Genomic DNA, 115,343 nt, shown 5'->3' with positions numbered 1-115,343 from the left:
GGCATCAGATGGGGCTGGATCAGTCGCTGCCGCGTCAGTTTTGGAATTATTTACTGCAACTGCTGCATGGGAACCTTGGGGTTTCACAAGTGACCGGTCAGTCGGTGGGACAAGATTTATTGCGTACTTTTCCCGCGACTTTCACCTTAGCCACCTGTTCACTGTTGGTCGGAGCCTTCGGCGGTATCGGACTGGCGCTGCTCTCAGTCTGGCGGCCAAAAAGCTGGATCGATCACCTGGCGCGGGTGATCTCTCTGCTCGGTTATTCGGTACCGGTATTTTGGTTCGGCCTGCTGGGGCTGCTGCTGTTCTATGCGGTGCTGCACTGGTCTGCCGGTCCAGGACAACTGGATGATATCTACGCGTATACCCTCGAAACGAAAACCGGCATCGTGCTAATCGATTCCTGGTTATCTGGGGACCGGGAGATGTTCTACAACGCGCTCGCGCACCTGTGGTTGCCGGTGGCGATCCTTGGTCTATTGTCGATGGCCTCGATCACCCGTCTGCTACGTGCCTCCTTGCTGGAAGAGAACAGTAAAGAGTATGTCACCCTGGCACTGGCCAAAGGTGCAGGCCGCTGGCGTATTCTCTGGCATCATCTGCTGCCTAATACCCGCGGCACGCTGATCACTGTGGTGATGCTCTCCTATGTCTCTTTACTGGAAGGTTCGGTACTGACAGAAAGCGTATTTTCCTGGCCTGGCATGGGACGCTATCTGACCAATGCCCTGTTTGCCTCCGATCTTCCTGCCATTCTCGGCACCACGCTGGTGATTGGTACCTGTTTTATCCTGATCAATGCACTGACCGATGCGTTGGTCTGGCTTACTCGTCCGGGAACACGATGACTGATTTAACCCGAGCACAGGCGGTACGCCGCCGCAGAAAGACGCCTTGGCTGTTAGTGGCAGGTTTCACTCTACTCGGCGTGCTAATCATTACCGCCTTGTTTGCCCCCTGGCTGGCGCCGTTTGACCCGAATAACCAGCAGATGGCGGACCGATTGATGGCCCCATCATGGCAGCATTGGTTCGGAACCGACAGTTTTGGCCGCGATCTGTTATCGCGGGTGATTTATGGTAGCCGTCCCACCCTGTTGCTGGTGATTTTTATTTTGGTCCTGACGGTCCCGGTCGGCATGGCGGTGGGGATCACTGCCGGCTATCTCGGCGGCTGGACGGAACGCATCCTGATGCGTATCACCGACATTTTCCTCGCCTTACCCAGTCTGGTGATTGCGCTGGCAATGGTAGCCGTATTGGGACCGGGATTATTAAATGGCGCGTTGGCCCTGGCGCTGACCAGTTGGCCGCCGTTTGCCCGTCAGGCTCGTGCGGAAACGCTGCAATTGCGGCGCAGTGATTACTTGGCTGCTGCAAAAATGCAGGGGATCCGTGGAATGTCGCTGATGTTGGGGCACATTTTACCGTTGTGCTTACCCAGCGCAGTGGTGCGTGCGGCCCTGAGTCTCGGCGGTATTATTCTGTCTGCGGCCGGTCTGGGCTTCCTGGGTATGGGGGTACAGCCTCCTACTGCTGAATGGGGCTCTATGGTCGCCGAAGGCGGCAAAGTGATTTTTGATCAGTGGTGGGTAGCCGCTGCACCGGGTGGTGCAATTTTACTGGCCAGCCTGACCTTTAACTTTATTGGTGACGGTCTGCGAGATCGCTTGGATAGCCGTAATGACAGCTGAATCGACACCGTTTATTGTCGCGGATCATCTGACCATCGGCTTGCCGGAAGGGCGGACGCTGGTCGACAATATCTCCTTTACACTTGGCCAAGAACGGGTGGCATTGGTGGGGGAATCCGGTTCCGGAAAATCCCTGACCGCGCGCAGCCTGATGGGGTTGTTATCCCCCTCCTTGCAGATCAGCGCCCAGCAATTGACAGTAGCGGGGCAAGATGCACTGTCCCTGTCGGCACGGCAATGGACCCAACTGCGGGGCAGTAAGGTCGCAATGGTGATGCAGGACCCGAAGTATGCCCTCAATCCGGCCTTGACCATTGGCTGGCAGGTGGAAGAGCCGCTGATCTTACACACAGGACTTAATCGTCGCCAGCGCCGTGAGAAAGTCTTGGAGATGCTGGATGCGGTCGGTTTACCGAACCCTCAGCAACTGGTAAAACGCTACCCTGGTCAGCTTTCTGGCGGAATGGGGCAACGCATTATGCTGGCGATTGCTTTGATCACGGATCCGCAGTTTCTGATTGCAGATGAACCGACGTCAGCCCTGGATCATAAGATGCGTGATCAGGTCTTGGCGTTGATTCAGGATCTGATTTCACAGCGTAATATGGGACTGCTACTGATCAGCCACGACTTGCAGCAGGTGGCTGATCATTGTCAGCGTGTGATGGTGATGTATAAGGGGCATCTTCTGGATACTCTCCCTGCGGCTGAGCTGCCGCGAGCAACGCACCCGTACACTCGGACCCTGTGGTCCTGCCGTCCCAGCTTAGCGACCAAAGGACAGCGGTTACCGACCCTCGACAGGGATGCGTTGGAGGCCCAGTTATGAGTATTATCCAACTGAATGACATTCATGTTTTTCATCCGCAAGGCCACCAGTTTCGTCAGGTGGTTGAGGATGTTCATTTGCAGGTTGCTGCTGGAGAGTGCTTCGGGCTGGTTGGGCCATCAGGATGTGGCAAATCCTCGCTACTGTGGGTCATGGCCGGATTAAACCCGCACTGGCAGGGAGAGATGGTGCTGGCAGAGAACCGGATTACCCCTGGTCAGGAATTCCGCGGCAGCTTGCGCCGTGAGGTGCAGATGGTGTTTCAGGACCCTTATGCGTCTCTGCATCCCCGCCACCGGTTGCGCCGTACCTTAGCAGAACCGCTGAAACGTTTCGGACTGGATAATATTGAGCAGCGCATCGAGCAGGGTTTTCGGCAGGTTGGATTAGATCCCGCCTTTATGGACCGTTATCCCCATCAGCTATCTGGTGGTCAGCGCCAGCGGGTGGCGATTGTGCGTGCGTTATTACTCGAACCGAAAATTGTGTTGCTGGATGAACCAACTTCGGCGCTAGACATGTCGGTGCAGGCGGAGATTCTCAACCTATTAAACGACTTGAAACGTGAGCATCAATTGACGATGGTGTTGGTCAGTCACGACCCAGATGTGATTGATCATATGTGTGACCGCGCTGTTACCATGCAGGCAGGGCGGATTATCGACCGCTAGGCCACAAAAACAGGCATAAAAAAACCGAGCAAATGCTCGGTTTTTTGTTTATCGCGCCTGATTATGCCGCGGTGTTCTTAGTAGGGCGTTTCAGCTTTTTAATCAGCTTCATCGCTTCAGCTTTAGAGCCTACTGCCGGGGTTGAACCACGCAGCGGACGGCTGGCTGTTTCACGCAGGGTAAACACAGTGATCAGTCCAATCACACCGGCCACCATCAGGTAATACGCAGGCACCATCAGGTTGTGGGTCTTGTCGACCAGCCAGGCTGCCAGCAGCGGTGTGGTACCACCAAACAGTGACACTGACACGTTAAAACCGATCGCCAGTGCACTATAACGAATATCGGTGGTGAACAGTGCTGGCAGGGTGGCTGGCATGGTGCCGCTGAAACAGGTGTGAACAAAACCAAGGATAATCAGACCGGCAAACACGCCCCACATGCTGCCTGAACAGATCAGCATCAGACAAGGAATCGACAGGACAATCAGACCGATTGAGCCGGCGGCAATTACCGGACGACGGCCGACCTTATCGGTCCAGTGACCCCACATCAGTGTCAGTGGCATCATCACAAACATCACCACCATTACCAAGATCAGGCTGCTTAGATCACTAAGGTGCAGGATACCGGTCAGATAGCTTGGCATGTAAGAGGTCAGCATATAGTTAGAGACGTTAAACAGCAGTACCAAACCGATGCATTTCAGCATCTGTGCACGGTATTTTGCCAGCATCTGGAACAGTCCCAGACGAGGCTTGCTGTGTTCCAGCGCTTCTTGTTTTTCCATATGCTGTTGGAATGCTGGAGTTTCTTCCAGTTTCAGACGCAGATACAGACCGAACAGACCCAGAGGGGCCGCGATAAAGAATGGAATTCTCCACCCCCAATCCAGCATCGTCTGAGCAGGCATGGCGTAGGTTAAACCGGTCACCAGACCGGCACCTAGCAGGTAACCCCCTAGGGTCCCAAACTCAAGGAAACTGCCCATAAAGCCACGACGTTTATCGGTAGAGTATTCTGCGATAAAGGTCGCCGCACCGCCGTATTCACCACCGGTAGAGAAGCCCTGTAACAGACGGGCAGCCAGCAGCAGTATCGGTGCCATGATACCGATACTGTCGTAAGAAGGGATCAGACCGATACAGAAAGTGCCAATCGCCATCATGATCATGGTGATGGCTAAGATTTTCTGACGACCATAACGGTCACCCAGTGGGCCAAAGACTAGGCCGCCTACTGGACGCACCAAGAAAGCCGCAGCAAAGGTACCAAAAGTGGCAATCAGCTGGGCGGCAGAGCTGGCATTCGAGAAGAACACCTTACCGATAGTTACCGCTAAGTAACTGAAGACACCAAAGTCAAACCACTCCATGGCATTACCTAGGGCGGCAGCACCGACAGCGCGCTTCAGCATCTCGTTATCAACGATAGTGATATCGTCAACAGTCAGCTCTTTCTGTTGTTTCTTGTTCCAGAAGGGTTTCTTCTGCTTATCAGTGGTACTACTCGTCATAGATTCCTCATAACGTTTTATGATGAGGCCGCCTTATAGCTTTCGTTGCCAGAAATGGTGCTGTATCAAAAGAGGGGGAATGAAAGCTATAAGAAGCCAGTAACGCGGACAAATTTCAGGTCAATGCTTATTGACGTATATTTACCTTAGTATACGGAGGCTAACCTTAGCAAGTTTTGGGCCAGTTTTGCTGAGATTTATTCTTATATTGATATGATGTACTGATAATCTGTATTTATGTGGGATATATCACTGCTTCAAGTAAGCGTAGCCATTGGGAATAACTGCCCGCTTTGATGTGGGAAGTTCGTTTCTCCCTATGATACCTGCAAATAAGTCATTATCTTCCCCAAAATAGTCCATTTTCACGAAATTGCCATTATCTCTACGGATATGCTCGCTCGACTGGCCCGACCGATGACAGTCGGGCATCCGGTGTGGCGATTAGTGTGACGGCGTGTTGCAGTAGTTCTGCCAAGCTGCCTGTAACAGCGGGGCTAGGGATTCAGCCCATTCTGCTTGGCCTGCGGCATCAGCGATCAGGTCCTGACGTATCTCGATGGCGACCGAAGGCAGACCATTTTTCTCAGCGTGTTGCGGAATGGCATAGTCGGTGGCATCCGAGACTGAGTAAGGCTGGTTATCACCCACCACCCAGTTTGGCTGGGTGCGGAGCTGTGCCAGTAGTGCCTGTGGATAGGCCTTCAGACGGTGATACAGCAAGCCGATATGCCAAGGGCGCGGCACATCCAGAAATACCGGCGTAAAGCTGTGCATAGCGATAATACAGGTTGGCTGGCCCCGCTGACGCCGCTGCTCAATCAGTTGGCGGATTTCAGTATGATAAGGGTCAAAAATTTCTCGACGGCGTATCGCCTTGTCCTCATCAGACAAGCCTTGGTTGCCAGGAATAGGGGTAGCTTCCGAGATCACCGGAAAGGCACTTTCAACCGATGGTGGCCGGTTACAGTCAATCACCAGCCGTGACCAAGTCTGAGAGATCAAGGTAGCATCCAACTTATCGCTGAGCTGCTCTGAGACTGCCAACGCCCCGATATCCCAACCGATATGGCGGTTGAGTTCTACCTCACTGATGCCGAGCCCACCCAGTTTTTGCGGGATACGGCGACCGGCGTGGTCACAGAGCAATAAAAACGGTGAAGAACCCTGAGCACGACGGACGGTAAAGGGCGCAGGTTCGCCAGCACTGATTAGTTTTTCTGACACGTTGAGACTCCCTGTGTAAGGTTAATCAAAAAGTGGATTTGTCATGTAGGCCTATTTTCTCGGCGTTGTGTAGGGTAATAACCAGTCGAGCCCCACGGCCGTACTGCCCTGAGGACGATATTCGCATCCTATCCAGCCTTGATAATTCAGTTGCTGTAATTCCGCGAATAAAAACGGCCAATTTAGTTCACCGCATCCGGGTTCATTACGATCCGGGGGAGCTGCGACCTGAACATGACGGACCCAGGGCAGATACTGCCGTAGACGGGCAGTGACATCACCTTCTGCTCGCTGACAGTGATAAATATCGAACAATAGTCCGACTGATGGAGCGGCGACTTGTTTAATCACCGATAATGCTGCCGCCTGGGTAGTCAGGAAATATCCCGGAATGTCCTGCGGATTAATAGCTTCCAGCAATAGGGTGATCCCCTCTCTGGTGGCCAGTTGGCTAGCATCACTGACATTCTGACATAGGGTCGCGAATGCGTGGTCGACGGATACCTCGGGTGGCCGAATACCGGCTTGCAGATGGATCATCGGACAACCCAGCGCGGTGGCATATTCCAAGGCCAATGCAAAATCGTGTTGAAAAGCGGCTACCGAATGGGGATGACAGGCCTGCCCGGAAGCGGTCAGGGTGCCTGCAGAACCGGTGGGAGTATTGATCACTCTCAGCTGTAAACCGTTGTTGCTGAGCCAATGCTGCTGATCCGCTACGCTAAAAGCATAAGGGGAAGCGTACTCGACCGCACGGAAACCGGCAGCTGCTGCAGCGTCAAATCGCGCTGGAAAAGCCAGTTCGGTAAACAGCCATTTCAGGTTGGCGCAGAATCGCAGCTCAGGGGACATTTTACCTTCTCCTTACTCAGACAGAGCGGAAAGGCCGCTCTGAAACCGCTGTTAAGTATGAGGGGCGGGCAGATATTCTGCCAGCGGGGACCCCGTGGTATTAGAGACAACTACTCACCCGTCGCCAGCGATATCAGGTTCCGTTTATGGCAGTTGCACTGCTGGATATCAGCGAGTAGGTTCCGTCTTGTCGCGGCATAAATCTGCCAATGTGGTGCTTTGACCGGCCTCTTTTACTTCAAAATGACCTAATGACGTGTTATCCCCATTACTCATTTCAACAAGATATTTTACCAAGTTATTATTATCGTTGGCATCAATATAATATGACAAAAATAATCAGTGAAAGATATTTTTTAAAAAGTCAGCCACGTCAGTAAGTTACTGGTCATTATTCTACTGGCATATGACTTTTTTATTATGTGTAAAAGCGATGAAATTATCCGTTATAAATCTGCATTATATGGATAAATTATTGGTACTTAGGGGGTAGTAATTGGAATGAGATGGAATTTTATTTCAGGGATCGTTTGGGATATAAATGAAAGTTCTCTATTATAGGGGGCAACAATCAGGATGATAAAAACGTGAAGAGTGGCAAAAGTAATGACGACATCGCAAGAAAATTCTCAATTAATCGAAGATAAATCGATTGATTATGTAAAACCAGAGGAACGACAAGGAAAGGTCAAAAGCTTATTTACGCTATGGTTTTGTACAAATATCGCACCGTTGGCGGTTTCCACAGGGGCGGTAGCCACTGAAACTTATCATCTGAATATGGCTTCTGCGATCAGTGCCATTATTTTCGGGCATCTGTTTGGGGGTATTTTCCTGGCCCTAACGTCGGCCCAGGGACCTCAGGTCGGAATTCCACAGATGCTGCAGAGTCGGGCACAGTTCGGACGCTACGGTTCTTTATTATTAATCTTTTTCTCGTCAGTGATTTATCTTGGGTTCTTTATTTCCAATATCACACTTTCGGGCAGAATTATTAATAATATGGTTCCGGATGTTCCGTTGCATGCCGCCACGCTGATTGGCGCTGTTGCTGCAACTCTAATTGGGGTTATCGGCTACCGGTTTATCCATAAAATTAACTATATTGGCGCCTGGGTGATGGGTGCCGCTTTACTGATCGGTATCGCCATCATGCTGTTTCATGATTTGCCTGCTGATTTCTTTACCCGTGGTGGTTTCTCCTTTGCCGGTTGGTTTGGTACCTTCTGTATCGGCGCGGTCTGGCAAATCAGTTTTTCACCCTATACTTCTGACTATTCCCGTTATCTACCGGCAAAAATCGGGGTCTTCAAACCCTTTATCTATACCTATCTGGGGACCTGTGGCGGCACGATTCTGGCGTTTTTATTCGGTATGCTGGCGGTCAGCTTAGTGCCGGCCGGCACAGATACCATGGTGGCTTCCAGAGAAGCAACGGGAGTTTTCGGACCGGTACTGATCATCCTGTTTTTAATCAATATCATCTGCCATAACTCGATGAACCTGTATGGAGGTACCTTATCGATTATCTCCTCGGTACAGACCTTTTTCCCGGCATGGAAACCGGCTCTGAAAGTCAGGGTATTTACTTCGCTGGTGATTTTAGTGGTGTGTTCACTGGTGGCATTGGCAGCGGCGGGCGATTTCGTCAGCCTGTTCTTGAACCTAATCTTTGCACTGATTTCTGTGCTGATCCCGTGGAGTATGATTAATCTTATCGACTTCTACCTAATTAAGCGTATGAAGTATGATATTCGCTCTATATTCAGTGCCGACGGCGGGATTTATGGTCGGGCCAATGTGATCGCCCTGGCGGTCTACTTCCTAGGAATTGTGGTGCAAATCCCGTTTGTCTCCAATGCCTTTTTCTCAGGGCCTTACGCCAACATGATCCCTGGGGTAGATATCTCTTGGGTGATCAGTATGGTCGTGACGGGCATTGCTTACCCACTGCTCAGTCGCCGCCGCGCACAGCTCGTATAGTCTGCTTCAATGACGTTCAGCAAACGCCTGTCACATGCTTTGTGACAGGCGTTTTTTTATGCCCTGAAGAAAAGATGGAGCACGCTATAGCGGTATAGGCAGGGATTGCCTAGCGGTTACCGGCCGCCTGCTATCGACATTCACTACGATGAGAACGGCGAGCCCTAAGTCTTTTTGAGTCCCCGGCAGCGTAACTACCGGGGGTCTGTACTGACTTAATCGTGTGTGACAAAAGGCGGTGGAGAAAAGGCGGTGATCTCTGGCAGTGGTTGGGTCCAGGCTTCAATCTCAACTTTACAGCTTTGGGCACTGCATCCCTGACCGAGTCGTGAACTGCCGCGATCTTCGGTCAATACGTTTGGATTGCCATGTTTATCCAGTGAACCTGGTACTGATGGGTCCTGAGGATCATACCAAGCACCGGTGGAGATTTGGATAACCCCTTGGCGGATCTGGTCACTGATATGCACACCCGCGAGGATTGCCCCGCGCTGATTGAAGATTTTTACCACCGATCCTTCACTGATCCCCCGTGCTGCCGCATCCTGCGGATGCATCCACACTGGTTCGCGGCCCTGCACTTTGGTGCTACGACTGACACTGCCATGATCATACTGGCTGTGTAGGCGGGTGCGGGGCTGGCTAGACAGCATGTGCAGTGGCCATTCTGTTGCCTGTTGCTGCTGATATTCGGCTTCCTGTGGGTCCCAGAACGGATAGCCAGGGCATTCGCGGTAGCCAAAGGCGGCAATGGTCTCAGAATACAGCTCGATTTTTCCTGACGGGGTCGACAGCGGATTCTGCTGCGGATCCCGGCGGAATGCCTCGAGGAAGATTTGTGGCGTTTCCGGACGTTTAAATTCCAGTTTTCCCTGTTCCCAGAACTCATCAAAAGGTGGCAGTTCAATCCCTTCCTGTAATGCCCGCGGGCGGGACTCATCATACAGATGGCGCAGCCACTGTTCCGGGTTGCGGTTTTCAGTAAACTGCTCAGCAAAGCCGAGACGGGCCGCGAGATCACTGAAAATCGCATAATCATCACGGGATTCGGCGACTGGGGCAATATGTTGGCGCATCGCCACCATAAAGCCATCATGGCTACCGCTACCAATATCATTACGCTCCAGCACTGTTGTCGCCGGTAGGACGATATCCGAGAATTTTGCCTGGGCAGTCCAGTATTGCTCATGGACGATCACGGTTTCTGGACGGCGCCACGCCTCAACCAGGCGGTTGAGATCCTGATGATGGTGGAACGGGTTACCACCGGCCCAATAGACCAAGCGGATATCTGGGAAACGGCAATCTTTACCGTCGAACTGGTATTCACCTCCCGGATTGAGTAGCAGGTCTGAGATCCGCGCCACCGGGATCTCCGTTTTCACCTTATTTTCCCCAGCCGGCAGACGCGGCCCGGAGAAGGCGACACGGTCGGCCCCTGCCAGGTTGGTGCAAGCATAACCGAAGGCCAAACCGCCCCCTGGCGTCCCAATCTGTCCGAGCAGCGCTGTCAGGGCAACGGTGGCCCAATAAGCCTGTTCTCCTTGGCGTGAACGCTGAATCGACCAAGAGATATTGATCATGCTGCGATGACGGGCCAGGGTATGGGCCAGCTCGGTGATCTGCGTAGCACTCAGGCCAGTGATGGGGGCAGCCCAGTCAGCATTTTTCTCAATACCATCGGTTTCCCCCAGCAGATAACGGCGCAGAGGCTCAAAACCGACGGTATGGCTATCGATAAACGACTGATTATGCAGATTTTCGCGGATAAGAGTTTGGCAGAGCGCCAGCAATAGCGCGGTATCGGTACCGGGTTTAACCGCTAGCCACTCGGCATTGCTGACCGCACTCAGGTCATTTTTCACTGGGCTGACGTTGATAAACTTGACACCCTTCGCCTGCATCTCCTCTAACCAGTGTTTCAGCATATGGTCGCTGGCCCCACCGACATTGACCTGGGCATTGCGAACCGGTAATCCGCCGATGGCCATAAACACTTCGCAGTGTTCCGCCAGCACTGAAAAATGGGTATGTTGCTTATGCAGTGGGCTCAGCGGGCCAATAATGTGCGGCAGGATCCGTTCGCCTGCGGCGCTGCTGTAGGTGTTGGTACTGGCTGTGTAGCCACCAAAGCCTTTTAGAAACCGGTGCAACTGGCTCTGCACATGGTGAAAACGTCCGGCGCTGCCCCAGCCATAGGAGCCGCCAAAGATCGCCTCATTACCGTGGCGTGCTTTGACCGATTGCATGTCGCGGGCCACTAGCGCCAGCGCTTGCTCCCAGCTGACTTCGACAAAGGGCTCTTTGCCACGTCCTTCACGGGAATCAGGGCCATTTTTTAGATAACCGAGGCGCACAGCCGGGCGACGAATACGGGTATTACCGGTGATCGCTTCCGGCATTGACTGGCCGATACGGGACGGATTTTTATCCCAGGAGACCGGCGTCATGGCGATGATTTTTTCACCGTCGGCCTCAACCTGATAGGTGCCCCAGTGGGTGGAGGTCAGTGATTGCTCAGTTTTCATTATTATTCATTATCCGCGAGAGTGATCAAAGGGAGAGGGTCAACGGCCAGCGTACAGACGGCGTTTCAATTCACAGTCAAATAGGAACTCCAGCCCTTCCAGATGGCGACGTGCTTCGCTGACATCTTTACCCCAACAGGTAAGGCCGTGGCCACGCAGTAGAAAACCGTAATGGAGAGGCTGTTGCTGAGCAGTGGCGAAAATCCGTTCTGATAAGGCGGCGATATCTTGGTCGTTGTCAAAAATGGCAATGGGAACGGTGTCCAAGTGGCTCTGCTGACCACTGAGTGCTTTTTGCATTTCATAACCGCTTAGCAGCAACTGGTCGCCGGTTTCCAGTCGTGACAGGACCGTAGCATTGGCCGTGTGCACATGCAAAACCGCATTGGCCTGCGGAAATAGACGATAAATCAAGGTATGTAGGCCGGTCTCAGCAGAGGGTGTACGTCCCGAAGGGGCCTCTAAGGTCTCAATATTTACCTGCAGAAAATCCTCTGTGGTTAAACTGCCCTTGTCACGACCTGACTCGCTGAGCCAGCACCATTGCTCGTCCTGACGAATGGACATATTCCCGCCGGTGGCAGGTGCCCAACCTTTATTACCGATCCAATGGCAGGCGGTGACTACTTCCGCCAGTCGTTGTTGCCACATACCGCTTCCTTCTGTTCCGAATGATGTGTTATTTAGCCGTCTAAACGGCTGAGGGATAGTATCACCCCCAGCACAGGCGGGCAATGTTTCTACGGCTGCTGCGGGCTAAGCATCATGAGTGATTAAACAGCTGTCGCCGTACAGTTTCTTTGTCGGTAACCAGGCCATGATCCAGTGCCCCCGCCATACTGTCTGTATCGCTTGGAACTTAGTACTGCCCGCGGCGAAGGCGATACGTTCACTTCCCCCAGCAGGGGTAAGGGTCAGCCCTTTGACCAGTGGCTATCTGGGCCTTGTTGAAGAGGAAGCGCTTTGCTGTGTGACACGACACGGACATTGCTCAGTGCACCGTTCACATAGCGGCTTTGTAAGGCATGCGGTGCATCAATCTCGATATCCTGCAATTGGATATTCTGTAATGGCGCCTCCGGCAGACCACTGATCATCCCGGCCATCCCCGCATTCTTCGCGATAAGATGACGGATAGTGACATCATGAATAAACGGTGTCAGTGCCGAGACGGGCGCTGCTGGCAACGGCGTCAGGCTCTGTTTCGAATAGCCGCCGTTACCGCCATAGCTGTCAGTGATCACCAGCGGTACATTGACGTGGTTCATTCGAATATTGTCGGCCAAAACGGGGCCGATTTTATTGCCACGATCTCGGCCTGACTTAATACGCAGGCCATTTTCGGTGCCGTTGAAGGTCACATTGCGCAGCGTGACACTGCCGATACCATTGGCGGTCTCACTGCCGACCGATAATCCGTGACCACGGGCAATATCAATCTCTTCAATACGAATATTGGCGCTGGATGGTGCCTTACCGGTGGATGCCAGCCCAGATTTAATGGCGATATCATCATCTCCGGTGGAGAGTTTCAGATGATTCAATGACACATTTTGCGACGATACCACATCCACACCGTCGGTATTTGGTGAGTCTGGTGGGTTAATAATGCTGCTATGACTGACCGTGATGTGCTGGCTATTACGCAGTACCAGGTTCCACATCGGTGAATTGACTATATGCAGGTCGCGGATATAGCCATCTTGGACATGATTGAATTCAATCAGCCACGGCCGTGGCATGCCATTCGCCGGTGGGACCCCTTTCCAGTGACGTTCAAACCAGCGGACATCACCCTGTTTTAGGTGATTACGGGCATCTGTCGCCATCGGCCACCAGGCGTGTTGCCCTTGACCATCAACCGTACCCGGACCGGTGATGGCGACATCTTGGGCGTGATTGGCGATGATCAATGCTTCGCGGGGATGAGTGGGTTGGCTGATAAACGCCGGCACAAAATCCTGTGGATGGCCGGTAGATTGTAGGGTACTGCCAGCCGCGAGATGCAAGGTGACATGGCTTTTTAGGGTGACTGGTGCGCTGATCCATGTCCCGGCGGGCAGTGTCACTGTCCCGCCGCCATGACGGCTGCACTGGTCAATCGCATGTTGCAGCGCAGTGGTGACTGAAGCCGTACCGGCTTTCAAAGACAAAGAACAGGCTGAGCCCGCAGCCAAGGTACTTAGAGGGCTTAACAGGGCCAACGTTAGTAATGATAGGGAAAAAGGGGAGCGGTTGTGCTTTTTTAAAAAAGCCATAGGGATCTCCGGATCAGGGTCAAGAAAAGACAGACGCTATCATTCCGGGTCACGGGACAGGGCTCCAGACAATTAACGTTTCTGAATGTAGCAGAAGGTTGCAGCCCGCTGCGTGACAGCGGGCGTCCAGTCCGATTACCCCAATACCTGTACGACACTGGCTTTAAATATTTTGACACCGATGGCCAGTGCATCGCGATCAAAGTGCATCTCCGGATGATGTAAGCCCGGCGTCAGATTGGCACCCAGTCCCCAGAAGCCTCCCTTAACCTGTGGACAAAGTCGCAGATAATGGAAAAAATCTTCACTGCCGGGGGTAGTTTTAGCCGCGATCAGTCCCTCTTCACCCAATACCTCACTGATGGCCTGACTGACAACCGCCGTGGCCTGTGGATCCAAGATGGCCGCAGGCATTTCTTTCAATAGCGTCACCTCCACCTCGGCACCGACTGCTGAAGCACTGCCGGTGATGGCGGTGATCACTTTTTGTTTCAGTTGTTTCATCGCGTCATTGTCTGCGCTGCGCAGATCCCAGCAGACTCGGGCATCCGCCGGAATAGAGTTGGTGACGCCGGCATCGGAGAGAAAGCGTGTGGCCTTGGCGCTGTAGGTCAGGGAAGGAGAGAGATGCACTCCATTCACCGCCTGCACGGCCAGAGCCGCGGCATCCAAGGCGTTGACCCCCAGGTGAGGGCGGGCAGCATGGGCCGCCTGTCCACTGAATATCGCTTCCAAAGTAGCACTGGCAGAGTAGTGCATGGCGGCGACGGCCTGTCCTTTTTGGCACTCTTCGATAGGGCGAAGATGGAAGCCGAGCAGCATGTCGGTGTCATCCAGCGCACCGCCTTCGACCATGGCAATTGCACCGGTACCTAGCTCTTCTGCTGGTTGGAACAGAATTTTCAGGCGACCTTTTCTCACCAGTCCTTCACTGATAATTTCTTCCGCCGCTGTTAGTACTACTGAGGAGTGTCCGTCATGGCCACAGGTGTGGCGAGCCACCTGCTGGCCATCAATAATATGGCCGAGAGCATCCATATCGGCACGTAGTGCCAGGACCGGTCCAGGCTTTCCGCTGTCTAGTTCGGCGATAATGCCAGTGGTGCCATTGACCTGTCGGGTCACTTTAAAGCCTGCCTGCTCAAGGGCGCTGGCGATGTAGGCTGAGGTTTTCACTTCCTGAAACCCCAGCTCCGGGATCTCATGTAACACTGAAAAATGCGTTAACGTCCGAGACATTTTCTGCTCCTTAAAGGCGTAAAGGGTTAAGAGGTGTGTCAGGCGCAGAGCCGCATCACCAGCATAGAAATAATGGCATTCCCCAAGCTAACCAACATTAGCAGTGGCCAGTATTTTTTCGGCACATCGGCTACCCCCAGCAGCCGCCCCATATACTGTAGCTGTGACCCCATCAGAAAGATCGCTGGGATAAGGATCGTAATCTGAGTCGCATCTAGCTTACCGGTAGCTAGCAGGCTGGCAGCAACGCCGGTACCGGCCGAAGAAGAAAGCCAGGAGGTCAGTAATACAGTAATGGCTTCACCCGGCAGTCCGAATAATCCCATCAGTGGCGCGCACAAATGGCCGATAAACTGCATCACGCCTAACAGGTTTAAGATCTCTGCGATCACATAGGCCATGATGACATTCGGCATCAGGTTATTAATGGCGATGTGAAAGCCTTTACGGGCACCTGTTACAAAAATATCAAACGGATTACTGTGGGTAGGAAGCGAATTATTCATTAATAAAATCCTTCTTATAAACGGTATTCAGGATCAGCCGTGTGAAAGCAGCGCCGACAAATTTCAGAATAAACATCAGGATAAGCGGAATGATCAGAGGCGTGGTGACCGAGGTGAATAACGCGGAACCGATCGCAAAATAGTTATTAATTAGCCCAGCACCGGAATATTGCCAAGAACCCATGATGACGACGTGTTTACGGGTGATTTGCTTACTGTCATAAAGCTCTTTACTCAAGGCAGCGCCGGCATCTGTGCTTTGTAGATCAGTTATTAAGGCCAGCCCGGTAAAGCCCGGGAGTCCCAGTAGCGGCTTAAGTAGCGGGGTCAGCAGGCGGTGTGCGGCACGTATTGCGCCATAATGGGTAAAAATTTCCAGTAACCCTAGGGCCAGCATAACCGTTGGTACCAGTGATAAAGCAAACAGAAATCCGGCCTTGGCCCCTAAACCGCCACTGCCGGTAAAGGTGGAGGAAGCGCCCTTTATGGTGCCAAAAGCGCCGCTGAGGGTGGTGAAATCGAAGGCACCCAGCCAGGGCCTTTCTTTAACGTTAAAAAATAATCCTGAAAAGACTAACAATACGGCAATCAGAGACAGCCAGCCTTTCAGTGTGACATTTCCGTAGGCCTGCTCCGGGTCAGGAGTTTGGTGGGAGATGGTGTGTTTTGTCATTATTACCCTCTTATTGTGTATTTTTGGGGCTGCTGTACCGTTCAGGCAGAAGAATGGCACTGCGCTAGGCCATCTAATAGCTCTCTGCAGCCTCTCCCTTCAGAGGTGCTTCTGGAACATGCGCAGAGCTGGGAAAATACGGCGACTGACAAGCACACTATGGCAGTCTATGCTGACACCTAGCGGTGATCTCTGTGGTATCTGCACGTAAATCTAGCTGGCCGGTATCGCCTTATCCTCTACCCTTTAGTACTGCGATATTGTTGTTTTTTTTAGACACTCAGGGTGCCCTTTCCTGATTATCGATAACGGTAAACAGAATATAAATGTCCGGGAGATAGTGATATTGTTGCTTTAATATCAACAATTCAGGGCATGACCACTCTTATGCTTCAGGAAAAACCCATCAGTTATCTGTATGAAGTTGGTATTCATGGCGGCATCCGGCGTGCGGCGGATATTCTTGGGGTGAATCCTTCGGTGATCAGTCGTAATATCTCGCGTCTGGAACGCGAATTACAGCTGCCATTGATTGAGCGGCGGGGCAGGACTGTTGTATTGACGGAGGCCGGACGGTTACTGTCAGAAGACTATGCTGAAAGCCGACAACGGCGGCATAAACTGGCCAGCCAGTTAAAAGACCTGCGTTATATGCGGGGAGGAACCGTTGCGGTAAAGATCGGAGGTGGACTGGTAAGTACTTTTGTCGAACAGATCATGACGCCTTTTTCTCGAATTTTTCCGCAAGTATTTGTTGATCTCAGTGTTGCCAGCATGCAGGAGATGCTAGATGCGGTGATCCACGGTGAAACGGATATGGCACTGGCATTCGGACCCATTGGTAGCCCGGAAGTGAAGCGGCACAGCTTTTACTGGGGACCAGTTTGTGCAGTGATGTCACCGCAACATCCACTGAGCAGTCAGCAATGTATTTCTCCAGAATTACTGGCAGACCAGCGATTGATCGCTCTGACCGAGCATTTTGGCCTGCAGCAGTATATTAATGAAATATTCCGCAGTAGGGGGCTGAACTTCACGCCGGCCTATCGTTGCAATCTATTTTCGACAGCAATGGAGCTGAGCGCCGCCGGGCTGGGGATTGCTTGTATGTCGGCAAAAGCAGCAGGTCCGCTGATTGCTACCGGTCAGTTGATGGCTGTCCCGATCGCTCATCCGATAGCCCAGGAAACCCAGTGCCACTTACTGCGAAATTCAGATCGCCGTTTTACTCCCGCTGCCCATCATCTGTGGCAGTTATTACGAAATGGCTTCAGCGAAAGCGCGCTGTAAGCCTTCCCAGGTTTAGAAACAAATCTGCCGCAAGGAATTTACCCCGGGTAATGATCGCTGAGGCCAAACGAGACCTCAGTACGGGTATAGAAAACCGATACCTGCTCATGATTGAGGAGGGCGAACAGTTGGCGAGCCTGTTCTTCGGTCACCACCACCACTACTTGGACTGGCTGATCAGAATCATCAAACATTGTAATACTGTGTTCGCAGCCGTCATGACCAAATCCACCGATACTGCCATTCAGGGTAGCCCCACGTAATCCCAACTGCCGAGCTGTCGCGAGCAGCCACTGGGCCAGAGACTGCTGTTTATGGACCCGATCTTGCTGGGTAAAAAAGGTGATCTGATAGCCTGTCTGCATAGTGACCTCCTTGCGGACCGTTAATGATTATTGGTATGAATCGTCGCTTCGACTGACATCCCGACTTTCAGGCGGTCTAGGTTTTGCTGGTTAGCATCTGGAACAATACGGACAGTCAGACGCTGGACAATTTTGGTAAAGTTGCCGGAAGCATTGTGAGCAGGCAACGGTGAAAAGCTGACATTACTGGCCGGTGCGACACTTTGCACTTTTCCGTGGAAGGTCGCATCTGGGAGTGCATCGACGTGGAAACTGACATCCTGTCCCGGTACCACATGGGCTAACTGGGTTTCTCGGAAGTTGGCATTAATATACAGACGATGCAGCGGCACCAGTACTAACTGCGTTTCACCGACATGGGCGTAACTGCCGGTGCGCACGATACGTTGCGCGACGGTACCGTCTTCCGGTGCAGTGATCTGACAGTAGGAAAGATTCAGTAGTGCATCGGTGCGGGCGGCATTAGCCATTTGCAAATCAGCATTGGCTTTTTCCAGACCCGCCTCCAGTACTGCCGTCTGATCTTTAATGCCCTGTAGGGCTGCGCGGTTTTTCATCAGTTGGGCCTGCGCATTCTTCCAGCTGGCTTCGGCGGATTGCTGTGACTGACGGGTCCCGGCACCGTCACGGGCTAAGTTTCTGAAACGCTGACGGTTTTCTACCGCTAATTGTAGGTCTGCTTCACTTGAGCTGATGGCCGCGACGGCCTGTTGCTGCTCACTGCTCTGGCGCTGGATCTGTGCTCTCAGCGAGGCAATGGTCGCGTTAGCACTGTGAATACCGGCATTGGCACGTTCCAGCGCCACCCGGTAATCGCTGTCATCAAGGGTAAACAGCAGTTGTCCAGCTTTAACTGTCTGGTTATCGCCGACCAACACTTGGCGAATAATCCCCGGCACCCGTGGGGCGATGGTGGTCATATCGGCCTGGATATAGGCATCATCGGTACTCTGCGAAGACGCATCCGATTCTGGGCGGTTAAACAACCACAGTGCGATGATGATCACCAGTACAGCAACAACGACAGTGATGATTTTATAACGGGATGATTTACTCATAGCGGGTTGTGTTATCCATGTCGGTTTTTGGTTGACGAGGTATCGGATCCTGAAGCCGGCGCCGGGATACGCGGAGCAGGAATATAGGTCATACTCAGTACGCCCGGGATCAGCAATAAGGTGGCAATGGCAAAAATAACGTAAATATCTGCTGCAGATAGCAAGGCAGCCTGCTGGCTGACCCAGCCGCTGACTTGGCTCAGCGTCGAATTTCCACTGTCAGCCGGCCAGCGGGAACCGAGATTATTCAGCAGCATTTCGCGGTGAAAACTGCCGCGTAAAAAGCTGAGCTGACCAATCAATGCTGAGCCAAACACGGTTCCGGCGGCACGTAAGGTATTGATAGTCCCCGAAACGTAGGGACCTTCCATCGGCTGTACCACACTGGTGGCGAGAAAAAGAAGCGAAATGACCGCCAGCGGTTGGCCGAAGGCCTGCAGCACCATTGAGGTAATAAACTGTGCAGTCATCCATTGGTCGGTGATACGGATATTTATCCAGAAGGAGAGTGCCATCAGCAGCAGTCCCAGGGCAAACAGTTTGCGGGCATCAATCCACGGACGATAGAGCAACAGTGCCACCAGCGGTCCGAGGACTATTTGCGGCAGGCCGACGATCAGCCCCATTGAAGCCACCTGGGCCAGACGAAAACCTTGCAGGCTCTCCAGCACCGTCGCCGGCAGTGATACTGCACTGCCCATTAGGATCAGCATGCAGAAGAACAGGGCAAACCCCAGCCAGATATTCCGACGCGCCAACAGCTGCAACTTAATAAAAGGGGCCGGATGAAAGAATTCACTGACCAGAAAAACGGTACAGAGGATCAGTGAGGCAAACAGTGATTCCTTAATCAGGGGTGAGCACAACCAGTCAAGGCGGACACCCTGACTCAACCCAACCACCAGCAGCATCAGCCCGGGCACGCCAAATGCCATACCGAACCAGTCTGCATTTTTAATGCGCTGATGCGCTTGAGGCAGCACGGGGATCCCCCAGGCGACCAACGCCATGGCGATCAGCCCTGGTGGGATCACTAGCCAGAAGGCCCAGCGCCAGTCAGACATCGTATCCACCGCCAGTGAGGTGAGCCACAACGAAATATTTGGGGCAAAGGTGGCGGTCATTGCGTACAGCGCCAGCCCGTGTAAACGGATGGAAAGCGGCAAAAAGCGCAGTGCCGACATCATCAACAGCGGGATCAGCGCCCCAGCAGAAATGCCCTGCACTACGCGGATGGTGATCATCGCTGGCAGGCTTTGCATAAAGGGCAGGATAGCCGCCAGGAGCAGGGTCGTGGTTAACATGATCAGGTGAAAACGACGCAGCGAAAAGGTGATGGCAAACCAGGTCGCGAAAGGCATCACCGAAATTTCTCCGGCCGAATAGGCGGTATTTAGCCAAGAGGCCCCGTCATGGCTGAAGCCATGAGCACCACTGATGTCCACCAATGCGAGGCCGGGAAGACGCTCACTCAATCCAGAAATGATGGCGGCCAACAGTACACCCAGCAATCCGCAGGCGATGCGTAAGCCAAATTCGGGCTGGGGGGCGGGCTTTTTTTGCTCTGGCTGACTCATGAACCCGCTCCCGGTGTGGGTAGCGTTGTCTGCCAGCCGCCACCCAGTGAACGGTAGAGCGTGACCATCGCCAGTTCAATGGCGGCATTGTTCTGGGTCACGGCCAGTTGACTTTGCAGTAGAGTACGGTGCGCCAGCAGGACAGCACTAAATTCACCCGCCCCTTGCTGCCAAGACTCTTCCGCGACTTGTAGGGCAATGCGGTTCTGTTGCTCTGCGGCCACGAGCATTGGATGCTGTTGCTGCTGATTATTCAGCTCATCAAGGGCATTGATAATTTCATGCCACGCCTGTAATACCGTTTTTCGGTAATTCAGGGCGGCCGTTTTCTGTTGGGCTTGATTGAGCGCTAACTGACTTTTCAGCCGTCCACCTTCAAAGATCGGCAGCCATAAGGTCGGCCCGATACCGTAGAAACGGGAGTTTTTACCGCTAAGTCCGGAAAAACTAAAGGCTTCATAGCCAGCTTCGGCGCTCAGTCCGATACGCGGATAGAAATCCGCTTTGGCTGCCTGAGTCCCCGCGATCGCCGAACGCAGTTCCGCTTCTGCTTGCAAAATATCAGGGCGATGGCGAGCCAGTTCAGAGGGGACGCCGGTTGGAATTTGTGTCGGTATCTGCGGCAGGGGGGCAGTGTGCAGGCCAGTATCCAGCTGATGTGGCGCCAGACCGGAGAGCAGTGCCAGGCTATTCATCAGCAGGTTTTTCTGCTGTTGCAGCGCCACCAGACGGGCACTGATTTCTTGAATGTCGGCATTAGCTGACGCCGGTTCATTCAGGGTGGCGACACCGTTACGCTGACGGCTTTGTGCGATGGACAGCATCTTCTCGGCGATCTGCTGGTCGGCTAACAGATCCTGTTCCCTTGCCTGCATTTCGCGTAACAGAATATATTGACGGGCTACTTCACTGCTGACCGAGACGCGGACCATCTCGCGGCCATACTGACTGGCCAGCACTTTCTCTGCGGCCGCAGTATGCAGATCATGCAGGTGCCCCCATAGGTCCAGTTCCCAACTTGCCGTCGCCCCGAAATGCCAAGACTCATGACTAGAATCCGGTGCACCTAAGCGGGCACTGGGGGAATCTGCACTGATGGCGGCCCGGCTTTCTCCGCCGTTTACCGAAATCTGTGGATAGAGGGCCGAGGCCACCATGCCGGATATGGCAGCACTCTGTTCCGTTCTGGCTGCGGCCAATAGAATGTCAGGGTTATTGTCATTAGCGCCGCTTTCCAGTGCGTTTAAATGCGGGTCATTAAATACTGTCCACCAGTCGGTGGTCGGTGCAGCGTGATTAATGGCGGGCATCCCCGCAGCAATTTTCTGCCAGTACTGGCTGCTTTGCTGGTTAGGCACCGTTTCATCTGGCACACGGCCTGCAGAGGAAAGACAGCCAGTCAGCAACAGACACAGCACCAGCGACAGGGGGGCCGGAGAACGGGGTATGCGGAAACTGCCCATAAAATAGAATGACCTTAGTAAATAATCGCAACGGGAGAAAAAACAGTGTACTCTTCGGTACAGTAAATGAGATGCGTAATGAATTGTCAAGTTATGTCATGTCATAACTATTTGTTATAGTAGTAGCATAAGCACTATTTTCAGGTGTACTGACAAGTACACTATAGGAAAAATAAATGCAGGAAACCGCCCTGACCGGAAAACAACTGGCTGTCTTACAGGCCGCCTCTGAAGTCTTTCTTGAACATGGTTTTGCCGCCACCACCGATATGATCCAGCAGCGGGCTGGCGTATCCAAGGCCACAGTCTATGCCTTTCATACCAGTAAAGAGGAGTTATTCTGTGCGGTGATCGATTATCAATGCGCAATGATGACCCGTGCTGTCAGCAATATCCCCTGTACCCCCGGTGATCTAAGCGGCACATTACGTCGCCTAGGGCATGCCTATCTAGGGATCATTCTGTCACCGCAGGGGATGGGGTTGTACCGCGCGGTGATCGGTGAATGTCAGCGTTTTCCGGCATTGGGCCATATTTTTTGGAAAAGTGGTCCGGATACCATTATCAAAATGGTGGAGCAGCACTTGAAACATGCTGCTGACGTGGGGGAGATTTCACTGCAACGTACCGGCAGCCGTGCCGCCGCCGGGCAGTTTGTCAGTATGCTGCGGGGGGAGGCCTATAATGAGTTTTTGACTCATCCCGCGGCATCGCCGACAGAAGGGCAGATTGAACGTTGGGTTGAAGATACGCTGGAGACGTTCCTGCTGGCGTACCGCAGTCAGGTGTAAGGGGAGAGGTTGTCGGCCTCTCCGCCCTGGGTTACTGACTGACCGGTGAATAATCGAGATTTACCGGGTCATTCGGTAGGTCGGTAAAGCGGGTAACGATGGTGTGGTAATCGGCTAACGGGTTGAGGCTGGCAAACTGCTGCGGGTAGAACCACTTGGCCAGGATTTCGACACCGATGATGTTCCAAGGGTGGTTATAAAAATGGTGATAGACGCCACCGACATGGCCTTCACTGACCGCCGGGATGGTGGCAACGGCGGTGCGTTTTAGCAGGTTATCGAAGCTGGCTTTGATTTGCGAGACTTGGGTATTGTAGCCAAAAGGCAGCACCGGATTGCCGGCAGCCCCACGTTTAGAGCCGGTCATCAGATACCAGTCTGGGCGCATCGCAATGATTTTTTCTGGATTAATAAAGCCGGAAGACCCGGTTAACAGTTCTGAACCGATATTAATCCCACCGGCGGCAGCGACCAGTCCACCCCAGCCATTATTGCCGTGGGTGAAACAGCAGTTATCTGAGTTTCCAGCAATGGGTTCGATAAAGACTAAGGGTTTTTTCTGTGCCTTGCTGACCACGTTGTCAATCTGTTGCAAACGTTGCTGATAGAAATCGGTAAAGGCTTTGGCCTGGCTTTCTTTATTCAGGACTTTCCCTAACAGGGTGATACTCGGCACTGTGTCCTGGATGGGATGCAATTCATAATCGAGGAACAGCACTGGCACATGCAGTTCCCGGAAACGCTGTAATACACCGGTCTGTTCCAGTGCCGGTTTAGCACGCAACTGGGCAATCAGCAGGTCTGGGTGACTGGCGATCACCGTTTCGGTATTCACTTCCCCTTGATCAGAGAAGCCCATATCCGGGATCGTTGCCGCCTGTGGCCATTTTCCTTTTAATACTGCCCACTCTTGGCCGTCCTGCCTTTTGATCAAGTTGTTCCAGCTGATCACCCGCGAGAACGGATTTTCACGATCCAGTAATGCCAATGCCATGATATCACGCCCATCTTGTAGGATGATGTGCCGCGGCTCATGGTTAATCACCACCGTTTGGTTATCCATATCTTTCACCGTCAGCGGGTAATCCGTCGCCAGTGCCGACAGTGATGAGAAACACAGACTTGCGAGTAGGCTATAGCGGGCTGCGCGCACGACACTGTGAAAAGAGGGTTTGGCGTTTTTCATTAGTATTCCTGGAGTTTATAAGCCCCGTCGCTGATGGCCTGAAAGCCCTTCAGGCACAATGACGAAAGCATTGAATGAGAATCGATATCATAACCATTATTAACCCTTGAGCTCTGAAGAGGGTAATAGACGAATGTAACTATACGTAAATATCATCAAGCTGATATATCTCAGTGAGTGAAAGGTGGCCAGGGGCAGTAATGCCTATTCGGGGTTTTATCTCCGTCATTAACGTTGTGTAAACTGTTTAGCGTTGTATTCGGATAGTTTCGCGGTATCATTCGGAATGATTATTATTATATTTTGTCGCGGGTGAACAAAGACGGTCAGGCTGTCATTTTCACGGCGAAGGCGGCCGGTTACTGATTTCGGCGACAGCAAAGCCGCACAAAACAATGTTGTTAGTTCAGAATGCGGAAACATGATTAATGAGTACTGTGACAGAATCCGTTGCCCCTGATGGTCGTGGCGTCGGTGCCGAATATCGAAAAATTATCCGTAAACGTGTTGTACTGCTGTTGGTATTAGTGGTTGCTATCCTGTGTAGCATCATCCTCGATTTCACCATCGGACCGGCACATCTTGATCTTACGACGTTGCTGACGGCACTGGTCCACCCTTCTGGTGTCGATGCGGCTACCCGGGTGATTGTTTGGGATATCCGCTTACCCTTTACCCTGATGGCGGTGGTGGTGGGCTTTGCCCTCGGTATGGCCGGCAGTGAAATGCAGACTATCCTTAACAACCCATTAGCCAGTCCTTTTACCCTTGGCGTCTCATCCGCGGCATCGTTTGGTGCTGCCTTGGCATTGGTTCTCGGGGTAGGGATCCCCTTTATTCCAGGTCAATGGTTGGTGACTGGCAATGCGTTTATTTTTGCCATCCTGACCGCGTTTATTCTCAATCTGGTCAGTCGGCGGACAGTCAATACCCGTACCACGGTGGTACTGTTCGGTATTGCGCTGGTATTCACCTTTAATGCACTGGTAGCGATGATGCAGTTCATTGCCAGTGAAGATACCTTACAGTCGCTGGTCTTCTGGACTATGGGCAGCTTAGGGCGAGCGTCGTGGCAGAAGCTGGGGATCTTGGCGGTAGCGATTGCAGTGCTGCTGCCTTGGGCGTTGAAAAGTGCTTGGCAATTGACGGCGTTGCGCCTCGGTGAAGACCGAGCCGCTAGTTTTGGAATTGACGTGGCTCGGCTACGGATGACGTCTCTGATCCGTATCAGCTTGGTGTCAGCACTGGCGGTTGCCTTTGTCGGGCCAATTGGATTCATCGGCCTAGTGGCTCCCCATATCGCTCGGCAACTGGTAGGGGAGGATCATCGTTTTTATCTACCCGCCAGCGGTCTGATCGGCGCACTGGTATTGTCGTTGTCGTCAGTGGTCTCGAAAAATATTGTGCCCGGTGTGATTATTCCTATCGGCATCATTACCTCACTGGTGGGGGTACCGTTCTTTATCATTATTATTCTGCGTCATCGGGGGAATTTATGAGTCACTCCCTGACAATCCGCGACCTGACCACCGGTTACCGCCGCCATCCGGTAATTACTCAGTTGAACTTGGATGCGATCCCGCGCGGTAAAGTGACGGTACTACTTGGCCCGAATGGCTGCGGTAAATCCACGTTGCTGAGGGCTCTGGCGGGTCTGAACCGCTCCCGTGGTGAAATCTGGCTGGACGATAAAAACCTCAATCAACTGTCATTGTCGGAGCGCGGTGATAAAGTCGTCTACCTGCCACAGAGTCTGCCTTCCGGTATTCATTTGCAGGTGCTGGAGTCGGTGCTGGTGTCTGCCCGCGCGACTGGACAGCATGGCGCGGACGTTTCGCCGGAGCGTATCCTACAACTGTTGGATGAAGTGGGGATTGCCCCGCTAGCACTGCGTTATATGGATGAGCTTTCTGGCGGTCAGAAACAGATGGTGGGGTTGGCGCAATCATTAGTACGCAATCCATCTCTGCTGTTACTGGATGAACCCCTGAGTGCTTTGGATCTCAACTATCAGTACCATGTGATGAGCCTGGTACGGAAAGAGACCCAGGCCCGAAATATGGTGACCGTAGTGGTGCTGCACGATATCAATATTGCCCTGCGTCACAGTGACCATGTGGTGATGATGAAAGCCGGACATATTGTTGCCAGCGGTGCGCCTGCAGAGGTGATCACCCCAGAAAGTCTGGCTGAAGTGTACGGAGTCCGCGGCCGTATTGAGATGTGCTCATTGGGAGTGCCGCAAGTGCATATCGATGGTTTAGTCAGCGGCGCATTATAAGTTTTTAGACGGTGACGGGCTGTCGGTCCGTCACCATTTACCTTCCGTTATCCTGAAACTGCCGTTTCTCGTTTATCTTCAGTGGATCCTTTTTTTCTGAAAAAGCCTGCTGTGACACTTATTTCACCCTTTAAGCACCATTAGGGTGCAAATTGCTGGCTCTGTGCAGAAGCTGATTGCGCCTGCGTGCGGGATTGTGGCCTTTCAGAGATATGGCACAGATGTTGCTGCTATGGAGAGAAATAGAACCATAGCGGAGTGGCACATGAGCACACAAGCAGCAGAACTGGCAGAGCTTTCTCAGCCTCACACCAAAGAAAAATGGAAACAACTGGGCTACGGATTATTATGTATGGCGGCGATTTCCAGCCCACAATATGTGTGGACGCTACTGACACGGCCAATGATGTCACAGTTTTCTGTCGGCTTACCGCAATTACAGGTGACCTTCTCCCTGCTGATTATCCTGCAAACTTTCTTTTCCCCCTTTCAAGGAAAACTGATCGACTACTTCGGTGCTAAGCGTCTGATTGCCATTGGCACATTATTATCCGGTTTCAGCTGGGTACTGACGGCGCAGGTGCATAGCCTGACGATGCTGTATCTGGTGTACGGCTGTGTCGGTGGTTTAGGCACCGGCATTGTCTATGTCGGAGTGGTCGGGCTAGTGGTGCAATGGTTTCCTGAGCGTCGCGGTTTTGCCGCCGGTATGGTGGCGGCAGGTTACGGTATGGGCGCCATAGTCACCACCTTTCCGGTATCGATGACTCTGCAGACCCATGGACTCAATTTTACCCTAACGGTATTCGGACTGATCTTTGCGGGGGTAGGGCTGCTGGCCAGCCAAGGACTGAAACGTGCTCCCCAGGCGCTGGCCCGGCAAAAGACCGTTGCTCCTGGCGATCAGCTGCAGTTTAAAGCGTTGGAAATGTTACGCGAGCCGCTGTTTTGGCTGATGTTTTTTATGATGACCTGCATGGCGACCTCCGGTCTGATGGTGACGTCGCAGATGGCGGTGTTTGCCCGAGATTTTGGTATCAGTGATGTGGTGGTTATGGGCATGGCGGCGTTACCGCTGGCGCTGACCATTGATCGCTTTACCAACGGACTGACTCGCCCGTTGTTCGGCTTTATCTCGGATAAGTTTGGTCGTGAGCAGACGATGTTTATTGCTTTTGCCTTGGAAGCCGTGGCCATGACATTGTGGCTGATGTGTCGGCATGATGCGGTATTGTTTGTATTGCTGTCCGGAGTGGTGTTTCTGGGGTGGGGCGAGATTTTTTCGCTGTTCCCGGCGACGTTAACCGATACCTTTGGGTCACGTCACGCGACAACTAACTACGGCTGTTTATATATGTCGCAGGGGATCGGCTCTATCGCCGGCGGCCCGCTGGCAGCGTTACTTTATCAGCACACCCATAGCTGGATGCCAGTGTTTACCAGCGCTATCAGCTTAGACGTACTGACCGCAATCCTTGCCTTACTGGCTCTGAAACCGTTACGTCAGCGTTTTCTACGCCGTCACACTGCCTGATCCCGCCGCTGGCGAAGTCGGGTGATATCTACGGGGTGGGTGCGGCAGCATCCACCAATCAGCTTCGCCCCGGCTGCCAGCCAAGCGTCGAGGTCGGCCATAGGGTCAGTCAGTTCCGTCTCTTCAAATTGCCAAGTTTTAGCGGCCGCATCATAATGCCCCCCTCGGTTTGGGTAGACCACCAGTTGCAGCCAAGTCAGAGAGTGCAGATGGCGTAACGCCTCAGTGGCTAATGACGGTGCCACACAGTTGACGCCCACCGCGATCACCTGTGGGTAGCATTCCAGCAGCGTGATCACCTCAGTGAGCGGGGTTCCGTCACTCAAATGCTGTGCATCGCGCAGGGTAAAGGAAAACCAAGCATGTGTGCGTGGGAAGTGGCTAAGCAGTTCGGCCAGTGCACGGATTTCGTCGAAACAAGGCAGTGTCTCGCAGGCCAGCAAATCGGCGCCTGCCTCTATCAATGCTCTGATGCGCGGCAGGTGAAACGCCTGATACGCCTGGTCGGTCAGTTGATAATCGCCACGATATTCCGAGCCGTCAGCCAAAAATGCACCATAAGGTCCTACCGATCCCGCAATCAGCAGCGGGCCAGCCTGTGGATGTTCACTCAGGTAGCGGTGGCGGGCATTGGCGGCCAGCGTCACGCTATCACGGATCAGCGCTTCAGCGTCAACAGTGGTGATCCCTTGTGCTGCAAACCCCGGCAACGTCGCCTGATAGCTAGCAGTTAGGGTGCATTGCGCACCAGCATTAAAATAGGCGTAATGTGCCTGTTCAATTTGCTGCGGCTCGTCCATCAGCCGCTGTGCTGACCACAGACTGTTGCAGAGTGGCCCGCCCTGATTTTCCAGCTCGCCAGCCATACTGCCGTCCAGGACCAGAAAAGGCTGCTGACGCAACAGAGGGGTTAACGGATTGGCACTTAACATGTTTTTCTCCAGAACGGGCATCGACAGTGGCCAGAATAGCATAGCCGCCGGGTTATCGACGGGTTGCCTTATGCGAAAGTGGCCGGTTGCATCGAACTGCTGGCCAGTGAAGTGATGCTAGCAGTCAATAAAGCCCTTGGTTCGTAAGCTAACGGTGAAACCCTTGCTAACAAGGTGGTAGTCGACTCTTCTTCCTATGATAGGGTCAAACCCGTCTTGGTGAGGTAATTTTTTGCCACGGATAGGCGACTCCTACCGCCATGCTTGTATAATGCCCCGTAAATACACTAACAGTAAGCGGGCGCATTGCGCACCCGGCTTCCGGGAAAGACCCAACCATGATGCACAATGATGTTTTACGCAGTGTTCGCTATATGCTCGATCTGCGTGATGAAAAAATGCTGGAAATCCTGATTTCCGGTGGCGCTGAAGTCAGCCTGCAGGAAATGAACGGCTACCTGACCAAAGAAGGTGAACCGGGCTATCTCCCTTGTAACGATTTCGTGATGGCGCGCTTCCTGAATGGGCTAATTTTTTATCGCCGTGGACGGGATCCACGTTTTCCGGCTCCAGAAGCAGAAAAGCGTGTCACGAATAATGTGATGCTGAAAAAGCTGCGAGTTGCGTTCGAGCTGAAAACAGAGGATCTGCAGGAGATCCTTAAATCCGTAGATTTTGCGATGTCCGAAAACGAACTGAGTGCTTTTTTCCGTAAAGAAGGACACAAGAATTACCGTGAGTGCGGCGATCAGGTGCTGCGGTATATCCTTAAGGGTTTGGCTGAGCGCGTACGTAAGGCGAAGAAATAATAGGAAATCCCCGGCATGCCGGGGATTTTTGACTACATGCGATCCAAACCCTGTTTGACGGCGGTACCAAGGGTCGGTGCCAGCGGCAGACGGGCATTCAGGGTTAACTGCCAAGCATGGTAGATATCCGGTTTACCGGACCAGACCACTGAAGACGGGTTATTGTGCTCGTCCAGTTCGTGCCACCAGCTGCCGTTTTTGGTATCGATCAGAGAGTTAGCAATATAATCCCACAGTGTGCGGTACCAGCTCTCATACAGCGGATTACCGGTACGTTTCAGCAGGCTGGCTGCGGTACTGCAGCTTTCGGCGACGGTCCAGTGCAGACGGTTGTTGGTCACTGGTTTTTTATCCCAGTCGTGGGTATAAACTAGCCCCGGTTCACCGTCGACATACCAGCCATATTTTAAGCCGGTTTTAAACAGGCCTTCCGAGTCAGTCAGCAACCAGTCCGGGGTCTGCTCGCCGTTACGCAGCAGCGCCGCTTCGAGGTGCAGTAACAACCGCGCCCATTCACAGGCATGGCCCGGGGTCACACCGTAAGGGCGGAAGTCATCGGTTGGTTTGTCTTTGTTATAGTCATGCCATTCCTGCCAGTTCTCATCGAAATGTTCGGCCAGGAGATAATCATTGGCACGGGCATGTTTATGGATGATATGGGTAACAATCGACAGGGCACGGTCACGCCATTTCTTTTCACCGGTCACATCCGCCAATTGCACAAACATCTCGGTGGCGTGCATATTGCTGTTACCGCCGCGATAGGCTTCGCAATCTTCCCACTGGCGGCTGAAACTCTCTTTGAGACGACCTTCTTCGTCTGACCAGAAGCGGTTTTCCATAATCTCCGTGGCTTCAGCCAGCAGTTCTTCCGAGCCATCAATACCCGCCAAGCTAGCACTGAGGGCGGCCAGGGTGACAAAAACATGTAAATAAGCCTGCTTACGGCCATCCGGGGTTTGCTCTGGGATGCCGTCCAGCCAGCCACCGTACTCTTTATCACGCAGCACGCCGAGCAGGGCATCAATCCCCCATTGAGCCAGGTCACCGGAGCCGGGTTCACCCTGTAAGGTGGCGATTGAAAAACAGTGAGTCATGCGGGCGGTCAACATGGATTCTGGTTCCGCATCCTCCGGTAACTCGCCGTGGATATCCAGCGCGGCAAATCCGCCTTTCGGGTGTTTGGAGTTGCGGTAAAATGCCATCAGACGGCGGCTCTCTTTTTCTAGCCAGTCATGATGGTAAGGCATACTCAGCCAGCTTTTGGTCAGATGTTTAAATAACATAGTCACCTCTGTATCCGGGGCAGCAGGCCGCCGCCGGGTCAGCGGCAGCCACAAATCATACTTAGCGTAAGAGCGTGCCAGCGGCGGACGCTGCCGGCACGGAAAGACAGGGTGCGGAATTAACCGCCGACCATGGTCCCACCGTTAGGGTGCAGAACCTGACCGCTGATAAAAGACGAGTCGAGACTTGCCAGGAACACGTAAACGGGACCCAGTTCAGAAGGCTGACCGGCGCGACCCATCGGTGTTTCGTGGCCGAAATCTTCCAGCCATTGCGGGTTGTGATGTCCCAGGGTCGCCGGCTGCAGCGGTGTCCATACCGGACCTGGGGCCACGGCGTTGACACGGATACCTTTTGCGGCAATCTGGTTAGACAGTGCACGGGTAAAGCTGACAATCGCCCCTTTGGTGGCGGTATAATCCAGCAGGATTTGCGGTCCGATATAGGCATTTACCGAGGTGGTATTGATGATGCAATCATCTTCTTTCAGATGCGGCAGGGCAGCTTTGCTTAGGAAGAACACCGGATGAATATTGACGTCAAACGTGTTCAACCACTGCTCATCACTGAGGGTAGTGATATCTTCGTTCGGGTATTGGGTGCCGGCATTGTTGACAAGGATATTGAGTTTACCGAACTCTTTGACCACTTTATCAATCAGGTCGCGGCAGCTGTCGGCACTGCGCAGATCCACCGGATAGGCCACACATTTACGGCCTTCTTTTTCAGCCAGTTGCTGCGCAATTTTCGCATCTTGCGCTTCTTCTTCACTGTCAGGAAGATAGGTAAACGCAATATCCGCACCTTCACGGGCAAAATGTTGTACTACTGAACGTCCGATACCACTGTCACCCCCGGTTACCAGTGCCACTTTACCCGCCAGCTTATCGCTGCCTTTGTAATCATCACGGATAAAAATCGCTGCTGGCTCCAGTTTTTCATCGCTGCCAGGTAAGGTCTGTGACTGAGCATGAATTGTTGTCTTCTGAACCATAATTTCCTCCATTTAAGTTCGCCAAGTTGATAAATCGTCGTTGAAATCGCCGTATTTCAGGCTGACATTGCGGTGATTTATCGGCTAGTTTTCTTCAGAACACTTTAAGTATAGAAGCGACATTGGGCTTGTCTAACTGGTAAATTCTGCTCAAATGTTACGCGTATCAGTTAAGGTTCGACAGGGCAGCATCCAGGGCAGCTTTATTACTCTTTATAAATTAGGATGTTAAATACTGGTTATCTTATTGTTTACTGCTTTCAGGTGGGGTAAACCGGAGATAATTTAAGAATGAATATGTACAAATTCTTCACGGCCTTTTGTGAAACATAGGAAAATTTAATATCCGGAAACATTTTCTGCCATCCTAAATGCCTCTACAGCAGTGAGAGAGGTCGATTAAGCGCAGGAATATGACAGTGTCGCACGAACCGATATGGCAGACTTGTCTTCTCGGCATCAACGGATGCCAGCCACAGCGGAGCAACCTATGCAACATACCTACTCAGCCACCATTGCTTGGACCGGAAACCGCGGTAGCGGTACCTCTTCCTATCGCGCCTATGACCGAACTTGGGATATCGCCGTGCCCGGTAAAGCAGTGATCCACTGTTCCAATGATCCTCTGCTTGGCGGTGACAGTGGAAAAATGAATCCGGAGGATTTATTGCTGTCGTCACTGTCTGCCTGCCATATGCTTTGGTATCTCCACTTGGCGTCGGAAGCTGGTATTACCGTGTTGGCCTATCAGGACAGTCCGCAAGGAACTGGCGAAGTCCTGAAGGGCGGTGCTGGGCGCTTTTTATCGGCCACCTTGCAGCCGTTGATCACCGTACCACCAGATACTGATTTAGCACTGGCGTTGGCGCTCCATGATCGTATCCATGAGGTCTGTTTTATTGCCCGTTCGGTGAATTTCCCCGTCAGCTACGTGCCAACGTTTATCCATCCATAACGGCAATGGTCGATCTGGTCTGTCCCAGGCAGTGACCTGTCCTGAATTGGCATTCTCTGACGCTTTCTGCTCCGCGATACTGAGTCTTCACCCCTCGTAGATGGAGAGACAATAATGAAGAGTGCGTTAGTCGTGATCGATGTTCAGGACTCGTTTTTACACAGAGAGTACTGGACTGAGCAAGATTTCCCGCAGTTTAAACACAGTATCTCGCAATTAATTAGCGGCTGTATCGAACGTGGGATCCCGGTGGTGGACGTATTCCACGAGTCGACAGGGGCGTTTGATCCGGCCTCTGGTTGGGTGAAAAGGATGTCCTTTCTCAACCATGACGCGGCAGTGACGGTGCGAAAAAGGGTGCATAATGCCCTGACAGACTCTTCGCTGCTAGAGTGGTTACGGGATCACAACACGGAACAATTGATCATCAGTGGTCTGCGTACCGAACAATGTTGTGAAACGACCGCTAGGGTGGCCAGTGACCTTGGCTTTAAGGTGCTGTTTGTTTCTGAGGCGATGCTGACCTTTGCCATGAACTGGCAGGGGGTCTGTTGTTCTGCGGAGACGTTGAGGTGGCATACGGAAATGGTGCTCAACGGTCGTTTTGCGACGGTCTGTACGGTGGAAGAGTGCCTACAACGGCTGGAGACTTCGCGTTAACCTCATTCTATCTATTAAGGGCACCTGTGGATGACACTTTCTGTCTGGTTTCTGACCTTGCCGGGTGTGATGGCGCTGGATATTACTGGCCCGGCGGAGACGCTCCGTCTGGTGGGTAGTGGGACTCGATTACATTATATCGGCCCCGAGGAGAGCGTGCTCAGTTCGACGCAGATGACACTTAGCGGAATTTTACCGCTACCGGATGTGTTGCCAGTAGGCAGTATCCTGATTATTCCAGGGTTGGAGAACTCTGCACAGCAACTGTCTACCCCGCAGGCGCAGGTTGCCAGAGCGTGGCTGGTTCGCCAGCAGCAGGCTATCCGCCAGCGGCAGATCACCCTAGTCTGTATCTGTGCCGGAGCCTTACTGGCCGCACAGGCGGGGCTACTGGACGGCATTGCCTGTACCACTCATCATCAGGTGATCGCGCGATTGCAGGCCTGCGCCCCAAGGGCCAACGTGCTGGCGAATCGTATCTTTGTGGAAGATAACGGTATCTGGAGCAGTGCCGGGATCACCACCGGTATTGACCTTTCACTGCATCTGATTAATCGTTTTTGTGGCCCGCAGCAAGCGTTGAGTGTTGCCAGAGAAATGGTGGTGTGGTTCCGCCGTTCCGGCGATGATCCACAACTCTCTCCTTGGTTGAGATACCGTAATCATCTGCATCCTGCCCTGCATCGCGCCCAGGACCTGATCAGTCAGCAGCCACAACAATCCTGGCCGCTGGCTGAGTTGGCTAGGCAGGTACATGTCAGCAGCCGCCATTTGACACGATTGTTTACCCAGCATCTGGGGATCAGCGTTGGTTATTTTCATCGGCAACTGAGAGTGGCCCTTGTCCGGCAGCGATTGCAGCAGGGCGAAGGGGTAGAGAAAGCGGCCATGGCGGCGGGCTTCTCTTCTGCTAGGCAATATCGGCGGGCATTGTCGCAGCTCGCCTCTCAGCAGGAGGATGACTGACCCCAACGCTGACGATGATTTTCCCGAGCAGGCAGCAGTTACGCTGATTTCCGGCTGCACATCCGACGGTCAAGGGGTATACTACCAGCCACTTTTTTTCATCCGGCCAAATAGCGTGCGAACTCAACATGCAAAAGTTTGATACCAAGACCTTTCAGGGCCTGATCCTGACCTTGCAGGATTACTGGGCACAACAGGGCTGCACCATTGTCCAGCCACTGGATATGGAAGTCGGTGCGGGGACCTCGCACCCTATGACCTGCCTACGTGCACTGGGCCCCGAGCCTGTCGCCACGGCATACGTGCAGCCTTCCCGTCGTCCGACTGACGGACGTTACGGCGAAAACCCGAACCGTCTGCAGCACTATTACCAGTTCCAGGTGATGATCAAACCGTCACCGGAGAACATGCAGGAACTGTATCTCGGTTCCCTGCAGGCGCTGGGTATTGACCCGGGTGTACACGATATCCGCTTTGTCGAAGATAACTGGGAAAACCCGACGCTGGGTGCCTGGGGGCTGGGCTGGGAAGTGTGGCTGAACGGTATGGAAGTCACGCAGTTTACCTACTTCCAGCAGGTCGGCGGTATGGAGTGTAAACCGGTGACCGGTGAAATTACCTATGGTCTCGAGCGTCTGGCGATGTATATCCAGGGTGTGGACAGTGTCTACGATCTGGTATGGAGCGACGGTGCGCTGGGTAAAACCACGTATGGGGATGTGTTCCACCAGAACGAAGTGGAGCAGTCGACCTACAACTTTGAATACGCGGATGTGCCTTTCCTGTTCAGTTGCTTCGAACAGTATGAAAAAGAAGCACAGACCCTGCTGGCACTGGAAAAACCTCTGCCACTGCCGGCTTACGAACGTATTTTGAAAGCGGCACACAGTTTTAACCTGCTGGATGCCCGTAAAGCGATCTCTGTGACTGAACGTCAGCGCTATATCCTGCGGATCCGTACCCTGACCAAAGCCGTAGCCGAAGCCTACTATGCTTCCCGTGAAGCCTTGGGCTTCCCGATGTGCAATAACAAAAAATAAGAGGCAGCGATGACTGAAAAAACCTTTCTGGTGGAAATCGGCACCGAAGAGCTGCCACCAAAAGCCTTGCGTCAACTGGCAGAGTCTTTTGCCAGTCAACTGACTACCGAACTGGATAATGCCGGTCTGGCCCATGGTGACGTGGAGTGGTTCGCCGCGCCGCGCCGTCTGGCCGTCAAAGTGGCGGCACTGAGCACCGCCCAGGCGGATCGCGAAGTCGAGAAACGCGGACCGGCGATTGCGGCAGCCTTTGATGCTGACGGTAAACCGACCAAAGCGGCCGAAGGCTGGGCGCGCGGTAACGGAATTACTGTTGATCAGGCTGAACGTCTGACCACCGATAAAGGCGAGTGGCTGCTGTACCGTGCGCAAATGAAAGGCGAAAGCGCGGTATCTTTGCTGCCGGAGATGGTGGCCGGTGTCCTGAGCAAATTGCCGGTACCTAAACTGATGCGCTGGGCTGACAGTGATGTCCAATTTGTGCGTCCGGTACACACAGTGACCCTGCTGCTGGGGGATGAACTGATCCCAGCGACGATCCTGGGAGTTACCTCCGATCGTGTGATCCGTGGACACCGCTTTATGGGTGAAGCGGAATTCACCCTTGAGCATGCTGATCAGTATCCGCAGGTCTTACTGGAACGCGGCAAAGTGATGGCCGATTACCAAGCTCGTAAAGCGGCGATTAAAGCGGGTGCCGAAGCTGCGGCACAGACCCTGGGCGGTACCGCTGACCTGAACGATAGCCTGCTGGAAGAAGTGACCTCGCTGGTAGAATGGCCGGTTGTTCTGACGGCTACTTTCGAAGAAAAATTCTTGAAAGTACCTGCGGAAGCCCTGGTATACACCATGAAAGGTGACCAGAAATACTTTCCGGTATACGGCAGCGACGGTCAGTTACTGCCAAACTTTATCTTTGTGGCCAATGTCGAATCCTCCGACCCACAGCAGATTATTTCTGGTAACGAGAAAGTGGTGCGTCCACGTCTGGCGGATGCTGAGTTTTTCTTTAATAGCGACCGTAAACAGCGCTTGGAAGATCAGTTGCCACGTCTAGAAACCGTGCTGTTTCAGAAACAGTTGGGGACGCTGCGCGATAAAACCGATCGTATTCAGGCCTTAGCGGGCTGGATTGCGGCGAAGATTGGTGCCGACGTCAACCATGCAACGCGTGCCGGATTGCTGTCAAAATGTGATCTGATGACGAACATGGTGTTCGAATTCACCGACACCCAAGGTGTGATGGGCATGCACTATGCGCGCCATGATGGTGAGGCTGAAGATGTAGCGGTTGCCCTGAATGAGCAGTATCAGCCACGCTTCTCTGGCGATGCACTACCGGAAGGTGGGGTTTCCTGTGCGCTGGCGATTGCCGATAAAATGGATACCCTGGCGGGGATCTTCGGTATCGGTCAGCATCCTAAAGGGGATAAAGACCCGTTCGCCCTGCGTCGTGCGGCGCTGGGTGTGCTGCGTATTATCGTCGGTAAACAGCTGGATCTGGACCTGCAAACGCTGACGGAAGAAGCGGTGCGTCTGTATGGCGACAAGCTGACTAACGCCAATGTGGTCGAGGATGTGATCGACTTTATGCTGGGCCGTTTCCGCAGTTGGTATCAAGAAGAGGGCTATGCCATCGATACGCTGCAAGCGGTTCTGGCGCGTCGTCCGACCCGTCCGGCAGATTTCGATGCTCGTATGCGCGCGGTCTCTCACTTCCGTACCCTGGAGCAGTCGGCGGCGTTGGCGGCAGCCAACAAACGTGTGTCAAATATTCTGGCGAAATCGGATGAGCCACTGAATGACAGCGTGCAGGCCTCTCTGCTGAAAGAGAATGCGGAAATTACTCTGGCGACCTATGTCAGTGCGCTGACCAGCAAATTGCAGCCTTACTTTGCCGAAGGCCGTTATCAGGAAGCGTTGAACGAACTGGCGGAATTGCGTGAAGCCGTGGATAACTTCTTTGGTGATGTCATGGTTAATGCCGAAGATAAAGCGGTGCGTATCAACCGTCTGACGTTGCTGGCGAAGTTACGCGAGCTATTCCTGCAGGTTGCGGACATTTCTCTGTTGCAGTAACCGGTCAGTGATCGATGAAAAGCGAGCCTTCGGCTCGCTTTTTTTATGGCTGGCGTTCGCTCGTAGAGGTTAACACTCGGCTCCGGTTCTGTGCTAAAACCGTTTTCCTGAGCGATTTACGCGGTGCTGAGGTAATGAAATTTTCTGATCTTGATAATGATAATGACTCCACAGGGCGTCCTGGTTTGGTACACCTGCCGGTATGGACTCGCCAGTCTCTGCAAGGGGCACAGGGTGTCCAACCTCAGGATGATATGCTGGCCGAAGAAGTGCCGGTGGCCTTGGTGTATAACGGCATTTCTCACGTAGTGATGATGGCAACACCGCGCGATCTGGAGGCTTTTGCCCTCGGTTTCTCGTTATCGGAAGGAATTATTGCCTCTGCTACGGAAATTTACGGGATGGAGGTTGCGGCCAGCTGTGACGGGATAGAGGTACAGATAGAACTCTCATCACGGCGTTTTATGGCATTGAAAGATCAGCGCCGTGCTATGGCTGGACGCACCGGTTGCGGTGTGTGCGGGGTCGAACAGCTAGAACAAATCGCTAAACCGCTGGCACCATTACCCTTTAGTCAGCACTTTGATCTGCAACATCTCGATCGTGGCTTAGCGGCACTCAGTGATTTTCAGCCGATTGGCCGCCAGACGGGTTGCACTCATGTGGCGGCTTGGATGTCAGCCTCCGGTGAACTGCTACATGGCTGTGAGGATGTGGGGCGGCACGTGGCACTGGATAAACTGCTAGGCTGTCGCAGTCAGCAGCAGTGGCAAAGGGGAGCGGTGGTGGTCTCTAGCCGCGCAAGCTATGAGATGGTCCAAAAAGCGGCGGCCTGCGGCGTAGAGATCCTGTTTGCCGTCTCTGCGGCGACCGCGTTGGCGGTCAGCGTGGCAGAGCGCTGTGGCCTGACGTTAGTGGGTTTCAGTAAACCCGGTAAAGGGATCATCTATACCCACCCGCAACGGCTTTCTCAGGCCACAATCACCTGATCGAGCTGGCGAGTGAGCGCTGACCAAGCCGGATGTTGTGATGCTTGGCTATCTGAAATCAACAGCTGAATGTCAGCGGGGCGGGCATAGCAGTAGCGACTGGTGATCCCGAGTTTGCTGCTGTCCGCCAACAGAATAAGTTGTCTGGCCTGATGCGCCATAGCCGCGGCAATGGCCGCTTCAGCTGGTGAAAAACTGCTGGCCCCATTGGTTGCATCAACCCCCACCGGAGACAGCAGAGCGACATCGGCCTGATAGCGGTGGATTTCATTAACAGTATTTCCGCCCTGAGTTTGCTGTGTGCCTGCAGACATACTGCCACCCAATAAGATCACGTCATGACTGAGTTGGCTGTCATTTTCACTGGCAGTGAGTGCCAGCGCCGCCTGTAGGCTGTTGGTAATAATGGTCAGGCCGGACATGGTCCGCAGTTCCTGAGCCAGTAGGGTGGTAGTACTGCCGGAATCCAGGAACAGGGTTTGACCGGCATGCAGTTGTGCAACGGCACAGCGGGCAATGGCGCGTTTTTCTTTTTCCTGTGCCGCATAGCGCAGGGGTAACGGCAGTTCTGCGGGGGCTTCAATGGCGACAATGCCGCCGTGTACCCGCCGGGCAACGCCTTGTTGTTCCAGAGCAATAATGTCACGGCGCGCGGTTTCACGGGAGACACCCAGTTCTTTGATGATACGCTCAGTACTGACCTGATGATGGGTGCTGATCAATGAACGAATTCGGTGTAATCGCGTTTCCTGCAACATAAAACATCCTCAATAAAACCGGCGGCGGATAATAACAGTTGTTGCAGTGTAGCGCAGTATGGGAGTCTGGTGTGTGTATTTTATTGCTTTTGTGTATTTAGTTGCATTTTTCTGAAAATACGCCATGATGGAGCCAGACAGTATTGAACCCCGTATGCCCGCTGATTATTGTGACAGGAGTAAGTATGGCCACTCGTTCTACCATCATGGATACCAACAGCTTCCGTGCTGAGCATGCCTCTGGACTGGATGCGGATACCCGTAGTCTGACGGAAAAGCGCAGCCAGGTGCTCGGCGATTCCTATCGCTTGTTTTATCGAAAACCAGTGCATCTGGTACGCGGCGAGGGCCAGTATCTGTGGGATGCTAACGGTGATAAATATCTGGATGTGTATAACAATGTGGCCAGTATCGGACATTGTCACCCGGCAGTGATTGAGGCGGTGACTCAGCAGATGAAAATGCTGAATACCCACACCCGTTATCTGCATGAAACTATTCTCGATTACAGTGAATCTTTACTGGCGACGGCTCCAGCAGAGATCAATAAAGCCATGTATATGTGTACGGGCTCAGAAGCCAATGACTTGGCGATCCGTGTGGCACGCTCTTTTAGCGGCGGTACCGGTATTATCGTCACCAAAGAAGCCTATCACGGTACCAGTGATCTGACCTCTGGCGCCTCTCCCGCACTGGGCAGTGGCCAGCCACTGGCAGCGACGACCCGTCTGGTATCACCGCCGGATGATTATCGTGTTGATGCGCCGGATTTAGGCGCATGGTTTGCGGCGGAAATTCAGCGCCAGATCGATGATATGGCGGCACATGGCATTAAGTTCGCCGGCTTCTTGGCCGATTCCATCTTCTCGTCGGACGGGGTATTACCGAATCCTCCAGGTTTCCTCAAACAGGCCGTGGATGTCGTCCATAAAAACGGTGGGATTTTCATTGCGGATGAGGTTCAGCCAGGCTTTGCCCGTACCGGTGACAGTTTCTGGGGCTTTGGCCGCCACGGCGTAGTGCCGGATATCATTACTACTGGTAAACCGATGGGTAACGGTATCCCGGTTTCGGGCCTGCTGGCTAAAAGTGATGTCTTGGCGACATTCAGTGATGATATTCCTTACTTCAATACTTTTGGGGGGAACCCAGTTGCTATGGCGGCGGCGCAGGCAGTACTGAAAGTCATCGAAGAAGAGAAACTGCAAGAACATAGCCGTGTAGTCGGTGCACAGTTACTCGGCGAATTGCGTAAACTGATGGATCGTCACGAATGTATTGGTGATATCCGTGGTGCAGGGCTGTTTATTGGTTTTGAACTGGTCAAAGATCGCGAAACCAAGACGCCGGATAAAGAACTGGCACTGAATCTGATTGAACGTCTGCGTGAGCACCGCGTATTAACCTCTGTGGCCGGACCTTACGGTAACGTCCTGAAATTGCGTCCGCCGCTCGCGTTCCAAGTGGCCGATATAGATTGGTTGGTCGGTGCGCTGGATAAATCACTGACTGAACTGGGCTACTGATCCCCAAATTTGTCTAAAACTGCTGAATTCTTCTAAGTTCAGCAGTTTTTTTTGTCAGAAAAACAGACCGTTACCCCATTATCGAGACTGATTCTCCTTTTCCCGATCAATTATTTAACTATAATGGAGTCAGTGCTTATACAGCGTGTCCTTTGAGATATGTTGTCCTTAAATCAGAATGGAGAGGTTGAACATGAGTTATTCACTACCATCCCTGCCTTATGCTTACGATGCGCTTGAGCCGCACTTTGATAAGGAAACGATGGAAATCCATCACACTAAACATCACCAAGCTTATGTTAATAACGCCAATGCGGCGCTGGAAGGAACTGAGTTTGCTTCTCTGCCGGTTGAAGAATTAATCACTAAACTGGATCAGGTTCCTGCTGAGAAGAAAACTGCACTGCGTAACAACGCAGGCGGGCACGCTAACCACAGCCTGTTCTGGAAAGGCCTGAAAACCGGCACTACGCTGCAGGGTGAACTGAAAGCGGCTATCGAAAAAGATTTCGGTAGCGTGGAGAAGTTCAAAGAAGAATTCGAAAAAGCCGCGGCTACCCGTTTCGGTTCTGGCTGGGCGTGGCTGGTCAAAAAAGGCGATAAACTGGCAGTGGTCTCTACCGCTAACCAGGACAGCCCGCTGATGGGTGAAGCGATCTCCGGAGCATCCGGTTTCCCTATCCTGGGTCTGGATGTGTGGGAACATGCTTACTACCTGAAATTCCAGAACAAACGTCCTGATTACATCAAAGCGTTCTGGAACGTGGTTAACTGGGATGAGGCTGCGGCCCGTTTTGCGTCTGCAAAATAATCCCTGACTATTTCAGTGATGAACCGGCAGCCTTGGCTGTCGGTTTTTTTTTGCTATGAACCTAAACTTAGCCTCAACCACTGGTGAATTCTCATCAGCAGTATTAATGTTTCACCCTCGATTGAATCTTCGTTGAAGTCACAGCCGATATGCTCTGAGGTCTGTTTACTACACCCAGGCGGCTATGTGACAACCTTACTTCCTATACCTTCTCAAACCTCTCATGGTTCACTGTTATGGTCAGTGATCCGAGGAAGAACCCACCCTGGTCTAGCCTGGGGTAAAAAACGTTTCGCTCTGAAATTCCTACTGCGCTGTTGCTGCTACCCTAAAGTCAGTTTTGACTATTTACAGGCGCTGACCCAGTTGGAAGCCTTTCCACGGCTGATGGATCAACAGGGTCTGTTACCGGCAAAAATTCACCGCCCTTATCTGAGTGCGGGTTTTACGTTGCGTCAGCGTGCATTAACGATCCTTGGACATTATCAGTTCATTGCTGCAGTGCAATCACCCACATTGCGACAACTGTTTAGTCAGACGTCTTTGACGCCTTGGCTGACACTCAGTGGTGCCAATGACAGCAGCTTTCAGTTTAGTTATGGTCCGGCCCGGTTTGATCGAGAAGGTGAGGCGACGATCTGTCTCAGTTATCAGCAACAATCGGTGGCGACGGTGACCTTTGTGCTGACGCCAGTCGGCATGATGATCGGTGGTCTGCAGGGACCGGGTCACGATGATGCCAATACATTGATCCGTGAAGCGACCCGTGCCGCCTATGGCCTGTTTCCCAAGCGTTTGCTGATGGATGTGGTAATGATGCTAGCTTCAGCCTGTGGGATGCCGCAGATCCTCGCAGTGAGTGAGGAAACCCATGTATTCCGTAGCTTGAGATATCGTCGCAGTAAACAGGCTAAATTCTTTGCCAGTTACCGTGATTTTTGGGAAAGCCTTGGCGGGGTGAGCAATACACAGGGGCTTTTTGAATTGCCTTTACAGCTGACCCGTAAGCCACTGGAAGAAGTGGTCAGTAAGAAACGGGCAGAATACCGGCGTCGTTATCAGTTGTTGGATAACTTAGCACAGCAGTTTGATACCGCTGTGGGTGAGGACGCCGGTACACGGTGAGCGGACAGGTGACCGGTCAGAATGCTTTCTTAGCAAAGCCGGTTACGTCAGTGAGCTCCATTTCACGGCCGAGAGCGGTCATCGGGTGAACAATCACAATCCCGCGAACGGTTTTTTTCAACGCGCCGAGGTTGGCTTGCTCTTTTTTGGTGATGGCTCGGCTGAAGGTCAGCTTCTGTAATTTACGCGCTTCGGTACTCAGCTTTTCCTCACGGACACCGCGTAACCGCTTAATTTCCTCTTCTAGCTTGAGTTTTTCTTTCTGGACGTCTCCCAGTTTTTCCATATCACCGGCTTCAATCAACGGTTGGGTTTTATGGTTTAGGGCATCAAGCTGGTCGCTGAGACGCTTAATCTCGGCTTGTTCTGGTTGTTTCATCATCGACTCCTTTGGACAGCGGGCAAGGATACACGAAAACCCCAGCGGGCAGACAGATCTGCGGCAATATTCTTTACCGACAACAGGTGCTGTCGGAAACTCTGCGGGTGAACCCGCAGAGTGGCCTAGATTATTGGGTATTGGCCAGTAAGGGTTGCAACTGGCTAAGTACCGGAGCTGCAGTGGCAATCTGATTGACCAGATCATTGTATTGTTTCACCAAATCCTGGGTCGGGAATTGGACGCTATTGTTATTGAAGCTGACGGTATTGCTCTGAGATTGTAAGAAATCACCGGTACTGATCACTGCACTGGTCAGAGTCTGTAACTGAGGTAATAAAGGTAATATCTGTTGCGCCGGATCGGTGACCGCATGCTGGTAGGCGGCATCATAGGTCTTTTGTAAATCTGCAGGTAATTTTAGTGAAGTACGGCTGCTATCGGCTAAATTACGGGCATTTTCCACCTGCTGGGTAACCACATTTAGGGCACTGGAAGCTTGGCGTAACGTGTCACGTTGAGACTGATAATCTGCCGGCACTTTGATGGTGGCTAACTCATCCGTCACCGGGCGCACACCATCATTGATGGCACGGTTCAATTGTTGTGAGAAGCCATAGAGGATGGCGTAATCCCCGGCAAAATTACCAAAGCTCTTTTTCTGATTTTCGCTGAGCGTTGGCAGCTGGCCGTTGGTGCGCATCACGGTATTCTGTAGAAAGTTACCGAAAGCTTGCGCCTGCTCTGCTTGTTTGTCACCACAACCGCTGAGCTGAAATACCATCAATACTGTTGCCAGCAGAAATCCAGACTGCTTTGCAACACGGAAAATGCCTGATGTCATAAGGAACCTACTCCTGTTATTCGACAACTTGTAAGTTTACAAGCAGAGAGATCCCCAAGGATAGTGCAAACCCACGGGCTCGCCAACGGGCAAACACAGAGAAAACCGTGGGTGATATCATTTTTCCACGTAATAATGCCGGGTTGGCAGACAGTCTTTCAGTTTGGCTGTCATGTACTGTTCGGTTAGGTGGCGGAATCCAGCGGTGGATTGATTGAAAGGGGGCTGGCACAGGCGGCTGATTTGCTGACGGATCTGGTCCTCTGCCAAGGCCCATAACTGCGGATCACCGTCGCGCAGTAAGTCGATTTGAATCAGTTTTTCTACCAGATATTGCCGTGCAAAGTCAGGGTCATTGTCGACGACATCGCGGGTATTATCAATGATATCCGCAAGTTTTATCGTCTGAGCCTGTGGCGAGGCATGAAGGTAATGATGTAACTGACGCTGTTTACGTTGCAATCTACCGTCCTGTTCACGGGCCGGGGGATTGGTGAGCATACTGACCAATAGGGCCACCTCTTTACCGAACAACCGGTAAAGCTGGCGAAATGTCGTGGGCGTATCTTCTAAGGTGTCATGTAACCAAGCTGCGGCCAGTAGACTGTCATCTGTACTGACATTGCGTACCAGTTCTACCACCGCTTGAGGATGGACGATGTAGGGCTGGCCCGTATATTTCCGGCGCTGATCGATCTGTGCATGTGCATCATGGGCAAACTGTGAAGCTTTCTTCTCCAATGGACTTGGCATCGTACACCTCTTACCCGTAAACCTGTAGTGACTATAGAAGGGATTGAGCGTCTCCTGCAAGTCTGAGCACGCATTCCTGCCGCTATCTGTGTATATTGCTAATATTTTCGTGATTTTTCTGAAGTATTCTTTTTATTGCTGATTATTTTGAAATGTGTCGAACTCGTGGGGTGATTCGTACTCTGAGAGGAGAGTGCTGGCATATTTTAAAGTCTTAGGGTTGTTTAATGCATAAAATACAAAATATGAGGCAGGGTTATTTGTCTCTGTTTCTGGCGGTTTATATTGGTATTTTTCTTAATCTACCTGTATTCGCTCGGCGGTTCTCCGGACCGGAAGCCTCTTACTCTTGGTTACATTGGTGTTCTGTCATCACTGAAGTGTTTGCTGCAGTACTGATTTGTTTCCTGTTATTCCGTTTACTGTCTCTGGGTGGTCGGCTGTTTTTTCGGATCGCCGCTAGCCTGTTGGTGCTGATCTCAGTGGCTTCTGCCTACTATATGATGGTGTTCAATGTGGTGATTGGCTACGGCATCATTGCCTCAGTCCTGACCACCGACACTGATCTGTCTAAAGAAGTGGTGGGAGACTATTTCTATCTGTGGCTGGTACTGGTGAGCCTTATCCCTCTGGGCCTTATCTGGATCACCCGTCTTCAGGACAGACTGAGTGGCCGCGGCAGACGCTTGCGGGCACTGGCCGAAGTACTGATTTGTGTGGCGCTGGTGTGGTTGCCGATGCGCTACCTTGATAAACAGCATAAAAAGCAGGATTACAGTGCCAATGTGGATCTACCCAGCTATGGTGGGGTAGTCGCACACTCTTATCTGCCGGTTAACTGGTTAACCGCTACGGGACTATTTGCGTGGTCGAAACTTGACGAAAGCATGACTGGCGGACATCTGTATGATCCGGTCAGCCATTTCACCTATCAGCCGCCAAAAGGGCTGGAGGATACCTATGTGGTCTTTGTGATCGGTGAGACGACCCGTTGGGATCATATGGGCCTGCTAGGTTATTCCCGTGATACCACACCATTACTCAGTAAAGAGAAAAATCTGGTAGCATTTAAGGGGCAGTCCTGTGACACCGCTACCAAACTTTCACTACGCTGTATGTTTGTTCGTGAAGGTGGGGTCGTAAACGATGCCGGAAGAACGCTGAAAGAACAGAATGTTTTTGCGGTTATGCATCAGTTAGGCTTTAGCTCTGACCTGTATGCCATGCAGAGTGAGGTGTGGTTCTATGGCCTGACGGATGTGAATACCATGGCGTTTCGTGAGCAGATCGGTTCAGAGCCTGAAAATACCGGCAAACCGGTAGACGATATGCTGTTGATCCCGAAACTACGACAGTCGATTGCTGCCCACCCGCAAGGAAAGCATTTAGTGATCCTGCACACCAAAGGTTCGCATTATCTCTATTCACAGCGCTATCCTCGCAATTTTGCTCACTTTACGCCGGAATGTATCGGGGTAGATGATTTCTGTACGAAAGATCAACTGATTAACGCTTACGATAACTCGGTACGTTATGTCGATTACATGCTGGATAATGTGCTGGATAAATTGCGGGATAAGAAAGCGATTGTGTTCTATGTGGCGGATCACGGAGAGTCGATCAGTGAGAATACCCATTTCCACGGTACCCCGCGTGAGATGGCCCCGGCTGAGCAATTCCGGGTCCCGATGCTGGTATGGGCTTCGGATAACTATCTGGCCGATGACGGTAACCGTCAGCGCTTCGCTCTGTTACAGCAGCAGGCAAAGGCTGGCGTAACTCATCGTCATACTGATCTTTATGACTCTATTTTGGGGTGTATTGGTTATACGTCACCCGATGGAGGCATCAACCCGAAAAATAACTGGTGTCAGGCACCTTCCAGCGTGAAAACCGAGTGATCGGGCAAAAATGCACCGCCAGTGGTTAGCAGGTATCCGTCATGCTGACTTTTTAAACAAACGCTTGCGGGTTTGTGAAAAAGCGGTTGACGATACCCAGGGGCAGCAGTAATATTCGCCCCCATCGGCGAGTAGCGCAGCTTGGTAGCGCAACTGGTTTGGGACCAGTGGGTCGGAGGTTCGAATCCTCTCTCGCCGACCATCTTCAAAGAAACCCGCTACGGCGGGTTTTTTTACGCCTAGAGTAAATAGAGGATGAGAACCTCCGAAGGAGGTTTGAGCCGAACGAAGTGAGACAACGTCGCGCAGCGACGGCCCGAAGGGGCATCATCCTCTCTCGCCGACCATCTTCAAAGAAACCCGCTACGGCGGGTTTTTTTACGCCTGTAGAAAGTGACCTTGGTCGTTTTGGATAATGGGTTGGTTAAAAACAACGCCATTATCTATCAGATTTCATCCTAATCCTTGAAAGGTAGGCGTAATCATCAATAACAGATAAGGTGTCTTGCGATATACTCAACCTAATTTAATGACATACTCTCCGGAGAATCTCTTGCGAGTTCAGCGTTCACTTACTCTAAAACAGATGACGATGGTCTCCGCGGTAGCGGTTTGGGTTATTTGTATCTTTGTGCTGCTACAAATGTTTCATTCCGTCCAGCAACGCCGGGTGGAGTATGTCCAACAACTGGAAAGTATTGCCGGTTCGGTACGCGCGCCACTGTCGATGGCGGTGCTTAATGGCGATTTGCCCGCTACGCAACGGATACTGAGCCGGCTACGGCCTGTCGGTATTCTCGGCCAGGCAGTTATAGCCTCACCGGCATACCAGAATCTGTTGCAAGTAAATTTCAGTAATGACCCGCCGATGCCAGCGTGGCGCTCGTGGCTATTTTGTCTGCCGGTAAAAGTGACGGTGCCCCTCTATCCGCTGGCCGAGGAAGGCCGGGCTGCCCCGCTGGGTTGGCTGACGCTGACGACCTCGCCGGGGCGTGATGACCAGTTTGTCCGTAGTGCCTTTTCCACCATGGTCATGACCTATCTGCTGCTGGCACTGGTGTTGTCGATTGCGGTGAGCTGGTTTATCAACCGTTTAATGGTTCATCCGTTGCGTAATATCTGTAAGCAGTTACAGAGTTTCGGTACAGCTTCGGGCAGTAGCGATCGGCTGATATTACCGGCAGGGCATGATGACGATGAAATCGGCGTACTGGTGCGCAGCATTAATCAAGATCGGGCGTTACTGACCTCCGTCAATAATGAGGTAGAGCGCCTCAATACCCGTTTCCGGCTGACAGATTTGCCGAATCGCACTCTGTTTCTGGCATTGCTGGAACAGTTTCTTACGCAAAAAAATAAACATCGGCAGATTTCAGTCATGGTGGTACGGGTCTGTTTAGTCCCAGATATCTTGCAGCCTAAAAGCAGTGAAACCTTTCAGATGTTGATGGCCAGAAAGATCCGTCGTTTTAGTGCCGAGGGATCCGTCACCGGGCAACTTTCAGCCACAGAGTTTGTGATGTGTTGTTATGACGTGACGCAGCCGTTACAGATGATGCGTCATGCAGAACAACTGATGAAGGAACTAACGCAGGTATTAACCCTGCAAGAGGTACCGGTACGGCCGACGGTTAGCATCGGTCTGGCAAGGATGGAAAAGGGGCAGGCCAATGCGACCGAACTCCTAGAGCGGGGGATCTCCGCGATGCACTCAGCCAGTCAAGAGGGCATTAACCAGATCATGTTTTTTGATCCGCAAATGACGGAGCGAGCCAGGCAGCGCATGGCTCAGTACCAAGATATTCTGCAGGGGATCCACAATAAAGAGTATGCACTCTATATTCAGCCCCAGGTTGATATGAACAGCGGTGAGTTGGTGGGGGCCGAAGCGTTATTGCGTATCCGCCGTGAAGATGGTCGCTATACCCTGCCGCAGGAATTTATCACTACGGCTGAAGATATTGGGGTGATGCCGGAGATCGGCCGTTGGGTATTTGAGGAAGCTTGTCGCATACTATCCGTTTGGCAGTCTCGGGGGATTACCCTGCCATTGAGTGTTAACACTTCCGCATTGCAATTGCAGGACCCGTCGATGGTGAGTCATCTACAAAATCTGTTAAGCAGCCTGAAGATTATTCCGGGCACCTTTGTGCTCGAACTGACTGAAACGGCACAGATTGCTGATACTGAGCGGGCAATGGAGCTGTTGCGGCCTATCGAGGAAACCGGAGTTTCGGTGGTGCTGGATGACTTCGGAATGGGGTATTCCAACCTTAACTATCTGCATCAGTTCCGCTCGCTGCCGGTCAGACGCCTAAAATTGGACCGAGGCTTTGTGAGCGGTCTGCCCGCTGATGACACCATGGTGCGAGTCGTGTCATCCATTGCTGGAATTATGAAACTGGATGTCGTCGCCGAAGGCGTGGAAACGGAAGAGCAGCGAGACTGGCTGATTGCCCGTGGCATTCATATCGCTCAAGGATTTCTCTATTCTCCTGCGTTATCAGAGCAGCAGTTTAACCAGCAGTGGCTGCCTAAGATGGCGAACTAACCCCTTCACCGCTACCGGTTACCGGTAGCGGTGCTCTCTGACTACGTAGGGGGCGGTAATTTTTATGCAGAATTAGCGTTTTTTGCTGGGTTATCACGCTATTTCCTAGAATTCTGCAACATTTTACCTCAATAGTGGCTTTTTCCTTGCCGCATTGCCGGACATTTGGATAATAGCGCCCAAAATTTAATGATTTTTTTAATTCATTAATGCGACTTTCCGCTTTTTCCGCGGTCGAATTTACAATGATCTATTAAAAACAGATTCGGTCTGCGCTGAAAAATGCACATCACCATGAAATAACGATGAAAATAACAATTTTCATTCTGAAGATTAGGGGTTTACATGCAGGGCACTAAATTCTTGTACTGGATGAGTAGCGTGATCGTCGTCGCCGCCAGTTTTACGTTGCATGCAGAGACCCTACAGCCAGATCCTGCTTGGCAGCAGGGGAAACTGAAAAATGGCTTTAGCTGGCAGGTTCTTTCGACACCTCAGCGTCCGAGTGACAGTGTAGAATTGCGATTGGTGGTGAACAGTGGTTCCGTGAACGAGGGCGATGCACAGGCGGGTTACAGTCATCTCCTGACACGGGTGGCCTTGGTGCATAACACCGCGATCTCGACTGCACAACAGCGTGAATTATGGCAGCAAAGTATTAATAAACAGCGGGCACTCTCGCCGGCCATCACGTCCTATGACTATACGCAATATAATCTCAGCCTACCGGCGAATCGACCAGACCTGATGAAGGATGCCCTGCAATGGCTGGCGGCGACCGCTGGCAATATGGCGATTAATCAGCAGGTGGTGAATACCGCTGAAATGGCTTCCGATCCGACCAGTACTTGGCCGCCAACCCCGGATTCGGCTTGGTGGAATTACCGTGTAAAGGGGACTGTCTTACAGGCCCACGATCCTCTGACCAACGCCAGTTCACCGGTCAATATTGCACAACTGAATGATTTTTATCATCAATGGTATACCCCGGATGCCATGACCCTGTATGTGGTTGGGAACGTTGATAGCCGCAGTCTGGCAGAAAGCATCACAAAAACCTTTTCTGCTCTGAAAGGGCAGCGGAGCACGCCGGCACCGATGGTGGTGCTGCCGCCATTATCTGGGGATGCAGTCAATCTACAGGACAGCCAGCGTGCCTCTGATCGTTTATCTCTGATTTGGGATATGCCCTGGACGCCAATCACCGATTCGCAGACCTTGCAGCAATACTGGCTAAGCGATCTCGCACGGGAAGTATTGTACTGGCACCTGCAACCACAACAAGAGGCCAAAACCCCGGCGGATGTCCTTTATGGTCTGGATTGCCGAGTGTTTTATCAGCGTGCTCAGTGTGGGCTAAGTATCGATACTGCTGGAGATAATCTTTCGCAGCAGCTACAGAAAGTCGCCAACGATTTTGTCGCACTGCGTGATAACGGTTTGTCACAGAGCGCTTTTGAACAACTGATCACCGCGAAAACTGCGGAGTTGAATACTCTGTATGCGACCTATGCGCACACCGGGACCCAGATGCTGATTGCCCAGCGTCTGCGCTCACAACAGAATAATGTGACGGATATTTCCCCAGAGCAGTATCAGCGCTTACGTCAGGCGTTTTTAACTGGACTGACCGTAGACACACTGAATCAACAGTTACGGCAGTTGTTCTCTCAGCCGCTGACCCTAGTACTTTCTCAGCCGGCAGGAGAGACTACCGTGCCCGCACAGACACTGAGGGCGCAGTTTGATGCTATTGTCTCACCTGCGCAGACTGACGGCAGCACAGATACCTCAACACCGGCTCAACAATAGCTGCAGTGGCGTCAGTTACTGACGCCACAATACTTTGATGATGTGATAGCCGAAGCTGGTCTTCACCGGTCCATAGGGCATCAGCAACGGGCAGGAAAATACAGCTTTATCAAAAGCTGGTACCATTTGTCCGCGACGAAATTCACCGAGTTCTCCACCTTTACGGGCGGACGGGCAGGTCGAATATTTCTTTGCCAGTTGCTGAAAACTGGCCCCTTTTTGTAGACGCGTCAGTAATTCTTTCGCCTGAGCTTCTTCTTTCACCAAAATGTGTAATGCGGCGGCTGTTTTTGCCATATCTCGACTCCCTGAATCTGAGATGTGTATACTTGCCGCCTTATATATCATCCTTTACTCCATCAACAGAGCGATTTTTTATGCGTTTAAATCCTGGTCAGCAACATGCTGTCGAGTATGTGACCGGCCCGTGTCTGGTGCTGGCCGGGGCCGGTTCCGGCAAAACCCGCGTGATCACCAACAAAATTGCTCACCTGATCCGCCAGTGTGGCTATCAGGCTCGACATATCACCGCCGTCACCTTTACCAATAAAGCGTCCCGAGAAATGAAAGAGCGTGTGGCGCAGACGTTGGGACGCAAGGAAGCGCGCGGGCTCTTCATCTCGACATTCCATACCCTGGGGTTGGAGATCATTAAGCGTGAGTATGCGGCGCTGGGAATGAAGTCTAATTTTTCTCTGTTTGATGATCAGGACCAGATGGCGTTACTGAAAGATCTGACCCGGGAGTGGCTGGAGGAGGACAAAACCCTGCTACAGCAGCTGGTTTCCACGATCTCGAACTGGAAAAATGATCTGACGGATCCGGCGACCGCCACGGCTCAGGCACAGTCAGAACAGGAACATACGTTCGCGCACTGTTATGCTTTGTATGATCGGCATCTGCGTGCCTGTAATGTGTTGGATTTTGATGATCTGATCCTGCTGCCAACCTTGCTGTTGCAGCGAAATGAACAGGTGCGGGAACGCTGGCAGCAACGTATCCGCTATTTGTTGGTGGATGAGTATCAGGATACCAACACCAGTCAGTATCAGTTGGTGAAGTTGCTGGCCGGTGCTCGGGCGCGCTTTACGGTGGTGGGTGATGATGACCAGTCGATTTATTCTTGGCGCGGCGCACGGCCACAAAATCTGGTACTGCTGAAACAGGATTTCCCGGCTCTACAGGTGATTAAGTTGGAGCAGAACTACCGGTCTTCGCAACGTATTCTGCGGGCCGCCAACATTCTTATCGCTAATAACCCACATGTGTTTGAGAAAAAACTGTTTTCTGAACTTGGGGAAGGCAGTCAGCTAAAAGTGATCACCGCCAATAATGAAGACCATGAGGCCGAACGGGTGACCGGTGAGCTGATTGCCCATCACTTTATTAATAAGACCCGCTATCAGGATTACGCGATCCTTTACCGTGGGAACCATCAGTCACGGGTCTTTGAAAAGCTGCTGATGCAGAACCGTATCCCTTACCGGATTTCCGGTGGAACGTCTTTTTTCTCGCGTCCGGAGATCAAAGATATCCTCGCCTATTTACGGGTGTTGACTAACCCGGACGATGACAGCGCATTTCTACGGATCGTGAATACCCCGCGTCGGGAAATCGGTCCTGCTACCCTGCAGAAACTGGGTGAGTGGGCGGGGATCCGCGATAAAAGTCTGTTTCGTGCCAGTTTTGATCTTGGCTTAGCAGAACGGATGCCTGCCCGATCTCTGGAACATTTACAGCGTTTTACTCACTGGCTGGCGTCTTTGGTGGCGCTGAGTGAACGAGAACCGGTAGCAGCGGTCCGTGATCTGATCCATGGCGTGGATTACGAAAGCTGGTTATACGAAAGTTCCGGCAGCCCGAAGGCCGCTGAAATGCGGATGAAAAACGTCAATACCCTGTTCCGTTGGATGACAGAGATGCTAGAGGGCTCTGATCTGGAGGAGCCGATGACCCTGACCCAAGTGGTTACTCGCTTCACGCTGCGCGATATGATGGAACGTGGGGAGAGCGACGAAGAGCTGGATCAGGTGCAATTGATGACTTTGCATGCCTCTAAAGGACTGGAGTTCCCTTACGTCTATTTGGTCGGTATGGAAGAAGGCTTGTTACCACATCAGAGCAGTATTGATGAGAATAATATTGAGGAAGAGCGTCGTCTTGCTTATGTGGGGATCACCCGTGCCCGTAAAGAGCTGACCTTTACTCTGTGCCGCGAGCGCCGACAGTATGGCGAGCAGATGCGTCCAGAGCCAAGTCGCTTTCTGCTGGAATTGCCGCAGGATGATTTGGTATGGGAAGGCGAGCGTAAAAAAATGAGCAGTGAGGAGCGGATGGTCAACAGCCAAAGCCGAGTGGCGGGACTGAGGGCGATGTTGGAGCAATCGAAAAAAACGCAGAGCTAAATCCACCGGCCTACTGGCCGGTGAATGCGGTTATCTCAGGCTGAGGGTCCAGTGGACATAGCTTTGATAATAAATCTCCTGCTCAAGAAACTCAGCCCGTAACGGATGAGCCTGCAGCCAACCGGCGGGGAGTGTCAGTTGCATGCTGTCATCATCTGCTTGGAGTCTGAGGGCAGGCAGGGTGTCATCACGACGGCGACTGGAGAAGATGATCGCCAGACGCAGCAGACGGCAAATACGTTCTGCCAGCCGTGGCGGCAGTGCATTCTGCCGAGCCAATAATGCCAAGTCGATACTGCCCTGCTGGTTTTCCAGCATCGAAGAGAGTAGGTTCTTCTGCGCTGGCGTAAAACCAGGTAAATCGAGTGAGCGCACCAGATACGCGGCATGACGTGGGGCTTGGCGGTGCTCGACACTCAGACCGATCTCATGAATGGCGCAGGCACTTAGCAGTAGTTCTCGGCAGCGATCATCCAGTTTCCATGCCTGGCTGACCTGGCGAAAAAAGACATCAGCCAGCTGAGCGACTCGTGTGGCTTGATCAGTATCAATAGCAAACCGCACTTGGATAGTGTGCAGGGTACGGGTACGAATATCTTTGTCGACGGGCAGATTGAGCATGCCATATACCAAGCCTTCGCGCAGTGCGCCGCCAGCCAGCGTCATACTGTCTATCTGTAACGTCTGAAAAACGGCAATCAGAATCGATAAACCGCTCGGGAAGACCAGTGCACGTTCCAGGGTCAGTCCTTCGATCTCAAGCTCCTCCAGCTTACCGCACTGAATGGCCCGCTGTTTCAGCTGCTGCAGTTTACTCAAGGTGATCTGCTCATCCATCCCTTGGGCGACCATAATTTCTTGCAGCGCCTGAACAGTTCCTGACGCGCCGACACAGATCTCCCAACCTTTTTCACGCAGCACTGTGCTAATTTGCTGAATTTTCTCTCGTGCAGCCGCTTCGGCCCGCTCGAAGTTATCGCGGGTCAGGCAACGATCGGTGAAATAACGATCCAGCCAAGTGACACAGCCCATCTGCAAACTAAAAAGGGCAGTAGTCTCCGCCCCAGAACCGGTTACCAGTTCAGTACTGCCGCCACCGATATCCACCACCAGACGCTTATCGGAGCCACCGGTAGTATGGGCAACGCCCTGATAGATTAGCTGTGCTTCTTCTTCACCGCTGATCACTTCCACCGGACAGCCGAGGATTTCGCCGGCCACGCTCAGAAACTGTTGGGCATTTGTCGCCAAGCGTAATGTGGCAGTAGCCACTACCCGTATCTGGCTGGCAGGAATGTCCTGAAGCTGCTCTGCAAACAAGCGCAGGCACTGCCAGCCACGGGCCATCGCCTCGTCAGACAGGTGGTTTTCCTGATTCAGACCGGTAGCCAAGCGCACTTTACGTTTGATCCTCGTTACGGTCTGGATACTGCCGGAAATCCCGCGCACCACCAGCATATGAAAACTGTTAGAACCTAAATCAATAGCAGCATAAAGTGATGATGCGCTTTGCATGGCAGACTTAACCTGAACGTTTACGGTTGTTGTTACGTGGTGGTCCATTACGACGGTTATTATTGTTGCCACGGCGATTATTATTGTTCGCCGGACGACGAGGCAGGCGTTTTGGCGCCGGCAGGTCCGTCAGTAATGCATCACTGTTGTACTTGCTGACCGGAATATTATGCCCGATATACTCTTCAATCGCCGGCAAGTTCAGGGCGTACTCTTCACAGGCTAGGCTGATAGAGTGTCCGCTGGCACCGGCACGTCCGGTACGGCCAATGCGGTGGACGTAGTCTTCACGGTCATCCGGTAAGTCGTAGTTAAACACATGCGTGACGGCTGGAATGTGTAATCCACGTGCCGCAACATCTGTTGCCACTAGAATATCCAAGTTGCCCTGAGTAAATTCTTCAAGAATACGTAGGCGTTTTTTCTGTGGTACATCGCCGGTCAGCAAACCGACCCGATGTCCGTCCGCAGCCAGATGTCCCCAGACATCCTCACAGCGGTGCTTGGTATTGGCAAAAATAATGGCACGATCTGGCCACTCTTCTTCCACCAACGATTGCAGTAAGCGCATTTTCTCTTCGTTAGAAGGGTAGAAAAGCTCTTCTTTTATGCGGTGACCTGTTCTTTGTTCAGGTTCAACTTCGACATATTCTGCGTTATTCATATGTTCAAACGCCAGTTCACGCACGCGCCATGATAGCGTGGCCGAGAACAGCATATTCAGCCGCTCTGATGCCGCAGGCATGCGGCGGAACAACCAGCGGATATCTTTGATAAAGCCGAGATCAAACATGCGATCCGCTTCATCCAGCACCACTACCTGAATGGCACTGAGGTCGATGTAGTTCTGCTTGGTGTAGTCAATCAGACGACCGGTGGTACCGATCAGAATATCTACGCCCTGTTCCAAAACTTTCAGTTGTTTGTCATATCCATCACCGCCATAAGCCAGGCCCAGTTTCAGTCCTGTACTCTCAGCCAGCGGTTCTGCATCAGCATGGATCTGTACCGCGAGTTCGCGGGTTGGCGCCATGATTAATGCCCGTGGCTGATTCACTTTATGCCCTTCGGCAACAGGATGAGACAGCAGATAATGGAACGCTGACGTCAGAAACGCCATCGTTTTGCCGGTACCGGTTTGCGCCTGACCCGCGATATCATGCCCTGAAAGGGTATATGGCAGTGCTAATGCCTGAATCGGAGTACAGTACTGAAATCCTTTGCTATCAAGGGCTTTCACTACCTGAGGGTGCAGGGCGAAGTCGGAAAACTTCTTTTCTGTTAAGTGTGTTTTGCTCATAGTGTGGTAGAATATCAGCTTAATGTCGCTTTACGAAAGCGTATCCAATGAAATAAAGTCAACTTACGTTGATACATTTTACGCCAATTCGCCAGGCATAATTTTGTGGAGCAATACATGAGCAGTGATAAAATCATTCACCTGACCGATGACAGTTTCGAAACCGACGTCCTGAAAGCTGAAGGTGTGACACTGGTAGATTTCTGGGCCGAATGGTGTGGTCCGTGCAAAATGATCGCACCCATCCTTGATGAAGTGGCCGAAGAGTACCAAGGCCGACTGACAGTTGCCAAACTGAACATCGATGATAACCCGGGCACCGCGCCGAAGTACGGTATCCGTGGTATTCCTACTTTACTGTTATTCGTTAATGGTGAAGTGGCTGCGACCAAAGTAGGCGCCCTGTCTAAAGGTCAGCTGAAAGAGTTCCTGAACGCTAACCTCGGTTAATGTCAGAATCAGACGCCAGTGGTGGTTTATTTTTGTGCTATCACTGGACGTCTGCATTTTAGCGTGTTAAGTTACTTTCACTGCATTACGCTCTTACCAGTAGTCAGAATCTAAGATTTCCTTTGTTAAGCCAGTCTGCGTTACCTAGAGAATGGGTTAGCAATCCGGTGGATATCCACCACGTCGCATCAAGGCCGTCTCGTCATTTGTTTGTCGCTGTTTATTGACGACGTCAGTGTCGGGCTCAGAGTTAACATATTTCTATTTACAGGTTAAAGGCTGGTTTTCCTGCCATACCACCCATGACTAACATTCCGAGTAATACCCCGAGTCAAGAACCCATCACTATGAATCTTACCGAATTAAAAAATACGCCGGTGTCTGAGCTGATTACTCTCGGCGAAAATATGGGGTTAGAAAACCTCGCGCGTATGCGTAAACAGGACATTATTTTTGCCATTCTGAAGCAGCATGCAAAAAGTGGTGAAGACATCTTTGGTGATGGTGTGCTGGAAATCCTGCAGGATGGATTTGGTTTCCTGCGTTCGGCGGACAGTTCCTACCTGGCCGGCCCGGATGATATCTATGTTTCTCCTAGCCAGATCCGCCGCTTTAACCTGCGTACCGGTGACACCATCTCCGGCAAAATTCGCCCGCCGAAAGAAGGCGAACGCTATTTCGCGTTACTGAAAGTCAACGAAGTTAACTACGACAAGCCTGAAAACGCCCGCAATAAAATCCTGTTCGAAAACCTTACTCCTCTGCATGCCAATAACCGCCTGCGTATGGAACGTGGAAACGGTTCAACAGAAGATATTACTGCCCGTGTTCTTGATTTGGCCTCACCGATTGGTCGTGGCCAGCGTGGTTTGATTGTGGCACCGCCGAAAGCTGGTAAAACCATGCTGCTGCAGAATATCGCCCAGAGTATTGCTTACAACTATCCTGACTGTGAGCTGATGGTGCTGCTGATCGATGAGCGTCCAGAAGAAGTGACCGAGATGCAGCGTCTGGTGAAAGGTGAAGTGGTTGCTTCTACCTTTGATGAGCCAGCGTCACGTCACGTTCAGGTTGCTGAGATGGTGATCGAGAAAGCTAAGCGTCTGGTTGAGCATAAGAAAGATGTCATTATTCTGCTGGACTCCATTACCCGCTTGGCCCGTGCTTATAACACCGTGGTCCCGGCATCCGGTAAAGTCCTGACCGGTGGTGTGGATGCTAATGCCCTACACCGTCCTAAGCGTTTCTTCGGTGCCGCACGTAATGTCGAAGAGGGCGGAAGTCTGACCATTATTGCGACAGCACTGGTTGATACCGGCTCTAAAATGGATGAAGTCATCTATGAAGAGTTTAAAGGTACCGGTAACATGGAGCTGCATCTTTCGCGTAAGATTGCGGAAAAACGTGTCTTCCCAGCGATTGATTATAACCGTTCAGGAACCCGTAAAGAAGAGCTGCTGACTACTCAGGAAGAGCTACAGAAAATGTGGATCTTGCGTAAAATCATCCATCCAATGGGTGAGATTGATGCGATGGAATTCCTGATCAACAAACTTGCTATGACAAAAACCAACGAAGAATTCTTCGATATGATGAAGCGTTCGTAACATCGCTCCCCTAATGATGGGATTAGGAATTTGTTGAAAGTGTTAAAACGCCACGTCTTTACGTGGCGTTTTTGTTTTTCCGGTTATAGCATTATCATGTGCGGGAAATTTATGATGGAGTTAGACATGCAGACAACATCCGGGAAAGCACCCGTAGGTATTGAATTACTCATTATCTGAATCAAAGGACACCCTGTTTGTATCCTAATGAGAATTCTAATCGAGAGTATTTAATGTGAATTTACTCAATATGAGTATTGAACTCAGCCTGACGTTTCTCTTTTCGCTGGGGTTTTTATTTTGTGCCCGTAAGGTGGCCAAAAAAATCGGGCTGGTCGATAAGCCTGACTCCCGAAAACGTCATCAGGGGGCTATCCCTCTGGTGGGAGGGATCTCAGTGTTTGCGGGTATTGCTTTCGCATTAATACTGACCAAAAGTTATCAGCCGGATGCGGCCTTGTACTTGTCCTGTGCCGGTATCCTAGTGCTGGTAGGGGCCTTGGATGATCGTTTTGATATTAGCGTCCGGCTGCGGGCGGTGGTACAGGCGATAGTGGCTATTGCCATGATGGCCTGTGCCGGTATCTATCTAACCAGTTTTGGTTACGTGATAGGGCCGGTGGAGTTAAATGTCGGGCCATTTGGCTATGTGCTGACTCTGTTTGCGGTATGGGCGGCGATTAACGCTTTCAATATGGTCGATGGGATCGATGGACTGCTCGGGGGGCTCTCCTGTGTCAGTTTCGGTGCTCTCGGGATCCTAATGCTGCTGAAAGGGCAGCACAGCTTAGCGTTCTGGTGCTTTGCGATGATTGCTGCCACTGTGCCCTATATCCTGCTCAATTTGGGTCTGCTCGGACGCCGCTATAAGGTGTTTATGGGGGATGCCGGTAGTACTATGATCGGCTTCACTATTATTTGGTTATTACTCAAAACGACCCAAGGCGTTAGCCACGATGTGCATCCGGTAACGGCGTTATGGATAATCGCCATTCCGTTGATGGATATGGTGGCGATTATGTATCGTCGGTTGCGTAAAGGAATGAGTCCATTTACGGCCGACCGACAACATATCCATCATTTGATGATGCGTGCCGGATTCAGTTCCGGGCAAGCATTTTTGCTGATTACCCTAGCAGCCGCCCTACTGGCATTGTTTGGTGTGGTCGGCGAGTATCTGACCTTTATCCCTGAATGGGGAATGATGCTGTTGTTTTTAGCGGTATTCCTCGTCTATGGCTACTGTCTTAAACATGCGTGGCGTGTCTCGCGGCGGGTACGCCGCCTGAAACGTAGATGGCACCAACGGCGTAAAGCACGACTGCAGTGAGCGTATGAGATCAAAGCACCGGTAGGAAATAACAGATATTATTCTGTTTGTAGGTGCCGGGCACGTTATCGACAATATATTCTCGGCACTTATCGCCGGTAGAAAGGCAGAAGAGTGACGGGGGCTCCCTGCCGTTCTGCAAGACAGCCCCATTCAGCTCCCCTTATCGTTTATCAGGGCAGATAACGATAGCTGATACAACAGCAAACTAAGGAACTTTGCGTGAAGGTATTAACGGTATTTGGCACGCGCCCGGAAGCCATAAAAATGGCGCCTCTGGTGATGGCTCTGGCCGACGAACCGGGCATTGATGCCCGCATCTGTGTCACAGCTCAGCATCGGGAAATGCTGGATCAGGTCTTGGAATTGTTTCGTCTGAAACCTGACTATGACCTGAATGTAATGCGTCCCGGCCAGAACCTGGCGGCGATTGCGGCACGGATCCTCACCGACGTCAGCGAGGTGATGGAGAGCTTTCGCCCAGATATCGTACTGGTACATGGTGATACCACCACCACTATGGCGGTCAGTCTGGCGGCTTACTATCAGCGTATTGCGCTGGGGCATGTCGAGGCCGGTCTACGTACCGGTAATCTCTTTTCTCCTTGGCCGGAAGAGGGCCATCGCAAAATTACTGCGCATCTAGCTCGCTTCCACTTTGCACCCACCCTCTCGGCAAAAGAGAACCTCTTACGGGAAAATATCCCTTCGCAGCAGATTTATATCACCGGCAATACGGTAATCGACGCACTGTTCCGTGTGAGAGATAAAATTATGCAGGATCCGGGATTGGAACAGCGGCTGGCTGCCCGTTATCCGTTTCTAGAGCCTGGTCAGCGGATGGTGTTGGTGACGGGGCATCGCCGAGAAAACTTTGGGCAGAGCTTCGAACGTATCTGCCAAGCGCTTGCTGAACTGGCACAGCGTTATCCAGATATTGGTATTGTCTATCCGTTACACCTCAATCCTAATGTCAGCGAGCCGGCCCGCCGTATTTTACAGGCTATTCCGAATGTCTTTCTGATCGACCCCCAGGATTATCTGCCGTTTGTCTGGCTGATGAATCGGGCCACATTAATCCTCACAGACTCTGGTGGTATCCAAGAAGAAGCACCGGCACTAGGTGTGCCGGTGCTGGTGATGCGCGATACTACAGAGCGCCCAGAAGCGGTTGAAGCCGGAACCGTGCGTCTGGTGGGTACTGATACGCAACAGATTGTCAGCCAGGTTTCTGCCTTACTGGATAGTCCGGCACTGCGACAGCAAATGGGACACGCCCATAACCCTTACGGTGACGGTACCGCCTGCCGACAAATTGTCGATATTTTAAAACAGTACAGAGACGCGCTATGAGTTTTAACAGGATTTCTGTGATTGGGTTAGGTTACATTGGTCTGCCTACGGCGGCCATTCTGGCATCACAAGGGGTGAGGGTTATCGGTGTCGATATCAGCCCGCTGGCGGTGAGCACCATTAATCGTGGTGACATCCATATTACTGAACCCGGTCTGGCAGAAGTGGTTACCCGTGTGGTCACAGAAGGTAACCTGCATGCTACCACACAGCCTGAGGCTGCCGATGCCTTTATGATTGCGGTACCGACCCCCTTTTCTGCGGGGCATCAGCCGGACCTTAGCTATGTCCGTGCGGCAGCGGAGTCTGTCGCACCGGTACTGGAAAAAGGTAACCTGGTGGTCATTGAATCGACCTGTCCGGTGGGCAGCAGTGGCCAGGTGGCAGAGTGGTTGGCAGCATTACGTCCTGACCTCCTTTTCCCCCAGCACAGTGAGCATCCCGATATTCATATTGCTTACTGCCCAGAACGGGTATTACCCGGCAAGATCCTTGATGAGCTGGTCAGTAATGACCGAGTGATTGGCGGGATGCGTCCCAGTTGTGCGGCTCGGGCCAGTGAACTTTACCGGATATTTGTGGCTGGTGAGTGTATTACCACCGATGATCGTACTGCTGAGCTATGCAAACTGACAGAAAACAGCTTCCGTGATGTCAATATTGCCTTTGCTAACGAATTATCGATGATTTGCGATCAGCAACAGATTAACGTCTGGCAACTGATCGCGTTGGCTAACCGTCATCCTCGAGTCAACATACTGCAGCCGGGGCCAGGGGTCGGCGGCCACTGTATCGCGGTGGATCCTTGGTTTATCGTGGCGCAGAATCCGCAGCAGGCACGTCTTATCTGTACCGCCCGTGAAGTCAACGATAGTAAGCCGGAGTGGGTGTTGAACCAAGTCAGACAGCAGTTGGCTGACTGTGTTACCGAGAGCGGCCTGCGGGCGGATGAGGTGACCATTGCCTGTTTTGGGCTGGCTTTTAAAGCGGACATTGACGATCTGCGTGAGAGTCCTGCCCTGGCGATCGTCCGCCAAATCGGCGATTGGCACCGTGGTCCAGTCCTGGCTGTTGAACCCCATGTGGCAGCCTTGCCGGAACAGCTGGCGGATAATGTCCGTTTGGTTGAGGTTGAGGCAGCACTGGCACAGGCGGATATTTTGGTGCTGCTGGTTGACCACCAAGCGTTCCGGGCTATCGACCGTCAAAAACTAGCTGGGTATCGTAAAGTCGATACTCGGGGTTTATGGCAATAACCGGTTCGCCGGGCTGACAGGAAGTAGCGATGCAGATACAAGGCACCATTATTCCTTTGACGTGGGAATCAGAATTTTTTGGTTTTGACCATGGCCGCTTGGTACTGGGGGAGGGGACGTCATTATCCCACTCTGAGATGGATCAGTATCCGCTGTTACAGGCCAAGGCCGCCGCTGAGGATTATACGGCCATAACATGGCTTAATCAGCTTGGCTTCCAGTTGGCCGAAGGGGAAGCCACGTTAACAATGTCCCTAGATAATACCGAACGTCAACCGGGGATCAGGGTTGCCCGTCCTCAACAGATCCCCGAATTGCGCCAAGCGGCCTGTCGAGAAATCGTTTACAGCCGCTTTCGTCAACCTTGGTACCGTACGGACCAGAGCCAACAATTTTATGCGCAATGGATTGAGAACGCCGTGAACGGCCAGTTTGATGATCAATGCTTGGTAGCTTGTGGCGCTCAGGGTGAGATCTTTGGCTTTGCCTCAGTGCGGGCAAAGGGAGAGGAAGCCCGTCTTGGTCTACTTGCGGTCGCCCCTGACCAACAGGGGCAGGGTGTCGGCCAGCGCTTACTGCTGGCTGCTGCTGACTGGGGAAGGGTACGCGGGGCCAAGCGATTAGCGATCACCACACAATTGAGTAACGTCATTGCGATGCGTCTGTATTTGAGAAACGGCGCACGGCTGGAAAATACGGCTTACTGGTTCTATAGGAGCGCTGATGATTCCCTTTAATTCTCCCCCGGTGACCGGCAACGAAAGCGATTACCTTCGTGAGGCGATGGGTAGTGGTAAACTCAGTGGTGACGGGGCTTTTAGCCGCCGGTGCCAACACTGGCTGGAACAGCGTTTTGACTGCCCGAAAGTACTGCTGACACCGTCCTGTACGGCATCTCTGGAAATGGCCGCACTGCTGATCGATATCGCCCCAGGCGATGAAGTGATCATGCCTTCCTATACCTTTGTGTCAACCGCCAATGCCTTTGTGTTGCGCGGCGCGCACATTGTTTTTGTAGATATCCGGCCGGATACCCTAAATATCGATGAAACCCTGATCGCCGCGGCGATCACTGAGAAAACGCGTGCCATTGTGGTAGTGCATTATGCCGGGGTGGCCTGTGAGATGGATACCGTACTGGCGCTATGCGAACAGTACCGGTTATTCCTCATTGAAGATGCGGCTCAGGGAATGATGTCGACTTACAAAGGGCGGTCGCTCGGGACTTTGGGGCATATTGGTTGCTACAGCTTCCATGAAACGAAAAACTACACCGCTGGCGGAGAGGGTGGCGCCACCCTGATAAATGACCCGTCACTGGTAGCTCGAGCGGAGATCATCCGTGAAAAAGGCACCAACCGTAGCCAGTTCTTTCGCGGACAGACAGATAAATACACTTGGCGGGATCTGGGGTCGAGCTATCTGATGTCCGATTTACAGGCTGCCTATCTGTGGGCCCAACTACTAGCGGCGGATCAGATTAACCAGCGTCGCCTTACACTGTGGCAGCGTTATTATCAGGCGCTGACGCCTCTGGCGGAACAAGGACTACTGAGCTTACCCGCGGTTCCTGACGAGTGTACTCATAATGCCCATATGTTTTATCTGCGATTGCACGATAGTGAGGGGCGGGACGGCTTGATCCGGAAGATGAAACAGTCAGACATCCTGACGGTATTTCACTATATCCCACTACACAGCTCCCCGGCTGGGCAGCAGTTCGGCCGTTTTCACGGTGAGGATCGTTTTACGACGTCAGAAAGCGAGAAGCTACTGCGTCTACCGCTATTTTATAACCTTTCTGATGCCGATCAGCAGACAGTGATTGAGGCACTGATGGACTTACTGCACTGATGTCGCTGGCAAAAGCCTCTGTCTGGACGTCACTTTCGGTACTGACCAAAATCCTGTGTGGGTTGCTGGTGGTTAAGTTGATGGCGATAAGCTACGGCCCGCAAGGTCTAGGGTTGGCGGGCAATTTTCGCCAGTTGATTACGGTGTTGGGGGTTATTGCCGGCGCTGGAATTTTTAATGGCGTCACCCGCTATGTGGCACAACATCAGCAGAGCCCGCAGCAGTTACAGCAACTGACCTCGGCGGCGGCGGCATTGGTGTTAATCGCATCCCTACTGATGGCAACCCTACTGCTACTGGCCGCAGCACCGCTGAGTACATTACTGTTTGGCAGCGACCATTATCAGGGCATCCTGCGCCTGTTGGCTTTGCTGCAGGCCGGTATCGGCTGGGCAAATTTGTTGCAGGCATTACTAAAAGGGTTCCGTGATGCGCGAGGCAATGCCTTGGTGGTTGCACTAGGCAGCCTGCTAGGCGTAGGCGGCTACCTGCTGTGTTGGTGGGTAGGAGGTTATCGGGGGGCACTGATCGGACTGGCGTTGGTGCCTGCTATGGCACTGCTACCTGCGCTATGGCTGCTGACAAGACGTACCTCGCTACAATGGCGCTGGCTGCTCCCGCAGTGGCAGCCGCAGATTGCCGGTAACCTACTGAAATATACCTTAATGGCGATCATGACCGCCGCGACCTTACCGGTAGCGTGGATATTGATGCGCCGACTGCTGGCGGCCCATACCGACTGGCAAGATGTCGGATTATGGCAAGGGGTCAGTACGCTGTCTGATGCTTGGCTACAATTTATCACGGCGACCTTTAGTGTCTGGCTGCTCCCCACTCTCTCTCGGATCACAGACAAACGAGAGATCGCAATGGAGATGCGTAAAGCCCTCTGTTTTTATCTGCCTCTGGTGGCAGCGATTGCGCTGTCAGTATGGCTGTTGCGTGATATCGCTATCCATTTACTTTTTTCATCACAGTTCACCGCGATGCGCGATCTGTTTTTTTGGCAGTTAACCGGCGATTTCTTTAAGGTCGGTGCTTATATCTTTGGCTACCTAGTGATCGCCCGCGCCTCATTACGCCTGTATCTTCTGACTGAACTTAGCCAGTTCATCTTACTACTGACATCTGCTTGGTGGCTGATCCCGTTACAGGGCGTAGAGGGTGCGGTAGAGGCATATGCGCTGAGCTATATGGTGTATTTTTGCCTGTGTGGGGCAGCTTTTATGTTTTGGTATCGAAAATGACAAGATTAATCCATCTGCTGGGATCGGATATTCCCCACCATAATCTGACGCTACTGCATTTTTTTAATGATCAGCTGGCGGAAAAGGTCCCCGTTGCAGAGGCGCGAGTCTTTATGGTGGTTGCCGCGGATGCCAGCGCGTTTACCGCGCTGAAGGCACTGGATATCAGAGTGTTTCCTGATAAAAAATCTTTTGCTCAAGCCGTTATTGAACTGGCGAAAGATCGTCGGCAGCGTTTTTTCTGCCACGGGCAGTTTAATATTTGGCTATGGTTGGCCTTACTGAGGGGAAAACTGTCCCGCCATCAGGTGTACTGGCATATCTGGGGGGCGGATTTGTATGAGGACTCGCGGCGTTTGCGTTTCCGGCTTTTCTATCTGCTACGCCGTCAGGCTCAAAAACGCGTGGCCGCCGTGTGGGCCACCCGGGGAGATATTACTCATTTCCGCCAGCGTATCTCCTCAGTGCCGGCCTCACTGCTCTATTTTCCGGCCAGAATGCCGGAAGCGGGTTGTGGACCCTCAGCCACAGTCAGCGGGCAACCACTGACTATCTTGGCGGGGAATTCCGGCGATCCGGCGAATCGGCATCAGCAGGTGCTGGCGGATATTCATCGTCAGTTTGGCCAAGATGTGCGAGTGCTCGTGCCGATGGGCTATCCTCAAGGTAACGCGGACTATATTGCCCAAGTACGGCACACCGCAGAGCACTATTTTCCGCAGGGACAAGTCAACATTTTGACGGAGAAAATGGATTTTTCGACCTATCAGCAACTCCTCGACCAATGCAGTCTGGGGTATTTCATTTTTGAACGCCAGCAGGGAATTGGCACACTTTGCTTGCTGATTGAGAAAAATATTCCGTTTGTTGTCAGCCGGAAAAATCCCTTTTGGCAGGATCTTACCGAACAACACTTACCGGTATTATTCCGCGAAGATGAACTCTCTTGTGCGGTGATCGATGAAGCCCGCCGTCAGCTCACCCAGTGCGATAAAGCGGCGATTGCTTTTCTTTCTCCTGGGTATCTTGATGGCTGGAGCCGTATGTTGAATTTGCTGGAAAACGGGGGGAGCCTATGAATCCGTTACAGTTTTGTGGGCTGACCGCCGTTTATCTGTGTTGCCTTGGGTTTGTGCTAGCGCTGACTTGGCAGGCGTTTCGTCGCGAACGTTTCAACTTCCATATTTTCTTTTCCTTATTGTTTCTACTGACTTTCTATTTCGGGTTTCCTCTGACAGGGGTAATGGTTTTCGGGTTCAATGCTCCGGTAGAGTCTACGCAGTACCTGCTTCAGGCGCTGCTTTCAGCGACACTGTTTTATGGACTCTATTCTCTGAGCTACAAAATCAGGCTGCGACGGCATGGGCCTACTGTGGTCAAAGACCGACTCAGAATGAATCAGACCGAGGCGCAAATACTGGCTGGCTTACTGGCGTTGATTGCCGTGGGTACGGTGGCAGTATTTTTTATCCATAACGGCTTTTTACTGTTCCGTCTCAGCTCCTACAGTCAGATCTTTTCTTCTCGAGTGTCTGATGTTGCCCTGAAGCGGTTCTTCTACTTTTTTATCCCTGCTATGTTAGTGGTCTATTTTTTACGCCCTGACCGTAAAAACTGGTGGCTGTTTCTGGTCAGTACGGTGAGTTTTGGTGTACTGAGTTATCTGATTATCGGCGGGACCCGCGCCAATATTATTATTGCGTTTGCGTTGTTCCTGTTTATTGGGGTTTCTAGGGGCTGGATCTCTTTACCGGTATTGGTTTCGGCAGGAATACTGTCTGTGTTAGCCATGTTCTGGTTGGCCTTACGTCGCTACAATTTGCACGTCAGCGGTGATGAGGCGGTCTATACCTTTCTCTATCTGACCCGAGACACTTTCTCGCCTTGGGAGAACTTGGCAACGCTGTACAGCCACTATCATGACATCAAGTTCCAGGGGCTGGCCCCAATGTGGCGGGATTTTTATGTCTTTATCCCCACTTGGCTGTGGCATGACAAACCTCTGATGGTGCTAAACAGTGCCAATTATTTCACTTGGGAAGTTCTGGATAATCACTCAGGACTGGCGATATCGCCGACACTGGTCGGTTCATTACTGGTCATGGGTGGCGTCTGGATATTGATCCCCGGCGCAGTGCTGGTAGGACTGATTATCAAAGGGTTCGATGCGCTTTATTATCGGGCTCGATATGAGACCAACCGCTATAACGCCGCCGTGTTGAATAGTTTCTGTTTTGGCGCGGTCTTTAATCTGATTGTACTGGTCCGTGAAGGGCTTGATGCTTTTGGGTCGCGAATTGTTTTTTTCTGTGTCGTTTTCCTGCTGTGTCTGGCAGGGGCTAAAGTGTTATCAGGGTGGATCTATGGTCGTCGCAGCACTGATAACGGGCCAGAGATTGTGAAAGTCGCTGCTCCTATTAAAAAACACTGATCCCTGGAGACCGATATGACTCATTGTGACGCACAGCCTCCTTACCAGATACGGGGTGTCCCGTTATATGGCTTTGCTTCTACAGACGCATTTATTGGTTTTTTGCTAGCGGAGACGCCTCTCCGTTACGGCATGTTAGTGGCGATTAATGCCGAAAAAATTTTAGCGGCGGAGCAGGATCCGCAGGTTCAGGATATATTGTCTCAGGCGGAATTTAACTATCCCGACGGGATCAGTATCGTCCGTTCGATACGTAAAAAATACCCAGGCAGTCGTATTACGCGCATAACCGGTGTCGACCTTTGGCACGCACTGATGCAACAGGCAGGGCAGCGACAGATCCCGGTTTTTCTGGTGGGTGGACAAGCGCGGATTTTGAAAAACACGGCACAAAAGCTGCAGGAGCAATGGTCGGTCGAAGTGGTCGGGCAACAAGATGGTTACTTCTCTGAGCAGCAAACCGATGCAGTTATTGCGGCAATTGCCCAGAGTGGAGCCCAAATTATCACTGTTGCGATGGGGTCACCGCGGCAGGAGTTGTTTATCCGGCGTTGTCGTGCTGTTTACCCTAATGCGCTCTATATGGGCGTTGGTGGCACTTACAACGTCTTTACCGGAGAGGTGAAGCGAGCCCCTCTGTTCTGGCAGAAAGCGGGCCTGGAGTGGTTATATCGCCTGATTATGGAACCCTCCCGCTGGCGCCGGCAAATAAAGTTGCTGCGTTATCAAAAATATCATTGGCGCGGAGAATTATAGTAATAGTGTACTTTTCAATCAAAAACGGCTTGCAATGATGAAACTTCACTCAAACTGTGCAATTAGCAGCCAAACAGAATTTTTTATTTAAAAAGCACTAGACAGGATCACCTCAACCCCGTAATATCCGCATCCGCAACGGCGCTAAGCGCCCGTAGCTCAGCTGGATAGAGCGCTGCCCTCCGGAGGCAGAGGTCTCAGGTTCGAATCCTGTCGGGCGCGCCACTTAGGTTTGTGCGCAAGAGCTGCGGTGTTTTACCGCGAAAGTAGTAAAGATGTTTAAAGCATCGTTGTAAGTAGAAAGATATGGTGGCTATAGCTCAGTTGGTAGAGCCCTGGATTGTGATTCCAGTTGTCGTGGGTTCGAGTCCCATTAGCCACCCCATTTTTTGCTGGTTATGCGAAGGTGGCGGAATTGGTAGACGCGCTAGCTTCAGGTGTTAGTGTCTTAACGGACGTGAGGGTTCAAGTCCCTCTCTTCGCACCAGGCAAAAAACAAAGAGAAGTACAGCAGTATTTCGGCGAGTAGCGCAGCTTGGTAGCGCAACTGGTTTGGGACCAGTGGGTCGGAGGTTCGAATCCTCTCTCGCCGACCATATTCAAAGAAACCCGCTACGGCGGGTTTTTTTACGTCTAGAGTAAATAGAGGATGAGAACCTCCGAAGGAGGTTTGAGCCGAACGAAGTGAGACAAGGTCGCATTAGCGACGGCCCGAAGGGGCATCATCCTCTCTCGCCGACCCTATTCAAGAAAACCCGCTTCTAGCGGGTTTTTTTACGCCTAGAGTAAATAGAGGATGAGAACCTCCGAAGGAGGTTTGAGCCGAACGGAGTGAGACAAGGTCGCGTTAGCGACGGCCCGAAGGGGCATCATCCTCTCTCGCCGACCCTATTCAAAGAAACCCGCTACGGCGGGTTTTTTTACGTCTTCGATAAAAATACCGCGATAAGATGCTGTATTCATGAGGAGTTTTTTGCCCTCATTGATGACTCTGGATCAACCGTTCCCCTTTGCTGTCAGTGGCCGGATAACACAGTTTACGGCGGTTCTACCCTGAGGCTATCGGCCCACAGCGTATGTCGCTGTGGGCCGATAAGCGGGTCCGTGGCAAGCGCTCGAGCTGACATCCCAGGGATAGATTATTGTATCTCACAAGTCGCTGTTGGGCCGTCGAGCTAGAATTAGGCATCTATCACCCCGAGTATTTCTGTGAGCTGCATCACACGCAGAAAAAGATGATGAAGAGAGCTACCGTGTTACAACGACTGGCCGGGCGAGTCTTTGTAGCGGAGTTTGACAATAAAAAAGGTGCCGGTTAGGGCACCTTTAGTGGCGGCAGGAATAGCGTTACTGCTCGGGGTGCTGTTTGAGTGTCAGTAGCAGTCCTTCCCGACGCATTTTAGCGGCTTCTTCAGGACGATGCATTTTCTCATAGCAGTCAGCCAGCCAGGCAAAATCGAATGCATCTGTCCGTTGAGACAGTGCTTGGCGGAAAGCCTCGCTGGCCGCTTGCCACTCTCCCTGACGCATTAGCATTTGACCAAGGGTGCTATTCAGTAGTGGCGTTGCACCGTGCTGTTTGATTTGCTGTCGCAGCGCTTTTTCCAGTAACTCAGGAGACTGGCTGCTGATGCGTGGTAATAACAGCACCAAGCGTTCATCATACTGACGTTTCAGCCCTGTCAACACGATCTCCTGGGCAGCTTCGCCATCATTACATTCAATCAGATGCGTCGCCATTGCTGCCTGCAGGGCAGGGTCCTGACGGGTTTTGCGGCTCTGTCCTTTCCACCACTGTTTCAGACCTTGGCTACCCTGGTCGGCCATTGCCTGAGACATCATTCCTAGCCAAGCTTTCTCTTGCAGTGACTGCAATTGGGTCTCATCAACCAGACGTTCTTTTTCCATTGACGGCAGAATATCCAGCAGCGCTTGCCAAGCACCGGTTTTTAAATAGGCGGTTTCAGCCAGTCGTAAGACTTCAGGGTGGCGGGGTGCGACATCCAGTAGGCGGTCGATACAGTGACGGGCGGCATGATATTCTGTGCGAGCCAATAGAATACGGGCACGGGTGATTTCTACTGGGATTTGATTGCTGGTACTGACTTCCGCTGCTCGTTCCAGATGTTGATTAGCGCGAATTTCGTCACCACGCTGTTGCGCAGCTTCCGCTGCCAGTAGATAGTTAGCCAGAGGATCTGCGGCATGGTCGGCATCACGGGACAGCAGTTTTTCCACCTGCTTATGATCGCCTTCCGCCAATTTAATCATTGCGTCACGGGTCTGACGTTGAGCACGACGGCGCTTGCGACCGGTAAACCAGCCACGGGTGCGCTTGCCGGTGCGAAACAGACGGCGCAGCAACCACTCTACCGCCAGGATCACCATTAGGGCGACGATCAGGATAATCACCAGTCCAGTGACACTGGTTTCAATATTCCAGTTATCGGTTTGGATCAGTACATATCCTTGGTGACCTGCCAGCATCGGGCCCAATACGATACCCGCCAGCAATAGTATAAAAAGGATCAGGACACGTAACATACTCAGCCTCCCTGCTGTGCTGAGGTAGCAGCAGGCTGGTTCAGCAGCCCGCGAACCCGGGTTTGCATCAGTTTATCCAGCAATGGCTGGCTGGTCAGTGAAGCCGGCACATCCATGGTGATATTTTGCTGCTCAAGGCCATCAATCTGCGCCAGGAAAGCTTTGGTCGCCGGAGCATTGGTGTCGTACCAAGCACGCACCCAGGAAGAGACCGCCTGCAGCGACTGACGATAAATGTCGTTCTGGTGACGTGGAACCGCCTGAGAAGCAATCAGCAATTTGGAGCGGATATTTTCACGTAGGTAGATGTCCTGATTCGGTGCCAACAGCGGTTCAGCAGTGTTATCACGACGACGAATAGTAATAAAATTATCCATAAAATCGTGCCAGCTTTTGGCCAGATTTTCCCGCCACTGTGCCAGTGAACCGGAAACTTCTTTACTGTCAGCATCCATCGGGCTTTCATTATTTTCGTCATCGGCGAGGCGCAGATTATCGACATTATCCGACAGTTGGTTCAGCTTAAGGATAATACCGTCATAATCCACCTGACTCAGTGAGGATAGGGTGCTGATATCTGCAGTCAGTGCTCGGCGAACATTGAGTACGCTCGGGTCATCCATCTCTGCCAGACTGCCATCGGCACTTTTTAATAAGGCTTCTGCGGTGATCACGTCTTGATCACTCCACAGCTTACGGCCAGCCAGTTTCACCAGATAGTCAGCTTGGGCGATCAGCCAGGTGCTACCGTCGTTACCGGTCAGTGAAGCAACCCGGTCACGCAAGCTGTTAAGCTCTTTATCGCTGGCATCTTGATGCTGGCGTGCATTCTGTAACGCCTGTGCCGCATCATTTAGCTGCTGAGAGAGTTGCTGACGGCTTGCGTCACTTTGCTGCATGAGCGTGCTCAGTTTCTGGCTAAGCGCATCTCGGGAAGCGCTGTCCATCTTCTGCTGCTGAGTGACATACCAGTAGCTTCCACCTGCAGAGGCAAGGGCAATAATAATGGCCACGATTGCCAAAGGTGTACCGATATTTTTAGCTGATGTCTTTTTTCCCGCTGTCGCCGGAGAGTGATTTTCTTCCGGTGGCGTGGCTTCAGACATGGCGGAGGGGTCTTTGTGTTCCGTCATTTTCGCTCATCCCATTGTTATAAGTTCAGTGTAACGCGCGCAATAATGCATCGTTATCCGCGCCATCAGCTACCGTCACAGACTGCCAGCCTAACTCGGCCGCAAGGGTAGCTAAACGAGCACTCACCACCACCAGTCGGCAGTGTAATAACCATTCCCGGCGATCCACCGCCGGAAACAGAGAATATAAATGTTGCAGCATCTCACCACTGGTGACCACCAGTGTGGTAATGCCTTGTTTTCGCCAGCGTACCGCTTCCTCAGCGCCTTGGTAGTCACAAGTTCTGCGCTGGTAACATTCCAATATGTCTACCACTGCACCGCGCTGGCTGAGGGTTTCCGCCAGCAGGTCACGGCCACCGTTGCCCCGCAGGATCAATGCCCGTTTACCGTGGAGATCGCGGAGTGACGGCATATTAAGCAGCGTTTCACTGGTTGCGATACCCTGAGGATAGTCCACATTTCGGCCACTTGCCTGGTGTAAATCCAAGGCGGTGCGTCTGCCGATTGCATAATAACTCAGCGCTGGCCAGACGGCATTATGCTGCTGCATCACTGGGGCACTGAAACGTATTGCCTGATGTGATACGGCAAACAGCAGGTCTTCAGGCCCTAGGGCTGCCAGCCGATGTGGTAGCTGTGCCAGTTCCCTGCCAGGCAGATAATCTATCAGGGGAAAACTCCAAGCCTGTTTGCCGGTTTGACGTAGCCTAGCCACCAGTGCCGACGCCGAAGGCTCTGGACGGGTGACCAAAATGGTCATACTGGTGGCTGTCCCTGATAGACTTCACGCAAGATATCGCCGGCGCCACGTTCCAGCAGTTCGTCTGCCAGCGAGATACCCAGTTGCTCGGCCTGGTCGCGATGACCTCGGCGTTCAGCATGGATAACCTGAGTACCGTCTGGTGTGCCCACTAAACCTCTCAACCATAACTGATCGCCTTCCAGCACGGCATAACTGCCGATTGGTACCTGACAGCCCCCTTCCAGGCGGGTATTCATGGCGCGCTCCGCACGAACACAGCTGTTCGTGTCTGCATGGTTGAGGGCTTGTAACACGTCGATTAACGACTGATCATTGAGGCGACACTCGATACCGACTGCACCTTGGCCAACGGCAGGCAGAGAAACTTCAGCGCTTAGGGTACTGCGAATGCGGGACTCCAGGCCTAAACGTTTCAGCCCAGCAGCGGCCAGAATAATGGCATCGTATTCACCAGCGTCCAGTTTAGATAGACGAGTACCCACATTGCCGCGTAGAGAACGGATCACCAGGTCCGGTCGTTGTGCACGGATTTGGCATTGGCGACGCAGCGATGAAGTTCCAACAGTAGCTCCGGCAGGTAATGCATCCAGATCCTGATATTTGTCAGAGACAAAGGCGTCATGGGGATCTTCACGTTCGCAGATAGTGACCAGCCCGAGCCCCTCAGGGAAGGCGACCGGCACATCTTTCATTGAGTGCACCGCCAGGTCAGCACGGTTTTCCAGCATGGCCAGTTCCAGTTCTTTGACGAATAACCCTTTTCCGCCGACTTTGGACAGTGGAGTGTCTAGCAGGACATCCCCTTTGGTCACCATGGGGACCAGTTCAACGCGGAGCCCTGGGTGGGCGGCTATTAACCGATCTTGAACATAGTGAGCTTGCCAAAGGGCCAGCGGGCTTTGTCTGGTTGCGATACGAATAATTTTCTCTGACATTGTGGATAACCGTTTTTGTGGTTTGCTGATCATCCTATCATTTAAACGCTAAATGTGGCAGGCTTCGGCGATGAAATCCATCCTTAGCGCTCGTGGTTGGCTTGCTGTGCTATGGCCAATAGACCGATGAGGAAAGGTGATAAAATAACCGCGCTAACGACCCCCGCGGTGCGGTAAGCGTAAACTGTCTCTTTACTGGCTCCGTCTCCTGCTGAGGTGTCGCAGGCGGGGCAGGGGATTAAAGTGCTTAATTACCGGATATTGCAGGCTAAACGTCTTGTACCTTTATATTGAGACTCTGAAACAGCGACTGGATGCCATCAATCAGCTGCGGATCGATCGCGCGATAGCCGCGACTGGGCCGGCATTTCGTCAGGTCTATCAGCTGCTACCTGTGCTGTTGCAGTATCACCATCCTTTGCTGCCCGGCTACACCGGTGGCAATGTTCCCTATGGCATCAGTTTTTTTACTGTGGATGATGAGCAGCGTTCCTTACTGCAACAGTTGCTAGGTCCGGCTCTAAGGTTGCCGGTTTCCCCACCCGGCGAAGCACCGATTACCGGGGTCTACTCGATGGGCAGTACCTCTTCGGTCGGCCAGAACAGTGCTTCTGATCTTGATATTTGGGTCTGCCATCAGTCATGGCTCGATAACGACGAGCGCCAGACATTACAGCATAAGTGTCAGCTTTTACAGGAATGGTGTTATCGCTGCGGGGTGGAGGTCAGTTTTTTCCTGATCGATGAGAACCGGTTTCGTCACAACGAGAGTGGGCATCTGGGGGGAGAAGATTGCGGCAGTACCCAGCATATTCTTCTGTTGGATGAATTTTACCGTTCAGCGGTGCGCCTGGCTGGTAAGCGGATCTTGTGGAACATGGTGCCGGTGGAAGAAGAAGAGCATTACGATGATTATGTGATGTCGTTGTATGCTGGCGGGGCGCTGATGCCTAATGAGTGGCTGGATCTTGGCGGCCTGGGTAGCTTATCGGCGGAAGAGTATTTCGGGGCCAGTTTATGGCAGTTATACAAAAGCATCGATTCCCCCTATAAAGCGGTACTGAAAACCCTGTTACTGGAAGCCTACACCCGCGAATACCCTACCACCCGGCTATTAGCCACGGATATCAAACAGCACCTGCATAACGGTGAGATAATCAGTTTCGGTCTCGACCCCTATTGTATGATGCTGGAGCGTGTCACTGACTATCTGACAGAGATAGAAGATACTGCTCGTCTTGACCTGGTCAGACGCTGTTTCTATTTGAAAGTATGTGAAAAACTGTCGGTGGAGCGACCTCAGGTGAGATCCCTGTGGCGGCGTGAAATCCTCAGTCAGCTGGTGAAAAGCTGGGGATGGGATACTGCACGTTTGCAGATGCTGGACAGCCGTGAACACTGGAAAATTGGTCAGGTTCGTGAGGCGCACAACGAGTTACTGGATGCGATGATGCAAAGTTATCGTAACCTGATCCGCTTCGCTCGCCGTAATAATCTGAGTGTGAGCGCCAGCCCGCAAGATATCGGGGTACTGACGCGTAAACTCTATGCCGCCTTTGAAGCGCTACCCGGTAAAGTTATCTTGGTGAACCCACAAATATCACCGGACCTGTCAGAAGAGGACTTGACCTTTATTCATGTGCCGGAAGGACGGGCAAACCGCCCGGGCTGGTATCTGTATAACCAAGCCCCGGAGATGAGCGCAATTATCAGTCATCAGCCTTTGGAATATAACCGTTATCTGATCAAGCTGGTGGCGTGGTCATGGTTTAACGGTCTGCTCACTGACAAAACAGTGCTGCATATCAAAGGTAATGGCGGTTGTGATGCCGCGCGTCTTCAGGAATTGGTCAGTGACGTGTCACAGCATTTTCCGTTACGCGTATCCACCCCCACGCCGAAAGCACTGTACAGCCCCTGTGAAATCCGCCATCTGGCCATTATGGTTAATTTGGAATATGACCCGACAGCGGAATTTCGTAACCAAGTGGTTCATTTCGATTTCCGTAAACTGGATGTTTTCAGTTTCGGCCAGCAGCAACGTTGTCTTATTGGCAGTATTGACCTGCTGTACCGTAATTCCTGGAATGAGGTGCGTACCCTGCATTTCAACGGTGAACAGTCGATGATCGATGCCCTGAAAACGATTTTGGGCAAGATGCATCAGGACGCGCTGCCCCCAGATCAGGTCGACGTGTTTTGCTACAGTCAGCATCTACGCGGCCTGATCCGTACCCGGGTACAGCAGTTGGTATCGGAATGTATCGATATCCGCTTATCCGGCACCCGTCAGGAGCCCGGTCGCTTTAAGGCACTGAAACTGGCTGGAGATACCTGGGGAGTGTTCTTCGAACGGATGAGCGTCTCGGTGCAGAAGCTGGAGAATGCCGTGGAATTCTATGGTGCTATCTCTAATAACAAACTACACGGTTTGTCGATCAAAGTGGATGCTCAGCATACCGAACTGCCGGCGGTGGTGAATAACTATGCCAGTGAAGGGATTATTCAGTTCTTTTTTGAAGAGTCAGAGCAAGGTGGGGATTTCAGCATTTATATCCTTGATGAGAATAACCGCGCTGAGGTGTACCGGCATTGCGAAGGCAGCAAAGAGGAGCTGGTTCGCGATGTCAGTCGCTTTTACTCCTCTTCTCACGATCGCTTTACCTGCGGCACCGGGTTTATCAATTTTAACCTTCCACAGTTCTACCAGCTCAGTCAGGATCACGGGAAATGGCGAGTGTCGCCGTTTCATTCAGCTACCCATGACGATATTGCAGAGGATCTCTCCCCGCAGATCACCCGAGATCGGCTGCCGCATTCCCGCCTGCCCTAATACGCTGTATCAGAACGTGACTTGTTCACCGGCCTGAGCGGAGCAGGCATCTGCCAATAGACTCCAGAATTCAGCCCCGCTGCGATCGCAGATCCAGTGACCATCCTGTTCACTAAAATGGTAACCGCCAGCTTTGGTCGCTAGCCAGACCTGATGTAACGGTTCTTGGCGGTTAATCACGATTTTACTGCCATTGGCGAAACTCAGCGTCATGACACTGCCGTGGGTTTCGTAATCGATATCGGCGTCGCCGTCATGCTCGTCTAACCGTTCTTCAACCGTCAAAAGTAGCTGGTCTGCCAGCTGATGGAATTCACTGTCGTTCATTATTACTCCCGTGTTTTTTGCAAAGTATAGCGCGCTGAGAATGTTTGCCAATCCCTGTTCTAGGGTGACAGTGGCTTATTGACGAGCTCACAGAGATCTGGGGATTTTCTGTTGCTTTTCCTTGTTCAACTGCGATGATAAGCAGATAAAACTAAGCACAGGTTGAGTGTAATCAAAATGAAAAAAATGTTCGGTTGGCTGGCACTGATTGTGATCCCGGCGGCACTGACGGGCTGCGGGCTGAAAGGGCCGCTCTATTTTCCTAAACAGCCGGTGACGGCACAACAGAAGCAGCAGCAGACAGAGGCCACGGTTCCGCAGGCGGAAAGTGAGACTACCGTGCCAGCGGGGACAGTCGCCCCCTGACCAATAGCTTAACCGGCGGAGCAAAAAATGCAGTTTTCCAAAATGCACGGCCTCGGCAATGACTTTATGGTTGTTGACGCAGTTACACAGAATGTTTTTTTCTCGCCGGAGCTTATTCGCCGGCTGTCCGATCGCCATCTGGGGATCGGCTTTGATCAGTTGCTGATCGTTGAGCCGCCTTATGATCCTGAACTGGATTTTCATTATCGCATTTTTAATGCTGATGGCAGTGAAGTAGCACAGTGCGGCAACGGTGCACGCTGCTTCGCTCGGTTTGTGCGTCTGAAAGGTCTCACCAACAAGAAAGATATTCGTGTCAGCACTCATACCGGCAGAATGGTTCTGACAGTGAATAGTGATGAAACGGTACGAGTAAATATGGGAGAGCCAGATTTTGAGCCTGCCAATATCCCGTTTCGCGCTAATAAAGCGGAAAACCTCTATCTGCTGCGCCTGACAGAGCAAACCGTGATGTTTGGTGCTGTATCGATGGGTAACCCGCACTGTGTTATTCAGGTCGAAAATATTCGCACTGCCGCCGTAGAAGTGATTGGTCCACAGATGGAAAGCCATGAGCGTTTCCCTGAGCGGGTGAATGTCGGTTTTATGGAGGTGGTTTCTCGCTCACATATTCGTCTTCGGGTGTATGAACGTGGCGCCGGAGAAACCCAAGCCTGTGGCAGCGGGGCTTGTGCTGCTGTGGCTAGCGGTATCTTGCAAGGCCTGCTGGCAGAAAATGTACGGGTCGATCTACCCGGCGGTAGTTTACAGATCAGTTGGGATGGTCCGGGGACACCGCTATATATGACCGGTCCGGCTACCCATGTTTATGACGGATTTATTCATTTATGAGAACCGATGAAGAAGCAGAGTTACTGAACAGCATGGCCGCGGACGACCAGTTGGTGTGCGCTTATCTGCAGCGTAATCCTGATTTTTTCATTCGTAATGCCCGCCAGGTTGAACAGATGCAAGTACCGCATCCGGTACGCGGCAGCGTGTCGCTGGTTGAATGGCATATGGCCCGTCAGCGTCATCATATTGAGCAACTGGAAGAAGAGATCACCCTGCTAATGGAACAGGCGACCGCCAATCAGCATCTCTTTAGCCAAGTGATTGCCCTGCAATCCTGTTTGGCTTCGGCGGATAGTCTGCAGGATATGCTGTCCCGTTTGCATCGCTGGGCACGAGATCTCGGTCTGGCAGGGGCCAGTATTCGCTTGTTCAGTGACCAATGGCAGCTTACGGCACCGTCCGGCTTCACCGGTCTCGGGCTCTCCGCTCGGGCCTTTGAGCCGGTACGGATCCAGCGTTTAGGGCGCCAGCAACACTATCTAGGGTCTTTAAATGGCCCAGAGTTATTACTGCTGATGCCGGAGGCGAACGCGATCGGTTCAGTGGCAATGTCGCTGATGGCCGATGACTGCGGGGTAGTGATCTTCAGCAGTCGCGATAAACACCATTACTATCCCGGTATGGGGACAGAATTGTTGGACTATTTGTCCGCTATGCTCCCTGAACTCTTATCCCGTTGGATAAAAAGACGATGAGTCGTGATACCCCCTCGCTGCAACTACTGGGGCCTACCCAGGACTTTTTGCGCTATCTCAAGGTCGAACGACAGCTAAGTCCGCTGACCCTTACCAGCTATCAGCGCCAGTTGGAGGCACTGATCGCGCTGATGACGGATTCTGGTTTACAGCAGTGGAGCCAGTTAGAACCGGCGAGTGTGCGGGCGCTGGCAGCGAAGAGTCGTCGCAGTGGACTGCAACCCGCTAGCTTAGCGTTACGTTTATCAGCGTTGCGCAGTTTTCTCGACTGGCAGGTAGCACAGGGCGTCTTACCGGCTAATCCAGCCAAAGGAGTTGCCACGCCAAAAGCTTCTCGTCATCTGCCGAAAAATATTGATGTCGATGAGATGGGGCAGTTGCTGGATATTGATCTCAATGACCCCTTGGCTGTTCGCGACCGTACCATGTTGGAAGTGATGTACGGGGCAGGATTACGTCTGTCTGAACTGGTCGGCCTTGATTGCCGCCACTTTGATGCAGAGTCAGGAGAGGTCTGGGTCACCGGTAAAGGCAGCAAAGATCGCCGCTTACCGGTGGGCCGTACCGCAGTCGAATGGCTACAGCGCTGGCTATTATTACGCGGGCTGTTTGAGCCTCAGGATGATGCGATATTCCTGTCGAAGCAGGGAAAACGGATCTCTGCTCGAAATGTACAGAAACGCTTTGCCGAGTGGGGGGTAAAGCAAGGGGTCACTAGCCACATTCATCCCCATAAACTGCGCCACTCTTTTGCTACACATATGCTTGAGTCGAGCGGGGATTTACGTGCCGTCCAGGAATTGCTAGGGCATGCCAACCTGTCGACGACCCAAATTTATACCCATCTGGACTTTCAGCATCTAGCGTCTGTCTATGATGCCGCCCATCCCCGTGCTAAACGAGGCGATAAATAATGCATTTTTACCGACCCCCCGGCCCGATCCGGGCGATGAGCTTTGACTTGGATGATACCCTCTACGATAACGCGGAAGTGATCCTGACCACAGTGTCTAAAACTCATCAAGCATTACAGCAGTGGCATCCGTCATTAGCGGATCTGACTGTCAGTGACTATGAGTCTGCCCGTGACCAGGTGGCGGAGCAGGAACCGGAAACGATCCATGATGTCACCCTATGGCGTGAAAAGGCCGTCAGCCTTGTGATGCAGCAAGCGGGTCTGTCAGCAGAACAGTGCCGCCAGGGAATAGGGCATGTGATGTCGGTGTTTGCCCGCTGGCGTAGCGCAGTCACTATGCCGTCACTGACCCATCAGACCCTCCGTTATTTGTCACAGCGCATCCCTCTGGTGGCGATCACTAATGGCAATGCTGACCCCGAAAAAATGGGGATCGCTGGCTATTTTCGCTTTATGTTACGCGCAGGTCCAGATGGACGGGCCAAGCCGGCAGCCGATATGTATCAGTTGACCGCACAGCGTCTGCAGTTACCCCCCAGCGATATTTTGCATATTGGTGACGATTTAACCACTGATGTCGCCGGTGCGATACGCAGCGGTTTTCAGGCCTGCTGGATCAATCCGGGAGATCGCGACCTGATGAGTGCTACCGATGCCAGGTTGTTACCGCATCTCGAAATTTCGCGGTTGGATTCGCTGATGTCGCTGCTATAATGGCTGTAAAAATATACAGCTACTTTTCTCTTAATCGCGGTGCTTATGGACGTTTCTGATCTTCTCAACAGTTTAAATGATAACCAGCGTGAAGCCGTGGCGGCACCGCGCAGCAATTTGCTGGTCCTGGCAGGGGCTGGCAGTGGCAAAACCCGTGTACTGGTCCACCGTATTGCCTGGTTACTGACTGTTGAGAACTGTTCACCCTATTCGGTAATGGCCGTGACCTTTACCAATAAAGCGGCGGCGGAAATGCGTCACCGTATTGAGCAGGTGCTGGGCACCAGCCAAGGAGGAATGTGGATCGGGACTTTCCATGGGTTGGCGCACCGTTTATTGCGCGCTCATCCATTAGATGCCGGGTTACCCGCTGACTTCCAAATCCTCGACAGTGAAGATCAGCTGCGGCTGCTGAAACGCCTGATCAAAGCCCTCAACCTGGATGAGAAACAGTGGCCTGCCCGGCAGGCGATGTGGTACATCAACGGGAAAAAAGATGAAGGGCTACGTCCGAAGCATATTGAAAGTTATGGTAACCCGGTGGAACAGACGTGGCTAAAAATCTATCAGGCTTATCAAGAAGCCTGCGATCGAGCAGGTCTGGTGGATTTTGCCGAACTGCTGCTGCGCGCCCACGAATTGTGGCTGAACAAACCGCATATTCTTAACCATTACCGCGAACGCTTCACCAATCTGCTGGTGGACGAGTTCCAGGATACTAACAACATTCAGTACGCTTGGATCCGTATGCTGGCCGGCGACAGTGGGAAAGTGATGATCGTCGGGGATGACGATCAGTCCATTTACGGCTGGCGCGGCGCACAGGTAGAAAATATCCAGCGTTTCTTGAAGGATTTTCCAGGCGCGCAGACCATCCGTCTGGAGCAGAACTATCGCTCGACCCGTAATATCTTGAAAGCGGCTAATACCTTAATCGCCAATAATGAAGGCCGTTTGGGGAAAGAGTTGTGGACTGAGGACAGCGAAGGGGAGCCCATTTCCCTGTACTGTGCGTTCAATGAACTTGATGAGTCGCGTTTTGTGGTCAGTCGTATCAAGCACTGGCACGAACAGGGCGGTGCGCTGGCAGATTGTGCCATTTTATATCGTAGCAACGCCCAGTCCCGTGTCCTTGAGGAAGCGCTGTTACAAACAAGCCTGCCTTATCGGATCTATGGCGGCATGCGCTTCTTTGAACGTCAGGAAATCAAAGATGCTCTGGCCTATCTACGGCTGATGGCCAATCGTAATGACGATGCCGCCTTTGAGCGGGTGGTGAATACCCCAACTCGTGGCATTGGTGACCGGACGCTGGATGTGGTGCGTCAGGCGGCACGTGAAGGTCAGTTGACGCTGTGGCAGTCCTGCCGTCAACTGCTGAAAGAGAAAATCCTGGCTGGCCGGGCAGCCTCAGCGTTACAGCGCTTTATTGAACTGATTGAGTCCTTATCCCAAGAAACGGCCGATATGCCGCTGCATGTCCAGACCGACCGAGTCATTAAAGACTCTGGATTGTGGATGATGTATGAACAGGAAAAAGGAGAGAAAGGCCAAGCTCGCATTGAAAACCTGGAGGAACTGGTGACGGCAACACGGCAGTTCAGTTATCAGGATGAAGATCAGGATCTGATGCCGTTACAAGCGTTTCTCTCCCATGCGGCCCTTGAAGCTGGAGAGGGCCAGGCGGACAAATGGCAGGATGCAGTACAATTGATGACCATGCACGCCGCCAAAGGTCTGGAGTTCAGTCAGGTATTTATTGTTGGTATGGAAGAGGGCATGTTCCCGAGCCAGATGTCTCTCGAAGAAGGCGGGCGTCTGGAAGAGGAGCGGCGTCTAGCCTATGTCGGCTTGACCCGCGCCATGCAGAAACTGACGCTGACTTATGCGGAAAGCCGTCGTCTGTACGGCAAAGAGGTCAGTCATCGTCCGTCCCGCTTTATCGGTGAAATCCCAGAGGACTGTGTCGAGGAAGTGCGTTTGCGCGCCAGTGTTAGCCGCCCGGTCAGCCATCAGCGTATGGGATCGCCGGTCACGGCCAATGATAGCGGCTATACTATGGGGCAGCGGGTGCGTCACGCCAAATTCGGCGAGGGGACCATTATTAATTTGGAAGGCAGCGGTGATCATTGCCGCCTTCAAGTCGCCTTTCAGGGACAAGGGATCAAGTGGCTAGTCGCCGCCTACGCACGGCTTGAAACTGTCTGATTAAGGTACTGAACTTGACGATTTTTTCATCCCAGCGTAACATGCGCGCACTATTATTATTACGAGGACAATGCCTTGGACACGCCCAGTCGCTGCTGGCACACAGACCTGAATAACAGGCTAACCCGTTAAGGCATCCTCTAACACCGGTCGCCTTATGGTTGCCGGTGACCCCTCTGTTAATCACCGTTATTTGCGTCAGCACTGTTCTGTCACCTGTGTGGTTTCTGTGTTCGGGCACCTGCTGTGCCGATCATGAGTTCCCTGCGAGCTACAGCCTTGTCCCATCCTGTCAGTAATGGGGAGTAACTATTGCTATGCTGAGTGCATATAAACTGGAAGAAAACCGACTGAGTCGTATGGAAATGGAGAGCGATAATATTGCTCTGACCTCCTCAGTGTGGATTGATCTGATTGAACCTGAAGAACAGGAACGTGATTTAGTTCAGACCCAGTTGGGTCAGAGCCTGGCAACCCGTCCTGAACTGGAAGATATCGAGGCCTCGGCGCGTTTTTTTGAAGACGAAGACGGTCTGCATATCCACTCCTTTTTCTTTTATGAAGATGCGGATGACCATGCCGGTAATGCGACCGTGGCCTTTACTATCCGTGATGACCGCTTGTTTACCCTGCGTGAGCGTGAACTGCCGGCTTTTCGCCTGTACCGGATGCGTGCCCGTAACCAAACTCTGATTGATGGCAACGCGTTTGAGTTACTGCTGGACCTGTTTGAAACTAAAATCGAGCAACTGGCAGACGAAATCGAGAATATTTATACGGCGTTGGAAAAACTGAGCCGCGTCATTATGGAAGGTCAACAGGGTGAAGAATACGACGAAGCCCTGTCACGGCTGGCGGAACTGGAAGATATCGGCTGGAAAGTGCGTCTCTGTCTGATGGATACCCAGCGCGCCCTGAACTTCTTGGTGCGTAAAGCCCGTCTGCCAGCGAACCAGTTAGAGCAGGCTCGGGAAATCCTGCGGGATATTGAGTCACTATTGCCGCACAATGAATCGCTGTTTCAAAAGGTAAACTTTTTGATGCAGGCAGCGATGGGCTTTATCAGTATTGAGCAGAACCGGATTATCAAAATCTTCTCGGTCGTGTCGGTCGTGTTCCTGCCGCCGACTCTGGTAGCGTCCAGCTACGGGATGAACTTTGAGTTTATGCCGGAACTGAAGTGGACATTCGGTTATCCAGGCGCAATTGTGCTGATGATCTTAGCGGCCCTAGCGCCGTACCTGTACTTCAAGCGTCGCAACTGGCTGTAACCGTCGGTCGATCAAAAAAGCAGCCCCAGCGGGCTGCTTTTTTTATGGCTGTCGGGTCAGGTAGTGCTGCATCTCCTCTGGCGGCACCATCCCGCCGCCGGTCCCCCAGATAATATGGGTGGCTTTTTCCGGCACAATGTCCGGGTAGCGGTCAGCGGTTAGTTGGGCCACCCCCGGTGCGCCCGCCAGCGCTGACGGCTCCAGTTGTAGATGCTCGGTGCTGTCCAACAGTTGCAGTAACGCGAACAGCTCATTATCGGTCACTGTATAGCAACCGGACATCATCCGAGCCATCGAACGGCCAACAAAACCTGACGGACGGCCGACTGCCAGCCCGTCTGCGGCGGTGTGGTTACTGATACCAAAATCGGTGACAGATAGCTGCTCGTGCAAGCCGGTCATCATCCCCATCAGCATACAGGGGGATTCAGTCGGTTCGGCAAAGAAGCAATGGACGTGGTCACCGAAAGCCAGTTTTAGGCCAAACGCAATCCCACCAGGGCCACCGCCCACACCGCAAGGCAGGTAGACACATAATGGATGCTCTGCATCCACCTTGATCGGTAGCGCGTCGATCTGGGCCTTCAGGCGTTCACCGGCTACGGCATAGCCGAGGAACAGGGTTTTGGAGTTTTCATCATCGACGAAGTAGCAGTAAGGATCACTGTCTGCTTGATGGCGTCCCTGCTCTACGGCTTGACCATAGTCACCCTGATACTCGATGACAGTCACCCCGTGGCTACGCAGTTTGTCTTTTTTCCACTGTCTGGCATCTGCCGACATATGTACGGTGGTTTTAAAACCGAGACGTGCTGCGGCAATACCGATGGATAGTCCGAGGTTACCGGTGCTGCCAACTGCGATTTTATGGCGGCGGAATAGCGACTGACAGGCTTCTCCTGCCAGGATACGGTAATCATCCTCTGTCGACAGCAGACCATACTGTAGCGCCAGTTGTTCAGCATGAAACAGCACCTCATAGATGCCGCCGCGTGCTTTTACGGAGCCAGAGATCGGCAAGTGGCTGTCTTTTTTCAGCCATAACGAGGGAACTGCCGACAAGTGATAGCGTTCGGTCAGGGCGCGGGCGAAGGCCGGCACTTCCTGTAATTCTGATTCAATGATCCCGCCACTTTCGGCCACTTCAGGAAAGGCCTCTGCCAGAAACGGGGCAAAACGTTGTAACCGCTTACTGGCCTGCTGCACATCCTCAGCGGTCAGCGCGATATCATTGAGGGCCTCTGCGAAAGGCACCCGTGCCGAATTACACCAACTGACCGGTTGGCCAGCGAGGATATTGGCGAACAGTGGATAGTCGGTGATCCACTGTTCGCGAGATTTGCCGTATACAACCATGGTTCTGTTTAACTCCCAGTAAAACACTGCATCAGACGGCTGATGCACCCTGTGAAGCAGTTTGGTACTCCTCCACCGGTAGCGGTGGATGGGTGACAGGAGTCAGTAAGTTGACTTGGCTGGCGCTCAGTGCGGCAAAATCCGGCGTTGGACGGCACAGGTCATCGGTGGTTTCACAATAGTCCTCCAATGCCTGGGCGGCCAATAGCAATTCCAGGTCGCCCCGAAACTTACCGATCACCTGCATCCCGAACGGCATATTTTTGTGGTCGACGCCCATCGGCATCGACAGCGCCGGGTTAGTGGCGAGGGTGACCACATAGGTCAGGGCCAGCCAGCGATAATAGTTATCCAGTTTGACACCGTTTACCTCTTCTAGATAAGGCTGTTCCCATGGGAACGGCGATACCGGCGTGACCGGCGACAGGATCAGGTCATACTGGTTAAACAGGGTCTGGAAATGGCGGAAGATTCGGGTCTGTTCGCCATTTCCCCACACACAGTCTTTTAACGACATCTGTGCGCCCAATTCGTAGTTCGCCCGCGGGTTAGGGCCTAACGAATCTGGATCTTTTTCATAGGCAGATTGCAGGCTGGCGACGAAGGCTTCGGCCCGCAGGACGTCGAAGCATTTATGCGCATTTTCCATGCGGAAATCTGCTTCTTCACAACTGGCAAATAGCCCTTGCAGACGGCTGATTTTGTCGCGGAAGACTTGGCGGATGTTATCGTCCACATCACAGACACCAAAATCCTCGGTATAGCCGATCCGTAATCCGGATAACTGGGTGATCGGCAGTTCAGTGATGCTGTCGGGCAAGGTGAAGGGATAACTGAGGGGATCAGTATCGGCTACCCCAACGGTGGCTGCCAGTTGTAACCAAGTATCAGCAACGTTACGGCCCATTGGCCCGACTACGGAGATCGGCGTCCAGCCCAATGGCTTACGTTCACTCGGCACTAGTCCCGGAGAAGGTCGCAGGCCGACTACCCCGCATTTGGCGGCTGGAATACGTAAGGAACCGCCAGTATCTGAGCCGCTGCACAGAGGAACCAGGTTGGCAGCCAGAGCCGCGGCAGAGCCACCGGAGGAACCGCCCGCATTCAACGCTGGGTTAAATGGGTTGCCGGTTGCGCCCCAAACAGGATTACGGGTATTGGCTCCCGCGCCCATTTCCGGAACATTAGTTTTACCGACCATGATGGCTCCGGCACCACGTAGACGCTGTACTAGTTCATTGTCTTGGACCGGGACATTGGCACGGTAGAGCGGCGAACCATAAGTCGTCAGGACGCCTTCTGTTTCTTCGAGATCTTTAATCCCGATGGGTAAACCGCGCAGCAGTCCGCCAGGCTCTCCTCGTAAAATCTCTTGTTCAGCGGCTTTCGCTTCTGTGCGGGCACGATCGAATGAGGTGACACAGAAGGCATTAATTTTCGGGTTGAGGGCATCGATACGACTGATGCAGGCGTCCAGAGCTTCCACGGGGGAGACTTCTTTTGACTCAATCAGACGTTTCAGTTCGGTGGCACTTAGCGTTGTTAACTCATCAGACATACTCAGATTTCCTGTGTGCGGGCGAACATTGTCACCTCAGGGGTAACTTCATTAGTGTATTTTACTTATCAGCCGCGATGACCTCGCTGATATAACAAATAAAACGGATCATCATCGGAGACAATTGTTGATTGGCCCGGGTCTGAATTTCAATTGAGCGATCCTTCTCTTGGAGTTCAGGGACATGCAATGTTTTCAGCAGGCCGCTTTTCAGGCGGTGCCGAACAAATAACTCTCCGCCAAAGGCCACGCCTGCACCGGTGGCGGCAAATTCAGCCAAAGTTTCCAAATTGTCGGACTCAAGCACACTGTGATAACTCACTCCCTGGCGGCTACAGTAGATATCCAGTAACTCCCGCAGGGTTGTGTTCAAACTGGGCAGAGCCAGTGAATAGCCCACAAAATCCTGTAACGTGACTTGGGGAAGCTGTAATAACGGATGGTCAGGGGCGACCAGTGCCAGTAACGGGGCTGGTTGGCTATAGAGCACCTGAATATCCCGCGTTACACTGAGACTGAAATTAAAGCCAACATCCACTTCGCCGTCGCGAACCCGACGGGTCACTTCTTCTGCAGGGGCCACCTGAAGCTGAAAGGTACAGCGGGGTTCAGCGTTACGAAAGCCAGCAATGGCAACCGGCAAAAAGTGTGAAGCAAACCCTTGGGTACAGGCAATTTTAATCCGTGATTCGGTGACCTGGTTGAGCGCCTTGATCTCATTGGTGACCTGTACAGCATCCAGCAGGGTACGGCGGGCATAGGCCGCCAGTAACTCTCCGGCGGGTGTCAGGGTTACGCCGCGTGCTTGGCGTTCAAATAACAGAGTGTCTAACTCCTCTTCCAGACGCCGGATCTGCCGACTGACTGCCGAGGGGACCACATGCATCCGCGCAGCGGCTTCACTGATCGATCCGCAATTGACCACCTGCATAAAGTAGAGAACAGCAGTTTCACTCAGAATTCGGGCATTCATAACTGGGCTATCTCTTGACTAACATGACAGCAGTGTAGCGGAACTCTTATCCGGAAAGGCAGATAAAAGTTCCGCGGTCATGTCATCAGGCTTTCTGTGCCTGTGCTAACTGTACTTCACGGATCTTTTTGGTATTAAAGGTCAGGCTAATCACTACCGCTAAGGCAATCGATGCCAGCAGGAACAGGAAGGCTGACGGATAACTGTTGGTCATCGAGATAATAAAGCCGATGGCCAGTGGCGAGACAAACCCAGCGGCTTGACCACCGAAGTTAATGATACCGATACCGGTTCCAACCAGACGCTGGGCCAGAATTTTGGTTGGCAAGGCGAAGGCCACAGAGAATACAAAGGACTTAAAGAAGTAAGCAATAGTCTGGAAAACAATCACTTCTGTGGTGGTGGCGGACTGATACATGCCGTAGACAAAGATACCCGTCAGAACACAGCTCATCACCAGCATGACTTTCTCTTTACCATCAAACCAGCGGCTCATGATCCAACCCCCCATTGCGGAGGCGACACTGGCAGCAATAAACGGTAGTGGCAACAAAAAGCCCACCGTTTTTAGATCGAGGCCACGGGCTTTCATCAGATACATCGGCATCCAGGCATCAAGTCCTTTGTTGACCATGCTCAGGCAGAACCAGACCAGCATAATTTTCCATAACAACGGCATGCGTAGCAGTTCAGCAACACCGGCACGGTTAATTTTTTGTACTGCGTCGCTTTCACCGCTAGCTTGCAGGTTATTGCGAGGCACGGCGAACCAGTAGATGACGGCGAACATCACTCCGGCAATCCCGATGTAGAAGAACGCATCACGCCAGCCCAGGCCAATAATCAAAGGAGCCATCAGCAGCGGTGCCACAAAACTTCCCAAGTAGTTAGAGGAGATCAGGAAACCCGTCATTTTGGGACGCGCCGGACGCTGGTACAGTTCGGCAATCCCTTTCATGGCAGAGGACGGATAGCCACCTTCACCTAGACCAAACAGGAAGCGGATCACCAGTAATGAGGTCAGCGACCAGGCGAACCCGGTTAATACAGTGAACACTGACCAGAGTGCAATGGAGGTAATGACCACATATTTACTGCCGAAACGGTCGGCTAACCAGCCGCCGGGGATCTGCATCACCGTATAGCCAAGATAGAAGATACTCAGTACTACACCCAGTTCTGCCGGCCCCATATTAAAATCTTTGGCGATATGGGACAGGGAAAGAGAAATGGCACTACGATCAACATAGGAAATCATAAAACCGATATACAGCAGGATAAATGCGAACGTCGGGCTACTCAGTAATTTGCCGGTCTTCATCTGTTTTTCCCCTAGGAGTAAACACGGTTGATGAGGGCATGTTGTGTGCCCTGATAGCCGCCAACAAGTGATTAAATCAGATTACTGGTATGCCAGAAATGCAACGCACCAGGCTTGTGCGGCTGCGCTGTGACAGAGCGGGGTTAAAGCCAGAAAAGACGCTACAGATGGTCTTGGATGGTGCATTGAACCGGTATGAGCCACAGGATTATGCCAGCGAAAGGCGGTAAGATTTTTTTCTTATGATTGCCGGGAGGGCTGAGTCGCTGCTTGCAGCAGCAGCTAGGCTGCTGCTGCGGAGACGATCAGTCTTGAGAGTCGATAATCACTTCTTCACCCAGATCGCCGGCCTTAGGTAACGGTAGATAGGAGGAATTCGAGGCGCGTAATACGCGGATACCTGTCGCTCCGGCCTCACGGGCCGCAGTGATATCACTGTCAGAATCGCCATAGTAGAGGCGGATATTTTTCTGTTTGATCCAACTCACTTTAGTATTTTGGCCCGGTTGGAAGCCACTAAAAATCACCGGATGCATAGCACTATCTGGGATATGGAAATCCTGTTGCAGGGTAGCACTGACGGTCTCTGTTTTGGTGGGCGTACGACCCGTAATAAAGTAGATCGTATCGCCCCGCTGCAGGTGCATGTCGATCAATTGCTGTGCAATTTTTTTCGGCACGCTGAAATCATCCCAGCCGTTATTCATTTTTTGCCAAAACTTTGGGTTATTCAGGTAATCATCGCTACCTGGGGAGAATACCTGTTGGCCATGGACGAACCCTGGCGTGGAATAGAGCAGGGTGTCATCAATATCAAAACCGATGGCCATCGGCGGCTTACCCTGTAAACTGTTGCGGATCTGTGCCACCGATACCCAATGTATCGGCTGCTGGTGGGCCAGTTCTGCTGCGGTAATACCCTGCCAGAGTGGCGTGTTGTCTGACATACTGGCTAGCGCCAGGGGAGGCAGGCATAACGCCTGAATAAGGGCGGCGCTGAGTGCGATTTTGCGGAAAATCATGAACGGGTATCCTAGATTATCATTAGTTATCAATCAGTGGGATATCTCTGATACCACCCGCCCGTGCAAATGTAAAATTAGGATCGCGGCTTTTTGACAGAGGATTTATTTATGCTTACCACTCGCACGCGATTAGCCGATCAAATAGCTGGCGGTGGCGGTGGCGATATACAGCTGATCCTGATTGTGCAGTTCCACCCGTGCGACCGCGACTTTATTGCCTGCCCGCAGTAATTGTGCGGAGGCGATAAACGTATCGCCCCTGCCTGGACGTAGGTAATCTACCCGCAGGTCAATGGTGCCCATCCGCGATAAACGCTGCCTAAGCTCTTCCTCACTGATCATATCCTGACGGGTCAACGCGTGGTTAACACAGACCAGTCCGGCGGCAACATCCAGCACCGAGGCGATGACGCCACCGTGTAGAATTTTCTGGGCGGCATTACCGACCAGCGCAGGTTTGTTGGGCAGACGTAGGCTGGCATGCTGTTCGTCCAGCGTCAGTAATTCCAGCCCCAAGGCCTGATTAAAGGGCATACTGCTGATGAATATTTCACTGACTAACGTCCGTGCCTGGTGCTGTGTCAGATAACGAAGCGACATAATTTACCTTTGCCTGAAAAATTGTTCTGAGCAGTTTCGAGTGAATTCTCATATTATGCTGTAGTTTCTGTTGTCGCTAGGTGAAAACCGGTGACCTATTGATAGAGGGTATGCATGTAATGCCCCGTTTTTTGTCTTTTCAGTTAGGGTGACTGTGATGCGTTTGTTTTTCTATGGGGCTGTTGCTGCCCTGGTAATGCCTGTGCTGGCTCAGGCACAAGAGGCGACGATCAGCGACGTGCATGATGATCCGGCAGTGCGTGGCAGCATAATCGCTAACTTACTGCAAAAGCATGATAATAATTTTCTACTGTATCCGTATGAGGACAACTATGTGCTCTATACCGATACCAGTAATATGAACAGTTCAGCGATCTCCAGTTATAGCTGGGCGGATCATGCCAAAAAAGATGAACTGAAATTCCAGCTCAGCTTGGCCTTTCCGCTATGGCGCGGCATTGCCGGGGATAACTCGGTGCTGGCGATGTCCTATACACAGCGCTCTTGGTGGCAGATCTCAAATACTCGGGAATCTTCTCCCTTTCGTGAAACCAACTATGAACCGCAGCTATTTGTTGGCTGGGCGACGGATTATCAGTTAGGGGGGTGGACCCTGCGCGATGTCGAGACGGGCCTGAACCATCAATCGAATGGCCGCAGTGATCCGACGTCACGAAGCTGGAACCGTGTCTATGCCCGTTTTATGGCAAAAAATGGTAATATGCTGGCTGAAATTAAGCCTTGGTATCGGATCCCCGAAAGTGCGAGCAGCGACGATAATCCGGATATTACTAAGTATATGGGCTATTACCGGGCCAAACTCGGGTATATGCTCGGGGATAATATCTTTAGTATCGAAGGCACCTACAACTGGAACACCGGTTATGGCGGTGCGCTGATGGGCTGGAGCTATCCGCTGACTAATCATGTGCGTTTCTATACTCAGCTGTATAGCGGTTACGGCGAATCCATGATCGACTACAATCATCGTCAGACCCGTATCGGCGTCGGCGTTACGTTAAATGATATTTTCTGATTAAAGAGTGCAGGGCATTTGTGACAACAATGGCAGTAATTCCGCAGCAGGAACAGGCTAAACAGGTCCTGCGGGATGTTTTTGGTTATCAGCAGTTTCGTCCCGGCCAGGAAGCGATTATTAATGCCTCACTGGAAGGAAGGGACTGTTTGGTGATCATGCCGACCGGCGGCGGGAAATCCTTGTGTTATCAAGTGCCGGCACTGGTCAGCGAAGGACTGACACTGGTGGTTTCTCCCCTGATCTCCCTGATGAAAGATCAGGTCGATCAGTTGCTGGCCAACGGCGTTATGGCTGCCTGCCTGAACTCCTCGCAAAGTCGAGAAGAGCAGCAGCAAATCTATGCTGATTGCCTACAGGGGCGCATACGTTTGCTGTATGTCGCGCCAGAACGACTGATGATGGAGAGTTTTCTTGAGGCCCTGAGCCTGTGGCGACCGGTAATGTTGGCGGTCGATGAAGCGCACTGTATTTCACAGTGGGGGCATGATTTTCGCCCCGAATACGGTGCTCTCGGTGGGTTACGTCAGCGCTTCCCAACATTACGCATTATGGCATTAACGGCGACGGCGGATAATGCTACTCGCCATGATATTCTTCAGCAGCTACAGCTGGATAATCCATTGGTGCAGATCAGTAGTTTTGATCGGCCTAACATCCGCTATACCCTACTGGAAAAATATAAACCTACCGAGCAGCTACTGCGCTATGTGCAGGATCAACGAGGCAAGTGCGGGATTATCTACTGTAACAGTCGCGCCAAAGTGGAAGATACTGCAGCACGTTTACAGAGCCGGGGGATCAGCGCCGGGGCTTACCATGCCGGTCTTGAGCCTCAGCAACGGGCCCGTGTACAGGAAGCTTTTCAGCGCGATGATGTTCAGGTTGTGGTAGCCACCGTGGCGTTTGGGATGGGGATCAACAAGCCGAATGTCCGCTTCGTGGTACACTTTGATATTCCGCGTAATATTGAATCCTATTATCAGGAAACCGGCCGTGCCGGGCGTGATGGGCTGCCTGCTGAGGCAATGATGTTGTATGATCCGGCGGATATGGCTTGGTTGCGCCGTTGCTTGGAAGAAAAAGCGCCGGGGGCGATGCAGGATATCGAACGCCATAAACTGAATGCGATGGGGGCTTTTGCCGAGGCGCAAACCTGTCGGCGTCTGGTGTTGCTCAATTATTTCGACGAAGGCCGCCAGCAACCTTGTGATAACTGTGATATCTGTCTGGACCCACCACGACGTTATGATGGACTGGTAGATGCACAGAAAGCATTATCTGCGATCTATCGCGTCGGTCAGCGCTTTGGCATGGGCTATATCGTGGAGGTGATCCGCGGTTCGGCAAACCAGCGTATCAAAGAACAGGGGCATGACGCACTACCAGTGTATGGTATTGGCCGTGAACATTCGCATGAACACTGGGTAAGTGTGTTGCGTCAGTTAATCCATCTCGGTTTTGTTACGCAAAATATCAGCCAGCATTCTGCCCTGCAACTGACGGAAGCGGCACGGCCAGTATTACGCGGCGAACATTCGTTGATGCTAGCGGTGCCGCGCTTGGCGGTCGCCAAGCCCCGCCAGGGCAACAGCCGTCTACCGGGCGGTAATTATGATCGTAAGCTGTTCGCTAAACTGCGTAAGTTACGTAAAACCATTGCTGATGAGGAAAGTGTTCCGCCTTATGTGGTGTTCAATGATGCCACATTGATTGAAATGGCAGAAATACTGCCAGTCACAGCCTCGGAGATGCTGGGGGTAAACGGTATTGGTCAGCGTAAGCTGGAGCGATTTGGTCGGCCGTTTATGGTGATGATAAAGCAACATCTCAGTGACGAGTAACCCTTCTCTTTTCTCTTTTTTTGTCAGGAAGTTGCAGTATGTTGATGTCGTTTCTTACCTTGGCTGTTGTGCAATTATTGGCACTGATGAGCCCAGGTCCAGATTTTTTCTTTATTTCTCAGACTGCCGCCAGTCGTTCACCGCGCGAAGCCTTTATGGGCGTATTTGGCGTGACACTCGGCGTCGCTATTTGGGCCGCCGTGGCACTGTTAGGCTTGAATCTGCTGCTGGAAAAGATGGCCTGGTTGCATCAGATCATTATGCTGGGGGGCGGGATTTATCTGTTGTGGATGGGCTGGCAGTTACTGCGTTCAGCGCGTCATCAGCATCGCCATCCGCCAGTCCCCGGCAGTGAACCGGTATTACCCCGTCGTGGGCATACCTTCTTACGCGGGTTACTGACGAATCTGTCGAACCCTAAAGTAGTGATCTACTTTGGTAGTGTCTTTTCACTGTTTGTCGGAGAGGATGTGTCTGCCCTGCAGCGCAGCGGGATTTATGCGCTGATCCTGCTGGAGACTTTTGGCTGGTTCACCTTGGTCGCGACCCTGTTTTCTCTCCCTTGGATGCGCCGTAAGTATCAGCAGACCGGTAAATGGCTGGATGGCGTCGGCGGCGTGCTGTTCACCGCCTTTGGTCTGCACCTGATACTGACCCGTTAACCGATTTCCTTTCCAGGCCGGCGGCCTGGAAAGGAACATGACTTAGATCCCGCGACGGGCGGTTGCCAGCACGACACCGATGGCGATAAACACGCTGCCAAAAATACGGTTGAGCAACAGCATCTGACGGGGGCCTTTGATCCAGCGGGAGATACGGGTAGCCAGCACGGCATATCCCTGCATCACCAGGATATCCACCACAATGGTGGTCACGCCCAGTACCAGATACTGCAGTACCAGTGGCTGATGCGGCAGGATAAACTGCGGGAATAGCGCGGCCAGGAAAACGATACTCTTCGGGTTGGTCAGGTTGACCAGTAAGGCACGCTTATAGAGTTTTCCCCGTGAGGTAGCTTTAGCAACCGCATTAAGGTCTATTGCACCACGGGCACGCCACTGCTGAATACCGAGCCAGATCAGATAGGCTGCCCCCGCCCATTTCAAGACCTGGAATGCCATCACAGAGTGCGAGAATAGCGCTCCAAGACCGATACCGACCAGAATAATATGAGCAGCCAGCCCGGTTTGTAGCCCAGCAATTGCAATCTGTGTTTTTTTATAGCCATGGCTTATGCCAGTACTCATGGTGTTTACGGCACCGGATCCTGGCGACAGGCTCAGGATGGTAGTGGTCAGCAGGTAGGTGAGCCACCATTCGAAGGTCATTGAGAAAGCTCCAATCATCAGCAGAAGGGCGATAGAATACGTTATAATCCCTGATGACGATACAATCAGTTATGGGTGTGACAGTCAGTGAAAGCGCCGAAGGAACCGTGATGAAACAGCATACGCAACGCTGGTTGCACCGTGAAAAAGAGTTTTCGGCGTTTGTGAACGGACCTCTTCTCCATTTCTGGCAGAGACGCCAGGAAAAACAGTTTATGGGTAAAGATTCTCTGACCATTCGTTATGTCAGTTTTACCTCACCCCGGCATCGGCGGGCGGTGCTGATCTCTCCGGGACGGATTGAAAGTTATGTAAAGTATCCGGAAGTGGCTTACGACTTATTTCAGTGCGGATATGATGTTTTTATCATTGATCATCGTGGTCAGGGGCGTTCGGATAGGATGCTAGAAGACAGTCATCTAGGCCATGTTGAGCACTTTTCTGATTATGTCGATGACCTGTACACCCTTTATCAGCGAGAGTTTACCACTACACGCTATCAGCAAAAATTCGCCGTGGCGCACTCCATGGGTGGAGCCATCCTTACGCTGTTACTGCAACGCCAGCCTGATCTGTTTGATGCAGTGACGTTAGTGGCACCAATGTTTGGCATTGTGCTGCCGATGCCAGAGTGGATGGCTGAGAAAATTTTAAATTGGACCGAAACACGTTCGGGGCTACGGGAAGGCTTTGCGCTAGGGACCGGCCGCTGGCATGCGCCGCCTTTTGCCATGAATACTCTGACACACAGCCGTGTGCGTTATCAGCGTAACCTGCGTTTTTATGCAGACGACCCGGCATTACAGGTAGGCGGACCGACCGCCCACTGGGTACGTGAAAGTATGGCAGCGGGGCACCAGATCCTTAACGATGCCGTATCAGCCACGACACCGATGATGATCCTGCAAGCAGAAGAGGACCAAGTGGTGGATAATCAGGCACAGAATGCATTCTGTGAGGCGAGGAAGCGTGCGGGGACCCCCTGTGATGGTGCTGCTCCGGACGTTATCCTTGGGGCTCGGCATGAGATATTATTCGAAAAGGACGATATGCGTGCCAGGGCGCTGAATGTTATCGTGCGTTATTTTGAGGGTTTCAAAGCACCGACGCTGGCTATCACGACCACGACGCCAATTCTTCCTGATAGTCTGGTCTGATTGTTAACTAAAGAGGTATTCATGTATCACATTGTCGCCTCCGATCTGGATGGCACCTTGCTTTCCCCTGATCATGCCTTATCTGACTTCACCCATAAGATCCTTAATCGTCTGACAGAGCAGGACATTCACTTTGTGTTTGCCACTGGCCGTCACCATATTGATGTCGCTAGAATGCGCGATAAGCTGGGTATCGATGCCTATATGATCACCTCTAATGGCGCACGGGTACACAATCCTGCCGGAGAGCAGGTGTTTGCGCATAATTTGGATGAAGATATCGTCGCCGACTTGTATGCGCTGCGTTACGATTCCCAGACGCTGACCACCCAAGTCTATCGCGGCGATAACTGGTATATCAGCCGCGACAGCGAAAAAGAAAGAAGCTATTTTCTGGAATCTGGATTCCGTTATCAGCTGTATCAGCCGGGAATACTGGAAACTGACGGGATCAGTAAAGTGTTTTTTACCGGAGAGGATCACCAGGAATTACGTCAGCTCGAGTTGTCATTGGTGGCTCGCTGGGGGGACAGGGTCAATGTCAGCTTTTCGTTGCCGACCTGCCTGGAAGTGATGGCTGGCGGGGTCTCTAAAGGTCATGCACTCGAGGCGGTGGCGACCCGTCTGGGACGTAGCCTTAACGATTGTATTGCCTTCGGTGACGGTATGAATGACAAAGAAATGCTGAGCATGGCGGCGAAGGGCTGTATTATGCAAAATGCCCATCAGCCGCTGCTGGATCTGTTTCCACAGATGGAGGTGATTGGCAGTAATGCCGAGGATGCGGTGCCTCGTTATTTGCAGCGGTTGTACCGAGTCTGAACCTGGCCGCTGGGGCGGCATAGCTCTCAAGCAGTGGGCGAGCTAGGCAGTGTCGCTCTCCCCGACGGCTATCACAGACTCATCGTTCAGTGGTTGTAGCCTTGCTGGGATGTGAAGCGTCACGAACAAAAGGCAGCTGCTCACAGGCATGCTGCCGCGAAGAGCGGATAAAGGCACTGAGTACCGGCTGACGCTGTTCGCCGTCGCGCACTGCGGCGTATAAACGGCTCCAGATCCCTTCACCGGCGGTGCGGGTCACTATTAGATTCTGTCGTTCAAAACTTTCCACAACCCAGTGTGGTAACGCAGCAATGCCCATATTTGCTGCCACCATCTGGATCAGTAACAGTGTATTATCCACACTTTTTAGAGAAGGCGTCACACCGGCGGGTTGCAGGAAATGGCGCCAGATATCCATTCGCTGACGCTGAACCGGATAAATCAGTAAGGTCTCATCTGCCAGATCCTCGGGGATAATCAGGGCTTTACTGGCTAACGGATGGTCCGGGGCCATCACCAGACGCACTTCGTAATCGAACAGGGGCGAATAGTGCAAGCTGCTGCGCGGCAGAATATCTGAGGTCAGGACTATGTCTAACTCCCCCTGCTGCAGGGCCGGTTGCGGGTCGAAAGTCACTCCAGAAGTAAAATCCACCACTACCTGCGGCCAGTGAGTACGGAAGCTATCTAAGGCGGGCGTCAACCACTGAATGCAGCTATGACATTCAATCGCTAGACGCAGTGTGGTTTGCCAAGGCTCCTGACAGGCCTGCAGGGCTTGTTGGATCTGCGGTAATACCTGTTCTGCCAGTTGCAACAGGATCTCACCCTGTGGCGTAAAGCGCAGTGGCTGACTTTTCCGGACAAACAGGCGAAAACCGAGGCGCTGTTCCAGGTCACTGAACTGGTGAGAGAGCGCGGATTGGGTTTGATGCAATTGTGCTGCGGCACCTGCCAGAGAACCGGTAGACCGGAGAGCCTGCAGTGTTTTCAGGTGCTTAAACTCTATCATGAGGGTCCTTGATATGACGTTATCGAATGAGCGCTTATGGGCAGTACAGTACCTGCTGATTGCAGATGTGTAAACATCTGGACGGCTAAACACCCAAAAAACCTCTTTGCCTGAAATAGCCTCACGGTATAGCCATTTGCCGTGATGACTGACAGCTTATAACTGACTGACCGGGAATACCATGGGGGAGACGATATGCGCGCTACTCGCACTGTCTCTGAGATCTTAGACGAGTTGTGTGGCCGTTGAGTCTCGCGACAGTGACGGGTAAACAGGGTAGGAGAGCATGAAGGTCTCAGGCAGGCCCATTCCGGGAGAAAAAACTCGGGGACCCGTGGTCCCCTGAGCGGGCTAACGCCCTTTTTTCTTACGTCCCGGCTGCGTAAAACGCTTACGTGCAGAGAGGCTGCCTGGCGTTTTGGCACCACCCTTCGGTGCAGCAGGGGGGACAGCCGCTGGTGCCGCTTTTGGTTTTGCTTTTTTCTTCTGCTCAACAGGTGCCAGTGAAGAAGAGTTCTCCAGCAATTTGAATAAATCAAACAGTTCGTCGTCCGTCAGGTCACGCCATTCACCCTGTGGCAGTCCCTTTAGACTGACATTCATAATGCGGGTTCTCTCAAGCTTAGTGACTTCATAGCCAAAGTGCTTACACATACGACGGATCTGGCGATTTAATCCTTGTACCAAGGTGATACGGAACACCATGGGGGCTTCTTTAATGACTTTACACTTCTTGGTCACGGTACCGAGCATGGGTACGCCGCCGGCCATCCCAGTAATAAACTCATCAGTGATCGGTTTATTCACCGTCACGATATACTCTTTTTCATGATCATTTCCGGCCCGCAGGATCTTATTCACCAGATCCCCGTGGTTGGTCAGAAAAATCAGTCCCTGAGAGTCTTTATCTAAGCGACCAATCGGGAATACCCGCTTACTGTGGTTAACAAAATCGACAATATTATCTTTTTCGTTCTCTTCGGTGGTGCTGATGATACCGACCGGCTTGTTCAGGGCGATCAGTACCAAATCCTCTTCATCACGGGGTTCAATCAGCTGGCCATTCACCTTGACCACATCACCGGCAAAAACCTGTGCGCCGACGGCAGCACGCTTGCCATTGATAAAGACATTGCCCTGCTCAATATAGCGGTCAGCATCGCGACGAGAGCAGATACCGCTCTCACTGATGTATTTATTCAGGCGGATAGATGAGGGATTCAGCATGAATTCTCCGAAAAAAAGCGGACTATACCTCAGCCCGCCGGTGCTTTAAATACATGTGCAGCCTATGAGCATCAATCAGGCTGTACTTCTTGAGCCAGCCTGCCCCATTCACTCGGCTGCTAGCAGGTCAATGTTTCGTGCTGCGGCTGTTTTTCAGCAGCTCTTTACGGGTAGAGCAGGCCAGAATATTGCCTTTTTTACATCCCTGAGTCGCATACTGCAATGCTTTGTGGCGGTTCTTTTCGATACCGCGTCCATAACGGTACATATTGGCCAAATAGAGCATCGCATTCCCTTCGCCAGCGTCTGCGCCACGCTGATACCACTGACGGGCGGTGGTATAATCCTGCTTCACACCGTAGCCGTTTTCATAGAGATGACCAATGGCCTGGAAGGCTTCTGGGGCATTCAGGCTGAGCGCTTTCTGATAGAAATCCATGGCCCGCTGATAATCATCGCCGCCGCGTAATTCATAGCGTGAACCGGCCGCCATACATTGCTCCGCCTGTTTATCGTTCTCACACTGGCGAATATTTTGCTGTAATTGCTGTTCATCTGCCGGTACTGCTTGGTGTTGAGAGCCAGGCCAAAGTGAACGGAAGAACTGACCGGTGGCACTGCAACCGGTCAGTGTCAGGGTGGTTAGGGCGATACAGAGTAAGAGTGTCTTTTTCATCGTTTTTTCCTGTCAGGCCCCGACAGTGTTTGGCTCCGGGTTAGCTGCTGGGGAACGGAGAGAATGGCGTATAGGTCTGAGTCTATCTTGCCCGTTGGCAATTGCTTTCAGGGTCTGTCTGAATTTTAGTCATCTGAATGATGTTTGGGGAGTAGATGGCCTTCGTCGCAGAACAATCGGTGGCGGATGGGGGAGTTACTCATCGAGATAAGGGATTACAGGGCGTTTTTTAGCGATAAACTTTGTGCTTAATCACAATGTCACTGTATGTGTGTGCAATTGACTTAGATAAAAGTGATTTTTATCACACCAAAAAGGCCTGCTTCACGTACACTTCTGTGATTATTCTATTGTGTTTGATGAGGTGACTATGGGGCAATCCGATGTTTTTCATTTAGGGCTGACGAAGGCTGATTTACAGGGGGCGACCTTGGCGATTGTCCCTGGAGCACCAGAGCGGGTTGAGAAAATCGCGGGATTGATGGATAACCCGCGATTGCTGGCGTCGCATCGTGAATTTACCAGTTGGCTAGCCTTTATCGAAGGCAAACCAGTCGTCGTCTGTTCCACTGGCATTGGTGGTCCGTCGACTTCCATTGCCGTTGAGGAACTGGCCCAGCTCGGGGTGCGGACCTTCCTACGGGTGGGGACCACCGGTGCGATTCAGTCACATATTAATGTCGGCGATGTGCTGGTGACCACTGCGGCTGTTCGCCTAGATGGTGCCAGCCAGCATTTTGCTCCGCTAGAATTTCCCGCTGTCGCGGATTTTACCTGTACGTCAGCTTTGGTTGCGGCGGCACGTGAAGCCGGTGCAACAACCCATGTTGGGGTGACGGCATCTTCAGATACCTTTTATCCAGGGCAGGAGCGCTACGATACTTATTCCGGCCGAGTGGTGAGAGCATTCCGGGGTTCCATGGAAGAGTGGCAATCGATGGGCGTGCTGAACTATGAAATGGAGTCAGCAACCTTACTTACGATGTGTGCCAGTCAGGGTCTACGCGCGGGGATGGTTGCCGGGGTCATCGTCAACCGCACCCAGAAAGAGATCCCTGATAGTGAAACCATGAAGCAGACCGAAAGTCAGGCGGTCAGTATTGTGGTCAATGCTGCAAAAGCGTTGTTATAACCTTTTTACTACTCAGGCTGTCGTGCGTAATAGCTCGCAGTCTGAGTGCTTTCCCCTGCCAGAAAACTCTGGACATCTATACAGTGTCACTCTACCTTTTCCCAAACAACTGATAAGCGGGGATGCGGGTGGATACGCAATTAATCATTTCAGGATGCTTACTGCTGGGCGGCGGACTGCTCGGCTGGCTGATTGCCGTGCTGCGTGCCGGTCACCAGTTGGCCGCCAGCGATGCTGAGCTAAGAGTTCGTCAGGAAACGGTACAGCAACAGCAGCAGGCACTGGATGCGATACAGCAGCGTTTACAGGAAAAAGATCTCGAACTGCGACAGTTACACAGTGCCCTCAGTGGTCAGCAGGAAAAACTGCATCAGCTGGATTATTGGCGTGATCAGTGTGAACAGCTTAATCAAGAGTTGCGGCATCAGTCAGAGATTAATCGTGTCCAAGAAGCGGAATTGCGGGAGGCCACCACCCGCCTAGAAGATACACGGCTGGCTGCAGAAGAAAAACAACGGGTGCTGATCAACAGCGAACAGCGCCTAGCGGCGCAGTTTGAGAATTTGGCTGGTCGGATCTTTGAGCAAAGTGGTCGGCGCTTTAATGAGCAAAATCAACAGAGTTTGAATGGGCTGTTGACCCCGCTACGTGAACAACTTGATGGTTTCCGCCGTCAGATCACCGACAGTTTCAGTAATGAGGCCCGTGAGCGGCATACGCTTACACATGAAATCCGCCAGTTACAAAAACTCAATAGCCAGATGGCCCAAGAAGCCATTAACCTGACCCGGGCCTTGAAAGGGGACAATAAAATACAAGGCAATTGGGGCGAAGTTGTCTTGAGCCGTGTGCTGGAGGCTTCCGGATTACGTGAGGGGCATGAGTATGAGACCCAGGTCAATATCCAGCGCAGTGATGGACGTTTTCAGCCTGATGTGATCGTTCATCTGCCACAGAAAAAAGATGTTGTCATTGATGCCAAAATGACACTGGTGGCTTATGAACGATACTTCAACGCCGAAGATGACCGCTCACAGGAGCAGGCACTACAGGAGCATATCGCCGCGGTCCGGCACCATCTGCGACTGCTGAGCCGTAAAGACTATCAGCAGTTACCTGGGGTGCGTTCCTTAGATTATGTGTTGATGTTTATACCGCTGGAACCGGCATTTTTACTGGCTATTGACCGTCAGCCGGAATTAATCAGTGAAGCCTTACAGCAGAATATTATGCTGGTCAGTCCGACCACTTTGCTGGTCGCTCTACGAACTATCAGTAATCTGTGGCGGTATGAGCACCAAAGCCAGAATGCCCAGCATATTGCTGAAAAAGCCGGACGGTTGTACGACAAGATGCGTCTATTTGTCGATGATATGCAGAACTTGGGCAATCACTTGGATAAAGCTCGTGACAGCTATCAGCAGTCGATGAAAAAACTGTCAGAAGGACGGGGTAACCTGATCGCCCGTACTGAAGCCTTCCGCCAGATGGGCGTAGAAGTTCGTCGGCCGATCGATCCCAAAATCAGCGATAAAGCATTATCCTTTGATACAGAGCATCAGGAAACTAACAGCGAAAGCGAAACCTCGCTGGTCGCCTCGGAAAATCCGTGGGACAATGAGGACAATCTCCCCGGAGTTTCGGAATAGTGGCGCTGCAAGGTGCCCAGCCTTTGGGACTCTGGTACACTTCAGACAGTATTGATTACACAACAGGTAATACCGATGGCAGATGAATCTCAGGAAACAACCCATTTTGGTTTTCAGACCGTAGCGAAAAATGAAAAGGCTGAAAAAGTGGCTGACGTGTTTCATTCCGTCGCAGCAAAATATGACCTGATGAACGACCTGATGTCGATGGGCATCCATCGTGTCTGGAAGCGTTTCACCATTGATTGCAGCGGTGTCCGTCGCGGTCAGCGTGTGCTTGATCTTGCCGGTGGGACCGGTGACCTGACGGCGAAATTCTCACGTTTGGTCGGTGAAACCGGGCAGGTTGTGCTGGCGGACATTAACAGTTCAATGCTGAAAATGGGTCGTGAAAAACTGCGTAACAAAGGTGTCTCTGGAAACGTCAGCTATGTTCAGGCTAACGCGGAAGCCCTGCCATTCCCTGATAACTATTTTGACTGTATTACTATCTCTTTTGGTCTGCGGAATGTGACCGAAAAAGAGAAAGCGTTGGCCTCGATGTTCCGTGTACTGAAGCCAGGCGGACGCCTGTTGATCCTTGAATTCTCCAAGCCGGTACTCGACCCATTGAGTAAAGCTTACGATGCCTACTCCTTCCACATTCTGCCGCGTATCGGGCAAATGGTCGCCGGTGATGCTGACAGTTACCGTTATCTGGCGGAATCGATTCGTATGCACCCGGATCAGGAAACCCTGAAAGGGATGATGAACGATGTTGGGTTCGAGAATACCACCTACTACAACATGACTGGAGGTATCGTCGCCCTTCACCGCGGATACAAATTCTGATGTCGATGGCGATGACTGCAATGCCGCTGCTGACTGCAGCGGCAGAAAGTGTGCTGAACCGTGTGCTGTATCAAGACCGAGGTCTGAAGGCAGCGCGTCTGCGCCTTAAAGGGAAAGTCCTGACGCTACGTTTTAGTGAGTTGCCACGCCCGCTGGTACTGGTGTTCAGCGAACAGCAATTGGATGTGCTCAGTGAGTGGCAGGGTGACAGTGATTGCACCGTATCACTGGCTTTTCCGGTGTTGGCAGAGCTAAGAGACCGCCAGAAACTGACGGAACTGATCAAGCAGGAAAGGCTGGATGTGCAGGGTGACCTGCAGGTTATTCAGCAGTTTTCTGCCCTTACCGATCTGGCTGAACTGGATCCGGCAGAATATCTGGCACCCTGGGTGGGTGATGTAGCGGCTCAGGGGATTTTTCGGGCTGTTAAGCGGGCATTTTCCTTTGTCCGCAATGATATTTCAGGAAAACAGCAGCAAATCGGGGAATTTATTACCCAGGAATGGCGGGTAGCACCGGGCGCACTCGAAATCGCTTGGTTTTGTGAAGAAACCACCGCTCTGGATTTACAGCTGAATGCGCTGGAAGCGCGGCTGGCACAACGGGAGAAAAAATGATTTTCGGAGAACTTCGGCGACTCTATTTCATTATTCGGGTGTTTCTGTCCTATGGCTTGGATGAACTTATCCCACCGACCCGCCTGAGTTTTCTTCTGCGCCTCTGGCGACGCTGCATTTTCTGGCTCCCCAACCGTCATCCGAATGAACTGCCGGGGGTGCGCATGCGCATGGCCTTGGAGCAACTCGGGCCTGTGTGGATTAAATTGGGCCAGATGTTGTCGACCCGACGTGACCTGTTTCCCCCAGAAATTGCCGACCAACTGGCTGCCCTCCAGGATAAAGTCCCACCTTTTGACGGTGTGAAGGCCAAGCAGCAGATTGAAAAGTCCCTCGGCGGCCCGGTTGCAGAGTGGTTCGATGATTTTGAAATCATGCCACTGGCGTCGGCTTCTATTGCCCAAGTGCATACTGCAACCCTCAAAGAAAATGGCAAGGATGTGGTGATCAAAGTGATCCGTCCTGATATTTTGCCAGTAATTAAAGCGGATATGCGGTTGATCTATCGACTGGCAAGTTGGTTACCCCGCCTGCTGCCGGATGGCCGTCGCCTACGCCCACTGGAAGTGGTACGCGACTACGAAAAAACCCTGATTGATGAACTGAACCTGCTGCGTGAAGCTGGTAATGCGATTCAATTACGGCGAAATTTCGAAAACAACAAGATGTTGTACGTCCCTTATGTCTACTCCGATTACTGCAGCGAAACCATGCTGGTAATGGAGCGGATCTACGGAATCCCTATTGCCGATACTGAGGCACTACGGGCCCATGGCGTCGATATGAAACTGTTGGCCGAACGTGGTGTGCAGGTGTTCTTTACCCAAGTGTTCCGTGACAGTTTTTTCCATGCGGATATGCACCCTGGCAATATTTTTGTCAGCTATGAGCATCCGGAAGATCCGCAATATATCGGTATCGACTGCGGTATTGTCGGCTCGCTGAACAAAGACGATAAACGTTATCTGGCCGAAAACTTTATCGCCTTCTTTAACCGCGACTACCGGCGAGTCGCGGAACTGCATGTGGATTCTGGTTGGGTCCCGCCAGACACTAATGTTGAGGACTTCGAGTTTTCTATTCGTACGGTCTGTGAACCGATTTTTGAAAAACCACTGGCGGAAATCTCCTTCGGTCACGTCTTACTGAATCTGTTCAATACCGCCCGTCGTTTCAATATGGAAGTACAACCACAACTGGTGCTGCTGCAGAAAACTCTGTTGTATGTTGAAGGGATTGGTCGTCAGCTCTATCCGCAACTTGATCTGTGGAAAACCGCGAAACCCTTCCTTGAAGAGTGGATCAAAGATCAGGTCGGTTTTCCTGCGATCTGGCGGGCAGTCAAATCAAAAGCGCCTTCCTGGGCGGAGAAGTTGCCGGAGCTGCCGGAGCTTTTTTATGACGGAATGCGTCAGCATAAGCTGCTGAAACACAGCATCGATAAGCTGGTGGCCGATATGACCATACACCGTGTGCGTCACAGCCAAGCCCGCTACCTACTGGGGATTGGTACGGTATTCTTGTTATGCGGCACAGCAGTGGCTATCGGACGTCCGCATTCGGAGGTCACTTCAACGCTGCTTATTGTTGCAGGTGTGTTAACATGGATTGTTGGCTGGCGCAAAACAAACTGATTGTCAGCCTGATCCTTACGGGGTAATGTCATAAGACTGAACTTTTTCATCAGACTTGCACTATAGAGTCACGAATATCGGGAGTTAACATGGGCGGCATTAGTATCGGGCATTTACTCGTTGTTGCAGTGATTGTCATATTGTTATTCGGCACCAATAAATTGCGTAACCTTGGTTCAGATTTAGGGTCTTCTATCAAAGGCTTCAAAAAAGCGATGCACGATGATGAAGACAAGAAAAATCAGGATGCAGATTTCAGCGCCAAATCTATTTCTGATACTCAACAGACTTCTTCTCAGAAAGAAGAGGCCCGGAAAGATAACAATCAGGTATAAACCGTGTTCGATATTGGCTTTAGTGAACTGTTATTGGTTTTTGTCATTGGCCTGATTGTACTCGGCCCGCAACGTCTGCCTGTGGCCGTGAAAACTGTGGTCGGCTGGATCCGTGCCATGCGCTCTCTGGCGGCTAATGTGCAAAATGAGCTGGCGCAGGAACTCAAGCTTCAGGAGTTGCAGGACAGTCTGAAGAAAGTTGAAGAAGCCGGTAAGGGAACGTTATCTCCAGAGCTTAAAGAGTCGATGGAGGAGTTGCGTAAAACCGCTGACTCAATGAAGCGGACTTATCATGAGGCAACGACTCTTGAAAAGGCTGAAGACGAAGCTAATGCCAAAGCCCGGACTTCTTCCTCAGAAACCGAGTCTACTGACAGTAGTCATAGCGTTCCTTTTGCCTCGGTAAACGAGGACAGCTGCGTGCCTGAACACGCAGCAGAGCCTGCTGTTAGTCATCAGACCCCGGCCTCAGCTACCGCAGTGACTCAGGAAGCGGCGGTTCCCGATCAGGCAGAAGTGACGACACCTTCTTCCGGCGCGGCTAAACCTGCCTCAGACCCCGGGAAAGTATCCGCCTCTCCGGTAAGCGAAGAAAGATAATCATGGATGTACAAGATACTCAACCACTCATCAGCCACCTGATTGAGCTGCGCAAGCGTCTGCTCTATTGTATCGCCTCGATACTGGTGATCTTCTTAGCGTTAGTCTATTTCGCGAATGATATCTACCAGCTAGTGGCGGCACCGTTGATCAAACAGATGCCGGTTGGTGCCAGCATGATTGCCACCGATGTGGCATCACCGTTCTTTACACCGATAAAGCTGACCATCATTGTGTCAGTATTCCTGGCGGTGCCGGTGATCCTCTATCAGGTCTGGGCATTTGTGGCGCCGGCACTGTACCGGCATGAGCGTAAACTGATTATGCCGCTGTTGTTCTCCAGTACGCTGCTGTTTTATATCGGTGTTGCCTTTGCCTACTTTATCGTGTTCCCGCTGGCATTCGGCTTCTTTGCCAAAACCGTTCCCCACGGTGTACAGATTGCGACAGATATTAGTAACTATCTGGATTTCGTCATGACGCTGTTTTTGGCATTCGGTGTGGCGTTTGAAGTCCCGGTGGCCATTGTACTATTGTGCTGGACCGGTATCACTTCACCGGAAGACCTGCGTAAAAAGCGCCCTTATATGCTAGTCGGTGCGTTTGTCGTCGGGATGTTACTGACTCCGCCAGATGTTTTTTCTCAAACTTTGCTCGCTATTCCGATGTACTGCCTGTTTGAAGTCGGCGTATTCTTCTCTCGTTACTACGTGGGAAAAGGGCGTTGGGATAAGGAACAGGATCCAGGATCCTGAGATCCCTGACTCAGGTCCCGGCAGTTGCGGGAAATGTTTATCAAAACCCCCCGTATGGGGGGTTTCGTTTTTTGGGAAATAACATGTTTGATATAGGGGTTAACCTCACCAGTACACAGTTTGCGAAAGACCGTAAGCAGGTTGTCAGCCGATCACGAGATGCCGGTGTGACCGGTTTCTTGATTACCGGTACCAATGCACTCGAAAGTCAGCAGGCGCGATCACTGGCTCAGCAGCACACGGGCTATTGCTGGTCGACTGCTGGCGTTCATCCTCACCATGCCAGCGAATGGTCGCTGGAAACCTCTTCGACACTGCGTCGTCTCGCCGCTCAGCCGGAAGTGGTGGCGATAGGTGAGTGCGGTCTCGATTTTAACCGTAACTTGGCTGATCACTCTCAACAAGAATATGCCTTTGATGCACAGCTGGCACTGGCGGCTGAATTACAGTTGCCGGTATTTATGCACTGTCGCGAAGCACATCAACGTTTTATGGCGGTGCTTAAACCCTGGTTAGACAAGCTGCCGCCCTCGGTGGTGCATTGTTTTACGGGCACTCGGCAGGAATTGCAGGAATGTCTAGATGCAGGGTTATCGGTGGGGATCACCGGTTGGGTCTGTGATGAGCGACGCGGACTGGAACTGCGTGAGCTGTTACCGATGATCCCAGCGGAAAAACTGCTGCTGGAAACGGATGCACCTTATTTGCTGCCGCGGGATATGTATCCGCGCCCGCCGTCACGCCGTAATGAACCCTGCTTCCTGCCACATATCTTGCAGCAGGTGGCTCAATGGCGGGGTGAGGATGCAGTACAGCTTGGTCAGCAGGTCGATGCTAATGCTCGGCGGTTGTTCCGCCTGAGCTGATCAGAGCTTACGAAACTGCCGGTTACTCAGGGTGTGCGCAACCTTTTTATTCAGCAGATTTAGCAGCAATATTGAACGGGTTTCCCCATCCGGTTCGCTGAAAATAGCGCGTATGCCTTCAAAGGCACCGGCGGTAACTTCCACCTCATCGCCAGGTTGTGGCGGGGTGGAGACTGGAGGTTGCAGGGCGTTGTGCGCCGCAATGGAATCAATGACCTCATCCGGTACCGTGGCAGGCAAAGCCCCAAAGCGAACAAAGTGGCTGACCCCTCGGGTGGCGCTGATGGTAGTGGTGTGGATGACTTCCGGTGAAAAACGGATAAACAAATAATTCGGGAATAGAGGCTCGCTGCGTGTGACCTGAGTCCCACGCAGGGTCTTCTCAACCGTGACCATCGGGCTCAGGCAGTTAACCCCCTGACGTTCGAGATGTTCTTGTGCCCTTAACAACTGACCACGCTTACAAAAAAGTAGATACCAAGATTCCATAACTGCTCCATTTTTCAGGCAGCAAAGAATAGCAAAACTCTTTTCAGAGTCATAGCTCACGCCCCCTTAAACCCGAAAGGGACGTCTGACCAATGACCGCTCAGCGTCTATGCCATTTCTGTGGCTAATAAATTTCAGCATCTTCACCGAATCCCCCCTATAATGGCTTGATTAACTCCGGCAACAAAGTAAAAAAACCTCATGAAATATCAGGACTTAAGAGACTTCCTGCGACAACTTGAGCAGCGTGGTGAATTGAAAAGGATTAGTTATCCTATTGATCCGGTGCTGGAAATGACCGAGATCGCTGATCGTACGCTTCGGGCCGGAGGGCCAGCACTGCTATTTGAAAATCCTAAAGGCTATGACATGCCGGTGCTGTGTAATCTGTTCGGCTCTTCCAAGCGGGTGGCGCTGGGGATGGGTCAGGAAGAAGTCAGTGCGTTGCGCGATGTCGGCGAGCTGCTGGCCTTCCTGAAAGAGCCATCGCCACCGAAAGGTTTCCGCGACCTGTTCGAACAAATGCCACGCTTCAAGAAAGTCCTGAATATGCCGACCAAACGTCTGCGCAGTGCCCCGTGTCAGGAAGTGGTGTGTGAAGGTGATGCAGTGGATCTCGCTGAAATCCCTGTGATGACCTGCTGGCCGGAAGATGCGGCACCTTTGATCACCTGGGGACTCACCGTGACCCGTGGTCCGCATAAAGAGCGTCAAAATCTCGGCATTTATCGTATGCAGGTGATCGGTAAAAACCGCGTGATTATGCGCTGGCTGTCTCACCGTGGCGGCGCACTCGATTTTCAGGAATGGTGCCAGACACACCCAGGGGAGCGCTTCCCAGTCTCTGTTGCCCTCGGCGCGGACCCGGCTACTATTCTTGGCGCGGTGACGCCGGTACCGGACAGCCTATCGGAATATGCGTTTGCCGGCTTGTTGCGCGGAACCAAAACCGAAGTGGTAAAATGCCTGTCGAATGACCTAGAGGTGCCTGCCAGCGCCGAAATTATCCTTGAGGGGTATATCGAGCCTGGGGATATGGCGCCGGAAGGTCCATACGGTGACCATACCGGTTACTATAATGAAGTCGATGATTTCCCAGTCTTTACTATCACTCATATTACCCGTAGACGGGATGCTATCTATCACTCCACCTATACTGGTCGTCCTCCGGATGAACCGGCTGCATTGGGCGTTGCCCTCAATGAAGTACTGGTACCCATTTTAATTAAACAGTTCCCTGAAATTGTTGATTTCTATCTGCCTCCGGAAGGCTGTTCCTATCGCCTAGCAGTAGTGACCATGAAGAAACAATATGCCGGGCATGCGAAACGCGTTATGTTTGGGGTATGGTCGTTCCTGCGACAGTTTATGTACACTAAATTTGTGATTGTCTGTGACGACGACGTGAATGCGCGTGACTGGAACGATGTGATCTGGGCGATCACCACCCGTATGGATCCGGCACGTGATACGGTGATTGTTGAAAATACACCGATCGACTATCTGGATTTTGCCTCTCCGGTTTCCGGACTGGGCTCGAAGATGGGGCTGGATGCCACCAATAAATGGCCGGGTGAGACTGATCGTGAGTGGGGCAGACCGATTGTGAAAGACCCTAAGGTCACAGCACGGATTGATGAAATCTGGGATGAGCTGGCAATCTTTGAACCCGGTAGCTCCGTGAAGTCACGGCCACTGTAATTTATCCGCTAACCCGACAGAGTGAACGAATGACAACATTAAGCTGTAAAGTAATTTCTGTAGAAAGCATCAACGATACGGTCTATCGGGTCCGTTTGGTTCCAGAAACGGAATTCAGTTTCCGTGCCGGCCAGTATCTGATGGTGGTGATGGATGAGAACGATAAACGTCCGTTTTCACTGGCCTCTACGCCGATGGAAAAAGACATTATCGAGCTGCATATCGGCGCGTCCGAGATGAATCTGTATGCCATGGCGGTAATGGAAAAAATTCGTGACCAGCGCAGCGTAACGGTTGATATGCCGCACGGTAAAGCAGCCCTGCGTGAAGACAGTGATCGGCCTATCATCTTGGTCGCGGGCGGCACTGGATTCTCCTATGCCCGTTCGATCCTGTTAACGGCGCTGGCTAATCAGCCAGATCGTGAAATTGCCATCTACTGGGGCGGCCGTGAACCTCATCATCTTTATGATCTGGAAGAGCTGAACGCGTTGGCGGTTCGTCATCCTAACCTGAAAGTGGTGCCGGTGGTTGAGCAACCGGACAGCGACTGGCGGGGGCGTACCGGAACCGTTCTACCGGCAGTGATCCAGGACTACAGCAGCTTACAGCCTTACGATATCTATATTGCTGGCCGTTTTGAAATGGCGAAAGTGGCCCGTGAACGCTTCTGTGCCGAACGTGATGCCGTCAGCGGCCAGATTTACGGTGATGCCTTCGCCTTTATCTGAGTCTGTGATGTAACACCCCTCCCCGGTAGGCCGACTGGCCGGTGGGGAGGGGCGTAATTCTTCCCCTCTCCCTGCTTGACCTGCCTTATTGCCTCATTGCTAAGCGTATTGGCCTGCCGCAGCAATACGCCACCCGGCGGTGAGCTGTGATAAAATGCGCAAAAATTCTTATTCTTAATCATAAGAAGGCAGAGATGAACTCACTGAATGCATTGTATCAATCCCATCTGACCACCTTGCAACATCGCGCGCAGCAGGTGCTGGCGGCAAATCAGCTAGACGCCTTGCTGATCCATTCTGGGGAATTACAGAGCGTATTCCTCGATGATCATCACTACCCCTTCAAAGTCAGTGCCCCGTTTAAGGCCTGGTTGCCGGTGACGCAAACCCCAAATTGCTGGTTGTGGGTTGATGGTGTCAGTAAGCCGACACTTTGGTTCTATTCTCCGGTGGATTACTGGCATAAAACCGATCCTTTGCCGAACAGTTTCTGGAGCGATGAATTCGACATCGTTCCCCTGAGAAACAGCCAAGATATAGGTCAACTGCTGCCTCAGCGCCGAGAAAAGGTGGCCTACATTGGTCCTGCTGTTGGACGGGCCGCACAATTAGGGATTGCTGAGGCGCAGATTAACCCGCAGCCGGTTCTTGATTACCTGCATTTCCATCGCAGTTTTAAAACGGATTATGAACTCTGGTGTATGCGTGAAGCCCAGAAAATTGCGGTAGCGGGTCATCGCGCTGCCCGTGATGCTTTCTTTGCCGGAAAAAGTGAGTTTGAGATCAATAGCGCTTACCTGTTGGCCACTGGGCAACGGGATACTGATGTTCCCTACGGTAACATCGTCGCACTCAATGAAAATGCGGCCATTTTGCACTACACCAGACTGGAGCAGCAGGTACCGGCCCAGCATCGTAGCTTTCTGTTGGATGCCGGGGCGGAGTTTAACGGCTATGCCGCAGACCTGACACGCACCTACGCCGCGGAAAGTGGTGTGTTCGCTGACCTGATTGCCGCCATCGATCACCATGAGCAGGCACTGATTGCGACGCTGCAAGCTGGGACCTGTTATACCGACTATCATTTGCAGATGAACCAGCGTCTGGCATCGGTCCTGCGTGAGTTTGACATTATTACCGGTCTCAGCGAAGAGGCGATGGTCAGCGAAAATATTACCCAAGTGTTTATGCCGCACGGTGTGGGGCATCCGTTGGGTCTTCAGGTCCATGATGTCGCTGGATTTATGCAGGATGAGCAGGGCACTCACCAGGCACCTCCAACACAGTATCCGTGGCTGCGTTGCACCCGTACGTTAGCGGCCGGTATGGTGGTGACCATTGAACCGGGGATCTATTTTATTGAGTCGCTGTTATCACCGTGGCGTGAAGGCCGCTATAGTAAACACTTCAACTGGCAACACATTGACGCCTTAAAGCCCTATGGTGGCATCCGTATTGAAGATAACGTGATTATCCAAAGCCAAGGGATCGAGAATATGACCCGTGATCTGAAGCTTGCCTAATGGAGGCTTACGATATTCCGGCGGCGGACGTCTGCGTCACGGAAGAGACGATCAAGAAAAGCCGCTTCATTACTTACCTTGCCCATACCGAAGGGAGTGAGGCGGCAAAAGCCTTCGTCCGGCAGATCCGTGAGCAGCATCCTGATGCCAGACATCACTGCTGGGCATGGGTAGCCGGTGCACCCGACGATTCACAACAACTGGGGTTCTCCGATGATGGTGAACCTTCAGGGACTGCAGGAAAACCGATGCTGGCTCAGCTAATGGGTAGCGGGGTCGGTGAGGTGACCTGCGTCGTCGTGCGTTATTACGGTGGCATCATGCTTGGTACCGGCGGGTTGGTAAAAGCCTATGGTGGGGGAGTACGTCAGGGATTGCAGGCCTTAACTCGATGCCGCAAAGTGCCGATGCAGCGTTTCACCCTGCGCTGTGACTACGGATTTCTGACCGAAGCTGAACGGCTGGTAGAACGCTTTAACGGAAAAATTATCGCCAGCGATTACCAAGCCGATATCCACCTCACCTTGGCATTACCTTTTGACAGTATTCGTGAGTTTGAAAAACAGCTTTCTGACTTAAGCCGCGGTGCGTTGACGCTTCAGCGGGTAGATCAACGACCTTCACAGAGTTAAGGACAGGCATAATGCATTTTCGTGCCATTACCCGCATAGTGGGTTTACTGATTATTATCTTCTCCGTCACCATGATTGTGCCGGGACTGGTGGCCTTGATTTACCGCGACGGTGCCGGGCGGGCATTCAGTCAGACCTTCATGATGGCACTGTTGATCGGCTCGATCCTGTGGTGGCCGAACCGTAAACAGAAGAAAGAGTTAAAGCCCCGTGAAGGGTTTCTGATCGTGGTGTTGTTCTGGACCGTGTTGGGCAGTGTCGGGGCGATGCCGTTTATTTTCGCTGAACAACCACATCTGTCGGTAACCGATGCTTTCTTTGAATCATTCTCGGGGCTGACCACTACCGGTGCGACCACCTTGGTCGGGTTGGACAGTATGCCGAAAGCTATTCTGTTCTACCGTCAGATGCTGCAATGGTTAGGGGGGATGGGTATTATCGTGCTGGCGGTCGCTATTCTGCCGATCCTCGGGGTCGGGGGAATGCAGCTCTATCGCGCTGAAATGCCGGGACCGCTAAAAGACCACAAAATGCGGCCGAGAATTGCCGACACTGCCAAAACCTTGTGGCTGATCTATGTGTTACTCACCGTCGCTTGTGCGCTGGCATTATGGTTAGCGGGTATGCCGTTGTTTGATGCAATAGGTCACAGCTTCTCAACGATCGCTATCGGCGGGTTCTCGACCCATGATGCCAGCATCGGTTATTACCATAGCGGTACCATCAATACTATTATTGCGATTTTCCTGCTGATCTCCGGCTGTAACTATGGCTTGCACTTTTCATTACTGACTGGTCGTAGCTTGAAAGGTTACTGGCGTGACCCGGAATTCCGAGTCTTTATCGGGGTGCAGTTAACGCTGGTAGCCATCGCTACACTGTTGCTGGCGGTACATCACACTTACGGCAGTCTGCTGCAAACCCTCAACCAAGCTTTTTTCCAAGTGGTTTCTTGGGCGACGACCGCTGGGTTTACCACTGACAGCATTTCAAACTGGCCCTCTTTCCTGCCGATCCTGCTGCTCTGTTCCGCGTTTATTGGCGGCTGTGCTGGCTCTACCGGGGGAGGACTGAAGGTCATCCGCATTCTGTTGTTGTGTAAGCAGGGTAATAGAGAACTTAAACGTCTGGTGCATCCCAACGCAGTCTATACCATAAAGCTGGGTGAGCGTGCTTTGCCTGAGCGTATCCTCGAAGCGGTATGGGGGTTCTTCTCTGCCTATGCATTGGTTTTTCTGGTAAGCATGCTGGCGATCATCGCCACCGGCGTCGACAACTTCTCGGCCTTTGCTGCCGTGGCGGCGACCCTGAATAACCTTGGACCAGGATTAGGGGTGGTTGCCGACAACTTTGCTTCTATGAATGACACCGCCAAATGGATCCTGATTTCCACCATGCTGTTCGGTCGTCTGGAAGTGTTTACATTACTGGTACTGTTCACCCCGACCTTCTGGCGGGAATAAATCTTTATCAAAGGATAATCAAATGAAGATGCTGATACTGTTTTCCAGCCGGGATGGACAGACAAAGAAAATTGCCGACTTTATTGCTACCGAAGCAGGACAACATGAGGTCTGTGATGTGATCAACGTTGCTCAGGCAAATCAGGTTACCTGGCAGGACTATGATCGGGTGCTGATTGCCGCCTCGATCCGTTATGGTCATTATGCACCGGAAGTGGATCGCTGTATTGCCGATCACCTGCCATTACTGCAGGCGCGGGCCAGCGGTTTTATCTCGGTCAACCTGACTGCGCGCAAAGCGGATAAGAATACCCCTGAGACGAATGTCTACACCCGTAAGTTTCTGGAGCAGTCACCTTGGACGCCAGATCGTTGCTTGGTGGTTGCCGGTGCCTTGCGTTATCCGCGTTACCGCTGGTTTGATAAGGTGATGATCCGTTTGATCATGAAGATGACCGGGGGCGAAACTGATACGTCGAAGGAATATGAATACACGGATTGGCAGAAAGTGGCGGAATTTGCGGGTGAATTTGTTCAGATAACCGGCAAATCGCTGTATAAATAACACTTGTGGCGAAAAAAAAGACGAACGGAAATTAATTTCAAATAAACCCTTGTCAGAAAAAATTAACTCCCTATAATGCGCTCCCACTGACACGGCAAAGCGCGATGCGCAGCGGCGTGACAGG

The 115,343-nt window shown here is 52.2% G+C and carries 103 protein-coding genes, 5 tRNA genes and 3 other RNA genes (1 of these 111 running past the window's edge); 71 read left to right on the top strand and 40 right to left on the bottom strand.

The features are described from left to right. The 4 genes in view from DW47_RS0103295 to DW47_RS0103280 are tightly spaced (each overlapping or abutting the next) and all read left to right on the top strand, a layout consistent with a single transcriptional unit that may run on beyond the window. A protein-coding gene (locus DW47_RS0103295) for an ABC transporter permease (protein ID WP_029684925.1) crosses the window boundary here: on the top strand, positions 1-851 show its 3' portion. It extends 202 nt beyond the left edge of the window; 851 of the gene's 1,053 nt are visible here — the last part of the coding sequence; the start codon falls outside the window, past its left edge; the stop codon is at positions 849-851. Then, positions 848-1,696, top strand: a complete 849-nt coding sequence (locus DW47_RS0103290) for an ABC transporter permease (protein WP_029684924.1) — start codon at positions 848-850, stop codon at positions 1,694-1,696. The genes DW47_RS0103295 and DW47_RS0103290 overlap by 4 nt, the downstream gene beginning before the upstream one ends. Continuing rightward, on the top strand, positions 1,686-2,525 hold the full coding sequence (locus DW47_RS0103285; RefSeq protein ID WP_029684923.1) for an ABC transporter ATP-binding protein: 840 nt from the start codon (positions 1,686-1,688) through the stop codon (positions 2,523-2,525). The genes DW47_RS0103290 and DW47_RS0103285 overlap by 11 nt, the downstream gene beginning before the upstream one ends. Beyond that, positions 2,522-3,196 (top strand): ABC transporter ATP-binding protein, encoded by a 675-nt coding sequence (locus DW47_RS0103280; protein ID WP_420911394.1) that lies wholly within the window; start codon positions 2,522-2,524, stop codon positions 3,194-3,196. The genes DW47_RS0103285 and DW47_RS0103280 overlap by 4 nt, the downstream gene beginning before the upstream one ends. A gap of 61 nt (positions 3,197-3,257) precedes the next feature. On the opposite strand, the gene proP is transcribed toward DW47_RS0103280, so the two are convergent. From proP to DW47_RS0103265, 3 genes are all read right to left on the bottom strand, one after another. After that, on the bottom strand, positions 3,258-4,712 hold the full coding sequence (proP, locus tag DW47_RS0103275) for a glycine betaine/L-proline transporter ProP (protein WP_029684921.1): 1,455 nt from the start codon (positions 4,710-4,712) through the stop codon (positions 3,258-3,260). 444 nt (positions 4,713-5,156) lie between these two features. Further along, positions 5,157-5,939: an N-formylglutamate amidohydrolase gene (locus DW47_RS0103270; protein ID WP_038027083.1), complete on the bottom strand. Its 783-nt coding sequence runs from the start codon at positions 5,937-5,939 to the stop codon at positions 5,157-5,159. Positions 5,940-5,990: 51 nt separating this feature from the next. Then, a complete protein-coding gene (locus tag DW47_RS0103265) occupies positions 5,991-6,791 on the bottom strand; it encodes a hydroxypyruvate isomerase family protein (RefSeq protein WP_029684919.1) in 801 nt (266 codons plus the stop codon). A gap of 606 nt (positions 6,792-7,397) precedes the next feature. Between DW47_RS0103265 and DW47_RS0103260 the strand changes: the two genes are divergently transcribed. Continuing rightward, positions 7,398-8,774, top strand: a complete 1,377-nt coding sequence (locus DW47_RS0103260; RefSeq protein WP_029684918.1) for a purine-cytosine permease family protein — start codon at positions 7,398-7,400, stop codon at positions 8,772-8,774. Positions 8,775-8,989: 215 nt separating this feature from the next. Here the strand turns inward: DW47_RS0103260 and DW47_RS0103255 are convergent, their stop codons facing one another. The 6 genes from DW47_RS0103255 to DW47_RS0103230 form a co-directional block, all read right to left on the bottom strand. Continuing rightward, complete coding sequence (locus DW47_RS0103255) at positions 8,990-11,302, bottom strand: molybdopterin-dependent oxidoreductase (protein WP_029684917.1); 2,313 nt, start codon at positions 11,300-11,302, stop codon at positions 8,990-8,992. A gap of 39 nt (positions 11,303-11,341) precedes the next feature. Continuing rightward, the gene (locus tag DW47_RS0103250) at positions 11,342-11,953 is read right to left on the bottom strand and encodes a methylthioribulose 1-phosphate dehydratase (protein ID WP_029684915.1); all 612 of its coding nucleotides are present in this window, start codon (positions 11,951-11,953) and stop codon (positions 11,342-11,344) included. 263 nt (positions 11,954-12,216) lie between these two features. Further along, on the bottom strand, positions 12,217-13,560 hold the full coding sequence (locus DW47_RS0103245; protein WP_029684914.1) for a glycoside hydrolase family 28 protein: 1,344 nt from the start codon (positions 13,558-13,560) through the stop codon (positions 12,217-12,219). A 135-nt stretch (positions 13,561-13,695) separates the two neighbouring features. After that, positions 13,696-14,799, bottom strand: coding sequence for an amidohydrolase (locus tag DW47_RS0103240; protein ID WP_029684913.1), 1,104 nt, complete (start codon positions 14,797-14,799; stop codon positions 13,696-13,698). 38 nt (positions 14,800-14,837) lie between these two features. Then, positions 14,838-15,305, bottom strand: coding sequence for a YjiG family protein (locus DW47_RS0103235; RefSeq protein WP_029684912.1), 468 nt, complete (start codon positions 15,303-15,305; stop codon positions 14,838-14,840). Beyond that, complete coding sequence (locus DW47_RS0103230) at positions 15,298-15,978, bottom strand: nucleoside recognition domain-containing protein (RefSeq protein WP_029684911.1); 681 nt, start codon at positions 15,976-15,978, stop codon at positions 15,298-15,300. The genes DW47_RS0103235 and DW47_RS0103230 overlap by 8 nt, the downstream gene beginning before the upstream one ends. Before the next feature lie 387 nt (positions 15,979-16,365). On the opposite strand from DW47_RS0103230, the gene DW47_RS0103225 reads away from it, so the two are divergent. Continuing rightward, the gene (locus DW47_RS0103225; RefSeq protein WP_029684910.1) at positions 16,366-17,268 is read left to right on the top strand and encodes a LysR family transcriptional regulator; all 903 of its coding nucleotides are present in this window, start codon (positions 16,366-16,368) and stop codon (positions 17,266-17,268) included. Between the two features lie 38 nt (positions 17,269-17,306). Here DW47_RS0103225 and DW47_RS0103220 read toward each other — a convergent pair whose 3' ends face one another. Genes DW47_RS0103220 through DW47_RS0103205 form a run of 4 tightly spaced genes read right to left on the bottom strand, consistent with a single transcriptional unit; the run spans position 17,307 to position 21,731 of the window. After that, on the bottom strand, positions 17,307-17,633 hold the full coding sequence (locus DW47_RS0103220; RefSeq protein ID WP_029684909.1) for a DUF190 domain-containing protein: 327 nt from the start codon (positions 17,631-17,633) through the stop codon (positions 17,307-17,309). Positions 17,634-17,653: 20 nt separating this feature from the next. After that, on the bottom strand, positions 17,654-18,691 hold the full coding sequence (locus tag DW47_RS0103215) for an HlyD family secretion protein (RefSeq protein WP_029684908.1): 1,038 nt from the start codon (positions 18,689-18,691) through the stop codon (positions 17,654-17,656). An 11-nt stretch (positions 18,692-18,702) separates the two neighbouring features. Continuing rightward, positions 18,703-20,268, bottom strand: coding sequence for an MFS transporter (locus DW47_RS0103210; protein WP_084689023.1), 1,566 nt, complete (start codon positions 20,266-20,268; stop codon positions 18,703-18,705). Next, positions 20,265-21,731 carry an efflux transporter outer membrane subunit gene (locus tag DW47_RS0103205; RefSeq protein ID WP_029684905.1) on the bottom strand — a complete coding sequence of 489 codons (1,467 nt, stop codon included), beginning with the start codon at positions 21,729-21,731 and terminating at the stop codon, positions 20,265-20,267. Before DW47_RS0103205 ends, DW47_RS0103210 begins: the two co-directional genes overlap by 4 nt. A gap of 176 nt (positions 21,732-21,907) precedes the next feature. On the opposite strand from DW47_RS0103205, the gene DW47_RS0103200 reads away from it, so the two are divergent. After that, on the top strand, positions 21,908-22,522 hold the full coding sequence (locus DW47_RS0103200; protein WP_029684904.1) for a TetR/AcrR family transcriptional regulator C-terminal domain-containing protein: 615 nt from the start codon (positions 21,908-21,910) through the stop codon (positions 22,520-22,522). Positions 22,523-22,553: 31 nt separating this feature from the next. Here the strand turns inward: DW47_RS0103200 and DW47_RS0103195 are convergent, their stop codons facing one another. Then, positions 22,554-23,708, bottom strand: a complete 1,155-nt coding sequence (locus tag DW47_RS0103195; RefSeq protein WP_051150812.1) for an ABC transporter substrate-binding protein — start codon at positions 23,706-23,708, stop codon at positions 22,554-22,556. A 428-nt stretch (positions 23,709-24,136) separates the two neighbouring features. On the opposite strand from DW47_RS0103195, the gene DW47_RS0103190 reads away from it, so the two are divergent. The 3 genes from DW47_RS0103190 to oxlT all read left to right on the top strand — a co-directional run bounded on the left by DW47_RS0103190 (position 24,137) and on the right by oxlT (position 27,523). Continuing rightward, the gene (locus DW47_RS0103190; RefSeq protein ID WP_029684902.1) at positions 24,137-25,207 is read left to right on the top strand and encodes a FecCD family ABC transporter permease; all 1,071 of its coding nucleotides are present in this window, start codon (positions 24,137-24,139) and stop codon (positions 25,205-25,207) included. After that, positions 25,204-25,989 carry an ABC transporter ATP-binding protein gene (locus DW47_RS0103185; protein WP_029684901.1) on the top strand — a complete coding sequence of 262 codons (786 nt, stop codon included), beginning with the start codon at positions 25,204-25,206 and terminating at the stop codon, positions 25,987-25,989. The genes DW47_RS0103190 and DW47_RS0103185 overlap by 4 nt, the downstream gene beginning before the upstream one ends. Positions 25,990-26,254: 265 nt before the next feature. Beyond that, positions 26,255-27,523 carry an oxalate/formate MFS antiporter gene (gene oxlT / locus DW47_RS0103180; RefSeq protein ID WP_051150811.1) on the top strand — a complete coding sequence of 423 codons (1,269 nt, stop codon included), beginning with the start codon at positions 26,255-26,257 and terminating at the stop codon, positions 27,521-27,523. On the opposite strand, the gene mmuM is transcribed toward oxlT, so the two are convergent. Continuing rightward, complete coding sequence (gene mmuM, locus DW47_RS0103175; protein ID WP_029684899.1) at positions 27,511-28,455, bottom strand: homocysteine S-methyltransferase; 945 nt, start codon at positions 28,453-28,455, stop codon at positions 27,511-27,513. The genes oxlT and mmuM overlap by 13 nt on opposite strands. 338 nt (positions 28,456-28,793) lie before the next feature. On the opposite strand from mmuM, the gene DW47_RS0103170 reads away from it, so the two are divergent. Then, positions 28,794-29,264: a YehS family protein gene (locus DW47_RS0103170; protein ID WP_029684898.1), complete on the top strand. Its 471-nt coding sequence runs from the start codon at positions 28,794-28,796 to the stop codon at positions 29,262-29,264. Between the two features lie 32 nt (positions 29,265-29,296). Here the strand turns inward: DW47_RS0103170 and DW47_RS0103165 are convergent, their stop codons facing one another. Both DW47_RS0103165 and DW47_RS0103160 read right to left on the bottom strand, forming a co-directional pair. After that, positions 29,297-30,550, bottom strand: coding sequence for a D-mannose isomerase (locus tag DW47_RS0103165; protein ID WP_029684897.1), 1,254 nt, complete (start codon positions 30,548-30,550; stop codon positions 29,297-29,299). 119 nt (positions 30,551-30,669) lie between these two features. After that, positions 30,670-31,545: an SDR family oxidoreductase gene (locus tag DW47_RS0103160; RefSeq protein WP_029684896.1), complete on the bottom strand. Its 876-nt coding sequence runs from the start codon at positions 31,543-31,545 to the stop codon at positions 30,670-30,672. Between the two features lie 490 nt (positions 31,546-32,035). On the opposite strand from DW47_RS0103160, the gene DW47_RS0103155 reads away from it, so the two are divergent. The 6 genes from DW47_RS0103155 (at position 32,036) to fdhD (ending at position 38,234) form a co-directional block, all read left to right on the top strand. Then, positions 32,036-32,500, top strand: coding sequence for an OsmC family protein (locus DW47_RS0103155; RefSeq protein WP_029684895.1), 465 nt, complete (start codon positions 32,036-32,038; stop codon positions 32,498-32,500). Positions 32,501-32,614: 114 nt separating this feature from the next. Continuing rightward, complete coding sequence (locus DW47_RS0103150) at positions 32,615-33,160, top strand: isochorismatase family protein (RefSeq protein WP_338151546.1); 546 nt, start codon at positions 32,615-32,617, stop codon at positions 33,158-33,160. Positions 33,161-33,190: 30 nt separating this feature from the next. Beyond that, the gene (locus tag DW47_RS0103145) at positions 33,191-34,126 is read left to right on the top strand and encodes a GlxA family transcriptional regulator (RefSeq protein ID WP_029684893.1); all 936 of its coding nucleotides are present in this window, start codon (positions 33,191-33,193) and stop codon (positions 34,124-34,126) included. A gap of 128 nt (positions 34,127-34,254) precedes the next feature. Continuing rightward, positions 34,255-35,166, top strand: a complete 912-nt coding sequence (gene glyQ / locus DW47_RS0103140) for a glycine--tRNA ligase subunit alpha (protein ID WP_029684892.1) — start codon at positions 34,255-34,257, stop codon at positions 35,164-35,166. A gap of 9 nt (positions 35,167-35,175) precedes the next feature. Continuing rightward, a complete protein-coding gene (gene glyS / locus DW47_RS0103135; RefSeq protein ID WP_029684890.1) occupies positions 35,176-37,245 on the top strand; it encodes a glycine--tRNA ligase subunit beta in 2,070 nt (689 codons plus the stop codon). A 134-nt stretch (positions 37,246-37,379) separates the two neighbouring features. Next, positions 37,380-38,234, top strand: a complete 855-nt coding sequence (gene fdhD, locus DW47_RS0103130; RefSeq protein WP_029684889.1) for a formate dehydrogenase accessory sulfurtransferase FdhD — start codon at positions 37,380-37,382, stop codon at positions 38,232-38,234. Here the strand turns inward: fdhD and DW47_RS0103125 are convergent. Then, positions 38,216-38,992, bottom strand: coding sequence for a DeoR/GlpR family DNA-binding transcription regulator (locus DW47_RS0103125; RefSeq protein ID WP_029684886.1), 777 nt, complete (start codon positions 38,990-38,992; stop codon positions 38,216-38,218). The genes fdhD and DW47_RS0103125 overlap by 19 nt on opposite strands. 185 nt (positions 38,993-39,177) lie before the next feature. Here DW47_RS0103125 and DW47_RS0103120 point away from each other — a divergent pair, with 185 nt between their 5' ends. The 3 genes from DW47_RS0103120 (at position 39,178) to DW47_RS0103110 (ending at position 42,454) form a co-directional block, all read left to right on the top strand. Beyond that, the gene (locus DW47_RS0103120) at positions 39,178-40,518 is read left to right on the top strand and encodes an aspartate aminotransferase family protein (protein ID WP_029684885.1); all 1,341 of its coding nucleotides are present in this window, start codon (positions 39,178-39,180) and stop codon (positions 40,516-40,518) included. Positions 40,519-40,711: 193 nt separating this feature from the next. After that, positions 40,712-41,329: a superoxide dismutase [Mn] gene (gene sodA / locus DW47_RS0103115; RefSeq protein ID WP_038027078.1), complete on the top strand. Its 618-nt coding sequence runs from the start codon at positions 40,712-40,714 to the stop codon at positions 41,327-41,329. 186 nt (positions 41,330-41,515) lie between these two features. After that, on the top strand, positions 41,516-42,454 hold the full coding sequence (locus tag DW47_RS0103110; RefSeq protein ID WP_051150810.1) for a VirK/YbjX family protein: 939 nt from the start codon (positions 41,516-41,518) through the stop codon (positions 42,452-42,454). Between the two features lie 16 nt (positions 42,455-42,470). Here the strand turns inward: DW47_RS0103110 and DW47_RS0103105 are convergent, their stop codons facing one another. The 3 genes from DW47_RS0103105 to DW47_RS0103095 form a co-directional block, all read right to left on the bottom strand. Continuing rightward, complete coding sequence (locus DW47_RS0103105) at positions 42,471-42,833, bottom strand: YibL family ribosome-associated protein (protein WP_029684882.1); 363 nt, start codon at positions 42,831-42,833, stop codon at positions 42,471-42,473. A 130-nt stretch (positions 42,834-42,963) separates the two neighbouring features. Beyond that, positions 42,964-43,677, bottom strand: a complete 714-nt coding sequence (locus tag DW47_RS0103100) for a DUF3053 family protein (RefSeq protein WP_029684881.1) — start codon at positions 43,675-43,677, stop codon at positions 42,964-42,966. 117 nt (positions 43,678-43,794) lie between these two features. Further along, complete coding sequence (locus DW47_RS0103095; RefSeq protein WP_071846603.1) at positions 43,795-44,430, bottom strand: HD domain-containing protein; 636 nt, start codon at positions 44,428-44,430, stop codon at positions 43,795-43,797. Positions 44,431-44,657: 227 nt separating this feature from the next. Here DW47_RS0103095 and eptB point away from each other — a divergent pair, with 227 nt between their 5' ends. The 5 genes from eptB (at position 44,658) to DW47_RS0103070 (ending at position 50,694) form a co-directional block, all read left to right on the top strand. Continuing rightward, positions 44,658-46,331: a kdo(2)-lipid A phosphoethanolamine 7''-transferase gene (gene eptB, locus DW47_RS0103090; protein ID WP_029684879.1), complete on the top strand. Its 1,674-nt coding sequence runs from the start codon at positions 44,658-44,660 to the stop codon at positions 46,329-46,331. A gap of 125 nt (positions 46,332-46,456) precedes the next feature. Then, positions 46,457-46,533: transfer RNA gene (locus DW47_RS0103080), tRNA-Pro, on the top strand. Between the two features lie 32 nt (positions 46,534-46,565). After that, a non-coding RNA gene (locus DW47_RS16835) (RtT sRNA) lies at positions 46,566-46,678 on the top strand. A 206-nt stretch (positions 46,679-46,884) separates the two neighbouring features. Beyond that, on the top strand, positions 46,885-48,882 hold the full coding sequence (locus DW47_RS0103075) for an EAL domain-containing protein (RefSeq protein WP_029684878.1): 1,998 nt from the start codon (positions 46,885-46,887) through the stop codon (positions 48,880-48,882). A gap of 345 nt (positions 48,883-49,227) precedes the next feature. Then, positions 49,228-50,694, top strand: a complete 1,467-nt coding sequence (locus DW47_RS0103070; RefSeq protein ID WP_029684877.1) for a M16 family metallopeptidase — start codon at positions 49,228-49,230, stop codon at positions 50,692-50,694. Positions 50,695-50,709: 15 nt separating this feature from the next. On the opposite strand, the gene ppiC is transcribed toward DW47_RS0103070, so the two are convergent. Next, a complete protein-coding gene (gene ppiC, locus DW47_RS0103065; protein ID WP_029684876.1) occupies positions 50,710-50,991 on the bottom strand; it encodes a peptidylprolyl isomerase PpiC in 282 nt (93 codons plus the stop codon). 80 nt (positions 50,992-51,071) lie between these two features. On the opposite strand from ppiC, the gene rep reads away from it, so the two are divergent. Further along, a complete protein-coding gene (rep, locus tag DW47_RS0103060; protein WP_029684875.1) occupies positions 51,072-53,099 on the top strand; it encodes a DNA helicase Rep in 2,028 nt (675 codons plus the stop codon). Between the two features lie 30 nt (positions 53,100-53,129). Here the strand turns inward: rep and gppA are convergent, their stop codons facing one another. Further along, positions 53,130-54,614 (bottom strand): guanosine-5'-triphosphate,3'-diphosphate diphosphatase, encoded by a 1,485-nt coding sequence (gene gppA, locus DW47_RS0103055; RefSeq protein WP_029684874.1) that lies wholly within the window; start codon positions 54,612-54,614, stop codon positions 53,130-53,132. A 7-nt stretch (positions 54,615-54,621) separates the two neighbouring features. Beyond that, complete coding sequence (gene rhlB / locus DW47_RS0103050) at positions 54,622-55,914, bottom strand: ATP-dependent RNA helicase RhlB (RefSeq protein ID WP_029684873.1); 1,293 nt, start codon at positions 55,912-55,914, stop codon at positions 54,622-54,624. Positions 55,915-56,031: 117 nt separating this feature from the next. Here rhlB and trxA point away from each other — a divergent pair, with 117 nt between their 5' ends. The 17 genes from trxA (at position 56,032) to DW47_RS16825 (ending at position 69,087) form a co-directional block, all read left to right on the top strand. Further along, entirely contained in the window at positions 56,032-56,364 is a 333-nt protein-coding gene (trxA, locus tag DW47_RS0103045; protein ID WP_029684872.1) for a thioredoxin TrxA, read from the top strand. 347 nt (positions 56,365-56,711) lie between these two features. Further along, positions 56,712-57,971 (top strand): transcription termination factor Rho, encoded by a 1,260-nt coding sequence (gene rho / locus DW47_RS0103040; protein ID WP_029684871.1) that lies wholly within the window; start codon positions 56,712-56,714, stop codon positions 57,969-57,971. A gap of 250 nt (positions 57,972-58,221) precedes the next feature. After that, positions 58,222-59,301, top strand: a complete 1,080-nt coding sequence (gene wecA, locus DW47_RS0103035; protein ID WP_029684870.1) for a UDP-N-acetylglucosamine--undecaprenyl-phosphate N-acetylglucosaminephosphotransferase — start codon at positions 58,222-58,224, stop codon at positions 59,299-59,301. Between the two features lie 222 nt (positions 59,302-59,523). Then, a complete protein-coding gene (wecB, locus tag DW47_RS0103030; RefSeq protein WP_038027072.1) occupies positions 59,524-60,654 on the top strand; it encodes a non-hydrolyzing UDP-N-acetylglucosamine 2-epimerase in 1,131 nt (376 codons plus the stop codon). Then, a complete protein-coding gene (gene wecC, locus DW47_RS0103025; protein WP_029684868.1) occupies positions 60,651-61,910 on the top strand; it encodes a UDP-N-acetyl-D-mannosamine dehydrogenase in 1,260 nt (419 codons plus the stop codon). Before wecB ends, wecC begins: the two co-directional genes overlap by 4 nt. A 29-nt stretch (positions 61,911-61,939) precedes the next feature. Continuing rightward, complete coding sequence (gene rffC / locus DW47_RS0103020; RefSeq protein ID WP_029684867.1) at positions 61,940-62,647, top strand: dTDP-4-amino-4,6-dideoxy-D-galactose acyltransferase; 708 nt, start codon at positions 61,940-61,942, stop codon at positions 62,645-62,647. Then, a complete protein-coding gene (rffA, locus tag DW47_RS0103015) occupies positions 62,634-63,764 on the top strand; it encodes a dTDP-4-amino-4,6-dideoxygalactose transaminase (protein WP_029684866.1) in 1,131 nt (376 codons plus the stop codon). Before rffC ends, rffA begins: the two co-directional genes overlap by 14 nt. After that, positions 63,764-65,011: a lipid III flippase WzxE gene (gene wzxE / locus DW47_RS0103010; protein ID WP_029684865.1), complete on the top strand. Its 1,248-nt coding sequence runs from the start codon at positions 63,764-63,766 to the stop codon at positions 65,009-65,011. Before rffA ends, wzxE begins: the two co-directional genes overlap by 1 nt. Then, positions 65,008-66,090, top strand: a complete 1,083-nt coding sequence (gene wecF, locus DW47_RS0103005) for a TDP-N-acetylfucosamine:lipid II N-acetylfucosaminyltransferase (RefSeq protein ID WP_029684864.1) — start codon at positions 65,008-65,010, stop codon at positions 66,088-66,090. The genes wzxE and wecF overlap by 4 nt, the downstream gene beginning before the upstream one ends. After that, on the top strand, positions 66,087-67,442 hold the full coding sequence (gene wzyE, locus DW47_RS0103000; RefSeq protein ID WP_051150809.1) for an ECA oligosaccharide polymerase: 1,356 nt from the start codon (positions 66,087-66,089) through the stop codon (positions 67,440-67,442). The genes wecF and wzyE overlap by 4 nt, the downstream gene beginning before the upstream one ends. Positions 67,443-67,457: 15 nt before the next feature. Then, entirely contained in the window at positions 67,458-68,198 is a 741-nt protein-coding gene (gene wecG / locus DW47_RS0102995; protein WP_029684862.1) for a lipopolysaccharide N-acetylmannosaminouronosyltransferase, read from the top strand. A gap of 148 nt (positions 68,199-68,346) precedes the next feature. Further along, positions 68,347-68,423 (top strand) — tRNA-Arg (locus DW47_RS0102990). Between the two features lie 84 nt (positions 68,424-68,507). Continuing rightward, positions 68,508-68,583, top strand: a tRNA-His gene (locus DW47_RS0102985). Positions 68,584-68,598: 15 nt separating this feature from the next. Further along, positions 68,599-68,685, top strand: a tRNA-Leu gene (locus DW47_RS0102980). Positions 68,686-68,717: 32 nt separating this feature from the next. Continuing rightward, positions 68,718-68,794: transfer RNA gene (locus DW47_RS0102975), tRNA-Pro, on the top strand. A 32-nt stretch (positions 68,795-68,826) separates the two neighbouring features. Continuing rightward, a non-coding RNA gene (locus DW47_RS16830) (RtT sRNA) lies at positions 68,827-68,940 on the top strand. Between the two features lie 33 nt (positions 68,941-68,973). Then, a non-coding RNA gene (locus DW47_RS16825) (RtT sRNA) lies at positions 68,974-69,087 on the top strand. 458 nt (positions 69,088-69,545) lie between these two features. Here DW47_RS16825 and hemY read toward each other — a convergent pair. The 4 genes from hemY to hemC are packed head-to-tail and all read right to left on the bottom strand — an operon-like array spanning position 69,546 to position 73,576. Continuing rightward, positions 69,546-70,742, bottom strand: a complete 1,197-nt coding sequence (hemY, locus tag DW47_RS0102965) for a protoheme IX biogenesis protein HemY (RefSeq protein WP_029684861.1) — start codon at positions 70,740-70,742, stop codon at positions 69,546-69,548. A gap of 2 nt (positions 70,743-70,744) precedes the next feature. Beyond that, positions 70,745-71,875 carry a uroporphyrinogen-III C-methyltransferase gene (hemX, locus tag DW47_RS0102960; protein WP_029684859.1) on the bottom strand — a complete coding sequence of 377 codons (1,131 nt, stop codon included), beginning with the start codon at positions 71,873-71,875 and terminating at the stop codon, positions 70,745-70,747. A gap of 25 nt (positions 71,876-71,900) precedes the next feature. Then, positions 71,901-72,638: a uroporphyrinogen-III synthase gene (gene hemD / locus DW47_RS0102955; protein ID WP_029684858.1), complete on the bottom strand. Its 738-nt coding sequence runs from the start codon at positions 72,636-72,638 to the stop codon at positions 71,901-71,903. Further along, positions 72,635-73,576 (bottom strand): hydroxymethylbilane synthase, encoded by a 942-nt coding sequence (gene hemC / locus DW47_RS0102950; RefSeq protein ID WP_038027069.1) that lies wholly within the window; start codon positions 73,574-73,576, stop codon positions 72,635-72,637. Before hemC ends, hemD begins: the two co-directional genes overlap by 4 nt. A 277-nt stretch (positions 73,577-73,853) precedes the next feature. Here hemC and DW47_RS0102945 point away from each other — a divergent pair, with 277 nt between their 5' ends. Beyond that, entirely contained in the window at positions 73,854-76,409 is a 2,556-nt protein-coding gene (locus DW47_RS0102945; protein ID WP_084689022.1) for a class I adenylate cyclase, read from the top strand. A gap of 9 nt (positions 76,410-76,418) precedes the next feature. Here DW47_RS0102945 and cyaY read toward each other — a convergent pair whose 3' ends face one another. After that, positions 76,419-76,736, bottom strand: coding sequence for an iron donor protein CyaY (cyaY, locus tag DW47_RS0102940; RefSeq protein ID WP_029684855.1), 318 nt, complete (start codon positions 76,734-76,736; stop codon positions 76,419-76,421). 177 nt (positions 76,737-76,913) lie between these two features. Here cyaY and lptM point away from each other — a divergent pair, with 177 nt between their 5' ends. The 7 genes from lptM (at position 76,914) to corA (ending at position 83,761) form a co-directional block, all read left to right on the top strand. Further along, positions 76,914-77,102: an LPS translocon maturation chaperone LptM gene (lptM, locus tag DW47_RS0102935; protein WP_029684854.1), complete on the top strand. Its 189-nt coding sequence runs from the start codon at positions 76,914-76,916 to the stop codon at positions 77,100-77,102. 27 nt (positions 77,103-77,129) lie between these two features. Continuing rightward, positions 77,130-77,954, top strand: coding sequence for a diaminopimelate epimerase (gene dapF / locus DW47_RS0102930; RefSeq protein ID WP_029684852.1), 825 nt, complete (start codon positions 77,130-77,132; stop codon positions 77,952-77,954). After that, complete coding sequence (locus DW47_RS0102925) at positions 77,951-78,652, top strand: DUF484 domain-containing protein (protein WP_029684850.1); 702 nt, start codon at positions 77,951-77,953, stop codon at positions 78,650-78,652. The genes dapF and DW47_RS0102925 overlap by 4 nt, the downstream gene beginning before the upstream one ends. Next, entirely contained in the window at positions 78,649-79,566 is a 918-nt protein-coding gene (gene xerC, locus DW47_RS0102920; RefSeq protein ID WP_029684849.1) for a tyrosine recombinase XerC, read from the top strand. Before DW47_RS0102925 ends, xerC begins: the two co-directional genes overlap by 4 nt. Further along, the gene (yigB, locus tag DW47_RS0102915) at positions 79,566-80,282 is read left to right on the top strand and encodes a 5-amino-6-(5-phospho-D-ribitylamino)uracil phosphatase YigB (RefSeq protein ID WP_029684848.1); all 717 of its coding nucleotides are present in this window, start codon (positions 79,566-79,568) and stop codon (positions 80,280-80,282) included. The genes xerC and yigB overlap by 1 nt, the downstream gene beginning before the upstream one ends. A gap of 45 nt (positions 80,283-80,327) precedes the next feature. Then, positions 80,328-82,490 carry a DNA helicase II gene (gene uvrD, locus DW47_RS0102910; RefSeq protein ID WP_029684847.1) on the top strand — a complete coding sequence of 721 codons (2,163 nt, stop codon included), beginning with the start codon at positions 80,328-80,330 and terminating at the stop codon, positions 82,488-82,490. 317 nt (positions 82,491-82,807) lie between these two features. After that, positions 82,808-83,761, top strand: coding sequence for a magnesium/cobalt transporter CorA (corA, locus tag DW47_RS0102905; RefSeq protein WP_029684846.1), 954 nt, complete (start codon positions 82,808-82,810; stop codon positions 83,759-83,761). A gap of 42 nt (positions 83,762-83,803) precedes the next feature. On the opposite strand, the gene dsdA is transcribed toward corA, so the two are convergent. The 6 genes from dsdA to DW47_RS0102875 all read right to left on the bottom strand — a co-directional run bounded on the left by dsdA (position 83,804) and on the right by DW47_RS0102875 (position 90,594). Beyond that, complete coding sequence (gene dsdA, locus DW47_RS0102900) at positions 83,804-85,117, bottom strand: D-serine ammonia-lyase (protein WP_029684844.1); 1,314 nt, start codon at positions 85,115-85,117, stop codon at positions 83,804-83,806. 31 nt (positions 85,118-85,148) lie between these two features. After that, positions 85,149-86,675 (bottom strand): amidase, encoded by a 1,527-nt coding sequence (locus DW47_RS0102895; protein WP_029684843.1) that lies wholly within the window; start codon positions 86,673-86,675, stop codon positions 85,149-85,151. Between the two features lie 61 nt (positions 86,676-86,736). After that, positions 86,737-87,648 carry a LysR substrate-binding domain-containing protein gene (locus DW47_RS0102890; protein WP_029684841.1) on the bottom strand — a complete coding sequence of 304 codons (912 nt, stop codon included), beginning with the start codon at positions 87,646-87,648 and terminating at the stop codon, positions 86,737-86,739. 85 nt (positions 87,649-87,733) lie between these two features. Beyond that, positions 87,734-88,969: an MFS transporter gene (locus tag DW47_RS0102885; protein WP_029684840.1), complete on the bottom strand. Its 1,236-nt coding sequence runs from the start codon at positions 88,967-88,969 to the stop codon at positions 87,734-87,736. Positions 88,970-89,274: 305 nt separating this feature from the next. Further along, entirely contained in the window at positions 89,275-89,991 is a 717-nt protein-coding gene (gene aphA, locus DW47_RS0102880) for an acid phosphatase AphA (RefSeq protein WP_029684838.1), read from the bottom strand. Between the two features lie 132 nt (positions 89,992-90,123). Then, entirely contained in the window at positions 90,124-90,594 is a 471-nt protein-coding gene (locus DW47_RS0102875; RefSeq protein WP_029684836.1) for a thioesterase family protein, read from the bottom strand. Between the two features lie 157 nt (positions 90,595-90,751). On the opposite strand from DW47_RS0102875, the gene pldA reads away from it, so the two are divergent. The 3 genes from pldA to rhtC are packed head-to-tail and all read left to right on the top strand — an operon-like array spanning position 90,752 to position 94,136. Next, on the top strand, positions 90,752-91,630 hold the full coding sequence (gene pldA / locus DW47_RS0102870; protein ID WP_029684835.1) for a phospholipase A: 879 nt from the start codon (positions 90,752-90,754) through the stop codon (positions 91,628-91,630). A gap of 20 nt (positions 91,631-91,650) precedes the next feature. Continuing rightward, on the top strand, positions 91,651-93,474 hold the full coding sequence (gene recQ, locus DW47_RS0102865) for an ATP-dependent DNA helicase RecQ (RefSeq protein WP_029684834.1): 1,824 nt from the start codon (positions 91,651-91,653) through the stop codon (positions 93,472-93,474). Positions 93,475-93,512: 38 nt separating this feature from the next. Then, positions 93,513-94,136: a threonine export protein RhtC gene (gene rhtC, locus DW47_RS0102860; protein ID WP_029684833.1), complete on the top strand. Its 624-nt coding sequence runs from the start codon at positions 93,513-93,515 to the stop codon at positions 94,134-94,136. Positions 94,137-94,178: 42 nt separating this feature from the next. Here rhtC and rhtB read toward each other — a convergent pair whose 3' ends face one another. Further along, on the bottom strand, positions 94,179-94,802 hold the full coding sequence (gene rhtB / locus DW47_RS0102855; RefSeq protein ID WP_029684832.1) for a homoserine/homoserine lactone efflux protein: 624 nt from the start codon (positions 94,800-94,802) through the stop codon (positions 94,179-94,181). A gap of 110 nt (positions 94,803-94,912) precedes the next feature. On the opposite strand from rhtB, the gene pldB reads away from it, so the two are divergent. Both pldB and yigL read left to right on the top strand, forming a co-directional pair. Beyond that, positions 94,913-95,959, top strand: coding sequence for a lysophospholipase L2 (gene pldB, locus DW47_RS0102850; RefSeq protein ID WP_071846601.1), 1,047 nt, complete (start codon positions 94,913-94,915; stop codon positions 95,957-95,959). A gap of 21 nt (positions 95,960-95,980) precedes the next feature. After that, entirely contained in the window at positions 95,981-96,781 is an 801-nt protein-coding gene (gene yigL, locus DW47_RS0102845; RefSeq protein ID WP_029684830.1) for a sugar/pyridoxal phosphate phosphatase YigL, read from the top strand. A gap of 79 nt (positions 96,782-96,860) precedes the next feature. Here the strand turns inward: yigL and metR are convergent, their stop codons facing one another. From metR to DW47_RS0102830, 3 genes are all read right to left on the bottom strand, one after another. Beyond that, entirely contained in the window at positions 96,861-97,793 is a 933-nt protein-coding gene (gene metR / locus DW47_RS0102840; protein WP_029684829.1) for an HTH-type transcriptional regulator MetR, read from the bottom strand. A 351-nt stretch (positions 97,794-98,144) separates the two neighbouring features. Next, positions 98,145-99,020 (bottom strand): 23S rRNA pseudouridine(2604) synthase RluF, encoded by an 876-nt coding sequence (rluF, locus tag DW47_RS0102835; RefSeq protein WP_029684828.1) that lies wholly within the window; start codon positions 99,018-99,020, stop codon positions 98,145-98,147. Positions 99,021-99,147: 127 nt separating this feature from the next. Continuing rightward, a complete protein-coding gene (locus DW47_RS0102830; RefSeq protein WP_029684827.1) occupies positions 99,148-99,696 on the bottom strand; it encodes a tetratricopeptide repeat protein in 549 nt (182 codons plus the stop codon). Positions 99,697-100,066: 370 nt separating this feature from the next. Here DW47_RS0102830 and udp point away from each other — a divergent pair, with 370 nt between their 5' ends. From udp to tatD, 9 genes are all read left to right on the top strand, one after another. Next, positions 100,067-100,828, top strand: a complete 762-nt coding sequence (udp, locus tag DW47_RS0102825; RefSeq protein WP_029684826.1) for a uridine phosphorylase — start codon at positions 100,067-100,069, stop codon at positions 100,826-100,828. A gap of 128 nt (positions 100,829-100,956) precedes the next feature. Then, the gene (rmuC, locus tag DW47_RS0102820; RefSeq protein WP_051150813.1) at positions 100,957-102,477 is read left to right on the top strand and encodes a DNA recombination protein RmuC; all 1,521 of its coding nucleotides are present in this window, start codon (positions 100,957-100,959) and stop codon (positions 102,475-102,477) included. A gap of 75 nt (positions 102,478-102,552) precedes the next feature. Next, positions 102,553-103,308: a bifunctional demethylmenaquinone methyltransferase/2-methoxy-6-polyprenyl-1,4-benzoquinol methylase UbiE gene (ubiE, locus tag DW47_RS0102815; protein ID WP_029684824.1), complete on the top strand. Its 756-nt coding sequence runs from the start codon at positions 102,553-102,555 to the stop codon at positions 103,306-103,308. 11 nt (positions 103,309-103,319) lie between these two features. Beyond that, on the top strand, positions 103,320-103,925 hold the full coding sequence (gene ubiJ / locus DW47_RS0102810; protein ID WP_029684823.1) for a ubiquinone biosynthesis protein UbiJ: 606 nt from the start codon (positions 103,320-103,322) through the stop codon (positions 103,923-103,925). Then, positions 103,922-105,559 carry a ubiquinone biosynthesis regulatory protein kinase UbiB gene (ubiB, locus tag DW47_RS0102805; RefSeq protein ID WP_029684822.1) on the top strand — a complete coding sequence of 546 codons (1,638 nt, stop codon included), beginning with the start codon at positions 103,922-103,924 and terminating at the stop codon, positions 105,557-105,559. The genes ubiJ and ubiB overlap by 4 nt, the downstream gene beginning before the upstream one ends. Positions 105,560-105,648: 89 nt before the next feature. After that, positions 105,649-105,894 (top strand): Sec-independent protein translocase subunit TatA, encoded by a 246-nt coding sequence (tatA, locus tag DW47_RS0102800; RefSeq protein ID WP_029684820.1) that lies wholly within the window; start codon positions 105,649-105,651, stop codon positions 105,892-105,894. A 3-nt stretch (positions 105,895-105,897) separates the two neighbouring features. Then, a complete protein-coding gene (tatB, locus tag DW47_RS0102795; RefSeq protein WP_029684818.1) occupies positions 105,898-106,494 on the top strand; it encodes a Sec-independent protein translocase protein TatB in 597 nt (198 codons plus the stop codon). A 2-nt stretch (positions 106,495-106,496) separates the two neighbouring features. Next, on the top strand, positions 106,497-107,249 hold the full coding sequence (gene tatC, locus DW47_RS0102790) for a Sec-independent protein translocase subunit TatC (protein ID WP_029684817.1): 753 nt from the start codon (positions 106,497-106,499) through the stop codon (positions 107,247-107,249). 83 nt (positions 107,250-107,332) lie between these two features. Then, positions 107,333-108,115, top strand: a complete 783-nt coding sequence (gene tatD / locus DW47_RS0102785; RefSeq protein WP_029684816.1) for a 3'-5' ssDNA/RNA exonuclease TatD — start codon at positions 107,333-107,335, stop codon at positions 108,113-108,115. On the opposite strand, the gene rfaH is transcribed toward tatD, so the two are convergent. Beyond that, positions 108,116-108,604 (bottom strand): transcription/translation regulatory transformer protein RfaH, encoded by a 489-nt coding sequence (gene rfaH / locus DW47_RS0102780; protein ID WP_029684815.1) that lies wholly within the window; start codon positions 108,602-108,604, stop codon positions 108,116-108,118. It lies immediately after the preceding gene. A 201-nt stretch (positions 108,605-108,805) separates the two neighbouring features. On the opposite strand from rfaH, the gene ubiD reads away from it, so the two are divergent. The 6 genes from ubiD to hemG all read left to right on the top strand — a co-directional run bounded on the left by ubiD (position 108,806) and on the right by hemG (position 115,219). After that, entirely contained in the window at positions 108,806-110,305 is a 1,500-nt protein-coding gene (gene ubiD, locus DW47_RS0102775) for a 4-hydroxy-3-polyprenylbenzoate decarboxylase (protein ID WP_029684814.1), read from the top strand. Between the two features lie 29 nt (positions 110,306-110,334). Then, a complete protein-coding gene (fre, locus tag DW47_RS0102770) occupies positions 110,335-111,036 on the top strand; it encodes an NAD(P)H-flavin reductase (RefSeq protein ID WP_029684813.1) in 702 nt (233 codons plus the stop codon). 194 nt (positions 111,037-111,230) lie between these two features. Beyond that, on the top strand, positions 111,231-112,559 hold the full coding sequence (gene pepQ, locus DW47_RS0102765; RefSeq protein ID WP_029684812.1) for a Xaa-Pro dipeptidase: 1,329 nt from the start codon (positions 111,231-111,233) through the stop codon (positions 112,557-112,559). Then, a complete protein-coding gene (locus tag DW47_RS0102760) occupies positions 112,559-113,191 on the top strand; it encodes an IMPACT family protein (protein ID WP_029684811.1) in 633 nt (210 codons plus the stop codon). The genes pepQ and DW47_RS0102760 overlap by 1 nt, the downstream gene beginning before the upstream one ends. Before the next feature lie 11 nt (positions 113,192-113,202). After that, positions 113,203-114,654 carry a Trk system potassium transporter TrkH gene (gene trkH / locus DW47_RS0102755; protein WP_029684809.1) on the top strand — a complete coding sequence of 484 codons (1,452 nt, stop codon included), beginning with the start codon at positions 113,203-113,205 and terminating at the stop codon, positions 114,652-114,654. A 22-nt stretch (positions 114,655-114,676) separates the two neighbouring features. Further along, positions 114,677-115,219 (top strand): menaquinone-dependent protoporphyrinogen IX dehydrogenase, encoded by a 543-nt coding sequence (gene hemG / locus DW47_RS0102750; protein WP_029684808.1) that lies wholly within the window; start codon positions 114,677-114,679, stop codon positions 115,217-115,219. Positions 115,220-115,343: the final 124 nt, after the last annotated feature.

Source organism: Tatumella saanichensis (assembly GCF_000439375.1).
In the GTDB taxonomy this organism is placed as follows: Bacteria; Pseudomonadota; Gammaproteobacteria; order Enterobacterales; family Enterobacteriaceae; genus Tatumella; species Tatumella saanichensis.
Note: the sequence above shows the minus strand (reverse complement) of the source record. Positions and strands in the feature narration are given on the sequence as shown.

What these genes read in the sequence shown, in the direction of transcription:
- DW47_RS0103290 (WP_029684924.1), top strand. Translation starts at nt 848, where the DNA reads ATGACTGATTTAACCCGAGCACAGGCGGTACGCCGCCGCAGAAAGACG.
- DW47_RS0103285 (WP_029684923.1), top strand. Translation starts at nt 1,686, where the DNA reads ATGACAGCTGAATCGACACCGTTTATTGTCGCGGATCATCTGACCATC.
- DW47_RS0103280 (WP_420911394.1), top strand. Translation starts at nt 2,522, where the DNA reads ATGAGTATTATCCAACTGAATGACATTCATGTTTTTCATCCGCAAGGC.
- proP (WP_029684921.1), bottom strand. Translation starts at nt 4,712, where the DNA reads ATGACGAGTAGTACCACTGATAAGCAGAAGAAACCCTTCTGGAACAAG.
- DW47_RS0103265 (WP_029684919.1), bottom strand. Translation starts at nt 6,791, where the DNA reads ATGTCCCCTGAGCTGCGATTCTGCGCCAACCTGAAATGGCTGTTTACC.
- DW47_RS0103260 (WP_029684918.1), top strand. Translation starts at nt 7,398, where the DNA reads ATGACGACATCGCAAGAAAATTCTCAATTAATCGAAGATAAATCGATT.
- DW47_RS0103255 (WP_029684917.1), bottom strand. Translation starts at nt 11,302, where the DNA reads ATGAAAACTGAGCAATCACTGACCTCCACCCACTGGGGCACCTATCAG.
- DW47_RS0103250 (WP_029684915.1), bottom strand. Translation starts at nt 11,953, where the DNA reads ATGTGGCAACAACGACTGGCGGAAGTAGTCACCGCCTGCCATTGGATC.
- DW47_RS0103245 (WP_029684914.1), bottom strand. Translation starts at nt 13,560, where the DNA reads ATGGCTTTTTTAAAAAAGCACAACCGCTCCCCTTTTTCCCTATCATTA.
- DW47_RS0103240 (WP_029684913.1), bottom strand. Translation starts at nt 14,799, where the DNA reads ATGTCTCGGACGTTAACGCATTTTTCAGTGTTACATGAGATCCCGGAG.
- DW47_RS0103235 (WP_029684912.1), bottom strand. Translation starts at nt 15,305, where the DNA reads ATGAATAATTCGCTTCCTACCCACAGTAATCCGTTTGATATTTTTGTA.
- DW47_RS0103230 (WP_029684911.1), bottom strand. Translation starts at nt 15,978, where the DNA reads ATGACAAAACACACCATCTCCCACCAAACTCCTGACCCGGAGCAGGCC.
- DW47_RS0103225 (WP_029684910.1), top strand. Translation starts at nt 16,366, where the DNA reads ATGCTTCAGGAAAAACCCATCAGTTATCTGTATGAAGTTGGTATTCAT.
- DW47_RS0103220 (WP_029684909.1), bottom strand. Translation starts at nt 17,633, where the DNA reads ATGCAGACAGGCTATCAGATCACCTTTTTTACCCAGCAAGATCGGGTC.
- DW47_RS0103215 (WP_029684908.1), bottom strand. Translation starts at nt 18,691, where the DNA reads ATGAGTAAATCATCCCGTTATAAAATCATCACTGTCGTTGTTGCTGTA.
- DW47_RS0103210 (WP_084689023.1), bottom strand. Translation starts at nt 20,268, where the DNA reads ATGAGTCAGCCAGAGCAAAAAAAGCCCGCCCCCCAGCCCGAATTTGGC.
- DW47_RS0103205 (WP_029684905.1), bottom strand. Translation starts at nt 21,731, where the DNA reads ATGGGCAGTTTCCGCATACCCCGTTCTCCGGCCCCCCTGTCGCTGGTG.
- DW47_RS0103200 (WP_029684904.1), top strand. Translation starts at nt 21,908, where the DNA reads ATGCAGGAAACCGCCCTGACCGGAAAACAACTGGCTGTCTTACAGGCC.
- DW47_RS0103195 (WP_051150812.1), bottom strand. Translation starts at nt 23,708, where the DNA reads ATGAAAAACGCCAAACCCTCTTTTCACAGTGTCGTGCGCGCAGCCCGC.
- DW47_RS0103190 (WP_029684902.1), top strand. Translation starts at nt 24,137, where the DNA reads ATGAGTACTGTGACAGAATCCGTTGCCCCTGATGGTCGTGGCGTCGGT.
- DW47_RS0103185 (WP_029684901.1), top strand. Translation starts at nt 25,204, where the DNA reads ATGAGTCACTCCCTGACAATCCGCGACCTGACCACCGGTTACCGCCGC.
- oxlT (WP_051150811.1), top strand. Translation starts at nt 26,255, where the DNA reads ATGAGCACACAAGCAGCAGAACTGGCAGAGCTTTCTCAGCCTCACACC.
- mmuM (WP_029684899.1), bottom strand. Translation starts at nt 28,455, where the DNA reads ATGTTAAGTGCCAATCCGTTAACCCCTCTGTTGCGTCAGCAGCCTTTT.
- DW47_RS0103170 (WP_029684898.1), top strand. Translation starts at nt 28,794, where the DNA reads ATGATGCACAATGATGTTTTACGCAGTGTTCGCTATATGCTCGATCTG.
- DW47_RS0103165 (WP_029684897.1), bottom strand. Translation starts at nt 30,550, where the DNA reads ATGTTATTTAAACATCTGACCAAAAGCTGGCTGAGTATGCCTTACCAT.
- DW47_RS0103160 (WP_029684896.1), bottom strand. Translation starts at nt 31,545, where the DNA reads ATGGTTCAGAAGACAACAATTCATGCTCAGTCACAGACCTTACCTGGC.
- DW47_RS0103155 (WP_029684895.1), top strand. Translation starts at nt 32,036, where the DNA reads ATGCAACATACCTACTCAGCCACCATTGCTTGGACCGGAAACCGCGGT.
- DW47_RS0103150 (WP_338151546.1), top strand. Translation starts at nt 32,615, where the DNA reads ATGAAGAGTGCGTTAGTCGTGATCGATGTTCAGGACTCGTTTTTACAC.
- DW47_RS0103145 (WP_029684893.1), top strand. Translation starts at nt 33,191, where the DNA reads ATGACACTTTCTGTCTGGTTTCTGACCTTGCCGGGTGTGATGGCGCTG.
- glyQ (WP_029684892.1), top strand. Translation starts at nt 34,255, where the DNA reads ATGCAAAAGTTTGATACCAAGACCTTTCAGGGCCTGATCCTGACCTTG.
- glyS (WP_029684890.1), top strand. Translation starts at nt 35,176, where the DNA reads ATGACTGAAAAAACCTTTCTGGTGGAAATCGGCACCGAAGAGCTGCCA.
- fdhD (WP_029684889.1), top strand. Translation starts at nt 37,380, where the DNA reads ATGAAATTTTCTGATCTTGATAATGATAATGACTCCACAGGGCGTCCT.
- DW47_RS0103125 (WP_029684886.1), bottom strand. Translation starts at nt 38,992, where the DNA reads ATGTTGCAGGAAACGCGATTACACCGAATTCGTTCATTGATCAGCACC.
- DW47_RS0103120 (WP_029684885.1), top strand. Translation starts at nt 39,178, where the DNA reads ATGGCCACTCGTTCTACCATCATGGATACCAACAGCTTCCGTGCTGAG.
- sodA (WP_038027078.1), top strand. Translation starts at nt 40,712, where the DNA reads ATGAGTTATTCACTACCATCCCTGCCTTATGCTTACGATGCGCTTGAG.
- DW47_RS0103105 (WP_029684882.1), bottom strand. Translation starts at nt 42,833, where the DNA reads ATGAAACAACCAGAACAAGCCGAGATTAAGCGTCTCAGCGACCAGCTT.
- DW47_RS0103100 (WP_029684881.1), bottom strand. Translation starts at nt 43,677, where the DNA reads ATGACATCAGGCATTTTCCGTGTTGCAAAGCAGTCTGGATTTCTGCTG.
- DW47_RS0103095 (WP_071846603.1), bottom strand. Translation starts at nt 44,430, where the DNA reads ATGCCAAGTCCATTGGAGAAGAAAGCTTCACAGTTTGCCCATGATGCA.
- eptB (WP_029684879.1), top strand. Translation starts at nt 44,658, where the DNA reads ATGCATAAAATACAAAATATGAGGCAGGGTTATTTGTCTCTGTTTCTG.
- DW47_RS0103070 (WP_029684877.1), top strand. Translation starts at nt 49,228, where the DNA reads ATGCAGGGCACTAAATTCTTGTACTGGATGAGTAGCGTGATCGTCGTC.
- ppiC (WP_029684876.1), bottom strand. Translation starts at nt 50,991, where the DNA reads ATGGCAAAAACAGCCGCCGCATTACACATTTTGGTGAAAGAAGAAGCT.
- rep (WP_029684875.1), top strand. Translation starts at nt 51,072, where the DNA reads ATGCGTTTAAATCCTGGTCAGCAACATGCTGTCGAGTATGTGACCGGC.
- gppA (WP_029684874.1), bottom strand. Translation starts at nt 54,614, where the DNA reads ATGCAAAGCGCATCATCACTTTATGCTGCTATTGATTTAGGTTCTAAC.
- rhlB (WP_029684873.1), bottom strand. Translation starts at nt 55,914, where the DNA reads ATGAGCAAAACACACTTAACAGAAAAGAAGTTTTCCGACTTCGCCCTG.
- trxA (WP_029684872.1), top strand. Translation starts at nt 56,032, where the DNA reads ATGAGCAGTGATAAAATCATTCACCTGACCGATGACAGTTTCGAAACC.
- rho (WP_029684871.1), top strand. Translation starts at nt 56,712, where the DNA reads ATGAATCTTACCGAATTAAAAAATACGCCGGTGTCTGAGCTGATTACT.
- wecA (WP_029684870.1), top strand. Translation starts at nt 58,222, where the DNA reads ATGAGTATTGAACTCAGCCTGACGTTTCTCTTTTCGCTGGGGTTTTTA.
- wecC (WP_029684868.1), top strand. Translation starts at nt 60,651, where the DNA reads ATGAGTTTTAACAGGATTTCTGTGATTGGGTTAGGTTACATTGGTCTG.
- rffC (WP_029684867.1), top strand. Translation starts at nt 61,940, where the DNA reads ATGCAGATACAAGGCACCATTATTCCTTTGACGTGGGAATCAGAATTT.
- rffA (WP_029684866.1), top strand. Translation starts at nt 62,634, where the DNA reads ATGATTCCCTTTAATTCTCCCCCGGTGACCGGCAACGAAAGCGATTAC.
- wzxE (WP_029684865.1), top strand. Translation starts at nt 63,764, where the DNA reads ATGTCGCTGGCAAAAGCCTCTGTCTGGACGTCACTTTCGGTACTGACC.
- wecF (WP_029684864.1), top strand. Translation starts at nt 65,008, where the DNA reads ATGACAAGATTAATCCATCTGCTGGGATCGGATATTCCCCACCATAAT.
- wzyE (WP_051150809.1), top strand. Translation starts at nt 66,087, where the DNA reads ATGAATCCGTTACAGTTTTGTGGGCTGACCGCCGTTTATCTGTGTTGC.
- wecG (WP_029684862.1), top strand. Translation starts at nt 67,458, where the DNA reads ATGACTCATTGTGACGCACAGCCTCCTTACCAGATACGGGGTGTCCCG.
- hemY (WP_029684861.1), bottom strand. Translation starts at nt 70,742, where the DNA reads ATGTTACGTGTCCTGATCCTTTTTATACTATTGCTGGCGGGTATCGTA.
- hemX (WP_029684859.1), bottom strand. Translation starts at nt 71,875, where the DNA reads ATGACGGAACACAAAGACCCCTCCGCCATGTCTGAAGCCACGCCACCG.
- hemD (WP_029684858.1), bottom strand. Translation starts at nt 72,638, where the DNA reads ATGACCATTTTGGTCACCCGTCCAGAGCCTTCGGCGTCGGCACTGGTG.
- hemC (WP_038027069.1), bottom strand. Translation starts at nt 73,576, where the DNA reads ATGTCAGAGAAAATTATTCGTATCGCAACCAGACAAAGCCCGCTGGCC.
- cyaY (WP_029684855.1), bottom strand. Translation starts at nt 76,736, where the DNA reads ATGAACGACAGTGAATTCCATCAGCTGGCAGACCAGCTACTTTTGACG.
- lptM (WP_029684854.1), top strand. Translation starts at nt 76,914, where the DNA reads ATGAAAAAAATGTTCGGTTGGCTGGCACTGATTGTGATCCCGGCGGCA.
- dapF (WP_029684852.1), top strand. Translation starts at nt 77,130, where the DNA reads ATGCAGTTTTCCAAAATGCACGGCCTCGGCAATGACTTTATGGTTGTT.
- DW47_RS0102925 (WP_029684850.1), top strand. Translation starts at nt 77,951, where the DNA reads ATGAGAACCGATGAAGAAGCAGAGTTACTGAACAGCATGGCCGCGGAC.
- xerC (WP_029684849.1), top strand. Translation starts at nt 78,649, where the DNA reads ATGAGTCGTGATACCCCCTCGCTGCAACTACTGGGGCCTACCCAGGAC.
- yigB (WP_029684848.1), top strand. Translation starts at nt 79,566, where the DNA reads ATGCATTTTTACCGACCCCCCGGCCCGATCCGGGCGATGAGCTTTGAC.
- uvrD (WP_029684847.1), top strand. Translation starts at nt 80,328, where the DNA reads ATGGACGTTTCTGATCTTCTCAACAGTTTAAATGATAACCAGCGTGAA.
- corA (WP_029684846.1), top strand. Translation starts at nt 82,808, where the DNA reads ATGCTGAGTGCATATAAACTGGAAGAAAACCGACTGAGTCGTATGGAA.
- dsdA (WP_029684844.1), bottom strand. Translation starts at nt 85,117, where the DNA reads ATGGTTGTATACGGCAAATCTCGCGAACAGTGGATCACCGACTATCCA.
- DW47_RS0102895 (WP_029684843.1), bottom strand. Translation starts at nt 86,675, where the DNA reads ATGTCTGATGAGTTAACAACGCTAAGTGCCACCGAACTGAAACGTCTG.
- DW47_RS0102890 (WP_029684841.1), bottom strand. Translation starts at nt 87,648, where the DNA reads ATGAATGCCCGAATTCTGAGTGAAACTGCTGTTCTCTACTTTATGCAG.
- DW47_RS0102885 (WP_029684840.1), bottom strand. Translation starts at nt 88,969, where the DNA reads ATGAAGACCGGCAAATTACTGAGTAGCCCGACGTTCGCATTTATCCTG.
- aphA (WP_029684838.1), bottom strand. Translation starts at nt 89,991, where the DNA reads ATGATTTTCCGCAAAATCGCACTCAGCGCCGCCCTTATTCAGGCGTTA.
- DW47_RS0102875 (WP_029684836.1), bottom strand. Translation starts at nt 90,594, where the DNA reads ATGTCGCTTCGTTATCTGACACAGCACCAGGCACGGACGTTAGTCAGT.
- pldA (WP_029684835.1), top strand. Translation starts at nt 90,752, where the DNA reads ATGCGTTTGTTTTTCTATGGGGCTGTTGCTGCCCTGGTAATGCCTGTG.
- rhtC (WP_029684833.1), top strand. Translation starts at nt 93,513, where the DNA reads ATGTTGATGTCGTTTCTTACCTTGGCTGTTGTGCAATTATTGGCACTG.
- rhtB (WP_029684832.1), bottom strand. Translation starts at nt 94,802, where the DNA reads ATGACCTTCGAATGGTGGCTCACCTACCTGCTGACCACTACCATCCTG.
- pldB (WP_071846601.1), top strand. Translation starts at nt 94,913, where the DNA reads ATGAAACAGCATACGCAACGCTGGTTGCACCGTGAAAAAGAGTTTTCG.
- yigL (WP_029684830.1), top strand. Translation starts at nt 95,981, where the DNA reads ATGTATCACATTGTCGCCTCCGATCTGGATGGCACCTTGCTTTCCCCT.
- metR (WP_029684829.1), bottom strand. Translation starts at nt 97,793, where the DNA reads ATGATAGAGTTTAAGCACCTGAAAACACTGCAGGCTCTCCGGTCTACC.
- rluF (WP_029684828.1), bottom strand. Translation starts at nt 99,020, where the DNA reads ATGCTGAATCCCTCATCTATCCGCCTGAATAAATACATCAGTGAGAGC.
- DW47_RS0102830 (WP_029684827.1), bottom strand. Translation starts at nt 99,696, where the DNA reads ATGAAAAAGACACTCTTACTCTGTATCGCCCTAACCACCCTGACACTG.
- udp (WP_029684826.1), top strand. Translation starts at nt 100,067, where the DNA reads ATGGGGCAATCCGATGTTTTTCATTTAGGGCTGACGAAGGCTGATTTA.
- ubiE (WP_029684824.1), top strand. Translation starts at nt 102,553, where the DNA reads ATGGCAGATGAATCTCAGGAAACAACCCATTTTGGTTTTCAGACCGTA.
- ubiJ (WP_029684823.1), top strand. Translation starts at nt 103,320, where the DNA reads ATGACTGCAATGCCGCTGCTGACTGCAGCGGCAGAAAGTGTGCTGAAC.
- ubiB (WP_029684822.1), top strand. Translation starts at nt 103,922, where the DNA reads ATGATTTTCGGAGAACTTCGGCGACTCTATTTCATTATTCGGGTGTTT.
- tatA (WP_029684820.1), top strand. Translation starts at nt 105,649, where the DNA reads ATGGGCGGCATTAGTATCGGGCATTTACTCGTTGTTGCAGTGATTGTC.
- tatC (WP_029684817.1), top strand. Translation starts at nt 106,497, where the DNA reads ATGGATGTACAAGATACTCAACCACTCATCAGCCACCTGATTGAGCTG.
- tatD (WP_029684816.1), top strand. Translation starts at nt 107,333, where the DNA reads ATGTTTGATATAGGGGTTAACCTCACCAGTACACAGTTTGCGAAAGAC.
- rfaH (WP_029684815.1), bottom strand. Translation starts at nt 108,604, where the DNA reads ATGGAATCTTGGTATCTACTTTTTTGTAAGCGTGGTCAGTTGTTAAGG.
- ubiD (WP_029684814.1), top strand. Translation starts at nt 108,806, where the DNA reads ATGAAATATCAGGACTTAAGAGACTTCCTGCGACAACTTGAGCAGCGT.
- fre (WP_029684813.1), top strand. Translation starts at nt 110,335, where the DNA reads ATGACAACATTAAGCTGTAAAGTAATTTCTGTAGAAAGCATCAACGAT.
- pepQ (WP_029684812.1), top strand. Translation starts at nt 111,231, where the DNA reads ATGAACTCACTGAATGCATTGTATCAATCCCATCTGACCACCTTGCAA.
- DW47_RS0102760 (WP_029684811.1), top strand. Translation starts at nt 112,559, where the DNA reads ATGGAGGCTTACGATATTCCGGCGGCGGACGTCTGCGTCACGGAAGAG.
- trkH (WP_029684809.1), top strand. Translation starts at nt 113,203, where the DNA reads ATGCATTTTCGTGCCATTACCCGCATAGTGGGTTTACTGATTATTATC.
- hemG (WP_029684808.1), top strand. Translation starts at nt 114,677, where the DNA reads ATGAAGATGCTGATACTGTTTTCCAGCCGGGATGGACAGACAAAGAAA.